A 113,303-nucleotide genomic window follows, 5' to 3' on the forward strand; every position below is an offset into this window, starting at 1 on the left:
CCCTCCCCCCGCACCGCGAGCCCCAGCGCCGCCGCGTTCGTGTCCTTGTCCACCACGACCGGCACACCGACCCGCCCCTCCAACGCCTCCCGCAACGGAAACCCGTCCCACCCCGGAAACCCGGTGACCCGGTGCAACACCCCCCGCGCATGATCAAGCGGCCCCGGCAGGGCGACACCGAGACCGAGCAGCGTAGGGGCGGAGCCGAGCGCACCCCCCGGCGTCCGCAGCGTCTCCGCCACCAGCCCCCGCAGCACGCCCACCACCCCGTCCACGACCGCCTCGGCCCCCGCCCCGAGCCCCAGCGCCGACCGCCGCTCTCCCACCACACGCCCGTCGAGGTCGACGACGACCACCCGCACCGCGTCCCGGTCCAGATGCACCCCCACCGCGTGCCCCGCCTCCGGCACCAGCCGCAGCACGGTCCGCGGCTTGCCTCCCGTGGACGCCCGCCGCCCCGCCTCCGCCGCGAGCCCGTCCTCCCGCAGCCGGGCGGTGATCTTGCTGACCGCCTGCGGAGTGAGCCCGGTCCGCTCGGCGAGCTCCAGCCGGCTGATCCCCTCCGCCCCCGCGGTCCGCAGCAGCTCGAGCACGAGCGCGGCATTGTGGCTCCGCAGGGCAAGCAGGTTCACTCCCCGTGCCACCCCCCGCGCATGCGCCCCGCCGATACCGTCGTACGTCCTGTTCACCCGCCCATTGTCCCTTCTGCTTGCACTTTGGCAACAGCGTTGCGAAAGTAGGACCATGACTGGCAGCAGCAGCACTCCCCTCCGCGTCGGACTCGTCGGCTACGGCCTCGCGGGCTCCGTGTTCCACGCCCCGCTGATCGCCGCGACCGAGGGCCTCGCGCTCGACACGGTGGTCACCTCCAACCCCGAGCGGCAGCAGCAGGCCCGCGCCGAGTTCCCGGACGTACGCGTCGCCGCGAGCCCGGACGAGCTGTTCGCCCGCGCCGGCGAACTGGACCTGATCGTCATCGCGTCCCCGAACAAGACCCACGTCCCGCTCGCCACCGCCGCCCTCGAAGCCGGCCTGCCGGTCGTGGTCGACAAGCCGATCGCCGGCACGGCGGCCGAGGCGCGCGAACTGGCCGCCCTCGCGGACGAACGCGGCCTGCTCCTCTCCGTCTTCCAGAACCGCCGCTGGGACAACGACTTCCTCACCCTGCGCCGGCTGATCGACGACGGCGGACTCGGCGACGTCTACCGCTTCGAGTCGCGTTTCGAGCGCTGGCGCCCGCAGCTCAAGGGCGGCTGGCGGGAGTCCGGCGACCCGGCGGAGATCGGCGGTCTGCTCTACGACCTCGGCAGCCATGTCGTCGACCAGGCGCTGGTCCTCTTCGGCCCGGTGACGGCCGTCTACGCCGAGGCGGACATCCGCCGCGACGGCGCGCAGACCGACGACGACACGTTCATCGCGCTGACGCACGCGAGCGGTGTCCGCTCCCACCTCTATGTCTCGGCGACCACCGCCCAGCTGGGCCCGCGCTTCCGTGTCCTGGGCTCGAAGGCCGGTTACGTGAAGCACGGCCTGGACCCCCAGGAGGCCGCCCTGCGCGACGGCGCGCGTCCCGGCCTCGGCTGGGGTACGGAGCCGGAGGACCTGTGGGGCCGCCTCGGCGCGGGCGAATCCCCGGTGACGGGTGGCGGGAACCCCGTACCGACCCTCCCGGGCGACTACCCCGCCTACTACGCGGCCGTGGCGAAGGCCCTCTTCGCCGACGCCCCCAACCCGGTGACCGCGCGGGAGGCGGCCGCCACCCTGGACGTACTGGAGGCCGCGCGCCGCTCGGCCCTGGAGAAGGTGACGGTGACCCTGTGACCACCCCCGAACCCACCCCGAGCGTCGCGGAGCTGGAAGCCCAGGAGCGCCGGCTGGTCTTCCCCCGCTTCACCCACGACGACGCCTGGGCCCTCGGCTCCCTGCTGGTGGAGATGGCCCGCGAACGCCAGGCCCCGGTGGCCATCGACATCCACCGCGCGGGCCAGCAGCTCTTCCACGCGGCCCTCCCCGGCTCGGCCCCCGACAACGACGCGTGGATCGCCCGCAAGCGCCGGGTGGTCGAACGCTACAACTCGGCCTCCTACCTGGTGGGAGCCCGTCACCGTGCCAAGGGCACGACGTTCGAGGCGTCCTCCCGCCTGGACCCCGACACCTACGCGGCCCACGGCGGCTCCTTCCCGATCACGGTGGAGGGCGCGGGCGTCATCGGCGCGGTCACGGTCTCGGGCCTGCCCCAACTGGAGGACCACGAACTGGTGGTGGAAGCCCTGGAACGCTTCCTGAACCTGCCTTAGGGACGCGGGGAACTGCGCGAACGGGGGTCTGGGGGCGAAGCCCCCGGGGACGGGAAGGGAAGGGGCGGCGGGGGCGAAGAACCACACCCCCCACCCTCATCGATACAGCGCTGCCCGTTCCACCACGCTCCACGTCGTACTGGTCACCACATACAGCGCGGCCGCCAACGGCATGACGGCGACGGTGACGAGGGTGAGGAACGACATGTACGGCATCACCTTGGTCACCGCCCCCAGCCCCGGCACCTGCTCCCCCTCACCGCCCGCCCCCGGCACAGGCTGAGCCGCCATCGTCCGCCGGGACAGCCGGTACCCGAACCAGGCGACCACGGCGACGACCGCGAACAGCCCGATGTACACGACCCCGGCCCCACCGAACACCCCTCCCTCGGCCAGCGCGTCCGCCCAGCGGTCGCCGAGCGGTGCCCCGAACAGCCGATGACCGAGCAGTTCATTGGCACGCCCGCCAACCGTCTCGCTGGAGAACAGGTGGTACAGCAGGAAGAACGCCGGCAGCTGAAGCAGGCTGGGCAGACACCCGGACAGCGGCGACACCTTCTCCCGCGTATGCAGTTCCAACACGGCCCGCTGCAACTTCTCGGGATCGCGGCGGTACTTGCGGCGCAGTTCGGCGATCCGCGGCTGCAACGCCGCCCGAGCCTTCTGCCCCCGCGCGGCAGCCCGCGACAAGGGATGCACGAGCAGCCGTACGGAGGCGGTGAACAGGACGATCGCGGCAGCCGCCGCGGAGACGCCGAACAACGGCTGGAGCAGGTCGGCCAGTTGCCCGACCAGGCTGGCGAATACGGACATGGGTGAGCCCTCCGGGGGTCTCGTCGTGCCGGAAGTACGAGGAACGGCATGACGACCCGCAGCGGGGCGGTGAACTCACAAGAAGGGAAGGTGCCCTACGCGGCGGTCGCCAGGAGGACGTGTCCGGGCGCTCGGGGCCGCGTCCGCCCCTTGGCGTCGGGATCGCGCTGCGGCAGGAAGGCCGTACGCCGGTCCCGCTCCCGTATCGCGGTACGCACCCGCGTGGGCGCGACGACGGGCGCACACCGGGCGGCGGCAAGAGCGCAGAGCACAAGGGCCGTACCGGCCGCAGCGGTAGCGGCCAGGGCGACATCGACCACGGAGAGCCCGGCGACGGGCAGCAGAAGCAGGACGACCGGGAGCACGGCGAAGACGAAGCGCGCACCCACCCACTGACGGATCACGCGGCCCCCTCCCCCACTTGGTCGCCCCCGGAACTCACACCGGATCGATCACCACAGGCTGCAGCAGCCGCTTCGGCTTCAGCAGCGCCCGGCTGACCGGATCCGCCGGATCCCGGCTGAGTCCGGGCCCCGGCAGCACTTCAACGTCCGACACCGGCACGATGGTTCCGCAGGCCGGACATTCGTTGTACGAGCCCAGCTCGGTGCCGCAGTCGGCGTGCCGGAACACCCGCAACTGGACCTGTGTGAGCTGCTCGCGTCCCCACGCCCCGAGCGCCCTCATGGTGGGCCACAGCGCGATCCCGCGGTCGGTGAGGACGTACTCGTCGCGCGGCGGCGACTCCTGGTACCGGCGCTTCTCCATGATCCCCTGCTCGGTCAGGGCACGGAGGCGGGCGGAGAGCACCGCGCGCGGGATGCCGAGGTGGACGAGGAAGTCGTTGTAGCGCCGTACGCCGTAGAAGGCGTCGCGGATCACGAGCAGCGTCCAGCGTTCCCCGATGACCTCGAGGGCGCTCGCGATCGAGCACTCCTGTGTCGCGTAGTCCTTGCCCAGTGCCATGCCGTCCACTGTAACCACTTCTCCAGCTGTTGGTTCAATGACCGAACCGACGATGTTACGGTGACGGGGTCGAGGTAAGTTCATTCATTGAACTCACTCGCTTCCCGAAACCCGGAACCCCCGCCCCAGCAAGCCGATCGATCCGCAGAGGACCCCTGACAGACATGACAGGCACCGACTCCTCCCCCGCGACCGCGGAACACACAGCCGTACGGGAGCACGCGCCGGACACCGCCCCCCGCCGGGACTCGCCGCCGCACCCGGGCGCCACCCTCGCCCTGACCAGCGCCGCCACCGCCGTGGCGCTGATGACGTACACCACGCCGATCATCACGCTCCCCGACACCGCGGCCGCCCTCGGCACCCCGCTCTCCGCCCAGGCCTGGCTGCTCAACGGGACCCCGCTGGGCCTGGCCGCCCTGCTCCTGGTCGCCGGCAGCCTCGCCGACGACTACGGCCGGCGCAGGATCTTCGTCTCCGGCACGCTCGCGCTCGGCGTCACCACGGCCCTCGGCGCGTTCGCCACCAGCACCTGGCTGTTCACCCTGGCCCGTATCGCCCAGGGCGCGGCCAGCGCGGCGCTGCTGGCGAGCAGCCTGGGCCTGATCGTGCACGCCTTCCCCACCGCGTCGGGCAGGGTGCGGGCGACGGGGGTGTGGGGCGCGTTCGTCACCGGCGGTATCGCGGTCGGCCCGCTCCTCGCCGCGGCGATACCGGACTGGCGGCTGACGTACGGCGTCCTCGGCGCCGCGGCCCTCGTCGTCGCCGCCCTCGGCACGCGTGCGCTCACCGAATCGCGCTCCCCGCGCGGGGGCCGCCCCGACTTCGCCGGAGCGGTGACCTTCGGTCTGGCCCTGATCTCCCTCGTCGCGGGCCTCACCCTGGGCCGGGACGGCTGGCTGCGCGCCCCGGTGCTGCTGCTGTTCGCGGCGACGGTCGTGCTGCTGGCCGCGTTCGCGCGGGTGGAACGCCGTACCCGCACCCCGATGATCGACCTGGCGCTGCTGCGCCGCCCGGACTTCCTGGCGTCCTCACTCGGCGGCCTGTTCACGGGCCTGGCGGTGATCGGCCTGTTCAGCTATCTCCCGGCGGTGCTCCAGCGGACCCTCGGCATGTCCGCGCTGGACACGGCCTGGCTGACCCTGCTGTGGGCCGGCCTCGCCTTCGCCGTCGCCCTCCAGGCCCGCCGCCTGGCCGGGCGCGTCCCGACCCGCGTCCAGCTGGCCATCGCCTTCGCCCTGCACGCGGCCGGTGTCCTCACCATGCTCGGCGCGGTCGGCTCGGGCTCCGCGGCCCGCTTCGTCCCCGGCATGATCATCGCCGGTGTCGGCAGCGGCCTGCTCAACGCGGCCCTGCCCCTTCTCGCCGTCGAGTCCGTCCCGCCCGCGCGTGCGGCGATGGGCTCCGGCGCCCAGCAGACCTTCCGCTACATCGGCTCCTGCGCGGGCGTCGCGCTGACGATCGCCATCGCCACGTCGTCGAGCGGCGGGGTGGCCCGGGGCACGGACATCGCGATGGTGGTCTCGGCCGTCCTGGCGCTGGTGGCGGCGGTGTCGGTGGTGAGCCTGCGCGGACGCCACTGACGTACGACGTGCGGGCGGCCCGCCGACGCGCGGGCCGCCCGCACGGGCCCCGTCCCCCGAGGCTGTCTCTTCTTTGTCACCCACCGGCAGTACGGTGTCCCCCATGCGCCCCGACACGCCTGCCGAAAACGTCGACCACACCGCGGAAGCCGACCGCCTGGAGCGGACCGCCGACCTCTACCCCGAGGACGCCGAGGCCCTGCTCCTGCGCGCCGCCGCCCACCGCGAACTCTCCGGCGACCGCCCCACCGCGACCGCCCTCTACGACCGCCTGCTGACCTCCTCCCGGGAACTGGACGAACCGTTCCTGGTCCGCGCCCTCAAGGCGTCGAACCTCTGGGAGTACGGCCATGAGGCGGAGGCCCGCGCGATCATCACCGGCATCCGCACGACGGCCCCCCGCGACCCCGCCCCCTGGGTCATCGTCGCGGAGTCCCTGGAAGCGCACGACGAGCTCGAGCAGGCGCACGAGACGTTCACGCAGGCCGTCCACCTCCTCCTGACCGGTGTCGACGCACCCCCGCGCGCCACCCACCCGCTCCTCTTCGGCCGCCACCGCGTGCGCAGGATGCTCGGCGCGGCGCACGACGAGTGGGACGCCCTCGCGGACACCGTCCACAGCCTCCCGATCACCCTGGACGAACTCCACGACCCGAAGCGGGTGTGGTCCCTGGGCTCGGAGAACCCGGCGGAACTGGAGGCGGAGATCCTCCGCCTGCGCGCCGAACTGGGCGCGTTCCGGGAGGCGTTGTCCCGCCCCTTCCCGGTGGCGGTGCTGCACTGGCCGGCCGGCGAACTGACGGAACTGCTGTCGGCGTACCCGACGCTGGCGGAGGAGTACCCCTCGCACGGGGAGCACCTGGCCTCGATAGAGGCGGCCCTGCGCGAACTCGCCGCGTCCGGCACCCCGAACCTCGGCATCGTCACGGGCACGGTCCCGTCGTACGAGGCCTTCGCCGCCTCGGAACTGACCTCCCCCTCCGACCCGTCCCTCCTCCCCCAGTACGCCACGACCCTGGCGGCCCGCGGCCGGGCGGCGGCATGGCCCCCGGAGCGGACGGCGGCGTGCTGGTGCGGGTCGGGGCGGGCGTATGGGGAGTGCCACGGCGTCGGCTGACGGACCGGCGGTGAGGAACCGTGCCCGTCCGTCAGGTCCCGGCGTACGGGCACACGGGTACTGCCCCTGCCTCTGCCAACCGCTCGGCGGCGACGCCTATCGCGCCGCGGCGAGGACGAGGGCCGCGGTGGCCAGCCCCAGGTAGCCCCCGGGAAACGCGATGTTGTGGTGGACGCGGGCACGGACGTGCGCAGCGACGGCGCCGATGAAGAACAGGACGAGCCCCGTCGCGGCGGCGATGCCGATGAACCGGACGCCCAGGAGCCCGAGCAGAAGCCCGGCGGCTCCCGCGGCCTTGAGCGCGCCGAGCCAGGGCAGCCAGGACCGCGGAAGACCGACTTCGGCCGAGTTGGCGAGGACGAACCCGGCCCTCATGAAGTCCGCGACGGAGATCGCCGTATTGGCGATGACCGCCATGACGGTGACGATCACGTAGACGGTGAACACAGGGCTCCCCCTTCGGGACGACTCCCCTTCGGCCGACCGCGCGGCGGTCCTGTGCGGGCCGCCGCCCGATCGTCGCGTCAAGCCTCCTCGGACTTCGAAGCGACGGCCAATACCTGCGCCTATAACCTGACGGCATGGACGTGGACACTCGGCTGCTGCGCTACTTCGTCGCCGTAGCGGAGGAGGGGACCCTCACCCGTGCCGCGGAACGGCTGTTCGTGTCGCAGCCAGCCCTCACCAAGCAGATCAAGCAGTTGGAGACTCGGCTCGGAGTGCGGCTGTTCACCCGGTCCCGCACCGGCATGGCGCTCACCGAGCCGGGTCGTGCCCTGGCGGAGCGGGTGCCCGGCCTGCTGACCGACTGGGACCAGGTGGTGCGGGAGGCCAAGAGGGCGGCCGGCCGGGCGGTCCGCGTGCTGCGGGTCGGCTTCCTGGCCAGTGCCGCCAACGAGGCGACCCCGCGCATCATCACGGAGTTCGCCCGGCGCCGACCGGGCTGGCGGGCGGACATGCGGCAGGCCACCTGGTCGAACCCGAGCGCCGGACTCGCCGACGGGGACGTCGACGCCGCCCTGCTACGGCTGCCCTTCCCCGGCCAGGACACCCTGCGGACGGCGGTGCTGTTCACCGAACCCCGCTGGGTCGCCCTTCCCACGGGACACCCCCTGGCAGCCTGCGACCTGATCGCCTTCGACGATCTGCGGGACGAACCGTTCGTGGCCGCCCCGCCCGAGTCCGGCTGGTGGCGGGACCACTGGCTGGCCGTCGACGAGCGCGACGGCCACCCGGTCACCATCGGCGCGGTCACCGATCAGCCGGACGACTGGCTCAGCGCGATCGCCAACGGCTACGGCATCGCCTTCGCCCCCGCGTCCGCCGCCCGCTTCTACGCCCGCCCGGGCGTGACCTACCGCCCCGTCAGCGGCCTCGGCCCCAGTCGGGTCGGCGTCGCGTGGTCGCCCGCCGACGACACGGATCCCGTCGTCCAGGACTTCGTCCGCTGCTGCCTGGACCACGGCCCCGGCCCCGGGGAGAACCCCGCCGGCGACGCTCCCCGCCCCAACGGACCACCACACACCCCGCCCCCACCGAACACCACCGGGACGGACCGACCGGGAGGGCCCGCATCGGCTCGAGCCTGATGCGGACGCGGAAGGAGCGGGGACATCAGCGGTGACAGACCGGCCTGGGAACCAACGCCCGCTCGTACTTCCCCATCGACTCCAGCATGCCGCCCATCACGGGCGGCAGCAGCGCCCGCAATCGTCCCGGACGCCTGGCGGCCCGGCAGCGAGGTGACGCACACGGAGGAGTCGCCGTGCCGCAGGTCCCGGCTCCGCCAAGTGCGCAGCCCGGTGGCCCGGCGGAACCCGTACAGAGCCTTCAGCAGGCGTGCGCCGTGCGGTGTGCTGACGAACGGCAGACCCCGGTCTGGCCCGTTCCTCGGCCGGGGTCCCGGGAGAGGGCGGACGTACGGCCCGTCGGCCCGCACGCGACGCGCGGGGTTCAGTCTCCGACGTCGTCCAGGGCCGACCGTGCCGCCGCCGTGAACTCCCCCACCCGCTCCGACAGCCGGGCCACCTCGACAGCGTGACGCTCCACGAAGAGGACGTTGCCGTCGGGGGCGTTCGGCGGTGTGTCGCGGAAGGCCAGCAGGGTGTTCTGCGTCGACTTGAGCGCGGTGTACACGCTCCGGGCCGCCTGCTCCACCGTCGCAGGCCCCTCGACCGCGAGGTTGGCCCAGGCCGCCTGCGCGAGCACCAGCTGCCGCTGGGCATGCCCGATCCTGCGATCGACCTCCTCGGTGTCCCGCTCACCCACGAACGCACGACCGGCCATCTTCAGCGCGTGCTGGGCCTCGGTCGCCGGAGCGAGAAAGGCCCCGTACGCGTCCCGACGCACCTGCCTGCGCCAGTGCGCATGCTCGGCCCGTGCCTGAGCCTGCACCTGCTGCCGACTCGACCACCCGGTGATCGCCGAGGCGAGGACGGTACCTGCCACACCGACGGTCGCGCCGAGTAACGCAGCCAATCCCTGATCCATAGGAGGTGTGTCTACCGCACGGGTACACGGCGGAGGGGCGGAAGCGAAGCATCAGAAGCATCCGCCGAGATCAAGCTCGTCAGACTCCGCGTAACGGTCAGCACACCTCACCCGGCGCGGCCGCGGTAGCCCTCAGCAGATCCCGCACCAGCTCGAAGTCGACGCTCCCCGGCCGACGGAACCGCAGACACGCCTTGCCCATGTCCTTCTCGGCCAGCCGCTCCGCGAAGGCTTCCCGGACATCGCCGCGCATGAGATAGACCGAGATGTACTGCTTCTGGCTCGCAAAGGCGATCTCCGCGGTCCCGCCCCGCTGGTACACGGGCATGCCGTACGCCATGCCCTCACGAAACCCACCGAGCTCGGCTTGGCACAGCCGGCGCAGCCTGGACAGCACCTCCCGGCGCCCCTCGGGGGCCTCGGCCAGGTAGGCGTCGACATCCTTCGCCGCGCTTTGCACCATGTACATAGCCTATTACCGGAGGGCGCTTACAGCCGACGGTCGGAAGCTCGCCGCTCCCAGTACTCCCTGTGATAGCGGATGTACTCCTGGTGGACTCGGTGGCCATGCCTCACGTTGAGCTTCGGCAAGAGCCCCGCGCCAACAAGGTCGGGTCGCGCGATGATAGACCAGTCTTCATCCACGGTGATCGCGCCGATGTCGAGTCGCACATGGCAGTTGGGGCAGAGGCAAAGGATGTTGGGCTCGACATCGGGTCCGCGATGCGGCTTACCCAGAGGCCGTATGTGGGCGCCCTCGCTGTACGGCTTGCCGTCCGGGCCTGTCAGGCGCAGGCCACATAGTTGACACTCCCCGCCGTAGAGGTTCTTGATCCGTTTCACAGCGGCCGTGTCCCTGATCAGGCGGCGTACCTGCATGCTGCGCGAGCGGGGGAACTTTTCCTCATCCCACTGCTCACCGGGCGCTTCTTCGTCTTCCTGCCCGCCGTCGTCCGGCTCGCCTTGCTTGCCATCGAGTTCCGCCAGCACGTCGATGATGTGCCGTTCGACCTGCGTCTGCACCTGCTCTCGCGCAGGCATGCGCTTCAGGTCGAACTGGCAGATTTTGATCGGCGAACCATCAGGGGCCGGGTACTTGGACGTCGCCGTGCGCACCTCCGTTATCTCGTACAGGCCGTCGTACCTGTAGGAGTCGTGGGGCGAGTAGAGCGAGTCTCCCTCGTACCCTCGGATCACGCGGATGGGAAGTCCCTGCTCGTAGCTGAGCAAGAGTGCAGCATTGTCTACGTGGGACCACGACTGGCTACGAAGGAGCCTGCCGGTCTTGGGGTCTTTATCCTTCTTTGGCGACGCCCCTGTGTATCGGATCCAGTCCCAGTGGTCTTCGTCGTCCGCGTAGCCGCCGTGCAGAACTATTGCATCGCCGACCTTGTGTCCCTCCTTGGTCTGCAGCCAGGAGATGCCGTTCTGGTTCGCTCGATGCAGCTGCGCGTTCAGCACGTCTCCTCGCCGATGGAAAACCGCGCCTACGGGCACGCCTTCTATGTGTCCGACAACTCGTTCGATTCCCATCTGTCCATACTGGAGCGAGCGTGATCATTTTCAAACAACTCTCGCCCACAACAGCGAGGTTGAGACATAAGGGTGATCCGCATCGGATCACCTCCGCCCGGATTGTCAGTGCCCTCTGTTACACATGACCCGAGCTATCCGGCGGGATCGAAGGAGTCCGTGTGTCTGAGCTGGAGGATCTGTCGCAACCTGCCGCGGGTCTCTACGAGCAGCTGATCACACTCCGCTTTGAGCAGAAGCTTCAGCAACTCTCCCAACTTGGCTGGCATCCAGTGAGCGAGGCGGTGGGCCCGGAGTCCGTCCCCCACGTGCTTGCACGGCATGTCTCACTCACCGTGCGCCGCGTACTGCAGAGCCTGCCTGTCGAGGAGCGTGTGCACGCGGCCAACCACATCTTGGAGTCCATCGGTACGCTCAAGGGCGCCCAAGAGTGGGTGGACCTCATCGCGGACGGCCCTCAACAACTCCTCGCCATCACGCGACAGGAGGCACCGGGAGTCTTCGCCGTACGCCCCGGGATTCCGCTATCAGACACCGCCCTCCTGACCAACTCGCCCGAGGACCCGAGCCTGGGCTTCGAACTGCGTGCAGAGCTTGCTACTGCCGACCGTGTCGATCTCCTTTGTGCCTTCGTTAAGTGGCACGGACTTCGGGTCATCGAGCGGTCTTTGCGAGCAGCCCGCGAGCGGGAGGTGCCGATAAGGGTCCTGACCACGACCTACATTGGCGCTACTGAGCGGCGAGCGTTGGACCGCTTGGTGGAGGACTTCGGAGCCGAGGTCAAGGTCAACTACGAGACGCGTTCGACGCGGCTCCACGCCAAGGCGTGGCTGTTTCGCCGAAGCAGTGGTTACGACACGGCGTACGTCGGAAGCTCGAACCTGTCGAAAGCCGCCCTCCTCGACGGCCTTGAGTGGAACGTTCGCTTGTCGTCCGTAGCAACACCGGATGTGGTGCGAAAGTTTGAAGCCACGTTCGAGTCGTATTGGAACGACCCATCTTTCGAGACATACGACCCTCATTCGGATGGCGGCCGCCTGCAAGAAGCGCTTGCGGTCGCTGGCGGTGCACCCTCAGCGAACCAAGCCATCACGCTCTCCGGCCTCGAAGTACGGCCATACCCCTTTCAGCGCGACATGCTCGAGCGTCTCCGCGTTGAGCGTGAGGTCCATGAACGGCACCGGAACCTCTTGGTAGCGGCGACTGGCACGGGCAAGACCGTCATGGCAGCACTTGACTACAAGCAGCTTCGTGACGACCAGCGCCGCGACCTGCGCCTGCTGTTCGTCGCTCACCGCAAGGAGATCTTGCAGCAGTCGTTGCGGACGTACCAGGACATCTTGCTGGATGCGAACTTCGGGGAATCCCTGCACAGCGGTGAGATCCCGGAGCGCTGGACGCATGTCTTCGCGAGCGTTCAGTCGCTCAATGCACGGGCGCTCGATCGTCTTGCTCCCGATCACTTCGACGTCATCGTGATCGACGAGTTCCACCACGGAACTTCGCCGACCTATCGGAAGATCATCGATCACTTCAAGCCGATGGAACTGCTGGGCCTCACCGCCACGCCAGAGCGCATGGACGGCAAGAACATCCAGAACGAGTTCTTCGAGGGACGTATCGCCGCCGAGATGCGGCTGTGGGAAGCACTGGACAACAAGCTCTTGTGTCCCTTCCACTACTTCGGCATCAGCGACACCACCGACTTGAGCGCCGTGGAGTGGAAGCGCGGGGCGTATGACGTGAGCTCGCTCAGCAATGTCCTGACGGGCAACAAGGTTCGCGCGGGCCTCGTCATCAAGGCGGTAAAGGCGAAGGTCTCCGACCCGAGCCGTATGCGGGCCTTGGGCTTCTGTGTCTCCGTCGCTCACGCTCACTTCATGGCGGAGTCCTTCCGCGCGGCTGGCTTCAGCGCTGTGGCGGTGTCTGGGGAGACGCCGGCCGATCAGCGACGGCAGGCGCTCGCGGACCTCAGATCTGGAGCCCTCCAGGTGGTCTTCTCGGTCGACCTCTTCAACGAAGGCGTTGACGTACCGGATGTGGACACCCTGCTCCTCCTGCGCCCCACGTCGAGCGCGACCGTGTTCCTCCAACAGCTCGGACGTGGCCTCCGGCGCTCCGATAACAAAGCTGTGCTGACCGTGTTGGACTTCATCGGCCAGCACCGTAAGGAGTTCCGGTTCGAGAACCAGTTCCGCGCCTTGACGAACCTCACACGCAAGCGACTTCTGGACCACATCGAGCATGATTTCCCGAAGCTTCCATCTGGCTGCGAGATCCTTCTGGAGGAGAAGGCCAAGCAGACGATCATTGCCAACATCAAGGATCAGCTCAGCGTCAATGTGACCACCTTGGCTCGTGAAGTGGCCGACTACGACGAGCCCCTTCTTGGCCGCTACCTGGAGGAAAGCGGCCGAGAAATCAAGGAGGTGTACCGAGGGAACGGGAACTCCTGGACAGGGCTACTCCGTCGCTCCGGCCTGATGGATGGCGAGGCACCCGAAGGGGAGGCGGCTCTCCTCAAGCGGGTGCCTGCGTTCCTGCATGTCGACGACCCGCTGCGGGTGGACGCGTACACGCGCCTGCTGGCAGACGATGCCATCCCCTATGACGACCTCGATGAGCAAGGGAAGGCTTACGCCCGGATGCTCTTCTTCCAACTGTGGCCACTAGGCGGTATCACGAGGAAGGGCTTTGCGAGCTACGCCATTGGGTTTGCTTCCCTCCGCAGGCAGCAGGCATTTCGTAGCGAGCTCCGCCAAGTGCTGGCGTACAACCTCGCTCGTACCGAGCATGTACCCATTCCCCTCCTCGGGGTGGCCGGCGACCGAGGCTTGCCGCTGACGGTGCATGCCTCGTACAGCCGCGAGGAGATCCTCCCTGCCCTCGGCCAGTCATACATCGAAGGCTTCATGCCAGGTGACTTCCGCGAGGGCGTGAAGTGGTGCGAGTCGATCGCGACGGACGCGCTTCTCATCACCCTGGAGAAGGATGAGAAGGACTTCTCCCCGCAGACTCGGTACCACGACTTCGCGCTGAGCGAGACGCACTTCCACTGGGAATCTCAGAATCAAACCTCCGAGGCATCCCCGACTGGACTGCGTTACCAGCATCACGTCGCGCAGGGCAGTCAGGTCCTGCTGTTTGTCCGCCGCTACAAAACCACGGACATAGGCGGTGCCCAGCCGTGGATGCTTCTAGGCCCTGCTGAGTACCAGAGTCACGAAGGCAGCAAGCCGATGGCCATCACCTGGAAGCTAAAGCATGAACTACCGGCGGACGTACTGTCGTTTGCCAAGGCGGTAGCGGCGGGCTGAAGTTCAGCAGGAAAGCCTGACCGCGTCCCGTTCGGCCTCGAAGTGCGTTTGGGCGCGGTCCAGAATGTCGTCCGCGTCATGACCGTGCAGTTGAAGCCAGTGCAGCAGATCTGCAATCACGTCGATTGCAGCCGCCTCCGCCGCCATCGCGCCAAGTCGACTGCGACGCAAGGTGCTGAACAATTCGCCATCACCGTAGGAGCTGAGGACCTTTGCGGCTCTCGCGACGCGCGTGCCACTGTCAGCCTGCCGATCGGGAACGGACGCGGTAGCGATGAGTTCGCACCACGTCACCTTGCTGTCGTGGTGCAGCTCGACACCCCAGCATTCCGCCAGGGCGTCAACCAGCGCCATGCCGCGTCCGCCTTCCGAGTCATCACCCGCTTCCACGAGCGTGGGGAGAGCGCGAGCGTCCGGGTCACGCAGCTCGATCCGGAGCCGGCTGCGCCTCATGGAGACGGTGAGGCTTGCGGGGGTGCCGCAGCCGACGTGCGTGATCACATTGGACACCAGCTCGCTGACGCACAACTGAGCGGTGTCGCTGAGCTCTTGCAGACCCCAGTCACTCAGCCGGTTCCGCACCAGGCCGCGCAGCGTTGCGACCCTTTGCGGCTCAGCCAGGAACGGGAACCCCCAGGAGACAAGGGGGATGTTGGCAGATTCGTCCACGGTTCTACTCCCACCTACGACACGATGGTCACTCCTTGAATGCTTTGCCACACTCAGAGTTGCATTGAAACTCTCAAAATGGAACTCTCACTAGGGTCACGCTGGAGCGCGCAACTGTCGTGCGCGCCCCCGGCGCACACCGCCTTGCCGCCCCTGCAAGGGAGCGGTCCTGATCAGCCAACGAACAAGAAGGGCCTGCGTCATGACAGTTGGACCCACTACGCGAAGGCGCCAACTTGGCGTCGACCTGCGCAGACTCCGTGAACTGAAGGGGTTGACGCTGGAGGATGCAGGCGCTCGAGTCGGCATCTCCAAGGCGACTCTCAGCCGCTACGAAACCAAGGAAGGCACGGTCAAGTGGCCAGCAGTCGACGCCCTCTGCCGTGAGTATGGTGCTACGGACGAGGAACGGCTCGCCTTGGTCGAGCTTGCCAAGGGCGCCAAGATTCAGGGGTGGTGGCGATCCCTCGCCGACCCCATCCCCGAGTCCATGAACCTCATGCTCACTCTCGAGGACGAAGTCGTACGTGAGGACCACTACGCCTGCATGTACATCCCCGGGTTATTCCAAACCCGCGCGTACGCCGAGGCCGTGCATCGGGCGTCGGAGGTCCGATGCGATGAACGCGAGGTCCAGCACATGGTCGACATCCGCATGAAGCGCCAGGAGTTGCTGGACCGCCAAGAGCCGCCGCGCATCTGGGCGGTGATTGATGAGGCAGCACTGCGAAGGCAAGTGGGCGGTCCGGCGATCATGCGAACGCAACTGCAACACCTGCTCGCACTGGCCGAACGCCCGCACATCAACGTGCAGGTTCTCCCGTTCGCCCGCGGTGCCCACGCGGCGGCCGTCGGTAGCTTTGCCTTCCTACGGGGACAGTCTCCCGAGTTGGACGTGGTGTACGTAGATCTCCTCGGCGGTGGGTTGTTCATGGAGAAGCCGGAGGAACTGGAGCGATATAGGTTGGCGTTCGAGTACCTCAGCGCACAAGCACTCGATTTCGAATCCTCCATCGACAACATCGACCGGATCAGCAAGGAGCCCTGATGGCGACACTGTCTCAGCTCACCTGGTTCAAGTCCTCCTACAGCGGTGGCAGCGGCACCGAATGCGTGGAATGCGCGCAAGCTGTCGACGGGGCACTCATACGCGACTCAAAGCGGACAGACGGCCCGATGGTCCACGTAACGGCTGAGCCTTGGCACGTCTTCATACGGTCCCTGACGCGAGGTGTGCAGCGGTAGCGCTTGTCCGGCAGCACGGCGTACTGGGACTGCCGCACACACGCCCTAGCGAGCCTGAGCACTGGGCGTCCTTCGCGGCCGGTACGCCGCCGGCCGACCATGCCGTGTGTTGGGGCCGTCGCGCTACTCGTGCGCTGGTGGGAGCCTGCAAGTCGCCCCTGTCGAGACTCACCCCTCCGGTCGTGCAGACCCCCGCGCACGATGCAGGCATGTAGGACACTCGTCGTAGGACGCGGGAGAGCAAGGAGTGAAAGATCGTGAGTGCACAGCACGCGGAAACGCCCATCTCTGCACCACTGCCGTTGAAGACCATCGGCGATATTCGGGCCGCTCTGCGGTCCGGGCATGGCTTCCCCGGCGACCAGGAGACCTTCGAAGCGGATCTCCAGCGTGCGCTGGAAGCCTCGTCGGAGACGGACCTCAATGCAGTCGCCGCTGTGATCGTCGACTACCGGGGGCGAATTCGTCTTTACCAAGACCCTGACTTCGACATCGCCATACAGGAGGGCCTCGACCTTACGGCACAGCTGAAGCAGGAGGAACCACACGCGTGAGCAGTGTGCTTGCAGCCGTGACCGTACGGGCTGCCCAGCGGGCGAAGGATCTGGGAGCCGAGCGGGACTTGGAAGCTCTGCGGCAGGAGCTTGAACGGGTGCCGCGCCTCGGTGTGCGGCTCGGACCTCCCCGTGACGACGGCACAGAGGTACGCAAGACCAGAATCGAGCCCCGCGACGGCGTGCCGGGGTTGGCCGTGGCGTACGTGTACACGCCGTCTCCGCCGCCCCCGACCGTGGCGATCGTCGCCGTGACGCCGGATGACGGAGCTCGTGAGGCGTAGCGGCGGTCGCCTCACGCCATCCCGGCGTCCACCCGGTACACGATCTTCCCGTTGAACTCGGTGAAGCCCAGCCTCCGGTAGAAGGACCGTGCCCGTGGATTGTCGCGGTCCGTCATCCACTCCACCCTGCTGCACCCGGGGCGGGCCGCTGCCAGGGCGCGGAGTTCGTTCATGAGGCGGGTGCCGACGCCTTGGCGGCGGAGCGTATCGCGGACGTACAGCTCCTTCAGGAAGAGGGAGTGCGAGGAGCCCGCGGCCGGCCAGAGGAACGAGTAGGCGGCGAGGCCGACCAGGTCTCCGGTCGTGTCCTCCACCACTAGGGCGGACGCGATGGGCAGCGAGCCGAACAGCGCCTCCTCCACCTGTGCCCGGCGTTCCTCCGCCGGCTGAATGTCGGCCGAGCCGTAGAACCGCTCGATCTCCTCGATGAGTTCGGCCAAGGCCGCGATGTCTTGTTTGTCGGCGGGCCGGATCGTCACGGTCATCGGCTGCTCCTGTTCGTCGGTTGCTTCATTGGCCTGCATCAGCGGACGGGCTCGGCACGGTGGCACGGTCCGTGTTCACGTGCCAGCCATGCTGTCGCAGGGAGCCTTGGACATGGCGGATGAGGTACTCGAGGTCCGCGCAGTAGACCGACGGATTGCGGTAGCCGCGGGCCATGCTGAAACGGTGGGGCAGATAGCCGCCGCCGCACACCTCCAGGAGCGGGCACGCGCGGCACTTCTCAGCGAGCGTGGCCACCCCGAGCCGGCGGTGTGCGAGCTTCGGGTGTTGGTGTACCTCGTCGAAGGAGTGCCGGTACACGTCGGCGTCCAGCCTGGAGGCTCCTTCCTCGACGGACCTCAGCGTGTCGACGTCCTCGATGGTCCCGTCGGACTCGATAACGATGCTCGCCGACGGTGCCAGCCCGATAGTCTCCACCGAGCTCCGCACTCCGGAGGTGAGGGCCATGATGTCCTCCAGCATGCGCACACTGTGCTGGTTGTCGGAACCGGCCAGCCACGCGTCGTACACCCGGCTCATCCAGATCCCGTATTCGGGCAGGCTCGGATCACCGCGGTGCGGCGGTTCGTCGTGGGTGGCATGGGGCAGGTTGAAGTCGATCGTTGGTGGCTCGAAAGAGGCCAGGTGCTCGTGTACCTCTGTCGGGTCGTTGGCCAGGTCAACCACGGCCAGGACGCCGGCGAACAGGTGTGGTCGGGAGCGCAACAGCTGGATGCCGCGCACCGCTGAGGCTGCGCTTGAGCGGGACGAACGCGTCAGCCTGTGCCGGTCGTTGGCGGCCTGTGGGCCGTCCAGACTGACACCCACGACGACACGGTGCCTTTCGAAGAGATCGAGCCACTCTTCCGTGATCAGCGTTCCGTTGGTCTGCAGTTCGATGTGGACCCTGGTGCCGGTGGGGATGCCCTCCCGCACGACGGCGAGCAGGTCCGCCATGTGGCGTGGACCGGCAAGCAGAGGTTCGCCGCCGTGGAGGATCACGTGTACGGCGGGCAGGCGGTGTGCCGCGACGTGCTCACCGATCCGGTGACCGGCGGATCTGGCCACGGCCACGCTCATCCGGGCGGGCAGGTGCCGCCATGCCTGGTCCGCGGAGTTGAAGACATAGCAGTAGTCACAATCGATGTTGCAGCGGTTTGCGACCTTGAGAATGAAGGCCGTAAAGGGTGCGGCGCCTTCGTTATGCGCTTTCAAGCGGGCGCGCTCACAGTGGCCAAGGCCGGATGAGGGAAGCGGCGTGGCCTCCGTCGCCGGCTTGCGCGGCTGTGGTCTGCTCCGTTGCCAGCCGTTCTCGCACTCGGGACTCGATCCGGGCCAGAACGGCGCTCTCCTGCACAGTACGGGAGTCCGATGGTGTCGCTGCGTGCGTCGCGGATGCGGACGGGTCTGGCTGCATGCGGCGCTCCTCGTGGCATAGCCATCGGCGGGTGCTGAAAGGCGCTGTCTGCTCGGAACGTAGCAGTGGCGTCGAGGTCTCTGGCATGGACAATCCGGCCAGAGTTCCCAGTCATCCCGGCTGCGCGGCAAGCAGCGTCCGTACGGCGTCGGCCTCCGTCTCCGCACCGATGCGCCGGAAGATTTCGAGGGCCTCTCGTAGCGATTCCGCCGCCCGCTCGGGGCCTTCGGTCACCCGGTCGCAGCGGCCCACGCCTTCCAGCGCCCGCCCCTCCTCAAGAGGGCAGCGGACGTCCCTGGCCAGCCTCAGGGCAACGGTGTGGTGGCTGCGTGCCTCCGCCTGGTCGCCGGACGTGCGGAGCAGGTTCCCGTAGTGGTTCAGGACTTGAGCCTCACCGCAACGGTCTCCGAGGGTCCGCAGGATCGCGAGACTCTGCCCGAGCGCCTCGGCAGCACCTTCTCGTTCCCCGGCAGCCGCACGTGCTGCGCCAAGTTCCCCCAAGGCAGCGGCCTCTCCACCGCGGCTGCCGAGTTCGCGGTAGGCGGCCAGCGCCTGCTCGAGCAGGGCTACGGCCTCGGTGACCCTGCCTTCCGCCCGGTCAAGCACTCCGAGATGGCGGACGCTGTTGGCATGCCCGAAGCGTTCTCCAAGCTCCGTGTAGTACGCCTGGGCTTGAGTGTGCATGCTGCGGGCCTGGCCGAAGTCCCCGGTGAGCCGGTGCACGACGCCGAGTTCGTTGAGGGCGTAGGCCTGGTGGACACGGTCGTCGAGGTCGCGGTAGATCTCCAGCGCCTCGCGTTGGCATCGTGCCGCCGGCTCGTAGTCGCCCGTCAGGCTGTGCACGATGCCGAGGTCGCGCAGCGAGTTGGCCTCTCCGTAGCGGTCGCCCAGCTCACGGTAGACCGTCAAAGCTTCGCTCTGTGCCTCCACGGCCGCGTCGAAGCGGCTGCTCTGTCGGCGCACCATGCCGAGGTCAGCCAGAGCGTTGGCCTGGCCGAGCCGGTCGCCGGCCTCGCGGTAGAGGCTCAGGGACTCTGTTTGGGCCTCGGCGGCCGCCTCGTTATTGGCAATCATGTAGCGGACGATGCCGAGCTGGTTGAGCGCTTCCGCCTTGCCACGCTTCTCCCCCACGGCCTCGTACTCGGCGATCGCCTGGTCCAATGCCGCGATCGCTTCCGGATAGGCGGCCATGAAACGCCGGATGACGCCCAGCTCGGCGAGCGCTGCCGCCAGCGCCCGGCGGTCTCCGGTCTGCCGGGCGGCTTCCACCGCCGTCCTGTGGAGGCCGACGGCCTGGTCCCATGGGCCGGCCTGGCGCAGAAAGGGAGCCATGGCGGTAGCCATTCGGATCACCAGGTCATGCAGCCTCAATCCGTTCGCACGGCGGATGCAGGCGAGGACGTTGGCTCGCTCGTCCTCCAGCCAGCTCAGCGCCGCAGAGCGGGATTCCAGGGGCGGCGTTTCCAGCAGGTCGCCGCCCACCGGAAGGGCTTGAAGGGCGGCGCCGCTTCGCAGGATGTGCCGGTTAGCCGTGGCCAGGGCGGCCAGGTAGTAGGTCCCCACACGGTGGACTGCCTCAGTGTGTTCCATGGTGCCTCCCTCGTCGGCGAGCGCGCGGGCGTAATCGCTGAGCAGATCGTGCAGCCGGTAACGGTCTCCCGGGTGTTCGTCGATCAGATGAGCGTCGTACAGCCCGTCAAGGTGATCCTGCGCGGCGCTCGGCGAAACCGCTGCGAGCGCTGCCCCCGAATAGGCATCGAGGTCGGTCCCGGGATAGCAGCCGAGGCAGCGGAAGAAGTGTTGTCGTCCCGGTTCCAAATCTCGGTAGGAGAGCTCGAAAGTAGCCGCGACGCCGCGTTCTCCCGCCCGGAACTCACCCAGCCGGTTCCCGGCCGCCACCAGCCGCGACCGCAGGACCTGAACACTCCATGTCGGATGGTGACGCAGCCGCGCCGCGAGCAGTGAGATGCCGAGCGGTAGGTGCCCGCACGCCGCGGCCAACTCCTGAATCACCACTCGATCGAGTGAGTCCGATGGCCGCCCGCTGAGCCGTACGAAGAGGTCGACCGCGTGTTCTGGCGGCAGGGCGTCCACCGACACGACGACCTCCTCGTACGCCGCCAGCCGCCTGCGGCTGGTCACCAGTACGAGGCAGTCACGACCGCCTGGAAGCAGCGGCTCCAACTGCCTGTAGCTGACCGCGTTGTCCAGGATCAGCAGCGCTCGCCGTCCGGACAGGTGGCTGCGCCACATCGCGGCCCGCGCCTCGGTGACCGCGCCCTCGTCGTCGCCCACGGGGATCTGTTGCGTCGGCACGCCTGTCGCCGCAAGCAGCGAAGCCAGAGCCTCGGTGGCCTGCACGGGGGTACGGCCTGTCGTGTGCCCGTTGAGGTTCACGAAGAGTTGCCCGTCCGGGAAGCGCTCGGAGAGGACGTGCCCTGCGTGGACGGCGAATGTCGTCTTGCCGACGCCCGGCATCCCGTCAATCACATGGACAGGCAGCGCCGTGCCGTTGCCCTGGGATTCCTGTACGGATCGCACCAGCGCATCCAGTTCGGCGCCTCGGTCAGTGAAGGCTGCCGTGTCGCGCGGTAAGGAGCGCAGGACCAGGGCCGCCCCCGGGGGCTGCGTTCCATCGTCCCGTCCCGGTAAGGGAGCGCGCGGCGCTCCGGCCGGTGCACCGCTGGACTCCGAGAGAGCCGCCAGGAGGACCGACAACCCGACCATGGCAGCCCCGAGGGCGGCGAATGACAACCAGGCGTGGTCCTGCAGCCATCCGAGCCAGCCCGGCCACTGGGATTCGGACACCGCGTTCGTCACAAGCCCGATCAGCATCGTCGTCACAGCGCCGCCGGCTGCGACGGCGGCGATCACTGCTCCGCGCCGCGCCCTCATCCGTGAACCGTCCACGCGTACACGGCCGGTACGGTCGGCATTGCGCTCACCTGTGTTTCCCCCGACTACTAGCGCCCAACTGCCTCAGAGAATGCCGCAACGTGAAGGCAGGTCAAGGTCGCCATCGCGCCACAACGTCCGAAGCGTTTCGGCCGGACCAGGGGCACCTTTACAGCTAGCCGCCCCAGTGGGGCCGGGTGGCGGGCCCTGGGGTCAGGCGCGTACGGCGGACAGGCAGGTGTCGAATAGGAACAAGATGTCGCCGTCGCCGTCCTGTGCAACCCACATCATCGTCGCCGCGTCCAAGCAGGCGGAGGCCGTTGCCAGGGTCGCGCGGGCCTGCAGAGGGCGGTCGGGCGTGGCTTTCAGGCAGACCGTGGCCTTCCTCGCCTCGGACACCGTCCGGTGCATCACTGGTGGCGATCTCACCGTCTCCGGAGCCATGGGCGTGCACGCCCGCGCCTGATGGGTCAGCGGGCCAGTGCGGTACGGACCTTGTTCAGGCCCTCGGCTCTCCAGTGGGCCCGGTCCGGCATCTGGTCGGCTTCGCGCCAGCGCCAGGCCGAGAACATCGCCCAGTTCAGGGCGCGGCAGCGGTTGATCAGGGGCTGGTCGGCTCCCGGGTAGTGCTCGGCCACTTCCTCGGGGGCGTGGGCCAGGTCGAATTCGATCGGTCCGCGGCAGCAGGTGGCGAGGTCCACGAAGAGGGGGCCTGTGGTGGTGTTGAGGAGGTTGCCCGGGTGGGGTTCGCCGTGGAGCAGTTGGTCGGGGGCCCCGCCTGTGCTGATTTCCGCGCTCAGGGCGGTGAGGGTGTCGGCGAGGAACCTTCGGTCGGCCGGCGGGAGGTCCGGGGACTGGTCCGCGTCGTTCACCACGCGCAGGGCCGCGGTGACCCGGTCCGTGAAATGCGGTGCGTTCAGGTCGGTGTGGCGCAGCGCCGCGTGGTGCCGCAGGAACGCGGTCGCGTAGGCGGGCGGGGTGATGTCCGTGCCCAGCGGTTCGTAGTAGGTCCAGAGGGAGATGGCGAAGGTGTCGCGGACATGGACCTTCGGGGGGACCCTGGGGTCCAGTTCCGCCACCGGGGCGTCGGTGGTGGCGAGGGCGCGGGCGACCTCCACCTCGAACTCGGAGTCGGCGAGGTGTCCCGGCGGGGCCACCCGGAGCAGGACATCGCAGGGGAGTAGGCGCAGTACTACGCGGTCCGAGTTGTGGATGACGGTCACGTCGTCGGTCTCGAGTCCCAGCTCCGCGGCCGTGGCGCGTGCCGCCTCGACCGCTCGGCGGAGTTCCGGTGGCTCCATGCAGTACTCCCCGTCGCCTCGTGAGCGCTCTTGCGGCTCGGAGAGATCCTTCTTCAATCCGGCCTGCCCCGGCAACGCCTTTTGGGCCGGTTGGATGTGGATGGGGGGTGAGGTGACGGCAAATCATCTACAGTCCCGAGCCGGCTGCCGGGGCCTGTACGACCCACCCCCCATGGCCGCGAGTCCCTCACGATCTCCGTCCGGCCCAACGCGGAGCACGGTACCCGGGGCCACTGACAACGCCCCGGCCTCCGTCCGTCAGCCCTCGATGTCGAGTGCCGTTCCGTACAGGCGGTCGGCCTTCAGGCGGATGACCAGTCGGCGTTCGGCCACCAGCTGTTCCAGGAAGGCCTGTTCGTTCTCCGGTCTCGCGTTCTCCGGGATCATTCCCAGGAGTTCGCGGCCGATCGCGTCGCCCGGTGTCGTCGTGACCTCCGAGGCCTCCGCCTCGCCCTCAGCCACGGCGAACGACCACACGTCGCCGCCGTTCACATGGAGCGCGGCGCGCGGGTTGTGGCGCAGGTGTTTGAGCTTGACGCGGTCTGCCGTGGTCGAGAAGCGGGCCGTTCGGGACTCGGGGTCCCAGCTGTAGACCATGGTGGTCAGGTGGGGGTGGCCGCTGCGCTTGACGGTGGCGAGGGTGCCGAACTGCTGTCGGGCGAGGAGGTCGGAGAGGGCTTCGTCGGACAGGGGGCGTGGCCCGGGTCGGTTGGTCATGACGGGGTCAACAGCGGTGGGAGCGCCATAATTTCGCGCCCAGCGCTACGAAACCGCTGTCACGCGGGCCACCGCGTCGCGCGTCAGCGTGCGGTCGGGTGGGGTGTCGTCCAGGGCTCGGTGGAGGGTCAAGCCCTCGATCAGGGCGTCCAGTTGGCGGGCCGTGGGCGGGGGGAAGTGGTGTTCCAGGAGGGTGCGGCTGCGGGTCATCCAGTGGGCGCACAGGGCGCGGTACGGCTCGTGGCGGGCGGCCAGGGTGTAGAGCTCCTGGGTGAGGATCAGGTCGCGCCGGGGGCCCTCGGCCAGGGTGTGGATGAGGTCGGTGACGGCTTCGCGGGCCTCGTCGGGGGTGGTGGCGGGGGCCAGGTGGTGTTCGAAGACGGTCACTATGTGGTCGGCGTAGCCGGTGAACGCCTCGAGCAGCAGGCCGTCGATGCCGGTGAAGTGGTACGTCATCGAGCCCAGCGGGACCCCGGCGCGCACGGCGATCTTGCGGTGGGAGACGCCGGCCACGCCCTCCTCGGCGATCAGGTCGAGCGCCGCCGCGAGGATGCGCGCGCGGCGGTGGGGGTCCGTGTGTCCGGTGGCCATGGAGTGTGTACGGGGCTCAGAGCGTGCGGACCGGGCGGGCGGGGTTGCCCACGGCCACGACGTTCGCCGGGATGTCCTTGGTGACGACCGCGCCCGCGCCGATGACGGAGTTGTCGCCGATGGTCACTCCGGGGCAGATGATCGCGCCGCCGCCGAGCCAGACGTTGTCGCCGATGGTGATGGGGAGCGCGGCTTCCAGCTTGTCGCGGCGAGGCTGGGGCTCCACCGGGTGGGTGGGGGTGAGGAGTTGGACGTTCGGGCCGATCTGGCAGTCCTCGCCGATGGTGATCCGGGCGACGTCCAGCGCGGTCAGGTTGTAGTTGACGAAGGTACGGGCGCCGATGCTGATGTTGCTGCCGTAGTCGACGTACAGCGGCGGGCGTACGTCGATGCCCTCCCCGGCGGAGGCGAGCAGCTCGGTGAGGATCGGGCGCGCTTCGGCGGGGTCGTCCAGATAGGCGGCCTGGTATCGGGCGGTCAGCCGCATGGCCTCGCGCTGCCGGCGGGCGATCTCCGGGTCGTCGGCGATGTAGAGGTCGCCCGCGAGCATGCGCTCGAGGTTGGTGCGCGGGTCGTTCGCGAAGTAGTCGTCCGTCGGCATGCGTACGATCGTACGCCTCGAAGGTGTACGACCGTACACTCCCCGGGAGGGGGAGGGTTTAGCCCCGTTCACCCCGTTCCACGCAGAACTCATTGCCTTCCGGGTCCGTCATCGTGATCCACCCCTTGCCGTCGGGACGGGTGTGGTCGGCCAGTTGGCGGGCGCCCAGGGCTATGGCGCGCTCCACTTCCTCCGCGCGGGTGCGGCCCTTCGGCTGCAGGTCGAAGTGGATTCGGTTCTTGGCGGTCTTGCCTTCCTCCACCCGGACGAACAGCAGGCCCGGACCGCCGTCCGGGTCCGCGATGAAGGCCTCCGGGTCGCCCGGCTTGTCGTCGTCGGCGAGCGGCCTGCCGAGCAGCGCGCCCCAGAACTGGGCCAGGTCGTAGGGGTCGCCGGTGCAGTCGAAGGTGATGTGGCGGATGGTGGGGTTCAACGGTCCTCCGGGGACGGTCGGTTGGTGACGCGTTTGGCCGATCGGCCGGTCGCAGGATGCCGTCCGGGGAGGGTGCGCGTCCAACCGTTTGACGGTGGAAGCGGGCCGGTGGGAGGAAGTGGCTCTCCAGGGGGCGGGGGGCGGCGCGCGGTTTGCCGCTTCTCGGGGGCTGCCGTGGGCGAATGCGCCAACCGGCTGCGGGGGCGTTAGCCTCGGAGATCGGTGAGAGGCCGTCCGGGTGGGCGGTGTGGCAGGAGGTAGGCAGGCATGGCCAAGGTTCCCAGTTCCGTGGTGGCCGCGAGCGGGCTCGTCGGAGGGTACGGCGTGGCCCGCTGGACCCGGAAGCGGCAGCTGGGCGGGGTCGTCCTCGCCGCCGCCGGGGCCGCTGCCGCGCAGCAGTGGCGGGAGCGGGCCGGCGGCAAGGCCGCGGGTGCGCTGACGGTGGCGTACGTCGCCGCGTTCGCGGGGTCGCACCCGCTGTCGAAGAAGGTGGGCGCGTGGCCTGCGGTGTTCGGGGTGGCGGGCGCTGTGGCGCTGGCGTCCTGGGCGGTGGCCGACCGGCGCGGCTGAGCCGCCCTTCGCGGGCCGGGAGCGTCCCCCGTCAGGAGAGGTGCGTCAGCACGTTCACCACTCGGCCGTTCGGGTCGCGGGTGAAGAAACGCCGTACGCCCCATTCCTCGTCCCGCAGCTCGCGGACGATCTCCGCGCCCGACGCCCGTACCCGCTCGTACACCGCGTCGACGTCCTCCACCTCCACGCTGAGGTCGGGGACGACGGGTGCCGTGCGCTCCTCGGTGAAGAAGCTGATCTGGGCGGTGGGGTTGGCGGGTGACGCCAGGGTGGTCATCCAGCCCATGTTCATGACCTCCTCGAAACCGAGGAGGCCGTAGAAGTCCCGGTTGGTGTGCAGGGCCTCCTCGGAGGCGACCTGGACGTCGGGCATGATCCGGCGGACGGTCATCGGGGCTGCGTCTCCTGTCGGTCGGCCCGGAGCGGGCGGGCGGGCGCGCGTGGTGCGGACGGGCGCGCGCGTGGTGCGGCTGGTTCCACTCTGCTACGTCGTCGCCGGGTTCGAGCCGTCCGGGTCCGCGCCCGTCGTCGTGGCCTTCGGCCCGGACGCCGCCGCGGTGAGCGGCCTGGCGATGTCCTCCAAGGAGCGGCGTTCCGCCTTCACCGCGAGGAACGCGGCCACCAGGCCCGCCGCGCACATCAGACCCGCGCCAATCTGGAAGGCTAGGACGGTGTCACCGACCTTGCCCGTGCCGGTGAGGTCGGCGAAGAGCAGGGGGCCGCTGATGCCGCCTGCTGCGGTGCCGAGGGCGTAGAAGAAGGCGATGGACATCGCGCGGGTCTCCATGGGGAAGACCTCGGAGACCGTGAGGTACGCGCTGCTCGCGCCGGCCGACGCGAAGAACAGGACCGCGCACCAGCAGGCGGTCATGGTGGTGGCGCTGAGCGAGCCGCGGTCGAAGAGCCAGGCCGTGCCGAACAGCAGGAGGCCGGAGAGCAGATACGTGCCGGAGATCATCACCCGGCGGCCGACCGTGTCGAAGAGCTTGCCGAGCAGCAGCGGGCCCAGGAAGTTGCCGACGGCGATCACCGCGAAGTAGTAGCCGGTGTTGCCGGTCGGGACGTCGAAGAACGTGGTCAGGATCGCGCCGAAGCCGAAGGTGATGGCGTTGTAGAGGAACGCCTGGCCGATGAAGAGGGAGAAGCCGAGGACGGAACGCCTGCGGTACTTGGCGAAGACGGTACGGGCGATCTCCGCGAAGGTGACGCTCTTGCGCTGGTGGATCGTCAGCTCGCCCTCCGCGCGGGACAGCGGCCGCCCGTCCCGCTCGGCCTCGACGCGTCGCTCGATGTCGCCGACGATGCGTTCCGCCTCGTCGTCACGGCCGTGGATCAGCAGCCAGCGTGGGCTCTCCGGGACGTGACGGCGTACGAGGAGGATGACCAGGGCGAGTACGGCGCCGAGGGCGAAGGTGAGGCGCCAGCCGACGTTCGCCGGGAAGATCGACGTGTTCAGGGCGAGGATCGAGAGCAGGGAACCGCCGACCGCGCCGAGCCAGAAGCTGCCGTTGATCATCAGGTCGACGCGGCCCCGGTACTGGGCCGGGATCAGCTCGTCGATCGCGGAGTTGATGGCCGCGTACTCGCCGCCGATGCCGAAGCCGGTGAGGAAGCGGAAGAGGAAGAACCACCAGGTGTCGAAGGCGATCGCGGTGAGGGCGGTGGCGCCGAGGTACACCGCGAGGGTGATCATGAAGAGCTTCTTGCGGCCCCAGATGTCGGTCAGGCGGCCCCAGAAGAGGGCGCCCGAGCAGGCGCCGGCCACGTAGAGGGCGGCGGCGATGCCGGTGACCTGGCCGGAGCTGATGGGCAGTCCGCTGCCGGGTTCGGAGAGACGGCCGGCGATGTTGCCGACGACCGTGACCTCGAGGCCGTCGAGGATCCATACGGTGCCGAGGCCGATGACGATGGTCCAGTGCCAGCGGGACCACGGGAGGCGGTCCAGGCGGGCGGGGATGCTGGTGGTGATGGTGCGGCCGGTCTCGGGCTGGGCGGTGGTCATGGGGGTCGTGTGCCCTCGGGCGGGCGTTTTGCACGCCCGCCCGCTTTGTCGTGCCGGGGCGTGGGGGATGGTCGCGCAGTTCCCCGCGCCCCTGGTCGTGACCGTCGTAGGTCGCTGCGGGTGCGTTGTGGTTGATCGCGCAGTTCCCCGCGCCCCTGGGGGGTTGTGGGCGTCGTAGGCCGCTGCGGGTGCGTTGTGGTTGATCGCGCAGTTCCCCGCGCCCCTGGGGGGGGGAGGGGCGCTGCTCGTCGTGGGTGGGTGCGGGTGCGTTGTGGTTGGTCGCGCAGTTCCCCGCGCCCCTGGGGGTTGTGGGCGTCGTCCGGCCGATGGGCGAGGGGCTTGGGGGCCCGGGGCGGGATCGTCCCCTCAGGGGCGCGGGGAACTGCGCGAACAACCCCCGCGTACCCGCACCCACCCTTCTAGGGGCGCGGGGAACTGCGCGAGCAACCCCCCGCGCCCGCGCGGAGCGTTACGCGCCCAGTGTTCTGGATACCGTGTAGATCACGAGGCCGGCGAGGGAGCCGACCACCGTGCCGTTGATGCGGATGAACTGGAGGTCGCGGCCGATGTTGGCCTCGATCTTCTTCGTCGTGTGTTCCGCGTCCCAGCCCGCCACCGTGTCCGTGATCAGGGACGTGATCTCCTTGCGGTAGGTGGTGACCACGTACACCGCCGCGCTCTCCAGCCAGCCGTCCACCTTGCCCTGGAGCTTCGGGTCGAGCGACATGCGCGCGCCGAGCGAGAGCAGCGAGGCACGTACACGCAGGCGGAGTTCGCTGCGCTCGTCCTCCGCCGCCGACACGATCATGGACCGTACGGCCGTCCAGGCGGACGCGATCAGGTCCTGCACCTCGCCCCGGCCGAGGACCTCGCTCTTGAGGCGTTCGACGCGGGCGCGGGTGTCCGTGTCGGACTGGAGGTCGGAGGCGAAGTCGGTGAGGAACCGGTCGAGGGCGCCGCGCGCGGGGTGGGACGGCATGTCGCGCATCTCGGTGACGAAGCGCAGCAGTTCCTTGTAGACGCGCTCGCCGACCTTGCGGTCCACGAACCTGGGCGTCCAGCCGGGCGCGCCGCCGTGGACCGCGTCCATCACCGTGTCGCTGTGCAGCACCAGCCAGTCGTGCGCACGGGTGACGATGACGTCCACGGCCCGCTTGTGGCCGCCGTCCGCGACGATCCGCTCCAGCATTTTGCCCATGCCGGGCGCGATCTCCTGCGCGTCGGCCCGGCGGGTGATGGCCTCCCCGACCACCGCCTGCACATCGGAGTCCCGCAGCACGGTGAGGGCGCCGCGCAGCGCCGCCGAGAGTTCCGCCGTCACCCGGTCGGCGTGTTCCGGGACGGCGAGCCACGCGCCGAGCCGGCTGCCGATGCCGACCGCGCGCAGCCGCTGCCGTACGACGGCCTCGGAGAGGAAGTTCTCGCCGACGAACTCGCCGAGGGAGACGCCCAGCTGGTCCTTCTTGGTGGGGATGATCGCCGTGTGCGGGATCCGCAGCCCCAGCGGGTGACGGAACAGGGCGGTGACGGCGAACCAGTCCGCGAGCGCGCCGACCATGCCCGCCTCGGCCGCGGCGGCGACATAGCCCGCCCACGGGCCTGCGCCCTGGTGCGACGCCCATGTGGTGAGGACGTAGACGACGGCGACGAACAGCAGCAGCCCGGTGGCGGTGAGCTTCATACGGCGCACTCCGCGCCGCTTCTCCTCGTCCGCGGGGCTGAACGTCGCCATCGCGCGGTTCACGAAAGCGCCGGCGGGGGCATGCTGCCCGCCGGCGATCCGGTCGCCGGATTCCGCCGTGCCGGCCGCTTCGGCCTCTTCGGTCCGTTCCATCCACTCCACCCGTTCGGTGATCCCTCACACATTGTCCCTTCCTGACCGACTCCTGGAACGGAACAGGAGTTCCCGGCGTCTGTTCGGAGGGGGTTTGTCCAGGGGGATCCCCTAGGGACTCCCAGGGGGCTCCCCGGGGGCTCCCGTGCGGGTCCCCCCAGACAGTCTTCCCTGCTCATGGATCATCATGGGTTCATCGGATCGGAGCCTCGGGCTCCCCATCGCCCGAGGAGACAGAACAGCATGACCCGGGGTCGTGACGGGGGCGCGGACGCGCCTGACGCCAAGCAGCGCGCGCTGCTCGCCGCGGTCGTCGCCGCGATCGTGGCGGTCGCCGCCGCCATATACGTCGGAGCCGGCGTCGGGGTGGGGTCCGGTGACGGTACGCGGGAGCGCGACGCCCTCGCCGGGGGGCGTGGCGCGCAGAACGGTCCGGCCGCGCCCGTCGCCGGCGGTACCTGGGTCGCCTCCTGGGCGGCCTCCCCGGTCGGGGGCGAGCCCGGCACGGAGACCGGCGGTCTCGCTGGACGCTCGGTGCGCAACGTCGTGCACACCAGCGTCGGCGGTACGAGCGCCCGGGTCACGCTGTCCAACCTGTACGGGCAGGCGCCGCTGACCATCACGCACGCGTCGGTCGCGGTGTCCGCGGGGGCGGGGACGGCGGCGGCGGTCGTGGACAGCGTGCGGCCGCTGGCCTTCGCGGGGAGCGCGGGGGTCGTCGTTCCGGCGGGCGGGGAGGTGGTGAGCGATGCGGTGCGTGTCGCCGTTCCGCGGGACGGGGACGTGCTCATCACGACGTACTCGCCGAGCGCGTCCGGGCCCGTCACCTATCATCCGCATGCCCGTCAGATCTCGTACGTCGCGGACGGCGAGCACACCCGGGACGCGACGGGGGTGCCGTACGGCGGGCAGAGCGTGGTCTGGCGGTATGCGACCGCGCTCGATGTGCTGAGTGCCGAGGCGGAGGGGACCGTCGTCGTCCTCGGGGACTCGCTGACCGACGGGATCAGCTCGACGACCGGGACGAACCGGCGGTGGCCCGATGTGCTGTCCGACCGGCTGCGGGCCGCGATCGGGGACGGGCGGGATGTGCCGCGGTACAGCGTCGTCAACGCCGGGATCAGCGGGAACCAGGTGCTGGCGGACGGGCTGGGGCGTCCCGCGGAGAATCCGAGCGGGGTGAACCGGTTCGAGCGGGATGTGCTGGGGCGGCCGAATGTCAGGGTCGTGGTGGTCGTGCTGGGCATCAACGACATTCTGCGGACGCCGGGGGTGGCTGATCCGGGGCGGATCGTGGACGGGCTGCGGTCGCTGGTCGAGCGGGCCCATGGGCGGGGGGTGAAGGTGGTCGGCGCGACGTTGATGCCGTTCGGGGGGCATCGGGGCTGGAGTGAGGGACGGGAAGGCGTGCGGGAGGTTATTAATGCGGAGGTTCGGGCGGGGCGGGTGTTCGACGCGGTGGTTGATTTCGACCGGGCGGTTCGGGACGGGTACGACCCGCGGCGGTTCCGGGTGGAGTACGACTCCGGGGATCATCTGCATCCGAGCGACCGGGGATTCGCGCGGATGGGTGAGGTCTTCGACCTCGATGTGCTGAGGGGCGGGGCGCCGGCACGGTTGTAGGGGCGGGGTTTTCTCGCCCCCGCCGCCCCTTCCCGTCCCGAACCGGGGGCTCTGCCCCCGGACCCCCGCTCCTCAAACGCCGGAGGGGCTGAAGAGCCCCCAGGAGACCTCAGCCGCGGTCCTCGCGCTCCGGGGAGCCCTCCAGCTCCCGGCGGCGGTCCTCCTTGCGCTCCAGTCGTTCCCTGCGGCGCTCCTCCCGCAGGCGCTGCTTCTCCGCGCGCGGGAGCTTGCGGTCCACGCCCACCCCGCCCCAGAAGGCGAAGCCCGTGACGATCACCCTCGGGGCGCCGGGGTCACCCGGCACGCCCTCCTCGCGGTGGTCGAAGCCGCCCATCACGCCGATGCCGCGCACGATGACCTCGACACCGGGCGGGACGATGACCTCCACCCCGCCCATGATCGCGACCGCGTTGATGACGACCTCGCGGTCCGCGAAGTTCGCCTCCCGCAGATCGATCTCCCCGCCGCCCCAGAAGGCGAGGCAGTTGAAGCGGCGCGGTGCCGTCCAGTGGCCCCTGCGCTGAAAGCCCGACATCACCGCCACCGCCCACGACGACGTGCCGGAGTCGTCGCCGCCGACGATCCGGCTCGCCCAACCGCCGCCGCGCTCCGGCTGTTTGGTGAGCGACACCGCCGGTACGGCCGTCGCGTGGTCCGGCAGGTCGCGGGTGATCGGCGTCAGTTCCCCGTAGGTGCGCGCCTGATACGTCGCGTCCAGCCGCTCCTCGAACTCCTCCATGTCGAGGCGGCCCTCCGCGAGGGCGTCCCGCAGGATCTCGGCGACCCGTTCACGGTCGGCGTCGGAGGCACGAAGGTCCGGGACGGCTGCGTCTTCGGTCATACACAGCAGCCTACGAGTTATCTCCGCCACACGGCTACGAGGGTCACGTGACGGGCCGGCCCGCCCGGTCTTCGTACATTTTCGCGATCACCGCCTCGATGTCCGGTTCCCGTACCGAGAGGTCCACCAGCGGGTACTCCGCCGCGATCCGCGACACCAGTTCCGACGCCGACGCCGACGCCGGGAACGCCAGCCACTGCCGCGCCCCCTCCACCCGTACCACCCGCGCGGGCGGCGGCGCCTCGATCGGCGGGAGTTCCCGCTCCAGGTCCACCACCAGCGTCCGCTCGCTCTCCCCCGCCTCGTGCAGCCCGTCGAGGGCACCGTCGTACACCAGACGGCCGTGGTCGATGACCATCACCCGCGAGCACAACTGCTCGATGTCCTGCAGATCGTGCGTGGTCAGCAGGACCGTGGTGGCCCGCTCGGCGTTCAACTGCCGCAGGAAGTCCCGCACCCTGGTCTTGGAGATGACGTCCAGGCCGATCGTCGGCTCGTCCAGGTACAGCACCTCGGGGTCGTGCAGCAGCGCCGCCGCGATGTCCCCGCGCATCCGCTGACCGAGGGAGAGCTGGCGCACGGGTACGTCCAACAGGTCTCCCAGGTCCAGGAGTTCGGTCAGCCGGGACAGGTTCTCCCGGTAACGGGCGTCCGGGATGCGGTACATGCGGTGCATCAGCTTGTACGAGTCGATCAGCGGCAGGTCCCACCACAGCGTCGTACGCTGCCCGAACACCACCCCGATCCGGTGCGCCAGCCGGGTCCGCTCACGGGACGGGTCGATCCCGGCGACCCGCAGCCGTCCCCCGCTCGGCGTGAGAATCCCGGTCAGCATCTTGATCGTCGTCGACTTCCCGGCACCGTTCGGGCCGATGTAGCCGACCATCTCGCCCCGCGCCACCGTGAAGGAGATCGAGTCGACCGCCCGCACCCGCCGCCGCTCCCGTTTGAGAAAACCGGTCTTCCTGCGGACGTCGAAGACCTTCTCCACGCCGTCGAGTTCGATGAATACGTCGTCCATCTTCCGCTAACTCCCCGTGCTCCGGTACGACCTGAGTCCCGTCCGCCACGCCAGTCCCGCCAGCGCGCAGCAGCCCACCGCCACCAGCGGCGACGCGAAGGACGCCCACCCGGGCAGACCGATCGGGTACGGGCGGTCCAGGATGTGGGCGGCGGGCACCCAGTTGACGAAGGCGAGCGGCAGCATGAAGGTCGCCCCGCGCACCAGATCCTTCCCGAACACCGTCGGCGGATACTGCAGCAGCGTCGTCCCGCCGTACGTGAACGCGTTCTGCACCTCGGCCGCGTCCTGCGCGAAGATCTGGAACGCGGCGCCCGCCACGAACACCGCCGAGAAGATCGCCGCACCGCTGAGCACCATCACCGGCACCAGCAGCACCTTCACCGCCGTCCACTCCACGTCGACGGAGGACAGCGCCCAGCCCAGCACCACCGCGCCCTGGGCGACCCGGCCGAGCCGGCGCAGCGCGAACCGGTCCGCGCCGACCTGCGCCAGCACCGGCACCGGACGCACCAGCAGGACGTCGAACGAGCCGTCCCGCATCCGCGCGCCCAGCACGTCCATCGAGCCGAGCAGCATGTCGGCGATGCCGAACGACGTCACCGACAGCCCGTACAGCATCGCGATCTCCGGCAGCGACCAGCCGCCCAGCGAGTCGACCTGCGTGAACATCAGCAGGATCCCCACGAAGTCCAGGCCCGTCATCAGCAGGTTCCCGAACACCGTGAACACGAACGACGTGCGGTACGTCATCCCGGAGCGCACCCACATCCCCGCGATCAGCCCGTACGCCCGCAGCCCCTCCACGAACACAGCGCGCTCACCCACCCTGCACCACCACCCTGCGCGTCGCCACCGACTGCAGCAGCCGGCCCGCCGCCAGCAGCGCCACCGCCCACGCCGCCTGGAACGCGAACGCCGCCGACGGATCCGTCTCCCCCATCAGCACATCCGCCGGAACCTGGATCTGCGCCGCCCACGGCAGCACCCGCACCACCTCGCCGAGCGTGCCCGGGAAGACGTTCAGCGGCAGCACCATGCCCGAGAAGAAGACCCCCGTGATCATCAGCACCTGGCCGATGCCCATGCCGTCCATCAGCCAGAACACACACAGGGCCGCCAGATAGCGGATCGCGAAACTCACCACCGCCGCCAGCACCAGCGTCACCGCGAACGCCAGCCACGCGGCGGCCTCCGTGGGCAGCGCCATCGTGAAGAACAGCGAACCGAACAGGAACGGCACCAACCCGCGCCCCAGCAACTGGAACGCCGCCCGCCCCACATCACCCGCCAGCCACCACAGCTGCAGATCCACCGGCCGGTACAGATCCACGGCGACCTCACCGGTGCGGATGCGCTCCATCAGCTCCTTCTCCGCACCCCCGCCCTGGATCGCCAGCGTCGCGTACAGACACTGCCCCAGCCACACGTACGTCACCGCCTGCGCCTGGTCGTAGCCGCCCAGACCCGGCCGCTCGTCCCACAGCGCCAGATACGTGTACACGAGGATCAGCCCGAACACCGTATTGGTGAACACCCCCGCCGCCGTCGCCGCCCGATACGACGCGTACCGCCTGAAACCCCCCACCGCGACGGACAGATACAACCGCGCCGAGCCCACGCCCCACCCTCCTCCCGCAATCGGCACCAAAGCGCAGGAGCCTAAACCGCCCGCCACACCCCCTGCCACGCATTTTCGACGGCGGCCCTCCCCCGCGAGGTGCGGCCATGCGCGTGACAAGCCGGGTGCGCGCTCCACGCGCGGCGTCACCGGGCACGCCCCGCCGGATGGGACAGTCTTGAATAAGAGGCACACAACACGGCGTAGCCGCACACACTACGGCGCAGTGGAACGAACAAGGCGAAACAGGAGTCCGTGCACGACATGAGCGACGAGCCGCAGCCGCAGCAGCCGGAGAAGGGCTGGGCGCCGAGAGACCCCCGGGCGGCCGGCGCCCCCAAGAAGCCCGGACGCACCGGCTGGCGCCGGTTCGTCCCCACCTGGCGCATGACCCTCGGCGGGCTCCTCATCACCGCCACCGTCGTCGTCGGCGGCTTCTTCCTCGGCTACCACCTCGTACGGATCCCCGCCGCCAACGCCCTCGCCACCCAGCAGGCCAACGTCTACCTCTACGCCGACGGCACCGTCATCGCCCGCGACGGCGAGGTCAACCGGGAGAACGTCACCCTCTCCCAGATCTCCGAGGACGCCCAGCACGCCGTCCTCGCCGCCGAGGACCGGGACTTCTACACCGAGTCCGCCATCGACCCCCAGGCCATGGTCCGCGCCGCCTGGAACACCGCCACCGGCAAAGGCCGCCAGTCCGGCTCCACCATCACCCAGCAGTACGTGAAGAACTACTACCTCCGCCAGGAGCAGACCGTCACCCGCAAGGTGAAGGAGTTCTTCATCTCCATCAAGCTCGACCGCGAACAGACCAAGGACCAGATCCTCGAGGGCTACCTCAACACCAGCTTCTTCGGCCGCGGCGCCTACGGCATCCAGTCCGCCGCCCACGCCTACTACGGCATCGACGCCGCCGAGCTCGACGCCGGCCGCGCCGCCTACCTCGCCGCCCTCGTCAACGCCCCCAGCCAGTACGACGTCATCACCCACCCCGAGAACCGCGACACCGTCGAACACCGCTGGAACTACGTCCTCGACGGCATGGTCGACGAAGGCTGGCTCGGCGCCGCCGAACGCGCCGGCATGAAGTTCCCGATGCCGGAGAAGACCACCGTCTCCACCAGCCTCTCCGGCCAGCGCGGTTACATCGTCAACATCGTCAAGAACCACCTCGTCCAGAACGACATCGTCGACGAGGCCGCCCTCGGCACCGGCGGCTACCGCATCACCACCACCCTGCAGAAGGACAAGCAGGACGCCTTCGTCGACGCCGTCAACGACAACCTCATGGACCGCCTCGACCAGAAGAACCGCAAGGCCGACACCTACGTCCGGGCCGGCGGCGCCTCCGTCGACGTCAAGACCGGCAAGGTCGTCGCCATGTACAACGGCATCGACTACGTCAAGCAGTACACCCCCAACGCCACCCGCCGGGACTTCCAGGTCGGCTCCAGCTTCAAGCCGTTCGTCTTCACCGCCGCCGTCGAGAACGGCTCCCGCACCCAGGACGGCCGCCCCATCACCCCCAACGCCATCTACGACGGCAACAGCGAACGCCCCGTCCAGGGCTGGCCCGGCGCCCGCTACGCCCCCGAGAACGAGGACCACCGCGACTACGGCGACATCACCGTCCGCGAGGCCACCGACAAGTCCGTCAACGCCGTCTACGCGCAGATGGCCACCGACGTCGGCCCCGACCGCGTCCGCGAGACCGCCGTCGCCCTGGGCCTGTCCGAGGACACCCCCAGCCTCGACGACGCCGGGCCCTCCATCGCCCTCGGTGTCGCGACCGCCAGCGTCCTCGACATGGCCGAGGCCTACGCCACCCTCGCCAACCACGGCAAACACGGCGACTACACCATGATCGAGAAGATCACCCAGAACGGCCGGAACGTCGAACTGCCCGAACGGCACACCCGCCAGGCCGTCACCCGCCAGGCCGCCGACACCACCACCTCCGTGCTGCGCGGCGTCGTCGAGAACGGCACCGCCACCGCCGCCCAGACCGCCGGCCGCCCCGCCGCCGGCAAGACCGGCACCGCCGAGGAGGACACCGCCGCCTGGTTCGCCGGCTACACCCCCGACCTCGCCACCGTCGTCGCCGTCATGGGCCAGGACCCGGTCACCGCCGGCCACAAACCCCTCTACGGCGTCATGGGCCTCCCCAGGATCAACGGCGGCGGCGCCCCGGCCGAGATCTGGGGCCAGTACACCCGCGAAGCCCTCGACGGCGTACCGGTCACGCCCTTCAGCCTGCGGCTCCAGCCCGGCGCCTACAAGACCCAGCCGCCGCCGAGCGACTCCAGCAACAGCCCGTCCTTCTCCGGCGAACCCGACGACAGCGACAGCGGGGCGCCGGACGGGAGGGACACGGGGACGGAGACGGGGACGGGGACGGACGAGGAGTCCGCCGACGGCCAGGACGAGCCGGAGTCACCCCGGCGGCAGACCGACGGCAGCGCGGCGCCCACCGACGACACCGGCGAGAGCGACGCCAACGGAGACGAGAACCCCGTCTCCGACGGCCTCACCGGCGCACTCACCCAGGGCACCCGCTGGGACGAGTGACCCGGCCCTCCGCTCTCAGTGCCCGGACGTCGCCTTCAGCCCCACCACCGCCACCAGCAGCAGACAGATGAAGAAGATCCGCGCCGCCGTCACCGGCTCACCCAGCACCCACATGCCCAGCACCGCGGCCCCGGCCGCGCCGATGCCCACCCACACGCCGTACGCCGTACCGATCGGCAGCGTACGAGCCGCGTACGACAGCAGCAGCATGCTCGCCACGATGCCCGCGCCGGTCAGCACACTCGGGACCAGACGGGTGAAACCGTCGGTGTACTTCATCCCCACCGACCAGCCGACCTCCAGCAGACCGGCGATCACAAGCAGAACCCACGCCATGACAGGCACCTCCGGGACACGAACGGAAACGGGGGTGCGTCGTCTTTGCCTTCACCCCGGTACGGCGCGTCTCGTCGGGGCCCTCACGGGTCCCCCCAGCCTAGGCCCCGCCCCGGCCCGGACACACGAAAAGGGCTGGTGACCATGGTCACCAGCCCTTCCCGGCCATTGAACTACAGGTACAAACCCGTCGAATCCTCGGAACCCTCGAAACGGTCCGCGGCCACCGCGTGCAGATCGCGCTCCCGCATCAGCACATACGCCGTGCCCCGCACCTCGACCTCCGCCCGGTCCTCCGGGTCGTACAGCACCCGGTCGCCCGGCTCCACGGTCCGGACGTTCTGCCCCACCGCGACCACCTCGGCCCAGGCCAGCCGGCGGCCCACCGCCGCCGTCGCGGGAATCAGGATGCCGCCCCCCGAACGCCGCTCGCCCTCACCCGCGTCCTGCCGCACGAGTACGCGATCGTGCAGCATCCGGATGGGGAGCTTGTCGTCCTGGGAACCGTGCTCGAGTCTCTTGGCGCTCACGTCCTGAAACCTACCTGCCTCCGCGCCGGCCGCACGCCGCCGGGGTCAACGCCTGCGCCGACGGGTCCCCAGGGCCAGCAGCCCCACGGCACCCACCACCAGCACCGCCACCGGAACGACCCGCTCCAGCCGCGGCGCGCCCTCCGGGTCCACGAACCGTGCCTTCACATCGCTCACCACACCGTTGACACGGACGTACGCCCGGCCCAGCGTGTGATCCACGTTCGACACCACGCGGGCCTTGGCATCCCCCACGATCGTCTTGGGATGCACCCGCACACCGATCTCGTCCAGGGTCTCGGCCAGCACCGCACGGCGGCGCCTGATGTCCGCCTCGATCTGCGCCGGGGTTCTGGTGTCCGCCGTGTCCGCCACCGTGCCGCCTCCGATATCCGCTGATACCTGTGTGTACCTGTGCCGGACAGTCTGTCAGCTTCACACCGCCACGCACGGTCAGGACCCCCGGTTACCCTCGATCCCGGCACCCGATCCACGCACGAGGAGACCCGACCGATGAGTGAACGCCTCCAGCCCGGGGACGAGGCCCCCGCCTTCACCCTGCCCGACGCCGACGGCAACGAGGTGTCCCTGGCCGACCACAAGGGCCGCAAGGTCATCGTCTACTTCTACCCGGCCGCCCTCACTCCCGGCTGCACCAAGCAGGCCTGCGACTTCACGGACAACCTCGACCTGCTGGCCGGCGCCGGCTACGACGTCATCGGCATCTCCCCCGACAAGCCGGAGAAGCTCGCCAAGTTCCGCGAGGCGGAGTCCCTGAAGGTCACCCTCCTCGCCGACCCGGAGAAGACGGTCCTGGACGCCTACGCCGCCTACGGCGAGAAAAAGAACTACGGCAAGACCTACCTGGGCGTCATCCGCTCCACGATCGTGGTGGACGAGCAGGGCAAGGTCGAGCACGCCCTCTACAACGTCCGGGCGACGGGCCACGTGGCCAAGATCATCAAGGATCTGGGGATCTGACCCCGCTGCCCGGCCGCTAGCATGGCCGGGCAGCATCACGCGGCCGTGGTGGAACTGGCAGTCACGCTGGGTTTAGGTCCCAGTGGGGTAACTCCCGTGAGGGTTCGAGTCCCTCCGGCCGCACCGGTGTTCAGCCCAGCAGATCCCGTACCGCCGGGACCAGGGCGCGGAACGCCTTGCCCCGGTGGCTGATCGCGTTCTTCTCGGCGGCCGTCAGTTCCGCGCACGTCCTCGTTTCGCCCTCCGGCTGGAGGATCGGGTCGTAGCCGAAGCCTCCCGTGCCGGAGGGGGTGTGGCGGAGGGTGCCCTTCAGGTGGCCTTCGACCACTCGTTCCGTGCCGTCGGGCAGGGCCAGGGCCGCCGCGCAGGCGAAGTGGGCCGCCCGGTGCGGGGGCTCGATGTCCGCGAGCTGGGCCAGGAGCAGGTCCAGGTTCGCCTTGTCGTCGCCGTGGGTGCCGGACCAGCGGGCGGAGAAGATGCCGGGGGCGCCGTTCAGGACGTCGACGCAGAGGCCGGAGTCGTCGGCGACCGCGGGGAGGCCGGTCGCCCGGGCCAGGGCGTGGGCCTTGAGCAGGGCGTTCTCGGCGAAGGTGACGCCGGTTTCCCTGACGTCGGGGATGTCGGGGTAGGCGTCGGCGCCGACGAGTTCGTGGGGCAGGCCCGCGTCCGTGAGGATCGACCGGAGTTCGGTGATCTTTCCGGTGTTGCGGGTGGCGAGGATGAGGCGGGTCATGGGCCCAAGTATCCCTGGGCCCATGCTCGGGTCCTTACGGCGTACAGACCTTGGTGAGTTCGCCGGCCGCGTCGGTGACGGGGCTGATGTCGGGGGTCTCGTCGCCGTTCTGGATGGAGGTGCGGACGTTCCCGACGGCCGTCTGGAGGTCGTCGACGGCCTTGCCGACGTCGGCGTTGTCGGTCTTGTCGCCGATCTCGCCGAGGTTCTTGTCTATGGAGTCGAGGGATTCCTCGAGTTGGGTCAGGTCGTCGCCGGCGTTCTCGACGGCCTGCTGCATGTCGGTGACGCTGTCGGCGATGGCGTCGGCGGTCTGGACGCAGTCCAGTGCCTTGTCGACGGCGGCGCAGCCGGTGGTGAGTCCGGCGGTCAGCGCGACGGCCGCCAGGGTGGCGGCGACGGCTGCGGTGCGGCGTCGGCGGCTCGCGGCCATGGATGGGTCCCTCCCCTTTGTAGGGCCGGTGGGGCCCTGGTCGTCGGCCGGGCGCCCGGGGTCGATCCGTGCGCCCGTACCCCTTGAGACGCGGCGGTGGCCGGCGCGGTTGCCCGCGTCGGCCACGCGCCTTGGTGTGTCTTTTACCTTTCGAGGACCGTTTCAAGCGCGGCGCGCTGGACCGCGGTGAGTTCGGCGCAGCCGGTGACGGCGAGGTCGAGGAGGGCGTTCAGTTCGTCGCGGGCGAAGGGTTCGGCCTCGGCGGTGCCCTGGACTTCGACGAAGCGGCCGTCGCCGGTGCAGACGACGTTCATGTCGGTGTCGGCCTTGACGTCCTCCTCGTAGCGGAGGTCGAGGAGGGGGACCCCGGCGACGATGCCGACGGACACGGCGCTGACCGTGCCGGTGAGGGGCTGGCGGCCGGCGCGGATGAGCTTCTTGCCCTGGGCCCAGTGAATGGCGTCGGCGAGGGCGACGTAGGAGCCGGTGATGGCGGCGGTGCGGGTGCCGCCGTCGGCCTGGAGGACGTCGCAGTCGAGGACGACGGTGTTCTCGCCGAGGGCCTTGTAGTCGATGACGGCGCGCAGGGAGCGGCCGATGAGGCGGCTGATCTCGTGGGTGCGGCCGCCGATGCGGCCGCGGACCGATTCGCGGTCGCCGCGGGTGTTGGTGGCGCGGGGCAGCATCGCGTACTCGGCGGTGACCCAGCCCTCGCCGCTGCCCTTGCGCCAGCGGGGGACGCCTTCGGTGACGGAGGCGGTGCAGAGGACCTTGGTGTCGCCGAAGGAGACGAGGACGGAGCCTTCGGCGTGCTTGCTCCAGCCGCGTTCGATGGTGACCGGGCGGAGTTGTTCGGGGGTGCGGCCGTCGATTCGAGACATGGCGCCGAGCCTAGCCGTACAGGGGTGGGGGCCCCTTCCGGATGCGTGGACGGGGCCCCGAAGGTGTAAGCGGGGGTGCTTACATCATGTCTTCGATCTCGGCCGCGACGGGGTCGGCGTCGGTGCCGATGACGACCTGGATGGCGCTGCCCATCTTGACGACGCCGTGGGCGCCGGCGGCCTTGAGGGCGGCTTCGTCGACCTTGGCGGGGTCCACGACTTCGGTGCGGAGGCGGGTGATGCAGCCTTCGACCTCTTCGATGTTGTCGATGCCGCCGAGCCCGGCAACGATCTTCTCAGCCTTGGTGGCCATGTTCGTTCTCCCTGATCCGAACCGCTTTGTCGCAGTAACCCACAGTTGGCCCATCTTTGCGAGCGGTCCCGTCGTGGGTGCCGAATGATGGCGTCACGACAGCGGTACCGTCCTGCCTCACTGGTCTACACCACCGGGTGGACTGCCGCCAAACCCGTCGTCACCGCCGCGGATCGAGGGGGCCCTGATGAGTGCCGAGAGTTCCGGCGCCGGGAGTGCGGTCTCTCCCGCGCGGGAGGGCTGGAACCGTTTGTTCCAGGGTTTGCAGAAGATGGGCCGGAGTCTGCAGTTGCCGATCGCGGTGCTGCCGGCCGCGGGCATTCTGAACCGGCTGGGGCAGCCGGACGTGTTCGGGGACGAGGGTCTGGGCTGGACGGACGTCTCCAAGGTGATGGTGGGTGCGGGCGGGGCGCTGCTGGACGGTTCGCTGGGGCTGCCGCTGCTGTTCTGTGTGGGTGTGGCCATCGGGATGGCGAAGAAGTCGGACGGATCCACGGCGCTCGCGGCGGTGGCCGGGTTCCTCGTCTACTACAACGTGCTGCGCCAGTTCCCGGAGGACTGTCCCGGGGGCTCGAAGGCGGTGCCGATGGTGGGCTGCCAGGTGTCGGACGGGACGGTCACGGCGTTCACGTTCCAGAATCCGGGGGTTTTCGGCGGCATCGTGATCGGTTTGATGGCGGCGTACTTCTGGCAGCGGTTCCACCGTACGCGGCTGGTGGACTGGCTCGGCTTCTTCAACGGGCGGCGGCTGGTGCCGATCATCATGGCGTTCGCGGCGATCGTGTTCGCCGCGTTGTGTCTGTGGGTGTGGCCGCCGATCGGTGACGCGCTGGAGAGTTTCAGCGACTGGATGGACGGGCTGGACGCGTGGGGCGCCGGTGTGTTCGGTCTGGCGAACCGGGCGTTGCTGGTGGTGGGGCTGCATCAGTTCCTGAACGTGCCCATCTGGTTCCAGTTCGGCTCGTACACGCGGCCGGACGGCACGGTGGTGCACGGGGACATCAACATGTTCCTGGCGGGTGATCCGGACGCGGGGCAGTTCACCTCGGGGTTCTTCCCGATCATGATGTTCGCGCTGCCGGCGGCGGCGCTGGCGATCACGCACTGTGCGAAGCCGCACCGGCGCAAGGAGGTCGGCGGGCTGATGCTGTCGGTGGCGCTGACGTCGTTCGTCACGGGGATCACGGAGCCGATCGAGTACTCGTTCCTGTTCGTCGCCCCCTTGCTGTACGTGGCGCACGCGGTGCTGACGGGTGTGTCGATGGCGGTGACGTGGGGGTTGGGGGTGCACGACGGGTTCAGTTTCTCGGCGGGGCTGATCGACTACGTCATCAACTGGAACCTGGCGACCCGGCCGTGGGCGATCATCCCGATCGGGCTGTGCTTCGCGGCGGTGTACTACGCGATCTTCCGGTTCGCGATCACGCGGTTCGATCTGCGGACTCCGGGGCGGGAGCCGGAGGAGGAGGTCGAGGACGCGGCGAAGGGGTGATCTCGTAGGCTGGAGGCGGCTTGTGGAGCCCTCGGACCTGGTGGTCCGGGGGCTTTTCGGTGCGCCTTCGCGCGGGTTCCGTTTCACCGGTGCGGCGGACACCGTGTGTAGCCCGGCGGTAGCAGGAATCGTGGGTTCCTTATGCGGCCTTCATCGTGCTACAACAGGTCTACACCACTAGTGGTGTAGACCACCACCGATGGAGGAAGTATGAGCACCGCCACCGCCTCGGCGGCCCCCGCGAAGAAGCGGGGATCCGGCCTGTTCCAGGGCCTGCAGAAGGTCGGCCGCAGCCTTCAGCTCCCGATCGCCGTCCTGCCGGCGGCGGGCATCCTGCTCCGGCTCGGTCAGCCGGACGTGTTCGGCGCCGAAGGCTTCGGCTGGGACAAGGTCGCGGCCGTGTTCGCCACCGCCGGCGGTGCGATCTTCGACAACCTGCCGATGCTCTTCTGCATCGGTGTCGCGATCGGCTTCGCCAAGAAGGCCGACGGCTCCACCGCCCTCGCCGCCCTCGTCGGCTTCCTGGTCTACAGCAACGTCCTGAAGGCGTTCCCGGTCACCGAGGCCAAGGTGCAGGACGGCGCGGACATAGCCGCGACGTACAACAACCCGGGTGTCCTCGGCGGCATCCTGATGGGTCTGCTGGCGGCGGTGCTGTGGCAGCGGTACCACCGCAAGCAGCTGGTGGACTGGCTGGGCTTCTTCAACGGCCGCCGGCTCGTGCCGATCATCATGGCCTTCGTCGGCACCCTCATGGGCGTCTTCTTCGGTCTGGTCTGGGAGCCGATCGGTGAGGTCATCTCCGACGCCGGTGAGTGGATCACCGGTCTGGGCGCCGCGGGTGCCGGTCTGTTCGGTCTGATCAACCGCGCGCTGATCCCGATCGGCATGCACCAGTTCGTGAACACCGTCTCCTGGTTCCAGATCGGTGACTTCACCAACGCGGCGGGCGAGGTCGTCCACGGTGACCTGAACCGCTTCTTCGCCGGTGACCCGGACGCCGGTCTGTTCATGTCGGGCTTCTTCCCGATCATGATGTTCGGTCTCCCCGCCGCCGCCATCGCCATCGCGCACGCCGCCCGTCCCGAGCGCCGCAAGGCCGTGATGGGCATGATGGTCTCGCTCGCGCTGACGTCCTTCGTGACCGGTGTGACCGAGCCGATCGAGTTCTCGTTCATGTTCATCGCCCCGCTGCTGTACGTGATCCACGCGGTGCTCACCGCGGCGGCCATGGCGATCACCTGGGCGTTCGGTGTCCACGCGGGCTTCACCTTCTCCGCGGGCGCGATCGACTACGGGCTCAACTGGAACCTGGCGACCAAGCCATGGCTGATCATCCCGATCGGTCTGGTGTTCGCGGCGATCTACTACGTGGTCTTCCGCTTCGCGATCACCAAGTTCAACCTGCCGACTCCGGGCCGTGAGCCGGAGGAGGAACTCGAGGACGCCACCAAGGCGTGAGCGGTCCCCGTACGAACGGGAGGGCCCCGGAACCGAACTCGGTTCCGGGGCCCTCCCCTTTGCAGCTGCTCAGATCACGTACGTCGCTCCCGGCGCGGCCAGGCCCACCGAGCCTGCGTACACCTCGCGGGCGTCGGTGAGGTTGATCTGCGGGTCGGTCCACGGGGGGATGTGGGTGAGGATCAGGCGGCGGGCGCCCGCGCGGGCCGCCGTCTCACCCGCCTCGCGGCCGTTGAGGTGCAGGTCGGGGATGTTCTCCTTGCCGTGCGTGAACGCGGCCTCGCACAGGAAGAGGTCGGCGTCGCGGGCGAGGTCGTCGAGCGCGGGGCTCACTCCGGTGTCGCCGGAGTACGTCAGCGTCCTCCCGCCGTGTTCGATACGGATGCCGTACGCCTCGACCGGGTGCGCGACGCGCTCGGTGTGGACGAGGAACGGGCCGATCTCGAACGTGGAGGGCTTGACGGTGTGGAAGTCGAAGACCTCGCTCATGGAGGAGGCCGTGGGCGTGTCGGCGTAGGCGGTGGTCAGCCGGTGCTCGGTGCCCTCGGGGCCGTAGACCGGCAGGGGGGCGCAGCGGCCGCCTTCGTGCCGGTAGTAACGCGCCACGAAGTAGGCGCACATGTCGATGCAGTGGTCGGCGTGCAGATGGCTGAGGAAGATCGCGTCGAGGTCGTAGAGACCGCAGTGGCGCTGCAGCTCGCCGAGGGCGCCGTTGCCCATGTCGAGGAGCAGCCGGAAGCCGTCGGCCTCGACGAGGTAGCTCGAGCAGGCCGATTCCGCGGACGGGAACGACCCCGAGCAGCCGACGACGGTGAGCTTCATGAAGCAGAAACCTCCGCTGCGGGTGTGGGAAGACGGGGGTCGTGCGGTTCGTCGAGCGTAAGGCGCAAAACCTGTGGTCGCTCCTCCGCCAGGGGCTGTTGTGGGCGAACTCACCTGTGCTGTCACCGGTTCGGCTGGATGGGGCGCATGCCGGGGCGGGAAGGGGCGCGCGGTGGTGGTGTGCGCCGGTACGGTCGGGGCATGGACACGGCCTGGTGGCTCGCGCTCGCCGCGGTGGTACTGCTCGGGTTCGTCACGGCGCTCGTCGACGGGTGGGGCCGGGGGCACCGGCCCCGGCGACGGCGTGGGCCGAGGAGAGGTGACGGCGAGCGGGAGTGATCCCGCGCGGGGCATGCGAAAGGGGCCGGAGTCGGGCTCCGGCCCCTGGGCCCCGGTTCACACGTGGCGTCACGCCCAGAGCTGGCCCTGGAGGGTGTCGATGGCCTTTTCGGTGGTGGCGGCGGTGTAGACGCCGGTCGAGAGGTACTTCCAGCCGCCGTCGGCGACGACGAAGACGACGTCGGCGCTCTCTCCCGCCTTGACCGCCTTGTTGGCGACGCCGATCGCCGCGTGCAGGGCGGCGCCGGTGGAGACGCCGGCGAAGATGCCCTCCTGCTGGAGGAGTTCGCGGGTGCGGGTGACGGCGTCGGCGGAGCCGACGGAGAAGCGGGTGGTGAGGACGGAGGCGTCGTACAGCTCGGGGACGAAGCCCTCGTCGAGGTTGCGCAGGCCGTAGACGAGGTCGTCGTAGCGCGGTTCGGCGGCGACGATCCTGACGTCGGGCTTGTTCTCGCGCAGGTAGCGGCCGACGCCCATGAGGGTGCCGGTGGTGCCGAGTCCGGCCACGAAGTGGGTGATGGACGGCAGGTCGGCGAGGATCTCGGGGCCGGTGGTCGCGTAGTGGGCACCGGCGTTGTGGGGGTTGCCGTACTGGTAGAGCATCACCCAGTCGGGGTGCTCGGCGGAGAGTTCCTTGGCGACGCGTACGGCGGTGTTGGAGCCGCCCGCGGCCGGGGAGGAGATGATCTCGGCGCCCCACATGCCGAGCAGGTCCCGGCGCTCCTGCGAGGTGTTCTCGGGCATCACGCAGACCATGCGGTAGCCCTTGAGCCTGGCGGCCATGGCCAGGGAGATGCCGGTGTTGCCGCTGGTGGGCTCGAGGATGGTGCAGCCCGGGGTGAGGCGGCCGTCCTTCTCCGCCTGTTCGATCATGAAGAGGGCGGGGCGGTCCTTGATGGAGCCGGTGGGGTTGCGGTCCTCCAGCTTCGCCCAGATCCGGACGTCGGCGGACGGCGACAGCCGCGGCAGGCGCACCAGAGGGGTGTTGCCCACCGCGGCCAGCGGGGAGTCGTAACGCATCGGGTATCAGGCCATGCCGCCGGCGACCGCCGGCAGGATCGTGACGCTGTCGCCGTCGGTCAGCTTGGTGTTGATGCCGTCGAGGAAGCGGACGTCCTCGTCGTTGAGGTAGACGTTGACGAAGCGGCGCAGCTGCTCGCCGTCCACGATGCGGGCGTGGATGCCCGTGTGCCGGGTCTCGAGGTCGGTGAAGAGCTCGGCGAGGGTGTTCCCGGTGCCGTCCACCGCTTTCTGACCGTCGGTGTACTGGCGGAGGATGGTCGGGATGCGGACCTCGATGGCCATGGCTGAGGGCTCCTGTCGGAAGTGTCTGTCGTGGGTACGTAAGGGCGCGCGGGGGCGCGCGGCAGTCCGCCGCGGCTCACGGCCCACGGCGGCAGCGGAAGATCAACAGATGGCGCTGTTCAGCCTGCACAGGTCGACGTGCAGCCGCGCCACGAGCAGCGTGCCCGGCGTCGTTTCGCTCACGTCATGGAGAACCATGGGGTCATCGTATCGATTCCCGGACGGGTTCCCGGAGTGTGATCTCACGCTTCGGACACCTTTCTTCCGCGATACGAGATCGGGGGTCGGTCGGCCGGTTCAGTACGCCTCTACGATCTTGACCTCCTCCTCGGTGATCTCGCCCTCGAGGATGCGGAACGAGCGGAACTGGAACTCTCCGGCGCCGTCGGTGTCGGCGGTGGAGACCAGGACGTAGTGGGCGCCGGGCTCGTTGGCATAGGTGACGTCGGTGCGGGAGGGGTAGGCCTCGGTGGCGGTGTGGGAGTGGTAGATGACCACGGGCTCCTCGTCCCGGTCGTCCATCTCCCGGTACAGCTTCAGCAGGTCCTGGGAGTCGAACTCGTAGAAGGTGGGCGAGCGCGCCGCGTTCAGCATGGGGATGAAGCGCTCGGGGCGGCCGGCGCCCACCGGGCCCGCCACCACGCCGCACGCCTCGTCGGGGTGGTCCTCGCGGGCGTGGGCGACGATCCGGTCGTACAGGTCCTGGGTGATGGTCAGCATGGGGCCCAGGATAGGCAACGGGCCGCTCCGTACCGAGGGGTGGTACGGAACGGCCCGTATGCCGGACGCCTGAGCGGTGGGCGCAGGGGGTGCCACGAGTACTCCCTGCGTCCCGGCGTCCCGGGTGGTGGTCAGCCCACCTTCTCGAAGTCGCCTTCGTCGCGGCGGGTGACCTGCGGATTGCGGGACTTCAGGACGGCCCAGCCGACCCCGAGGGCCGCGGCCCAGCCGGCCATCACGTAGAGGCAGATCCTGGCATCCTCGTCGATCACGATCAGGCCCAGGACGAAGACCAGGAACGCGATGGCGATGTAGGAGCAGACGGAGCCGCCGGGTGCCGGGAAGGACGATGCGGGCAGCCGGCCCGCGACGACCTTGCGGCGGTAGAGGACGTGGCTGATCAGGATCATCAGCCAGGTCCAGATACCGGCCGCGGTGGCGATGGAGGTGACGTAGCCGAAGGCCTTCTCGGGGACGATGTAGTTCAGGACGACGCCGACGCCCATGAAGACCACGGAGGTGGTGATGCCGAGCGCCGGGGTCTTGGTGGAGGACAGCCGCCGGAAGATCTGCGGGGCCTCCCCGTTGTCGGCGAGGTTGCGCAGCATGCGGCCGGTGGAGTACATGCCGGAGTTGCAGGACGACAGGGCCGCGGTGAGGACGACGAAGTTGACGATGCCGGCGCCGGCCGGGATGCCGATGACCGCGAACGCCTTCACGAAGGGGCTGGCGTCGGCGGAGAACTCGGTCCACTTGACGACGCACAGGATGACGGTGAGGGCGCCGACGTAGAAGAGGGCGATGCGCCAGGGCAGGGTGTTGATCGCCTTGGGCAGGGTCTTCTCGGGGTTCTCGGACTCGCCCGCCGTGACGCCGACGAGTTCGACGGCGAGGTAGGCGAACATGACGCCCTGCAGCGTCATCAGGGACGAGCCGATGCCCTTGGGGAAGAAGCCGTCGAAGGCCCAGAGGTTGGAGACGGCGGCGGTGTCACCGGCCTGGCTGAAGCCGAGGGTGAGGACGCCGAGGCCGATCACGATCATGCCGATGATGGCGGTGACCTTGACCATCGAGAACCAGAACTCGATCTCGCCGAACAGCTTCACCGAGATCAGGTTGGCGGCGAACAGGATGACCAGGAAGACCAGGGCCGATGTCCACTGCGGGATGGCCGGGAACCAGTAGTTGATGTAGATGGCGGCGGCGGTCAGCTCGGCCATGCCGGTGACCACCCACATCAGCCAGTACGTCCAGCCGGTGAAGTAGCCGAAGAACGGGCCGAGGAACTCGCGCGAGTACTCGGCGAACGAGCCCGAGACGGGACGGTAGAGCAGCAGCTCGCCGAGGGCCCGCATGATGAAGAAGATGATGACGCCGGCGAGGGCGTACATGACGATCAGGCTGGGGCCCGCCTTGGCGATGTTCGCGCCGGCTCCCAGGAAGAGGCCGACGCCGATGGCGCCGCCGATCGCGATCATCTGGACCTGACGGCTGTTGAGGCCGCGCTCGTACCCCTCTTCGGGTACGGACTCCGTGTCGACCTGCGGTGAGGCCATGTGTGATGCGCCTTTCTCCATGCCGACCCGGGCCGCTGTCGGCCCCGGATCGGGTCTCGATCCCCCCGGACTGATGGAGCTGGGCGGGCTCTGGGAGTCCGCCCGTGCCTGGCTGGCGGTCGCCGGCTCGGTGGCGCACCCGGCGGAACATTCGGGTGGTGTTCGCCGGGCGGTCGTGAAGATTTATCACGGCCGCAATACTGATCACAGGGTCGCTCTGTGGCGTGCTTCACAGGAAGAAGCGGACAAAAGACACCTGAAGAGCCCATAGATGGCGGGCTCTTTGACGGATTCGTTATCCGGATTTGAGTGTCCTCTGAGCGAACACGTCAGCGCACTTTTCCGGACATCCCGCGCCGACTCACGGCATGGTGGTCACCCGGACGGGGTCAGGGGGTGTCCGGCACATGAGCGCGGAAGAAGGAGCGGCGTCTGGTGCGTGCGAGCGCAAGGCGCCGGAGCGTCCTCGTGGCGGAGCCACGTGGGCGGTTCGGCAACGCGGCGATCGTGCGTGCCAGGCGTCGCGACGCCGCGGGCATGTGCCGGACACCCCCTAAGGCATAAGGGTGTTGACGAGGGTCTCCTGGAGGCCGCCGAGCCACAGGTAGGCCATCACCATCGGCTTGCGCGGGTCCTCGTCGGGAAGGTGGAAGAGGAGGTCGCTGTCGTCCTCGTCGCTGACCTCCAGGCGGGAGCCGATGGCGAGGCGCAGGTCGTTGAGGGCGCCGAGCCACTGCCGGGACTTCTCCGGCGAGAGTTCCAGCATCGCCGCGCTCTCGCCGGCCGGGCTGAGCGCGTCCAGGGAGCGGATCACCGCGAGGGCGTTGTCGCGCTTGCCGGCCCGCAGGTCGTTCTCGGTGTAGCGGCGGAACTCGGCGGAGTACGCCTTCTGCTCCTCGGCCTTCTCGGGCCCGGGGGTGCCCTCGGGGTCGCGGTAGGCGTCCGGGAAGAGGCGGTGCAGCACCGGGTCGGAGGGGGGTTCGCTCGGGCCCTCGGCGAAGAGTTCGGCGAGCGGGTCGCCGGAGGCGTCCTCGGCCGGGCCGGGGCCGATGAGCTCCAGCAGCTGCACGGCGAGGGACCGGATGATGGAGATCTCGACGTCGTCGAGGGCGACGGCCGCGCCGCCGCCGGGGAGCGGTTCGAAGTGTCCTGGCATGGCGGCGATTCGCTGCTTCCGGTCCTGCGGGCGGGGGCGGGTCATGTCCGGTTCGGTCATGTCCGGATCGGTCACTTGCGGTCGTGCTGGAGGGTGGCCCACAGTCCGTAGCCGTGCATGGCCTGGACGTCGCGTTCCATCTCTTCGCGGGTGCCGCTGGAGACGACCGCGCGGCCCTTGTGGTGGACGTCCAGCATGAGCTTGGTGGCCTTGTCCTTGGGATAGCCGAAGTACGACTGGAAGACGTACGTCACGTAGCTCATGAGGTTGACCGGGTCGTTGTGCACGATCGTGACCCACGGGACGTCGGGCTCGGGTACGGCGAAGACCTCCTCCGCCGACTCGGTGCGTTCGATCTCCAGGGGTGCGGGTGACGTCACACGCCCCATGCTGCCACCGCAGGGGGGTGGACGCACAAACCGGCCCGCTGTTCCGGTCCCCGAACTGAAATCGTCAAACTGACGAGATGGGGGTACCATCCCCCACATGAACACAGCGGATCTTGGGCTGCCGGTGGATGTTCCGTCGACGGCGCTCTTCACCGACCAGTACGAGCTGACAATGCTGCGCGCCGCGCTGAAGGCCGGCACGGCCGGGCGGCGCAGCGTGTTCGAGGTCTTCACCCGGCGGCTGCCGGACGGCCGCCGCTACGGCGTGGTGGCCGGCACCGGGCGGGTCCTGGACGCGGTGGAGAACTTCCGCTTCGGCCCGGACATGATCCGGTTCCTGCGGGCGAACGACATCGTCGACGAGGAGACCCTGGACTGGCTCGCCGGCTACCGCTTCTCCGGTGACATCTGGGGCTACCCGGAGGGCGAGGTGTACTTCCCGGGCTCGCCGATCATGCGGGTCGAGGGCAGCTTCGCCGAGTGCGTGCTGCTGGAGACGGTGATCCTGTCGATCCTCAACCACGACTCGGCCATCGCCGCGGCGGCCTCCCGGATGTCGTCGGCCGCCGGGGACCGGCCGCTGATCGAGATGGGCGCCCGGCGCACCCACGAGCTGGCCGCGGTGGCCGCCTCGCGGGCCGCGTACGTCGGCGGCTTCACCTCCACCTCCGACCTCGCGGCCGGCTTCCGCTACGGCATCCCCACCGTGGGCACCTCCGCGCACGCCTTCACCCTGCTCCACGACAGCGAGCGGGACGCCTTCCGGGCCCAGGTGGACTCCCTCGGCGGCGGTACGACGCTGCTGGTGGACACCTATGACGTGGCCGAGGCGGTCCGTACGGCCGTGGAGGTCGCGGGGCCGGAGCTGGGCGCCGTACGGATCGACTCCGGGGACCTGCTGCTGGTGGCACACCGGGTGCGGCAGCAGCTGGACGAGCTGGGCGCCACCGGCACGAAGATCATCGTGACCTCCGACCTGGATGAGTACGCCATCGCCTCGCTGGCGGCGGCGCCCGTGGACGCGTACGGGGTCGGCACCCAGCTGGTGACCGGCTCGGGGCACCCGACGGCGTCCATGGTGTACAAGCTGGTCGCGCGCGCCGAGTCCGCCGGCCCGGAGGCGCCACTGGTGCCGGTGGCGAAACGATCCACCGGCGGGAAGACCTCCATCGGCGGCCGCAAGTGGGCCGCGCGGCGGCTGGACGAGTACGGCGTCGCCGAGGCGGAGGTGATCGGCACCGGGGACCTGCCGGAGGAGCTGGCCGGGCGGGAGCTGCTGGTGCCGCTGGTGTCGGGCGGTGAGGTGATCGCCCGGGAGCCGCTGGACGTGGTCCGCGAGCGGCACGCGGCGGCGCGGGCGGGGCTGCCGCTGTCGGCCACGCAGCTGTCGCGGGGGGAGCCGGTCCTGCCCACCGAGTACGTCCATGTGGGGTCGGGCGGCTAGCCGCTCCCGCCCCTGTCCGTGTCGTCCGTCGTTCAATAGGCTCGGGGGTTACCCGTTCCCGGGCCGTCCGTCTCATAGCCGAAGGACACCTGTCATGCGCCGCGCACTGATCGTCGTTGACGTGCAGAACGACTTCTGCGAGGGAGGCAGCCTCGCCGTGGCCGGCGGGGCGGATGTGGCCGCCGCCATCACCGAGCTGATCGGGCAGGCCGCGCCGGCCGGCGGGTACCGGCATGTCGTGGCCACCCGCGATCACCACATCGCGCCCGGTAATCACTTCGCCGACAACCCCGACTTCGTACGGTCCTGGCCGGCGCACTGCGTCGCCGGGACGGAGGGGGTCGGGTTCCATCCGAACTTCGCACCCGCGGTGACGTCGGGGGCGGTGGACGCGGTGTTCTCGAAGGGGGCCTACTCGGCCGCCTACAGCGGGTTCGAGGGGGTCGACGAGAACGGGGAGTCGTTGGCGGAGTGGTTGCGGGAGCGGGCGGTGGACGAGGTGGACGTGGTGGGGATCGCCACGGACCACTGTGTGCGGGCCACCGCGGTGGACGCGGCGCGGGAGGGGTTTCGGGTGCGGGTGCTGTTGTCCTTGACGGCGGGGGTTGCCGCGGGGACCACGGAGCGGGCGTTGGATGAGCTGCGCTCGGCGGGGGTGGAGCTTTCCGGGAAGCCCGTCGTTCAGTAGCTGAGTGGCGGGGGGGGGCCGGGGGTGGGTTCGGCTCGCGGCGCCGAGCCGGTGCCGCCGCGCCCACCCGTGCCGCCCTGCGGCACGATTGCCCGCAGCGGCGGGGGTGGGGGCTGCCCGCAGCTGCGCGGCTACTGCCTCAGCAGGGCTTTTATGGGGTGCCAGAGTTCCAGGGTCAGGGTGTCCGCGGTGCGCCATATGAGGCCGTCCGGGTGGTGGAGGACCGCGGTGATCTCGTCGGGGGTGGGCGGGGCCGCGTTGCCTCGGAGGTAGACGGCGCGCAGGCCCAGGTTGCGGAGCCTGGTCAGGGCCCGGGCGCGGTTTCGGGCGTGGACGAGGACGCGGACTCCGGCGGGGGCGTCGGCGGCGGGGCTGGGCAGGTTGAGTGCCACCACCACCGTACCGTTCGGCAGCTTGGAGTAACCTCCGACGCTCATGCGGTCGTACCCCCGGGGTCGGCCTGTGTCGTCACAGGTGTCAATAAGAGAGCCACGGGAGGCACCTAAACACGGATCGGCGGTGACCCGCCAGGGGGTCACCGCCGATCATGCTCCGACCTGCGGAGATGCTACTTACCTACCTGCGGGGCCGACCTCGAGCTCGATGGTCGAGCCGTCCTTGGCCTCCTTGTTGATCTTGATCTTGGTGTTGGTGTCAGTGACCTTGACGCCCCCACCGGGGTTCGCCGCGTCGTAGTAGGTGTTCGTGCGGTCGTTGAAGACCGGCACGCCCTTCGACGAGGGGATCCACGTGGCCACGTCCGCCTTGTGCAGCAGCATCCCGTCGGTGCGGAACTTGCTGAAGGTGGCGTCGTAGGTCTGGACGCGGTTGCGCATCAGCGTTCCGTCGGACCACTTCAGCGCGGCCGGGTGCGCGTCGATCGGGAGGATCAGACCGGCGCCCGGGTGCTGGCTGGTGTTGTTGTCCGCCTGGGAGGTGTCCCACTTCCAGATCAGCAGGCCGTTCTGGTACGCGTAGTGCTCGACCCAGTCCGGGCGGGACGTGAAGCCGAAGTTGTACGGGCCGACCTCGAGGGTCTTGTCGTACGACACGTACTGGCGGTTCTCGGCGATGTAGTACTGGGCGTAGTCCTTGGTGAAGGACGCGCCCTGGCGGGTGAAGCCGTTCGCCGTCCAGGCGGCGTCCGCGCTCTCGGCGTTGTCGGAGAAGACCGGCGTGCCTCCCCCAGAGGGGGTACCCCCAGCGGTCACCGTGATCTGGTCGGCCGTGAAGCCCTTGAGGGCCACGCCACCGTCACTCTGGTAGCGGAAGCGCAGGTCGACCTTCTGGCCGGCGTAGGCGTCCAGGGAGTACGCGAACTTCTTGTAGCCGTCGACGGTGCCGTGCAGGGCCGGCTTGTCGCTGCCGTCGCGCGGGATCGGCTGGCCGTCGACCGTTCCGTCGAGGGCGGTCCAGTTGGCGCCGCCGTCGGTGGACACCTCGGTGTAGAGGTAGTCGTAGTTGGCCTCGATCTCGTACCAGCCGTCGAAGGTGAGATCGGCGGCAGACTTGCCGGTCAGGTCGACCGAACGCGTCAGCGTGTTCTTGAGGTTGTCACCGCTGCCGCTCCACCACTGGGTCTGCCCCTCGGCCGGCGGGACGATCTCGGTGGTCACGGCCTTCTTCGGCAGCGTGACGACGAGGCCCTGCTTGTGCTTGGTGTTGTACTCGGCGACACCCAGCTTGTGCCAGGAGTTGACGCCCGCCTTGGCGGTGTCGTAGTTCAGCCAGCCCAGCTGGAGCTTGTCCCAGGCGGTCATGTCGCCGGGCAGGTTGCCGATCTCCTTCTTCCCGGTGCCGAGCCAGGAACCGGAGGACATCAGCGTCCAGAAGCCGGTGGAGTTCTCGCCGCCGGCGGTGTCGTAGAGGTCCGGCAGACCGAGGTCGTGGCCGTACTCGTGGGCGAAGACGCCGAGTCCGCCGTTCTCCGGCTGGATGGTGTAGTCGCCGACCCAGATGCCGGTGGAACCGACCTGCGATCCGCCGAGCCGGTTCTGGTCCGGGCCGGTGGCGCCGGCGTCGGTGCCGAAGGCGTACCAGCGGTGGGCCCAGATGGCGTCGGTGCCCTGGACGCCGCCGCCCGCGGACTCGTCCTCGCCGGCGTGCACGATCTGGAAGTGGTCGATGTAGCCGTCGGGCTCGTTGAAGTCGCCGTCGCCGTCGAAGTCGTAACGGTCCCACTCGTCGAAGCGGGACACGTCCGCCTTGATCTGGGCGTCGGTACGGCCGGCCGCCTTCTGCTCGGCGACCCAGGCGTTCAGACCGTCGCTGACGACGTTCCACACGCTCGGGCAGTTGGTGTCGCCGCAGGCGTTGTTGCCGTAACGGGCCTCGTTGTACGGGACCTTGACCCAGTCGGAGACCTCGCCCTCGACGGAGTAGCGGCCGGAGGACTGCTTCTCGTAGTAGGTCTTGACCGAGTCGACGCCCTTGCCGGACCCGAAGTACAGGTCGTCGAAGTGCTGCTGGTCGTAGTCCTCCTGCCAGGCCGTGGAGTTGTCGGTCTTGCGGTCCGGCTTGGCGATCTGGTTGTGCTCCGGACCGGCGTCGCCGCCGTAGCGGCTGTCGACCTGGTCGCCGAACTCGACGAGGATGGTGAAGATCTTGTCGGTCTTCTCCCGTCCGAGTTCCACGTACTTGCTGTCGCCCTTTTTGCTCTTGAGCTGGACGACCTTCGAACCATCACGGTTCTTGACCGAGGTCTTACCGGATATGACCTGGTTGAGAGCTTCCTCGCGCTGGGCTGCCTGCGTCTTGGAGAGCGGGCCCTCGAGGTCGTGCTCGACGTGCTGGTTCGACGCCGGGTCGTGCCGGTCCACGGCGCTGGGACGATCGGCGCTGTCCGCCGAATCGGCCTGGGCCACGGTGAACGCAGAGCACGTGGCGGTGGCCGCCGCGAGGGCCACGCCTATCGCGGTCGCTCTGAACGTCCAGGGTCTACTACTCACTTGAGATCCCCTCCCGCGTGCGTGCGCGCGGCCGAAGGAGGTTCCGTCTATGGAAGGTCCCGCACGCACGTGATCAACGCGTGTAGTCAAGTGACGACATTTGACTAGAGGTTCGCCAGAAAAAACAGACCTTGACTTGAACAAATCAAGTGCACTATGCGGAGACGTCGTTCGCTTACCGGACGCGTCCGCACGAACCCTCGCGGGCGCGCACAACCGTCCACTTGTCGGACGCTATGACTCCGTGCGCCCCCTGTGCACCGGCCCTGTAGGTCAGGTCACGCTTACCGCGCGTTCCCCCAGGGCACGCTCGCGGTTAGAGTCGCTTGGCACAACCGCCCCGAACCGGTGGAAAGCCAGGCGGACACACCCCGACTCCCGAGGACACGATGGCCATGCCCCGTCCGACTGTCGCTCAGCTCGTTTACGGTTCGTGCACCGTGATCTTCTCGACGTTCGCCCTGCTGCTGTTGTCGGGCGCGAGTTCGGCCGCGGGCGTCGCCGTCGTCGCCGTGTCGGCGCTCGCCCTCGGGCTGCTGGTCGCCATGGCGGTGGCGCACCCCCGTCGTGCCGTCGCGGCGGTCGCGTCCGCGGCTCCGGAGCCGGTCCGGTCCATGCGGCCGGTACGGGCCACCGTGCCGTCGCCGGCGCGTGAGCCGGTGCGGGAGCGGGCGGCGTCCTGAGCGTCGTGGTGTGCGGGGCGTCGTCCCGCGGAGCCGTCGTCCCGGGCGGGCCTTCGTCTCGTACGGCCGTCATCTGGTGCTGACCACCACGGTCTTGGCCGCCTTGTCGTGCAGGCCCTGTTTGTAGGGCCGGTCGAAGAAGCTCCAGCCGCCCGCGATGATCGTCCACACACAGGCGCAGCAGAACGCGAACGGCAGCCACAGCACCAGGGCGCGGACGAACGCGGTCTGCGTGGAGGGGGTGGAGCCGTCGGCGAGGTCCGCCACCCTCATGCGCAGCCATTTCTTGCCCAGGGTCTGGCCGTTGCGGGACATCATGATGGTGTCGTAGGCGATGTAGAGCACGGCGGCGATGACGGACTGTCCCAGCGAGTTGCCGACGTTGACGTCGTCGCCGTCGACGTTGTACTCGCTGACGCCGAACGGCCAGGTGAGCAGCCAGACGACGATGCCGACGAGGATCATGTCGATGACGCGGGCGAGCGTGCGCCTGCCGCTCTCGGCGAGCGGGGGCATGCCGGCCAGCGGATCGGGGGGACCGCCTCCGTACGGACCGCCGCCCGCGCCGGGGGTGTCGTACGGGGAGCCCGGCCCGGGGGTCTCCGGGCCGCCCGGCGGGGGGTGCTTGGTGAACGGGTCGTCGTCCGGCGGCTGACCGGAGCCGGGGGGCGGTTCGGTGGTCATGCCCCGAGTCGACCGTGAACCCCCGGCCGCCGCATCCGGCGAGCGGCCGTCCGGAGTAGCGGCCGTACGAAGGGGCGGCGGTCCGGGTGACGCCGGGTCAGGCGGCGACGAACGTGTGCGCCGCCTTGTCGTGCCAGCACTGGTGCCACGGCTTGTCGAACAGGCACCATACGACGCCGACGACGCCGATCACGAGCAGTCCGGGCACGCTGTAGACCAGCCAGCGGCGCAGGGCCGCGGCGAACGACGGCGCGTCGTGCCCCTCGATGTCCCGTACCTCGATGCCCAGCAGCCTCTTGCCCAGGGTGCGGCCCCACTTGACGGTGGGCAGCACCTCGAGGAGGACACCGGCGAGGAGGAGGACGGCGAGGACGATGCCGAGGTGGACGGCGGTGGTGCCGTCGAGGAGCCAGACGGTGACGGTCCGGCCGGACTGCTTGGCCGCCTCGATCTTCGCGTCGATGTGGTCCATGGCCCGTGTGCCGAGCGGGACGGCGGCGAGGGCGGTGACGGCGCCGAGGACGACGGTGTCCAGCAGCCGGGCGGCCAGCCGCTTGCCCAGCGGGGCGGGGCGGGCCGCCGCCTGGCGGCGGGCGGCGGCCTGGAACACGTCGTCGACCGGGGGCTTCCAGGGCGCGACGGGCGCTTCCCCGTCGCCCGCCAGCCGGTGCACCTGCTGTGCCCAGGAGGACTGGCCGCCCCCGGGGCCGCTCGCGAGGGGCGCGGCGGCGGGCTGGGCGGCCGCCGCCTGCGGGGGGACGGCGGGGGCGGTGGCCTGCTGCGGGGCGGACGGCGTCGCGGCTGCCGCCGCCGCTGCCCGGGCGGCCGCCGCCTTGCCGGCGCCGAAACCGGGCCGCCCGGGGGCGGCGGTTCCGGTGCCGGGCTCGCCCGTGCGCGGGGGCACGGCGCGGAAGGTCATCGTGCCGTCGTCCGTGGCGGCGGCGGGCTCCTGCCGGGACTGCCCGGCCGGGCGGCGGAAGACGAAGGTGCTGCCGGAGGCGGCCTCCGCCTCCCCGTCCGGGGTGTCCGCGGTCTGCGGAGCGGGCGCCGGCGCCGGCGCCGCCGTGTGCGGGATTCTCGGGTCGGCGCCCCAGGAGACCTTGCGGTCCTGGTCGCCGCCGAAGCCGGTCTGGTGGGAGCGGTCGGCGCCCCAGGCCGAGGCGGGTTCCGGCCGGCTGCCGTGCTGTGCCTCGGCCGGGGAGACGGCGGGCTCGGAGGCCGGGGCCGGGAAGGCCGGGGACGGTGCCTCGGCCGGGTCCTCGTCGAAGAAGTGCGGGCCGGTCTCCTCGACGGCGGGCCGGGCCGGTCCCGCGCCGCCCGGTGAGGCGAGCGGCTCGCCGTCCTTGGGCGCCGGACGGCTCGTGCCCGGTACCCAGGAGGCACCGTTCCAGTACCGGACGTATCCGGGAATGGAGGGGTCCGGGTAATACCCTTCGCGGGGCCTGTCGTCGCCGGGGGCCGGGGTTGGGGCGCTCATGTCCGTCGTCCCGTATCTGCTCGAGGGGTGGGTCGGAGGGAACCACATCTATCAGACGAGCGGGGACCTGACCGCCCGTCCGGCCGGACCCCACCCGTTTCGGGCACGTTCTCGTTCAGAAGAGCTTGCCGGGGTTGAGAATGCCCCGCGGGTCGAAGACCTGCTTCACGGCCCGCTGCATCTCCAGCCCGACGGGGCCGATCTCACGCGCCAGCCACTCCTTCTTCAGCACGCCGACGCCGTGTTCGCCGGTGATGGTGCCGCCGAGTTCCAGGCCGAGCGCCATAATCTCATCGAACGACTCGCGGGCCCGCCGCGACTCATCGGGGTCGGAGGCGTCGAAGCAGACCGTCGGGTGGGTGTTGCCGTCGCCGGCGTGGGCGACGACGCCGATGGTGAGCCCGTACTTCTCCGAGATCCGCTCGACGCCGTCGATGAGTTCGCCCAGCCTGGAGCGGGGCACGCACACGTCGTCGATCATCGTGGTGCCCTTGACGGCTTCGAGGGCGACCAGGGACATCCGCCGTGCCTGGAGCAGCAGTTCGGACTCGGCGGCGTCCTCGGCGGGGACGACCTGGGTGGCGCCGGCGGCCTCGCAGAGCGCGCCGAGGGCGGCGAGGTCGGCGGCGGGGTCGGTGGTGTCGAAGGCGGCGAGCAGCAGGGCCTCGGTGGACTCCGGGAGGCCCATGCGGGCCATGTCGTTGACCGCCTTGACCGTCGTACGGTCCATGAGTTCGAGGAGGGAGGGGACGTGCCCGCCCTCCATGATCCGGCACACGGCGTCGCAGGCGGCGGCGCCGGAGGCGAACTCGGCGGCCAGCACCAGTTGCTCGGGCGGCTTGGGGCGCAGGGCGAGGACCGCGCGGACGACGATGCCGAGGGAGCCCTCGGAGCCGACGAACAGACGGGTCAGGTCGTAGCCGGCGACGCCCTTGGCGGTGCGGCGGCCGGTGGACATCAGCCGGCCGTCGGCGAGGACGACGTCCAGGCCGAGGACGTACTCGGCGGTCACGCCGTACTTCACGCAGCACAGGCCGCCGGACGCGGTGCCGATGTTGCCGCCGATGGTGCAGGTCTCCCAGCTGGAGGGGTCCGGCGGGTAGTACAGGCCGTGTTCGCCGACGGCGCGGGAGAGGGTGGCGTTGACGACGCCTGGTTCGACGACCGCGATCCGGTCGACCGGGCTGATCTCCAGGATGCGGTCCATCCTGGTCAGGGAGAGCACGACGCAGCCGTCGGTGGCGTTGGCGGCGCCGGACAGGCCGGTGCGGGCGCCCTGGGGGACGACGGGGACGTCCAGTTCGGTGGCGGTGCGCATGACGTGCTGGACGTGTTCGACGGTGCGCGGCAGGACCACGACGGCGGGGGTGCCGGCCGGGCAGAAGCTCGCCATGTCGTGGGCGTAGGAGGCGGTGATGTCGGGGTCGGTGAGGACGGCTTCGCGGGGCAGGCCGTCGAGGAGCCGGCCCACCAGGGGCACCGTGTCTTCATCGCGTAGCGCTTCGATACGGCTCATGATCACAGCGTCGCACCCCCACCCACGACTGTGAACCCCCGCGCCCACGCGCACGCCTGCCGCCGGTCCGCGGGCAGGCGTGCCTGCCGCTCTCCGCGTGCCGCGCGCCTGCCGCCGCCGCTCCGCGCCCCGCGTGACTGGCGCTGCCCTCCGCACTCCGCGCGCCGCGTGACTGGCGCTGTCCTCCGCACTCCGCGGGCAGGCGTGCCGCAGGGCGGCACGGGTGGGCGCGACGGCACCCCGTAAGCGCCGGGCCGCGCGATGTCCCCCGCTCAGCCGTCACCCCGGGTGACTGCTGGGCGGGGGTGGGGGTGCGCTCGCCCCGCTGGAGGGGTGCCGCTGCGCCCACCCGTGCCGCCCCAGCGGCACGACTGCCCGCAGCTAAGCGGGCTACGGGCTACAGGTTGCCGCGCTTTTCCTGTTCGCGTTCGATGGCCTCGAAGAGCGCCTTGAAGTTGCCCTTGCCGAAGCCCATCGAGCCGTGGCGTTCGATCAGCTCGAAGAAGACCGTCGGCCGGTCCTGGACCGGCTTCGTGAAGATCTGCAGCAGATAGCCGTCCTCGTCCCGGTCCACCAGGATCTTCAGCTCACGCAGCGTGTCCACCGGCACCCGCGTCTCCCCCGCCCACTCCCCGAGCGTGTCGTAGTACGAGTCCGGCGTGTCCAGGAACTGCACCCCCGACGCCCGCATCCACCGCACCGTCTCCACGATGTCGTTCGTGTTCAGCGCGATGTGCTGCACGCCCGCACCGCCGTAGAACTCCAGGTACTCGTCGATCTGCGACTTCTTCTTCGCGATCGCCGGCTCGTTGATCGGGAACTTCACCTTCAGCGTCCCGTCGGCGACCACCTTCGACATCAGCGCGCTGTACTCGGTCGCGATGTCGTCGCCCACGAACTCCTTCATGTTCGTGAAGCCCATGACCTTGTTGTAGAACTCCACCCACTCGTTCATCCGCCCGAGCTCGACGTTGCCGACACAGTGGTCGACCGCCTGGAAGGTGCGCCGCTCCGGCGGTGCGACGATCGGGTCGGCGGCGGCGTACCCGGGCAGGTACGGCCCGTCGTAGCCGCCGCGCTCGACGAGGGTGTGCCGCGTCCTGCCGTAGGTGGCGATCGCCGCGAGGACGACCGTGCCGTGCTCGTCCTTCAGCTCGTACGGCTCGGCGACGGAGCGGGCGCCGTGCTCCATGGCGTAGGCGTACGCGGCGCGGGCGTCCGGGACCTCGATGGCGAGGTCGACGACGCCGTCGCCGTGCGCGCTCACATGGTCGGCGAGGAAGGTGCCCCATTCCGTGGCCTGCTTGATCACCGAGGTGAACACGAAGCGGGCGGAGCCGCTCTCCAGGACGTAGCTCGCGGTCTCGCGGCTGCCGTTCTCCGGTCCGGAGTAGGCGACCAGCTTCATGCCGAAGGCGGTGGAGTAGTAGTGCGCCGCCTGCTTGGCGTTGCCCACGGCGAAGACGACCGCGTCCATTCCCTTGACCGGGAAGGGGTCGGCCTGCCGGGCGGTCGCTTCGGGAGTGTGGTGTGTGGTCTGCGTCATAGGGGCAGCGTGGGCCAGTACCGCAAGGTGCGCAATAGTTCGGCTGTTCACTGGGCAATGTGTTCAGTCGTACGCCTGTATCGGCGGGCTTTCCGTACAGGCTGACCATCGGGGAGGACCGTATGGCGATCGATCATCTGGACGGGCGGATCATCCTGCTGCTCGCGCGGGAGCCGCGCATCGGGGTGCTGGAGATGTCCCGGCGGCTGGGCGTGGCGCGCGGCACCGTGCAGGCCCGCCTCGACCGGCTTCAGTCGAACGGAGTCATCCGCGGATTCGGCCCCCAGGTGGATCCGGCGGCCCTCGGCTACCCGGTCACGGCGTTCGCCACGCTGCAGATCAGACAGGGTCAAGGGGCCGACGTACGGGCCCACTTGGCGACCGTTCCCGAGGTGCTGGAGCTGCACACCACCACCGGCACCGGGGACATGCTGTGCCGGCTGGTGGCGCGTTCCAACGCCGATCTTCAGCGGGTGATCGACCGTGTCGTCGGTTTTGATGGCATCGTGCGGGCCTCCACGGCGATCGTCATGGAGAACCCCGTTCCGCTGCGGATCATCCCGCTGGTGGAGCAGGCCGCGCTCGGCGAGTGAACCGACCTGGAGTGAGCGGACGTGAACTTCTGGGAGTACCTGGGCAGCCGCCATCAGCAACTGCTCACCGACGCCTACCAGCACGCCAGCGTGGTCTTCCAGTGCATGGTGGTGGCGACGCTGATCGGGGTGCTGATCGGGGTGGTCACCTATCGCAGCGAGTGGGCGGGGAACCTCGCCACGACCACCACCGCCACCCTGCTGACCATCCCGGCGCTGGCCATGATCGGTCTGCTGATCCCCGTCGTGGGGCTGGGCGTGCCGCCGACGGTGATCGCGCTGACGCTGTACGGGCTGCTGCCGATCGTGCGGAACGCGATCGTGGGACTGCGCGGGGTCGATCCGTCGCTGGTGGACGCGGCCAAGGGGATCGGGATGTCGCGGGCGGCGCGGCTGGCGCGCGTCGAGCTGCCGCTGGCGTGGCCGCCGATCCTGACCGGGATCCGGGTCTCCACGCAGATGCTGATGGGCATCGCCGCCATCGCCGCGTACGCCTCCGGGCCCGGGCTCGGCAACCTGATCTTCCGCGGGATCGCCTCGCTGGGCAGCAAGAACGCGCTGAACCAGGTGCTCGCGGGCACCCTCGGGATCATCATCCTGGCCCTGCTGTTCGACGCCGCGTACGTCCTGATCGGGCGGCTGACCATTTCCAGGGGGATCCGTGCCTGACCGATCCGTGTCCGAGGCCGACGCACCCGGGAAGGAGTCCGGGTCGGTCGGGGCGACCATCGAGCTGGAAGGGCTGACCAAGCGGTACCCGGGCAGCGCGCTGCCGGCCGTCGACGACGTCAGCATGGACATCAGCGCGGGCGAGACGGTGGTCTTCGTCGGCCCCTCGGGCTGCGGGAAGTCCACCACCCTGAAGATGATCAACCGGCTGATCGAGCCGACGGGCGGCCGGATCCGGATCGGCGGCGAGGACGTCACCGACATGGATCCGGTACGGCTGCGCCGCAAGATCGGGTACGCGATCCAGGCGAGCGGGCTCTTCCCGCACATGACGGTGGCGCAGAACATCGCGCTGGTGCCGAGGATGCTGCGCTGGCCGGCGGCCCGGGTGCGGGACCGGGTGGAGGAGATGCTGGACCTGGTCGGTCTGGACCCCGGCGAGTTCCACGGCCGCTATCCGCGCCAGCTGTCCGGCGGTCAGCAGCAGCGGGTGGGCGTGGCGCGGGCGCTGGCGGCGGATCCGCCGGTGCTGCTGATGGACGAGCCGTTCGGCGCGGTCGACCCGATCACCCGGGACCACCTCCAGGACGAGCTGATCCGGCTCCAGCGGGAGCTGCACAAGACGATCGTCTTCGTCACCCACGACTTCGACGAGGCGATCAAGATCGGCGACCGGATCGCGGTGCTGCGCGAGCGCTCCCACATCGCCCAGTTCGACACGCCGGAGGCGATCCTCACCAACCCCGCCGACGACTTCGTGTCCGGTTTCGTGGGCGCCGGGGCCGCGCTGAAGCGGCTCAACCTCACCCGGGTGCGGGACGTGGAGATCACCGACTATCCGACGGTGTCCGTCGACGACCCGATCCAGCAGATCTTCGACCGGCTGCGCGCCGGCGGTCACAACGAGATCCTGCTGCTCGACAAGCGGGGCCGTCCCTACAAGTGGCTGCGGCGCGGCGACATGATGCGCGCGAAGGGTTCGCTGGCTCGCGCGGGCACGCTGGTGCACGACACGGTGACGCGGGACGCGACCCTGCGGGACGCGCTGGAGGCGGTGCTCACCGACAACACGGGGCGGGTCGCCGTCACCGGGCGGCGGGGGGCGTACGAGGGTGTCGTGGACGTGGAGACGCTGATGAACTCCGTGCACGAACTCCTCGAGGCGGACCGGCTGGAGGCGATGGACGCCCAACACGACCTGCAGGAGCACCGGTCCGCGCAGACCCACGCGGAGCAGGAGGGCTTCGGCGGGGAGGAGAAGGCGTGAGGGCGGCCACGCCCGGCTCCTCCGGCCGGTCCGGCTCGTCCGCGTGGCGGCCCGACGGTGAGCACGAGGTGCGGGGGCATGTCTTCCGGGACGACGGCGGCGGGTCGTCGGACGAGGAGGCCGCGGCCCCCGCCCCGGTCTCGCCGCCCCGGGTGACCTGGCGGAAGCTGACGTTCCTGCCCGTCGCGCTGATCGTCCTGCTGCTGGTGACCTGGCTGTGGTTCGAGCAGGCCGACCTCGACGCGCTGACCCGGAACGCGCTGTCGAACGGGCAGGTGTCCAAGGCGCTGTGGCAGCACATCGAACTCACCGTGATCTCGACGTTCTTCGTGCTGATCATCGCGATCCCGCTGGGCATCCTGCTGACCCGCCGGATGTTCCGCAAGGCCACCCCGGCGGCCATGGCCCTCGCCAACATGGGGCAGGCCACCCCGGCGATCGGTCTGCTGGCGCTGCTGGTGATCTGGCTGGGCATCGGCCGCAGGGCCGCCCTGATCGGCATCATCGCCTACGCCATCCTGCCGGTGCTCTCCAACACCATCGCCGGGCTGCGGGCCAACGACCCGACGCTGCTGGAGGCGGCGCGCGGCATCGGCATGTCCCCGATGGGCGTGCTCACGCGCGTGGAACTGCCGCTCGCCGTGCCCCTCATCCTCGCCGGTGTGCGCACGGCGCTCGTCCTGAACGTCGGCACGGCCACGCTGGCGACCTTCGGCGGGGGCGGCGGACTGGGCGTGCTGATCACCACCGGGATCACCAGCCAGCGGATGCCGGTACTGATCGTGGGCTCGGTCCTCACGGTCGCGCTCGCGCTGCTGGTGGACTGGCTGGCGTCGCTGGCGGAGCTGCTGCTGCGGCCGCGCGGGCTGGAGGCGGGGGCATGAGACGACGTCTGTGTCCGCTGCTCGCCGGGGCGCTGCTGCTGGCGGCCGCCGGCTGCGGGCTGACCAGCGGCTCCCCCATGGTCGACGATGTGGAACCCGGTTCCGTGGGCCGGGGGAAACCGCTGGAGGGCGCGAAACTCAACGTCACCTCCAAGGAGTTCACCGAGCAGCTGATCCTCGGCGCGATCATGGGCATCGCCTTCCAGGCGGCCGGTGCGGAGGTCGTCGACCGGACCGGCATCCAGGGGTCCGTGGGCTCCCGGGAGGCGGTCGTCAAGGGGGAGGCGGACGCCGGGTTCGAGTACACGGGCACGGCCTGGATCACGTACCAGGGCAACAGCAAGCCGATCCCGGACCCGCGCGAGCAGTGGGAGGCGGTGCGGGACGCGGATGTGAGGAACGGGGTGACCTGGCTGGCGCCGTCGCGGCTGAACAACACGTACGCCCTCGCCATGAACCAGGCGAACTACAAGAAGTACCGTACGCGGACCCTGTCCGAGGTGGCCGAGCTGGCGAAGTCCGATCCGGGGGCGGTGACGCTCTGCGTGGAGGGCGAGTTCGCCAACCGGGCGGACGGGCTGCCGGGCATGGAGAAGGCGTACGGCATGAACATCCCGGCGGGCAACGTCACGCAGATGGACACCGGGATCATCTACACCCAGACCGCCAAGGGCGCCTGTACGTACGGCGAGGTCTTCACCACCGACGGGCGCATCAAGTCCATGAACCTGGTGGTGATGGAGGACGACAGGAAGTTCTTCCCCAACTACAACGCGGCGCCGACGGTCAACTCGGACACGTTCGAGAAGTGGCCGGCCATCGCGGAGGTACTGGCGCCGGTGACGGCGAAGCTCGACAACACGGTGGCGCAGGACCTCAACGCGAAGGTGGACGTCGACGGGGAGGATCCGCACCAGGTGGCGCTGGACTGGATGGTGGACGAGGGGTTCGTCAAGAAGGGCTAGCTAGCAGCTGGGGACTTGGCCCTTGCCGTTCTCCAGGGACACGAGGGCGTCGACGGCGCTCTCGAGGGTGGTGACCGGGATCAGGCGCAGGCCGTCGGGGAGTTCGGCCCGCGCGTCGGAGCACTCGTCCTTCGGGACCAGAAAGACGGTGGCGCCGTCGCGCCTGGCCGCCTGTGTCTTGAGGGGTACGCCGCCGACCGCGCCCACGGTGCCGTTCGCGTCGATCGTGCCCGTGCCGGCGATGACGCGGCCGCCGGTGAGGTCGCCGCCGCTGCCGTCGCCGTTCAGCTTGTCGACGATGCCGAGGGAGAAGAGCAGGCCGGCGCTGGGGCCGCCCACGTCGGCGAGCTCGAGGGTGACCTCGATGTCGTCGTCCTCGCGGTCGAGGTAGTGCAGCGCGGCGCGGGTCGCCTCGTCCTGGGACTCCTTCATCTGGGCGCGGTTGTACTGCTCGATCTCCTTGACGCTGTCGCCGCTCGGGTAGACGGAGTCGCGGGGCATGACCGCCTGCTTTGTGCTGAACCAGCTGTCGATGACGTCGGGGAGGTCGACGTGGGTGTCCGGGGAGGTGGCCTCGATGGTGGTCATCCGAAGCTGCCCGCTGGTCTTCCTGACGGGGGCGCCGGTGATCGTGATGACCTGCGTCCCCTTGTTCTCGCCGAGGACGTTCGCGGTCAGCCCGGGCTGCGCGACGGAGAAGGGCAGCGGGGCGAAGCCGGCGGTGGCCAGCAGGGCCACGACGGGAACACCGAGCACGGCGAGGGCCTGCGAACGCGAGAGACGGGAGAACACGCCCCCAATCTAACGTGCCACCGTCCCCCGCAGCCGCGGGCAGTCGCGCCGCAGGGGCGGCAACGGCACCCGGCAAACGCCGGCGAGTGAACCCACCCCCGCACTCCGCCGCCGCTGCGGGCAGTCGTGCCGCTGGGGCGGCACGGGTGGGCGCAGCGGCACCCGGCAAACGCCGGCGAGTGAACCCAGCCCCGCACTCCCCCGCAGCTGCGGGCAGTCGTGCCGCTGGGGCGGCACGGGTGGGCGCAGCGGCACCCGGCGAGCGCCGGCGAGTGAACCCAGCCCTGCGTCGCACGGGTCAACGGTGTGGGTGCGGGACGGGGGGAGTCGCGCGGCCCGGCGCTGACGGGGTGCCGTCGCGCCCACCCGTGCCGCCCTGCGGCACGCCTGCCCGCGGATGGGCGGGGACGCCTGCCCGCGGAGGGGCGGGGACGCCTGCCCGCGGATCGGCGGCGGAGTGCGGGCGCGGCACGCGTGGATGTCGGCGCGTGCCGCGCCCGCACACGCGCCGGTGAAGGGTCAGCGCAGGGCTTCCGCGACCTCTCGCGCCGCGTCCATGACGCGTGTGCCGACCCGTTCCGGGACGACTTCCGACAGCATGACCACGCCGACGCTGCCCTCCACCCCCGTCACCCCCAGCAGCGGCGCGGCCGCCCCGCACGCGCCCGCCTCCAGCTCGCCGTGCGTCAGCGTGTACCCCGGCTCGTCCGCCCCCCGCTGCCGGGCGGAGAGGATCGCCTTGCCCGCGGCCCCCCGGTCCAGCGGATGCCGGAACCCCGTCCGGTACGCCACGTGGTAGTCCGTCCACGACGGCTCCACCACCGCCACCGCCAACGCCTCCGACCCGTCCACCAGCGTCAGATGCGCGGTCGCCCCGATGTCCTCCGCCAGCGACCGCAGCGCCGGCATCGCGGCCTCCCGTACCAGCGGGTGCACCTGACGGCCCAGCCTCAGCACTCCCAGCCCGACCCGGGCCCGTCCGCCCAGGTCACGTCGTACGAGGGCATGCTGCTCCAGCGTGGCGAGCAACCGGTAGACGACGGTCCGGTTCACGCCCAGTTTGTGGGATAGCTCGGTGACGGTCAGCCCGTGGTCCGTGTCGGCCAGCAGTTTGAGGACGCGCAGTCCCCGGTCGAGCGTCTGAGAGGTCTCCGCGGTCACGACGCCCACTCCTTAGTGGTGAGGTCGGCGGTCCCCTCGCGGCAGATGCGTCACCGAGTCCCGTCGGTCACGCGCTTCAGAGGCCGCCGATCGGCCGGCGGCCCGGCTGTGTCCGGGCACAGTCGCTTCACGGCTGCGCTCCGCGGCGGCGCTGCCACGGGGCGTGTGCGTAGCGGGGACAGTAGCGAGCCGGTTCGGTGAGCGGAAGGCTCCGTCCAGAATCCGGGCACTCTCACAGCGAAGTGGTTCCGTTTGTCCTCATACGTACACGCGAGGTCAGCGCATACGCGTGGCCCACTCCTGCACCTTCTCGATCCGCTGGCGCAGCTGTCCCGCCGTGGCCTCGGCGGAGGGCGGGCCGCCGCAGACGCGGCGCAGCTCGGTGTGGATGACGCCGTGCGGCTTGCCGCTCTGGTGGACGTACGCGCCGACGAGGTTGTTGAGCTTCTTGCGGAGTTCCATCATCTCCTTGTGGGAGACCACGGGCCGCCGCTCGGCGGGCAGTTCGAGCAGATCGGCCTCGGTGTCCGGCTTCTTGCGGCTGTGCGCGATCTGCCGGGCCTGCCGCTTCTGCAGCAGCATCTGCACCTGGTCGGGTTCGAGGAGGCCGGGGATGCCGAGGTAGTCCTGCTCCTCGTCGCTGCCGGGGTGGGCCTGCATGCCGAACTCGGCGCCGTTGTACATCACCCGGTCGAAGACGGCGTCGGACTCCAGTGCCTCGAAGGGCAGCATGTCCTGGTCGCCGGTGTCCTCGTCCTCCTCCCGGTTCGCCTCCTCCATCTCCTTCTCGGACTCGGCGTACGGGTCCTCCTCGCCCTCCTTCTTGGGCTTGTCGAGGACGTGGTCGCGCTCGCGCTCCATCTCGCCCGCGAAGCCGAGCAGGTCCGGGATCGTCGGCAGGAACACGGACGCGGTCTCGCCGCGCCGCCGGGACCGTACGAAACGGCCCACGGCCTGGGCGAAGAACAGCGGGGTGGAGATGGTGGTGGCGTACACGCCGACCGCGAGGCGCGGCACGTCGACGCCCTCGGACACCATGCGGACGGCGACCATCCAGCGGTCGGTGCTCTCGCTGAACGTGTCGATGTTCTTCGACGCGCCGGTGTCGTCGGACAGGACGACGGTGGCCTTGCTGCCGGTGATCTCGCGGATCAGCTTGGCGTACGCCCGCGCGGAGTCCTGGTCGGCCGCGATGACGAGGGCGCCTGCGTCCGGGATGGCCTTCCTGACCTCGGTGAGCCGCTGGTCGGCGGCGCGCAGCACGGCCGGCATCCATTCGCCGCGCGGGTCCAGCGCGGTACGCCAGGCCTGGCTGACGGCGTCCTTGGTCATGGGCTCGCCGAGGCGGGCCTCGAGCTCGTCGCCGGCCTTGGTGCGCCAGCGCATATTGCCGCTGTACGACATGAAGATGACCGGACGGACGACGTTGTCGGCGAGGGCGGAGCCGTAGCCGTACGTGTAGTCGGCGGAGGACCGCCGGATCCCGTCGTCACCCTCCTCGTACGCGACGAAGGGGATGGGGTTGGTGTCGGAGCGGAACGGCGTGCCGGTGAGCGCGAGCCGCCGCGTGGCCGGCTCGAACGCCTCGAGGCAGGCCTCGCCCCAGGACTTGGAGTCACCGGCGTGGTGGATCTCGTCGAGGATGACGAGGGTCTTGCGCTGCTCGGCCCGGTTGCGGTGCAGCATGGGGCGCACGCCGACACCGGCGTACGTCACGGCGACGCCGTCGTACTCCTTGCCGAGCGGGCCCGCGCTGTACTCCGGGTCGAGCTTGATGCCTATCCGCGCGGCGGCCTCGGCCCACTGCTTCTTCAGATGCTCGGTGGGCGCGACGACGGTCACCTGCTGCACGACGTGGTGGTGCAGCAGCCAGGAGGCCAGCGTCAGCGCGAAGGTCGTCTTGCCGGCGCCGGGCGTGGCGACCGCCAGGAAGTCCCGGGGCTGGGTCTGGATGTACTTCTCCATCGCCCCCTGCTGCCAGGCCCGCAGCTTTCCGGCGGTACCCCAGGGGGCACGTCCGGGAAAGGCCGGGGACAGGTGGTGCGAGTGGGACGCGGAGCTGGCGGTGGTAGTCACGATCTCCGATGGGGGTGGCTCGGCGGCGTACGACAACGGGCCACCCTACCGATGCGCGAACCGCCGCCGTGCCGCCACATGCCCGTCCCACCCAAGGGTGGGACCGAGGTCACAGTCAGCGCGCGAAGCGTGGCAACAGGGATGCGACCTTGGGCACATCCAGTGCCCCCTGACAGACGTCCAGCACAAACCGCTCCGCCTCGTCCACGTCGAAATCCGGATCGAGCGGATGTCCGTTCATCTGCAGGAAAACCCAGGTCGCATACCAGGCGAGACGCTTGTTTCCGTCGACAAGGGCGTGGTTACGGGCGAGGGACTCCATCAGAGCCGCAGCCTTCTGCCACACGTCCGGGTACGCGTCCTGGCCGAACACGCTGGACTGCGGACGCGCCAGAGCCGAGTCCAGCAGTCCGTAATCACGCACCGCGTCCTCCCCGAGCCTTTTCGCAAGGTTCAGCAGCTTGGGCAAGGTGAGGTAGTGCATCAGGCGAGCCTCCGGTTGAGCTCCGCGCTCGCCTTCAGTACATGCTCGGCCGCCTCATTGAACAGCCGTGAGTGTTCGTTTATGGCCTTGATCACCGCATCGTGCGCGAAGGTCTGCATGCTCCGCCCTTCCGCAGCCGCGCGCTCACGCAGGGCATCGAGCTCTTCGTCTGTAAACCGCAGGTTCAATCCAGCCATGCCATCACGGTACTACGTGGTACCACTCGGTGTCATGCTGATTCCGTCCGGACCCGTCCCGCCACCCATGCCCCCGCCAGGGCCACCGCCGCCATCGGCAGGAACACCGCCGCGAAGGCGGCCGGGTGGGAGCCCGTGGCCTGTGTGGCCGCGTGGGTCACCGTGCCGCCGCCGAGGGCCGCGAAGGCCGCGCCGCCGGCCGCGAGGAGGAGGACGTTGGAGAGGCCGTCGGAGATCTGGAGGGCGGCGGAGTTGGTGCCGGCCTCCGCGGGCGGCGAGAGCTTGAGCAGCATGACGCTGGTGGAGGAGATCACCAGACCCATGCCGAAGCAGCCGAAGGCCCAGGCGACGGCCACCGTCCAGGCCGGCACCGACTGGATCAGCACACTGGGGGCCGCCGCGATCGCCGCCGCCACCAGGACCATCCCGAGGGTCATCAGACGCTCCCGGTACGGCTCCAGGCGGGGCCTGGACTGGACCCAGGAGCCCAGGGCCCAGGTGCCGCCGCCGGCCGCGAGGGAGAAACCGGCCAGCGTCGGGCTGAGGCCGCGCTGGGTGACCAGCATCAGCGGGACGAAGGACTCCGCCGCGATGAAGGACCCGGCCGCGACCCCGCGCAGCAGGACGACCGAGGGGAGTCCGCGGGCCGCGCGGTAGGTGCCGCGCGGGAGCAGGCCGAGTACGGCCGGGACCAGCAGGGCCACGCCCAGGGCGCCCGGCAGCAGGGAGAGCCAGCGCAGGTCCTGGGCGGCGTACTGCAGCAGGCCCGCACCGAAGGAGATCGCCAGCGCCAGCCGGATACGGCGGGCGTCGAAGGAGGCGGGCGCGTCCCCGTCCACCGGGCCGGACGCCAGGCGCCGTATCTGCGGCAGGGCGAGCGCCAGCGGGAACACCACGAGCACCGGTATGCCGAGGAACACCCAGCGCCAGCCGAGGTGCTCGGTCACCGCGCCGGAGGCCAGCGGGCCGACGATCGACGGCACCACCCAGCTCGCCGCGAACGCCGCCATGATGGCCGGCCGCAGCCGCTCCGGGTAGGCCCGCCCGACGATGACGTACAGCGCGACGATCACCAGCCCGCCGCCGAGTCCCTGTACGGCCCGCCCCAGAATGAACAGCCACATCGCCCCCGCCGTCCCGGCGAGCAGCAGTCCGACCGCGAACGAGGCGATGCCCCAGGCCAACGGGGAGAGCGGGCCCCGGCGGTCGGACCACTGGCCGGACAGCACCATGCCGAAGAGGCTGGTGGTGAAGTACCCCGAGAACGCGAACGCGTACAGCGACACCCCGTCGAGCTCCCGCGCGGCCACCGGCATCGCCGTACCGACCGCCGTCGCCTCGAAGGCGATCAGCAGCACCACGGAGACGACGCCGATGCTCAGCGCCCGGTAGGGGCGGCTCAGCACGGTCTCGTCGGAGGTGGTTTCCAGGGGTGGGGCGTCGGCGGGCTCGGCGACATCGGTGTCACGCGGGTTCGGGGCGGTCATGACCGCCAGAGTAAGGGCCAAGCCCCGGTTTGACCCCTGTCGGGGGGAGGGGTCCCTACCGGGACCTTGGTCGTAGGACCGCCGTGTCATTCATGAACGGCGTATGGCAGTCCCATTGCGCCCCCCGCGATTCCCTTGAGCCCCACCCCCACGCCGCCCTACGGTCGACCTGGAGAAACCGCACGACACGGCCGTGTGCCCGAGTGGCTCAGGGACTCGCCTGCAAAGCGAGTTACGCGGGTTCGATTCCCGCCACGGCCTCCGCGAGGAGGCGGGGTGCTCTCCGGCACCCCGCCCCAAGGGGGCGCGGGGCTACAGAACGCCCCCCGCCTCGTCCTGGAACAGCTCCGTCCAGTAGTGCCACTCCGCGTCCGCTCCCGCCCCCGTGGGGTCGATGGACGACAGCACCTGCAACATGGTCAACGCCAGCTGGTCATACGTGTCGCTGGTCAGCGCATGCCCCGACGCCTCGTCGATCGCGTGCTCCCGATGCAGCAGCCACAGCGTGAACGCCAGCGTCGAGATGTCCGTGTTCAGCGGCGACAGCACGCAGTCCCTCTCGCTCCAGCTGAACACCGCCCCCGACGCCCCGTCGACGACCAGCGCGGTGTCCTCGACCAGATACCCCAGCCGGATCAACCGCTCGGCCCGCGCGGGCAGCCCCGCGTCGGCGAGCGAGTCCTCGTCCGCGTAGTACTCCGCGAGCGTACGCAGCGGCAGATCCGTGTCCAGCTGGAAGAGGAAACCGTCCTCCGGCAGCCCCGTCTCGCGCAGAAAGCGGCGGGTCGGCTCGTGCGTGAGCGTGCCGGGGAAGTCGACCTCCTCGAAGCGGACGACTCCGCCCCGCCCGAACTCGTCGTCCAGCAGCCGCCGGGGGAGGTCCAGGGCGAGACCCGATGCCGTGCCGGGGCCCGCGATCAGCGCCAGCGGCCTGATCAGCGCGGCCATCTTCCAGAACGGTGCCGGCTCGCCGTCCGTGCCCTCCTCGAACACCGCGAGCAGCTGCCGGGACGCCTCGGCGACCGCCTTCGTGCCGTACCGGCCCGCGTAGGCGGCGAACTGGCCTCGCAGTCCCGCCAGTTCGTCCGTCGCCGCCGCGAACCGCACCAGCGTCGGCAGGGACGGGGCGAGCGGGCGGCGGTCCATCAGATCGGGGCGGTCGTGGAGGAAGAACGTCGTGGACACCTCGCCGGTCGCGCCGTCGAGCAGTACCGACTCCGTCTCCAGTCCGCCCGGTCCCAGCATGCCGCCGATGACGAGCTGGTCCCGCAGCTCGGCCGGGAGCCGGTCCTCGGGGTCGCCGGTGGAATCGCGCACCGTGCGCGGGCCGCCCTCCCGGGCGAGTTCGGCGAAGCCGAACAGGCCGCTGTCGGCGGGCAGTCCGGGGCCGGTCAGCCAGCCGCGCGTGGACGCGTGCGTGATGTGGGGATCGAGGTCGGCGCCGGTGAGTGTGATCGCCGCCGCGACAACGGTGTCGGTCGTGCTCATGATTCCCCCGCGATACGTGTGCTCGGTCCCGGGCCCGCGAACACCCCGCCCCGGGCAGGACGGACCGGACCCTTCCGGGCCGGCGGCCGTCCCCCACTTCTCGGAAGACTACGCGCCACCACTGACAACGCCCCGGACCCGGGGACGCCATCCAACGCCCCCACCACACAAGACGCCTGAGCGGCCGTCCGCGTTGCCTTCCGCGGCGAGAATCACCCGGGGGAATTCAGCCGCCGGTCACCACCGCGGCCTGCGGCCGGATCGGCAGCCGGTTGACCGGACGGCCCGTGGCGGCCCGTACGGCGGAGGCGATCGCCGCCGGTGAGGTCACCACCGGTACCGCGCTGACGGCCTTCGCGCCGAACGGCGCGACCACGTCCCGCTCCTCGACCAGCTTGACGATGTGGATGTCCGGCGCGTCGAGGGCGGTCGGGAGGGCGTAGCCGGTCAGGTCGGGGTGGCGGACCAGGCCGCGCGGGGTGCGCAGGTTCTCGGTGAGCGCGGCGCCCAGTCCCTGGGTCACGCCCGCCTCGATCCGCGCGGCCAGCTGCGCCGGGTTGAGCACCCGCCCCACGTCCTGGGCGACGGCCAGCTCGACGACCCGTACGGAGCCGATCTCGATGTCGACGTCGACCACCGCGCGGACGGCGCAGAACGCCATGCCGACGAAGGCGTCGCCCTGTCCGGCCTCGTCCAGCGGCTCCGTCGGATGCGGGCGGCACTGGGCGGTGGCCCACAGTTCCTTGCCGTCCATCGCCTCGGTGACGGTGGTGGACAGCACACCGTCGTACGAGGTGATCCTGCCGTCGGTGATCTGAAGCAGCTCGTGGGACATGCCGAACTGGTGCGCGAGGGGCTGCAGGAGCTGGGTGCGGACCATCTTCGCCGCCCGCTCCACCGCGCCGCCGGACACCCAGGTGTGCCGGCCCCGGCAGCCGGGGCCGGCCGGGGGCTGGTCGGTGTCGACGGGCACCACGTGCACCTCGTCGATGCCGAGGGTCTCCTGGACGATCTGCCGGGCCAGGGTGGAGAACCCCTGCCCGTTCTCGACCGCCGCGCACAGTACGGTCGCGACGCCGCCCTGGACGCGCACGGTGGCCGTGGACACCTCGTCCGCGCCCTCCGCGCCGAGCATGTGCACCATGCCGAGGCCGTAGCCGACACCCCGGCGCACCGCGCCCGGGTCGCCCGCGCCCTCGGGGCCGCCGGGCAGCAGCCACTCGTCCTCGGGAGTGTCCTTCGGCAGCGGCGGCAGCGGGAAGTCCCGTACGGCTTCGAGGAGTTCCGCGACCGGGGCCGGGCAGGTCACCGTCTGGCCGGTGGGCAGGACGTCGCCGGTCGCCATCACGTTGCGCAGGCGCAGTTCGGCCGGGTCGACGCCGAGCTTCTTGGCGAGCTTGTCCATCTGCGCCTCGTAGGCGGCGCACACCTGCATGGCGCCCTCGCCGCGCACATGGCCGGAGGGCGGGTTGTTGGTGCGGACGGCCCAGCCCTCGATGAAGGCGTTGGGGACGACGTACGGGCCGCAGGCGAAGGCGACGGCGGCCGCGAGGGCGTCGGACGAGGTGTCGGCGTAGGCACCCGCGTCGAGCAGGATCTGCGCCTCGACCTTGACGAGTCGGCCCTCGGCGTCGGCGTGGTGGCGGTAGCGCAGCAGGGTGGGGTGGCGGTGGGTGTGGCCGAGGAAGGACTCCTCGCGCGTGGCGGCGAGCTTCACCGGGAGGCCGGTCTTCAGCGCGAGCAGGCCGAGCGGGAGCTGGAAGCTGCGGTCCTCGCGGTCGGCGGTGGCGCCGGGGACGCCGGTGACGACGACCTTCACCCGTTCGGGTTCCAGGCCGAACGCGGCGGCGGCGGTGTCCCGGTCGCCGTGCGGGTCGGTGGAGGCCAGGTACAGCTCCACGCCGCCGTCCGGGCGGGGCACGGCGAGTCCGGCCTCGGCTCCTATGGGGGCGGGGTCCTGGCGGCCGATGCGGTACAGGCCCTCGACGACGACGTCACCGGCCGCGTCGGGGTCGCCGTGGCGCAGCGGGATGTGCCGGATCAGATTGCCGTCGGGGTGCAGCGGTTCGGCCTCGAACGCCTGCTCGGGGTCGATGACCGGGTCGAGGACCTCGTACTCGACGATGACGGCGGCGGCCGCCATCCGCGCGGTGTCGGGGTGGTCGGCGGCGACGGCTGCGAGGGGCTCGCCGTGGTGGCGTACGACCTCGGAGGCGAAGACGGGCCGGTCGGCGGTGCCGCGGCCGTGCAGCGGGTCGCCGGGGACGTCCTCGTGCGTGACGACCGCGCGGACGCCGGGCATCTCCCGCGCGTGCGTGGTGTCGATGGACACGACGCGCGCGTGCGGGTGCGGTGAGCGGAGCACGGCCGCCCACAGCAGGCCCTCGGCCCACAGGTCGGCCGCGTACGGGAAGGTGCCCTCGGTCTTGGCGCGGGCGTCGGCGGCCGGGAGGGAGACGCCGAGCCCGCGCGGGAGCGGTTCCGGCTCGGGGGCGGCCTCCGTGGCCTGCGCGGTGGCTGCTTCGTTGGTCACGCCTGGCCTCCGTCCGTGCCGTAGGGCTGGTCATGGGGTTCGCCGGGTCCGGTGACGCCGAACGCGGACGGGTTGACACCGCCGGCGCCGGGACCCGCCTGGTGCGGGATGCGGGGCGTGTCGGCGTCGCCGTCGCCGTCGTCCTCGGCCGCGTGCGCCTCGCGTTCGGCGACGACCTCCCGGACCGCGTCGACCACGCCCCGGTAGCCGGAGCAGCGGCACAGGTTGCCGCACAGGGCCTGGCGGGTCTCCAGGTCGGTGGGTGCCGGATTGCCCTCGAGGAGGTCGTGCACGGTCATCGCCATGCCGGGCACGCAGAAGCCGCACTGCACGGCGCCGCACCGCGCGAGCGCCCGCTGCACGTCGGAGGGGCGGCCGTCCTGCGCCAGGCCCTCGACGGTACGGACCTCGGTGCCGGCCGCGGTGACGGCGGGGACCAGGCAGGACGCGACGAGACGGCCGTCGACCTGCACGTTGCACGCGCCGCACTCGCCCTGCGAGCAGCCGTCCTTGGCCCCGGCGAGACCGAGGCGCTCGCGCAGCACGTAGAGCAGCGACTCGCCGATCCAGGCGTCGGTGACGGGCCGGTCGGTGCCGTTGACGCGGAGCACGTAGGAGGCGAGGGGGTGGTCGTCGTGGGGCGGCTCGTGCGGCGCGTCCGGGGCGGGCCCGCCCTGATCGGCCGGGGTGTCCGAAGTGCCGGACTCCGTGGCGGCGTCCGGGGCGTCGGCGGGCTCCGTCACCGGTTCCGCGTCGGGGGCGTCGGACGGCTCGGAGGGGTCGTCGGCGGCCTCGGGGCCCTGCGGGGCGTCCGCGGCCCCGGAAGCGGGCTCAGGGGCGTCCTGGCCGCCCGGGCGCGGGTGCTCCCGGAGGCCGTCCGGGGCGCCCTCGGCGCTCTCCGCGCCGGCCGGCCACCGCGGCTGCCCGGCGTAGGAGTCGGCGGGCAGCGGCTGGGGCACACCGGCCGACCGCGGCCCGTCGTGCTGCCCGGACGCGTGCTCGCCCGTGGGCGTGCCGTGGGCGGGCGTGCCGCCGAAGACGTCCTGCCCGGGCGCGTGCCCGGCGGGCGGCAGGGGCGTGCCCTGGGCGGGTGTCCCGCCGAAGACGTCCTGCCGCGGTGCCTGCCCGGCGGGCGGTACGGGCGTGCCCTGGGCCGGTGTTCCGCCGTACGGGGCCTGGGCGTGGCCGTCCGCGTGCGGGAGGGGCCGGCCGCCGTACGTGCCCGTGTCCTGCGGCTGCCGCGGGGCGGGGTTCTCGTCGTGGGCGCGCTCGTCCCGTACGGGGCCGTGCTCGTCGCCCTCCTGCGGGACTCCGGGGACGCCGGGGCCCCACGGGCGGCCGATGTCCTGCGGGGGCGCCCAGGGGGCCGCCGCGCCGCCGGGCAGCGTGGGCGGCGGGGTGCCGCCCCACTGCTCGACCAGGGAGGACTGGGTGAACTCGCCCGACTCGTCCGGCAGCTCGCCGTCCGCCACCGGGATCGACCACTGGCCGGTGACGTCCTGTCCGGGCGCGGGGTTCTGCGGGGAGCGCTCCTCGAAGGCCCACTGCCCGGTGGCGCCCGGGTTGTACGTGAACCGGTCCCCCTGCGTCCCGCCCGTCGCCGGGTCGTGCCACTGGGCGCCGTCGACGGGCGCGCCGGGCACGCCCCAGGTGCCGGTGGCCGCCGGGTCGGTGCCCGCGGTGGCCGCCGGGTCGACGGTGATCTGCGGCGGCACATAACCGTGGCCGGGCGCGGCGAGCGGGCTCTCCATGGCGTCCAGGAGGGCGTCGATGCCGCCCTCGGGGAGGTTCACGAAGGCCGTGGCGCCGTCGTCGTAGTCGCCCTGCGGCAGCGGGTCCCAGCGGCTGCCGCCCGGGGGCCTGCCCTGTCCTTGCTGGTCGTCGGTCACGACAGCGCCCTCCCCAGTGCTCGTCGGGCCAGCGCGGCGACGGTGCGCCGCAGATGCAGTACCGCGGGCGGAAGCGGCGCGGCGGTGCCGTCCTCGCCGGGGGCGGCGTCGGGGATGCAGGCCGCGGCGACGTACTCCCCGAACGCGTTCAGTGCCTCGGGCACGATCGCGCGGTTGTTGTCCCAGTCGATGAGCTGCGCCACCCACTGCTCGGCGTCCAGGGGCCGCAGCGGCATCGGCGCGATGGCGCCCACCGCGCAGCGCACCCCGCGGCGGGCGGGGTCGAGCACGAGGGCGACGGAGGCGACGGCACGGCCCGGCCCGGTGCGGCCGGTCGCCTTGAGGAAGACCTGGGGCGCGTGCAGCAGCGGCACGCGCACGAAGCCGATGAGCTCGCCGGGGCGCAACAGGTCCATCCCGGCCAGCAGGTGCGACACCGGGACCTCACGGCGGACACCGCCGGGACCGGCGACGACCAGGGTGGCCTCCAGCGCGGCGAGCACCGGCAGCGCGTCCCCGGTGGGGGCTGCGGAGGCGATGTTGCCGCCCAGGGTGCCCGCGTTGCGGATGTGCGGCGGTCCGGCCGCGCGCGCGGCGGCGGCGAGCGCCGGGATGAGGGCGGCGAAGTCGGGGCGGCCCATACGCGCGTGGGTGAGGCCGGCGCCGAGGAGCGCGTGTCCGTCCAGGTACTGCCAGCCGCGGATCTCGCTGATCTTGCCGAGGCCGACCAGCGCGGCGGGCCTGAGCTGCCCGGAGTTGACGGCGGCCATCAGATCGGTGCCGCCCGCGACGGGCACGGCGGCGGGCATCGCCGTGAGGACCGCCACGGCCTCGTCGAGTGTCGTGGGCAGCGTCACGGCCTGCGCCGCCTGCGGTGCGTGCGTGCTCAAGTCCGGCTGCCCCTTCCCGCTGCCCCACCTGGTCCCACCTGTGCTGCCGTACGGTACGGCCTGACAGGGCGGACGTGGCAACTCTGGCACATCTTGACAGGTGCCGAAGACGGGGGTCCGCTAGGAGGCATTCGCCCACCTCGTCCCGGTCGTGGCCGGTTTTCGCACGGCATCGCCGGTGCGCCGGGAATTGCCACTCTTCGGTGACCCTTGTTCCCGTTTCGCACAGGCTGTTCGGCGCCGGACGGGCGGGCGCCGCCCGAGGGTTCGGGGACCCTCGGGCGGCGCGGGTCACCCCTGGGGCGGCGGGCCGTCGAGCGGGCGTCCCAGCACCCCGGGACGCCGCTGCCAGGGCAGCGGGCCGGTGGGAGGACGGTAGGCGACTCCGAGGGCGTCCAGACGCCGGTAGTGGGCGCCCATCCGCCGTTCGAAGTCGGCGAAGTCCCGGTCCTCGGAGTCCGGCAGGGCACTCCAGGCGACCTCGGAGAGCGCCGCGAGCCGGGGAAACGTCTGATAGTCGACGCGCCCCTGGTCCTCCATCACCTCGGTCCACACATTGGCCTGGGTGCCCAGCACCCGCGCGGCCTCGTCGCCGGTCAGCTCCGCCGGTACGGGCTCGAACCGGTAGACGTCCTCCAGGGTGCGCACGTACGCGATCGGCACCGGCTCGTCGGGGCCCGCGTCCTGACGGTAGTCCAGGTAGACCTGCTGCTGGGGGCACATGACCACGTCGTGCCCCGCGCGTGCGGCGGCGATCCCGCCGGAGTAGCCGCGCCAGGAGGACACCGCGGCGCCGGGTGCGAGGCCGCCCTCCAGGATCTCGTCCCAGCCGATCAGCCGCCGTCCCCGCTCGGCGAGCCAGCCGTCGAAGTGCCGGATGAACCAGGACTGCAGCGCGTCCTCGTCGGCGAGTCCGAGGTTGCTGATCTGTTTCTGCGCCGTGTCCGAGGCGCGCCACTGGTCCTTGGGGCATTCGTCGCCGCCGATGTGCACGAACGGCGAGAACGGCCCGGCGTCCGCGGGGAACAGTTCCAGGACCTCCTCGAGCACCCCTTCGTAGAAGCGCAGGGTGTTGTCGGTGGGGGCGAGTACGTTCGGATTGATCCCCCAGGTGTCCCAGACGGTCAGGGAGGCGGTGTCGACGACATCGGAGTTGCCGAGTTCCGGATACGCGGCGATCGCGGCCTGCGAGTGCCCCGGTACGTCGATTTCGGGGACGACGCAGATATGCCGCTCGGCGGCGTAGGCGACGATCTCGCGGATGTCGTCCTGGGTGTAGTGACCGCCGTGCGGGCTGTCGTCCCACAGCGGTGACGCGCGGTGTCCGATTTTCGTCCGGGCACGCCAGGAGCCGATCTCGGTGAGCTTCGGATACCGCTGGATCTCGAGGCGCCAGCCCTGGTCGTCCGTCAGATGGAGGTGGAGCACGTTGAGTTTGTGCGCCGCCATCAGATCGATATAGCGCAGCACGCCTTCCTTGGGCATGAAGTGCCGGGCGACGTCGAGCATCAGTCCGCGCCAGCGGAAACGGGGCCCGTCCTCGACGGTGACATGGGGCACGGCCCATCCGCCGTCGCGCCGGACGGGCGCCCGGCGGAAGGCGTCGGGGCCGAGGAGCTGGCGCAGGGTCTGCGCGCCCCAGAAGACACCGGCGGCACTGCCGCCCTCGACGAGGACGCCGCCACTGTCGCTGACGAGGCGGTACTCCTCCGGGCCCAGTCCGGGGCCGAGCCGGAGCCCGATGCCGTCCCGGTCCGTGTCGTCGGGTGTCCGCCCTTCGGGCAGCGGCAGTCCGGTCGCCTGCGACAGGACGGTGCGCAGCCAGCGGCCGACGCCCTCCGTGCCGTGGCCGGCGTGGAGCCGGGATCGCTCCGTCAGCCGCACCTCGCCGGATCCGGCGACGACACCGCGGGGCGCTGGAATCAGTTCGGTCATGTCAGTCCTTTACCGCGCCGCCCAGTCCGGAGACCAGGCGCCGCTGTACGAGTACGAAGAAGACCAGTACCGGAATCGTCATCACCGTCGACGCCGCCATGACCCCGCCCCAGTCCGGCTCGTCGGGTTTGTAGAAGACCAGCAGCGCCATCGGGAGGGTCGACTGCGAGATGTCGCTGATGATGAAGGACTTGGCGAACAGGAAGTCGTTCCAGGTGGAGATGAAGGAGAAAACGCTGGTGGCCACGAGGCCCGGCAGAACGAGCGGGAAAAGGATCTGCCACAGAAAACGCGCACGGCTCGCCCCGTCGATGTAGGCGGCCTCCTCCAGCGCTTGTGGAACCCCCTTCACGAACCCCCGCAGCATCCAGATCGCGAACGGCAGGGAGAACGCGATGTGGGGCAGGATCAGCGACCACAGCGTGTTCAACTGGCCGAGGTCCCGCATGACGAAGAACAGCGGGATGGTCAGCGCCTCCACGGGCACCATCTGGGCCACCAGAAACATGATCAGCAGGGTGGTCCGCAGGCGGAACCGGAATCGCGTCACGGCGGTCGCGGCGAGAAAGGCGATCAGCGCGGAGGCGACCACCACGGCGACCGCGACGACCACGCTGTTGAGGAAGTACCGGCCGAATTCCTGCTGCCCGAACACCCGCCGGAACGAGTCGAGGGAGGGCGCCAGCGTCCAGGGCCGCGGCTCGGTCGACTCGATCTCCCCGGCCGGTTTGAAGGCGCTCAGCACCATCCAGTACAGCGGGAACGCCACCACGGCCGCGGTCAGCAGCGCCGCCGTCTCGGCCGCCAGCCGCCCCGGACGCCGTACGGACCGGCGCACAGGCTTCACCCGGGGTTCCCCGTCCCGGCTCACAAGTGTCACAGTTCCTCCCCCTGGCGGCGCAGCAGCCGCAGGTACACCAGCGTCACGGCGAGCAGGATCAGCAGCATCACCACACCGATCGCCGCGCCGAGGCTGTACTGCGAGGACGCGAACGCCTGTTGGTAGGCGTAGACGTTCAGGACCAGGTTCTGGCCGGCGATTCCGCCCCCGCCCGTCATGACGTAGATCTGGGTGAAGACCTTGAAGTCCCAGATGACCGACTGGATGGTCACCACCACCAGGATGGGCCGGAGCATCGGCGCGAGCACCGAGCGCCAGATCCGCCACTGCGAGGCCCCGTCCAGGGAGGCGGCCTCCAGCACCTCGGACGGTACGGCGCGGATACCGGCGTAGACCGTCACCATCACGAACGGGAAGGAGCACCAGACGACTTCGAGCAGGACGAGGAGGAACGCGCTGAACCTGCCGTACGTCCACGAGTGGTCGCCGAGCCCCAGCACCCGGTTGACCGGCCCGAAGTCGGCGTCGAAGAGGAACAGCCAGACCGTGGACCCGGTGACCGCCGGTGTCGCCCACGCCCCGAGCCCGGCCAGCATCAACGCCAGCCGCGGCACGGCCCGTACGCGCGTCAGCAGCACGGCGAGCGCACACCCCACGGCCAGCGTGCACACCACACAGGCCGCCGCGAACACCACGGTGGCCAGCAGCACCTGCCAGAACTGCTCGTCCCCGAACAGCCGGGCGTAGTTCCCCAGCCCCTCGAAGGTGGTCGCCTCGCCCCCACTGACCTGGGCCTGGGTGTAATGGAAGAGCGAGATCAGCCCGAGCTGATAGATCGGGTAGCCCAGCAGCCCCCCGAGGACCACCAGAGCGGGCGCGAGATACAACCAGGGGGTCCTGGAACCCGCCCGGGGGCGAGGGGCCGTGTGCGATGTGCGGCTGCCGCCGGGCGGGCGCGAGAGGCCACGACGCACCCGCACCCGCCGCCGCGCGAGAGCTCCCGAGCTCGTGGGCGAACTCATCCGGCGGAGCCGAACGCCGCGTTCATCTTCTCCGCCGCGTCGCGCGCGGCCGCGTCCACGCCCTTCTTACCGCTCACGACCTCCTGGAACATCGTCGGCAGCACCAACGAGGAGTCGATCTGCGCCCACGCGGGCGAGGCGGGCACGAACTTCGTGTCCGCGGCCAGAGTCTCCACGAACGGCTTCACGAAGCTCTCCTTCGCGGCCACCTGCTCCCGCACGTCGGAGAACGTCGGCAGGAAGCCCATGCCCTCGAACAACGCCCCCTGCGCCTTCTTGGACGCCAGCCGCTCCATCAGATCGACGGCAAGGGTCCGGTGCGCGGTGGACTTGAGCACGCCGAGGTTGTTGCCTCCGGCGAACGCGGGGGCGATGGACCCGGCCTCGACGCCCGGCAGCGGTACGACCGCGTACTTGCCCTTGACCTTCCCGGCCTCCACGGCCGCGTGGCTGAAGTCGCCGCCGATCGCCATGGCCGCCTTGCCCGAGGCGAACGCGGTCACCGTGTCGTTGCCGCCCATGCCGGCGCACTTCGCGGCCGGGCAGTTGTCGTCGCCGAAGAGCGAGGTGTACGCCTCGATGCCCTTGCGGGCGTCGGCACTGTCGATGGCGGAGGCGTACGAACCCCCCTTGCCGGTGGCGAGTTCACCGCCGTGGGCCCAGATGAAGGGCATGGCGCCGTAGGTGTAGGCGCCGCCGACCGCGATGCCGTACAGCTCCGGCTTCGCGGCGTGGATCTCCTTGGCGGTGGAGATCAGCTCGGCCTGGGTCTTCGGGACGTCGAGGCCGAGTTCGTCGAAGACGTCGGTGCGGTAGTAGAGCGCGCGGACCCCGACGAAGTACGGGGCTCCGTAGACCTTGCCGTCGACGGTGACCGACTGTCTGGCGGTCGGGTCGGTGTCCTTGGCCTCGCTCCAGTCCGCGAACTCCTCGGTGACGTCGGCGAGTCCGCCGTCCTTCACATAGCCGGCGGTGTCCGTGTTGCCGTACTCGATGAGGTCGGGGGCGGACTTCGGGTCGTTGAAGGCGGCCTTGATGCGCTGGGCGCGGGTCTCGACGGGTATGTACTCGACGGTGACCTCGGTGTCCTTGTGCGCCTTCTCGAACTCGGCGAGGACGGAGTCGACGACCTGTTCCTTGGGCTTGTTGTTGACCTCCTGGAAGAGCCAGACACGGAGGGTGCCGGATTTCTCGTCCTTGTCGGAGGAGGAGGTGCCGGAGGTCTGGGGCGCGCAGGCGGCGGCGGTGGCGAGGACGGCCGCGGCGGCGACCAGACGGGCGGACAGCTTCATGGAGTTGCTCCTCCGAACGCGTTGCAACATATGCAATGGCGGTTTCGCTGTGCACAACAACATCGGAGGCTAAGGACTACGTGAACCGCGCCACAAGAGGTCTCAACCACTCTGTGACCGGCGGAAGCATCCTGCGCAACGCGCGGACGGCACAAAGGCCCCCAGGGCACGCAAAGCGCGCTCCGAGGGCCTCGGAAGGAATCGGACGGACGGAAAGGAGGTGAGAGAGGGGACGGACTACTTGTCGCCCTTGCCCTTGCCCTTGTCGTCGTCGCCGGCGCCCATGGACTCGTAGATCTCCTTGCACATGGGGCACACCGGGTACTTCTTCGGGTCGCGGCCGGGCACCCACACCTTGCCGCACAGCGCCACGACGGGCGTGCCGTCGAGCGCGCTCGCCATGATCTTGTCCTTCTGGACGTAGTGGGCGAAGCGCTCGTGGTCACCGTCGCCGTGGGAGGTCTGCGGCGTCGGCTCGACGAGGGTCCCCGTACCTGTCCCGCGCTCGGGCTCAAGAGTGCTCATAACAGCCAAGGGTACTGAAGCTCACAGGCATCAGTTGAGCGAAGGGTCGTCCGGATACGTGGCCACCATCGCCAGCTCGCCCCGCTGGCGGCGCAGCACCTCGCGCCAGAGCCGCTCCGGCGACGGGGAGGAGACGTCGCCGGGCTCCGACTCCACCACGTACCAGGCGCCGTCCACCAGCTCGTCCTCCAGCTGGCCGGGGCCCCAGCCCGCGTATCCGGCGAAGATGCGCAGGGAGCCGAGGACGGAGGCGAGCAGCTCCGGCGGGGCCTCCAGGTCGACCAGTCCGATCGCGCCGTGCACCCGCCGCCAGCCCAGCGGCGCGGTCTCACCGCCCGTCCCGCCGGGGACGACGGCGACGCCGAGGGCGGAGTCCAGCGACACCGGGCCGCCCTGGAAGACGACCCCCGGTTCGCCGGCCAGGTCCGCCCAGCCCTCGAGGATGTCACCCACGTCCACGGGGGTCGGACGGTTGAGGACGACACCGAGGGAGCCCTCCTCGTCGTGGTCGAGGAGGAGCACGACCGCACGGTCGAAGTTCGGGTCCGCCAGGGCGGGAGTGGCCACGAGCAGCCGCCCTGTGAGCGAGGACACCTCGGTCATGCCAGACATGATCCCGCATCCCGCTCCCGCATGGGGAGGCAACGGGTGTACGGGAGTGAAGGCAGCTCAGGGCGGACGGGAGCATCCCCGGCGCACGACGGGGACGGTGACCCCGCGTGGCCGGATCGGAACCGTTCGTGTTGTGACAGATCCATGACGTCCAAAGGGCCCGTACGGGCTTACAGAAGGGGGGTGAGGGGCGACTACCCTTTCCCTTCTGGCCCCTGCCCCACTCTCCACGGAACGCGAGATCCATGACCGTCAACGGCACTGATGACGTACTGCTTGTCCACGGCGGAACCCCGCTGGAGGGTGAGATCCGTGTCCGCGGTGCGAAGAACCTCGTACCGAAGGCCATGGTCGCCGCGCTGCTGGGCAGCGCACCGAGCCGTCTGGGCAATGTCCCGGACATCCGGGACGTCCGGGTCGTACGGGGGCTGCTGCAGCTGCACGGCGTGACGGTCCGTCCGGGCGAGGAGCCCGGTGAACTGGTGCTCGACCCCACGCACGTGGAGAGCGCCAACGTCGCCGACATCGATGCCCATGCCGGTTCCTCGCGCATCCCGATCCTGTTCTGCGGCCCGCTGCTGCACCGGCTCGGGCACGCGTTCATCCCGGGTCTGGGCGGCTGCGACATCGGCGGCCGGCCCATCGACTTCCACTTCGACGTACTGCGGCAGTTCGGCGCGACGATCGAGAAGCGGGAGGACGGCCAGTACCTGGAGGCCCCGCAGCGGCTGCGCGGGACGAAGATCGAACTGCCGTACCCGTCCGTCGGCGCGACCGAGCAGGTGCTGCTGACCGCGGTGCTCGCGGAGGGCGTCACCGAGCTGTCCAACGCGGCGGTGGAGCCGGAGATCGAGGACCTGATCTGCGTACTGCAGAAAATGGGCGCGATCATCGCGATGGACACCGACCGCACGATCCGCATCACCGGTGTGGACAAGCTCGGCGGCTACACCCACCGCGCCCTGCCGGACCGCCTGGAGGCCGCCTCGTGGGCGTCCGCGGCGCTGGCGACCGAGGGCAACATCTACGTCCGGGGCGCCCAGCAGCGCTCGATGATGACGTTCCTGAACACGTTCCGGAAGGTCGGCGGCGCCTTCGAGATCGACGACGAGGGCATCCGCTTCTGGCACCCGGGCGGGCAGTTGAAGTCCATCGCGCTGGAGACGGACGTCCACCCGGGCTTCCAGACGGACTGGCAGCAGCCGCTGGTGGTCGCGCTGACGCAGGCGACGGGCCTGTCCATCGTCCACGAGACGGTCTACGAGTCCCGGCTCGGCTTCACCTCCGCGCTCAACCAGATGGGCGCCCACATCCAGCTGTACCGCGAGTGTCTGGGCGGCTCCGACTGCCGCTTCGGCCAGCGCAACTTCCTCCACTCGGCGGTCGTGTCGGGCCCGACGCGGCTCCAGGGCGCGGATCTGGTCATCCCCGACCTGCGCGGTGGTTTCTCGTACCTCATCGCCGCCCTCGCCGCCCAGGGCACCTCCCGGGTCCACGGCATCGGCCTGATCAACCGCGGCTACGAGAACTTCATGGACAAGCTGATGGAACTGGGCGCCAAGGTGGAACTCCCGGGCAAGGCCCTGGGCTGACAGACAGCCACCAGCAACGCCGATGGGGCGGTCACCCGAGTCGGGTGACCGCCCCATCGGCGTTGCTGCAAGCGCCCTGAAGGGGCGCGGGCCGTAGACATGTGCGGCTCCGCCGCGCGGGCGCGACCAGCCACAACGGACCCGCGGCCGCCCCTGAGGCGCTCAAAGACGCAAGGCTACTTGCCCTTGGCGGCTTCCTTCAGCTTCGAGCCCGCCGACACCTTCACGCTGTACCCCGCGGGGATCTGAATCGGCTCACCGGTCTGCGGGTTGCGCGCGGTGCGCGCGGCGCGGTGGGTGCGCTCGAAGGTCAGGAAGCCGGGGACGGTGACCTTCTCGTCGCCCTTGGAGACGATGTCGCCGACGACCTCGGCGAACGCGGCCAGCACGGCGTCGGCGTCCTTGCGGGTCACCTCGGCGCGGTCGGCCAGTGCGGCCACCAGCTCACTGCGGTTCATGTTGTTACTCCCGTGTTCTTCTTGCCGTTTGAGGCGTGCCACGCGGCGGAGCCGCATGTCGGGCACGGCCAAGCCGATGCTGCCAGGTTCCTCGGAGAGTCCCCGGACCCGGGTCCGTCGTCAGACCCTCGCGCCCAGGGACGCATCCTGCCTCTACCTGCGGCGGTAATGCCAATCCGGCACCCGCAGGAGTCGTGAGAACACCCGAGGGAGTCACACGAAGGGCGCCACGGCCCGGCCGCCCACCTTAAAGGGCCGCCGGGATCTTCGGGTGCCCCGACGCGCCGGTTCCAACCGGCCGTGGTGATCCTCACAGCCCCCGTGGGGCCGGAGGCCCTACGGGGCCGACGCCCCCGCCGCCTTCGCCGCGTCGCGTACGGCGCCGGCCACGGCGCCCGCGACCTTGTCGTTGAAGACGCTGGGGATGATGTAGTTCGGGTTGAGCTCGTCCTCGGTCACCACGTCCGCGAGGGCCTGCGCGGCGGCCAGCATCATCTCGGTGTTGACGGTGCGGGACTGGGCGTCGAGCAGACCGCGGAAGACGCCCGGGAACACCAGCACGTTGTTGATCTGGTTGGGGAAGTCCGAGCGTCCGGTGGCCACAACGGCCGCCGTCTGACGGGCGATTGCCGGGTCGACCTCGGGGTCGGGGTTCGCGAGCGCGAACACGATCGCGCCCTCGGCCATCGTGGCCACGTCGTCGCCGTCGAGGACGTTCGGGGCGGAGACGCCGATGAAGACGTCGGCGCCGCGCACGGCCTCCTTGAGGGTGCCGGTGAGGTTCTCCGGGTTGGTGTTGTCGGCGATCCAGCACAGGGCCGAGCCGGGCGCGGCGTCCACCAGGTCCTCACGGCCGGCGTGCACGACACCGTGGATGTCGGCCACCACGGCGTTCTTCACACCGGCGGCGAGCAGCAGCTTCAGGATGGCCGTACCGGCCGCGCCGGCGCCGGACATCACGACGCGGATGTTCTCGATGGACTTGCCGGTGACCCGCAGCGCGTTGGTCAGGGAGGCGAGGACGACGATCGCGGTGCCGTGCTGGTCGTCGTGGAAGACGGGGATGTCGAGGGCCTCGCGCAGCCGGGCCTCGATCTCGAAGCAGCGCGGCGCGGAGATGTCCTCCAGGTTGATGCCGGCGAAGCCCGGGGCGATGGCCTTGACGATCTCGACGATCGCGTCGGTGTCCTGGGTGTCCAGGCAGATCGGCCAGGCGTCGATGCCCGCGAACCGCTTGAACAGGGCGGCCTTGCCCTCCATGACCGGCAGGGCGGCCTTCGGGCCGATGTTGCCGAGGCCCAGCACGGCGGAGCCGTCCGTCACAACCGCAACGGAGTTCCGCTTGATGGTGAGGCGGCGGGCGTCCTCGGGGTTCTCGGCGATCGCCATGCACACGCGGGCCACACCGGGCGTGTAGACCATGGAGAGGTCGTCACGGTTGCGGATGGGGTGCTTCGACGCCATCTCGATCTTGCCGCCGAGGTGCATCAGGAACGTACGGTCGGAGACCTTGCCCAGGATGACGCCCTCGACGCCGCGCAGCTGCTCGACGATCTCGTCGGCGTGCGAGGTGGAGGACGCCGCGATGGTGACGTCTATACGGAGCTTCTCGTGGCCGGACGCGGTGACGTCGAGGCCGGTCACCGAGCCTCCGGAGGACTCCACGGCCGTGGTGAGCTGCGATACGGACGTTCCGCTCGCGGGCACCTCCAGCCGGATCGTCATCGAGTAGGAGACGCTGGGCGCCGTTGCCATGGCCGACTTCCTCTGCTTTTACCGTGTCGCTCAATGTGCCGTCCGATCGTCGCACCTACCCCTGGGTAGGCGGTAGCCGCCGTGGATTGCGGACGTTTTGTTCATCGGCGTGTGCGTGCGACGGAAGCCAGTTTCCACCACGCGGGAGCCGATCGGACAAGAGGAAGAGCGAAGAAAAAGAGACCCACGTCACATTCCGTGACGTGGGTCCCCGTCGTTCATATGACACCGACCCGCCATGCTCGCCTCGCGGCAAGTGGTCGCTCGCAGCGACTAAGGTTGGGCCCGGGGGCTTGGATCGGGCCGGTGCCACGTCCAGGCTAACAAACGGATCCCGTAAGACCATTCCCCCGGCGCACGTGCTTTTTCACCGTGCCCTTCAGTCCCTCAGCAGATCCGGCACTCCGTCCGGGTCCGGCTCGTCCCGCTCCGCCGAGACCACCGTCAGCTGCTGTGTGGCGCGGGTCAGGGCGACGTACAGGACCCGCAGGCCGGCCGGGGACTCGTCGGCGATCTCGGCGGGTGACACGACGATCGTGGCGTCGTACTCGAGGCCCTTGGCCTCCAGGCTGCCGAGCGCCATCACCCGGTCGCCGAGCCCGTCGAGCCAGCGCCGGGCCTCCTCGCGGCGCTGCATGGCGACGACCACGCCGACGGTGCCGTCCACGCGCTCCAGCAGCCGGGCCGCCTCCGCGCGCACGGTCTCGCCCAGCGGGCCGGCCGCGACGGCGAAGCGCGGTTCGACGCCCGTGGAGCGCACCGCCTTCGGCGACACGGACCCCGGCATGGCGAGGGCGAGGACCTTCGACGCCAGTTCGGCGATCTCCGCGGGGTTGCGGTAGTTCACGGTGAGCTCGAAGCGGCGGCGCGGGCGGCTGCCGAGGGCCTCGTCGCGGGCCTGGGCGGCCTCGTCGGGGTCGGACCAGGAGGACTGGGCCGGGTCGCCGACGACCGTCCAGGTGGCGTGCCGGCCGCGGCGGCCGACCATGCGCCACTGCATCGGGGTGAGGTCCTGCGCCTCGTCGACGATGACGTGCGCGTACTCGACGCGTTCCTGGGCGAGCCGCTCGGCGCGCTCGCGCTGGGTCTCCTCGCGCACCGGCATCAGCTCCTCCAGCCCGGTGAGCTGGTCCAGCGGGTCGAGGTCGCGCTTCCTGCGGGGGCGGGCGGGGGCGCCGACGATCGCCTGGAGCTCGTCGAGCATGGCGATGTCGTGCACGGAGCGGCCGCCGCGTTTCAGCGCCCGGGCGACCTTGCGGACCTCGCCCGGGTTGAGGATCCGCCGGGCCCAGCGGCCGAGGCGCCGCTCGTCGGCCATGGCGTCCAGCACGGCGGCCGGGGTGAGCTCGGGCCACCAGGCGTCGAGGAAGGCGATGAAGTCGTCCTCGGTGGTGATGTCCTCGTCGAAGGAGGCGCGCAGTTCGGCGGCGAGCTCCGGGTCGGTGTGCCGGTTCCCGGCGCCGGAGCGCTGCCACAGGGCGTCGAGGAGCAGCTTGCGGGCGCGCGGGCGCAGCAGGTTGACGGGGGCGGTGCCGCCGAGGGCGGTACGGCGGATGTCCGCCAGCTCACCGGCCTCCAGCTCCAGCCGCCGGCCGAAGGCGACGACACGCAGCCGCTGCGGCGAGTCGTGCGGCTCGAGCGCTCCGCGCGCGGCCTTCCGCAGCACCTTCAGCATGCGGTACGAGCCCTTGGCACGGGCCACCGACGGGGAGTCGTACAGGGTGGCCTCGGCGCCGTCGACCAGCGAGCCGATGGCGCGGATGGCGACCTGGCCCTCCTCGCCGAGGGAGGGCAGCACGCCCTCGGTGTAGGCGACGAGGAGCGGGGTGGGCGAGACGATGAGGATGCCGCCCGCGTACCGGCGGCGGTCCTGGTAGAGGAGGTAGGCGGCGCGGTGCAGGGCGACGGCGGTCTTGCCGGTGCCGGGGCCGCCCTCGACGTAGGTCACGGAGGCGGCGGGGGCGCGGATCACCAGGTCCTGCTCGGCCTGGATGGACGCGACGATGTCCCGCATGGTGTGCGTACGGGCCTGGCCCAGCGCGGCCATCAGGGCGCCGTCGCCGATCACGGGCAGCTCGCGGCCGTCGAGGGACGCGGTCAGCTCGGGGCGCATCAGGTCGTCCTCGACGCTCTGGACGCGGCGGCCCTTGGAGCGGATGACCCGGCGGCGCACGACCCGGCCGGGGTCGACGGGGGTGGAGCGGTAGAACGGCGCGGCGGCCGGCGCCCGCCAGTCGATGACCAGCGGGGCGTAGTCCTCGTCCAGGACGCCGATCCGGCCGATGTGCAGGGTCTCGGCGATGTCCGCGGTGTTGTCGGGCCGTACGGCGCCCTCGGCGGGCTCCACGGCGGTGTACGCGCCGTCGGGGCCCTTCCTGCCGTCCTTGCCGGGCAGCAGGTCGATCCGGCCGAAGAGGAAGTCCTCGTACTCGTTGTTCAGCCGGTTGAGGTGGATGCCGGCCCGGAAGACCTGGGCGTCCCGCTCGGCGAGCGCGCCGGGCGTGCCGACATGGCCGCGCCGGGCGGCGTCGCGCATGAGGAACTCGGCCTCGTGGATCTTCTCCTCGAGGCGCCGGTACACCCGGTCGAGGTGTTCCTGTTCGACTCGGATCTCCCGGTCGCGAACGGAGTCGTGAACCGGATCGACCGCGGTTCCCTGTTGAGCCTGAGCGGCCACCGGGCCCCCTTCTGACGTGCTGGGCAGCCGTCAACCGTACGCGAAGGGGAGGCCTGTCGGCTACGGGCCCACCGGTGAGCGGGGCCCGGCACGCACCGGACCCCGCTCACCGGTGCCGGTCGGAGCGGGGCGACGTCCTGCGGGCCGGCCCCTACGCGTCGATCTCGACCAGCAGCTCGCCGTCGAAGGTCATCACCTGGAAGTGGTCGATCTCGTTCGGCTGGAAGGCCGCGCCGCCCTGTACGTACAGCGGCTGCTTGGCCTTGTCGGACTTGGCCTCCGGGATGCCGTAGCCCTCGCCGGGGACCGACCAGGAGGTGATGGTCTCCCGCTCGCCGTTCTTGCCGACGGCGACGAGGGAGCACTTCTGCTCGCCCTTGACGTTCTTCAGCTCGAGGGTGGTGCCGGTGCCCCAGAGCTTCTTCTCCATCGCCACGGTCGCGGTCACCTGGGTGGCCGGGTCCGTCGCCATGATCTTCTCGGTGCTCTTGTCGAAGGCGTCCTTCGCCGGGTTGGCGGCCAGCGTACGGTTGGTACCGCTCCCACCTCCGCCCTCGTCGCTCCCGCCGCTGGCCGCGACGGCGACGAACGGGCCGCTGATGATCAGCGCGCCGGCGGCGGCCACCATGTAGAAGTTGCGGCGGCGCTTGCGCGCGCGGCGCTCGGCCACCTCGTCGACCAGCTTCTCCACCACGCGCGGGGCGGGCCTGGCGGACAGCGACTCGCCCAGCGCGGGCGTCCCGGTGCCGGGCAGGTCCGCGAGCGCGGCCAGCATCGGCTCCATCCCGGCGAGCTCGTCGAGCTGCTGGGCGCACCACTCGCAGGTCGCGAGGTGGGCCTCGAAAGCGGTTGCTTCGGCGTCGTCGAGGATGCCGAGGGCGTAGGCGCCGACGGTCTCGTGTTCGTTCGGCACCGGTGATCCCTGCATGGGACCAGTCATACCCGTACCGCCCTCTCCGTATCCCCCGTAGACCTTCGTCACGCCGTCACCCCCCGCTCCTCCAGTGCCAGCTTCATCGAACGCAGGGCGTAGAACACCCGGGAGCGGACGGTGCCGCTGGGTATGCCGAGTGTCTGGGCCGCCTCATTGACGGTACGTCCCTTGAAGTACGTCTCGACGAGTACCTCCCGGTGCGCCGGGGTCAGGTCGTCGAGTGCGTCAGACAGCGTCATCAGCCACAGCGCCTTGTCGATCTCGTCCTCCGCGGGGATGACCTCCAGCGGCGACGGATCGACCTCCTGCGGCCGGGCCTGCCGGCTGCGGTGGCCGTCGATGACGATGCGCCGGGCGACCGTCACCAGCCAGGGGCGTACCGAACCGGTCGCCCGATTGAGCTGACCGGCGTTCTTCCAGGCACGGATGAGCGTTTCCTGAACAACGTCCTCGGCGCGCTGCCGGTCCCCGGCGACCAGCCTGAGGACATAGGCGAGCAAAGGTCCGGCGTGCTCCCGGTACAGGGCACGCATCAACTCCTCGTCAGGTTCCTTGGGCTGTGAGGACATGCGATGTCGGGCCCTCGCTCCACGTTCATTGGCCACGGCCGCATCCTTGCGCACGCCCACCTCCGGTGTCCGGGGGATCCCCCAGTCGGTCGCTCGACAACCGGTACGGAAGCGGGGTGTTGGGTGTTCAAAGCGAGGTGACAGTTTTCTGTGGGGTGACATGACGACCGGGACATGAACCCACAATTCCACCGTTGCTTCTTTACATTTCCGACACATCGACGCCCCTGTGACGGTGATCACAGCGCGATCGGGCCGAACTTCCGTGTAACCGAGATCACTTCGGCGATTTCTCGTGGGCGGCGTACAGAAGCCGCATACGGGGCAGTGGAGTTCGTCTACGCGCGTGCGAGTGCCGCGCGCCTGCGGTGACGGGCCACGCGCTCCCGGTTGCCGCAGACCTCGCTGGAGCACCAGCGGCGCCTGCGCCCGCGGGAGGTGTCGACGTACACGATCGGGCAGTTGTCGCCCTCGCACTGGCGCAGGCTCGCCCGCGCGACGGGATCGGTCAGCAGGTCGACGGCGTCCCGCGCGACGGCCGCGAGCAGCGCGGCCCGGCCGGGCGGGCCGTCGAGCCGGCGTACCAGGACCCCGTCCTCGCCGGGTACCGCGCGGGGCACCGGCGGTGCGGCGCGGGCGAGTTCGTTGACGCGCGCGAGCGGGCGGTCGTACGACGCCGGCCTTCCGCGCACCAACGGGGCGAGCTGTCCGCGCAGTTCGCGGAAGGCCGCCGGCCAGGAGGCGTCGACGTGGGCCAGCGGGGTGTCCGCCGGGACGAGTCCGCAGCCCGCGATCCAGACGCGCAGCACCTCCGCGGAGCCGAGCCGTTCCACGGGATGGGAGGTCGCGAGCAGATCCAGGCAGATCCGCCCGGTGTCGAACCGCAGCTCGTAGGAGCCCGCCGTGACCGTACCCAGTGCCATGTTCCTGCCACCGCCTAGGTTGGCCCCGCGCCCGGGGCCGGTGAGCGATCCGGGAAACCGTTCCCTCCCACAGTGCCTGCCCGTTCCGGCCGCCGTAACCCCTCCGGCCCGTGAGTGGACGTCCACGGGCCGGGAACGCTCACCCGTCCGCGTACTTCGACTCCGCCGACGGGTCCAGGGCGAGGCGGTAGCCGCGTTTGACGACCGTCTGGATCAGTTTCGGGGTGCCCAGGGCGGAGCGCAGCCGGGCCATGGCGGTCTCCACCGCGTGTTCGTCGCGGCCCGCGCCCGGAAGGACGCGCAGCAGCTCCGCGCGGGAGACGACCCAGCCGGGCCGCCGCGACAGCGCCCGCAGCAGCGACATCCCGGCGGGCGGTACGGGTTTGAGCGCGCCGTCCACCAGGACCGCGTGCCCCCGGATCTCCACCCGGTGCCCGGCGACGGGAAACGCGCGGGCCCGCGCGGGCAGTTCCCGGCACAGCACCTGCACCAGCGGGCCGAGCCGGAACCGCTCGGGCTGCACCGTGTCGATGCCGCGGGACTGCAGCGGCAGGGCGGTGACCGGTCCGACGCAGGCGGACAGCACGTCGTGGCCGAGCGCGGCGAGCAGTCCGTCGAGCAGTCCGCGTTCCTCCGCGCGGGACAGCAGGGACGCGGCGGCGGGCGCGCTGGTGAACGTGACGGCGTCCAGGGTGCGGGCGACGGCCGCGTCGATCAGACGGTCGACCGGGCCGAGGTCCTCCGGCGGCAGCCACCGGTACACCGGCACCCCCACCACCTCCGCGCCCGCGTCCCTGAGCGCCTCCACGAACCCGGGCAGCGGTTCCCCGTGCAGCTGTACGGCGATCCGCAGCCCGTCGACGCCCTCCTCGAGGAGCCGGTCGAGCACCTCGGCCAGCGACTCCGACGCCGGCGACCACTCCTCGGTCAGCCCGGCGGCCCGGATCGCGCCCTTCACCTTGGGCCCGCGCGCCAGGATCCGCACCCCGCGCAGCCGCGCCAGCAGATCCTCGCCGAGCCCCCAGCCGTCGGCGGCCTCCACCCAGCCCCGGAACCCGATGGCGGTGGTGGCGACCGCGATGTCCGGGGCCTGCCCGATGAGGTCCTTGGTGGCGGCCAGCAGTTCGCTGTCGTCGGCGAGCGGCACGATCCGCAGGGCAGGGGCGTGCAGCACGGCGGCTCCGCGCCGCTCAAGCAGCGCGCCCAGCTCGTCGGCCCGGCGCGCGGCGGTCACGCCCACGGTGAACCCGGCGAGGGGTCCGTGGTCGGATGGCTGCTCTTGTTCGTCGTACATGGCTCTCTCGTCCCGGATCGAGTCGGTGTACTGCAGGGGGTGCGTGAGGTCGCGGCTCCGCCGTCACGCCGATCGAGCCTGTCAACGCTCCATGACAGGCTCGGTTCGGCTTCATGTCACCAGTGTTACGTCACCGGGTTCCTCCGAGGATGCCCCGGCCTTCAGGCCGGGGAGGAATCGGACCCCTGCGGAGCAGGGCAGGAATAGCCGAATCGCCGTCAGGGCGATTCGGCGTCTGCCACGGCGGCGTCGCGCTCGACCTCCAGCCGGTAGACGATCTCGGAGTTGAGGGATCTGCGGGCGGACCTGGCCTGAGTGACCAGCCACGCGTGCAGGTCTGCGGGCAGACGGAGGGTGATGCGCTTCTCTTCATCCATGACCCCAGGGTAGTGGGCCTCGAGTGGCTGACCAGTGGTAGAGTGACACCATGACGACACGATGTGAGGGTTCGGAGGGTGCCGGGCACGCCCGGTACACCTACCGGCTCCGGGTGTCGTCGACCGCCCGCTCCGGCCTGGAGGCCGAGTGGGCGCGCTGCCGCTGGGTGTGGAACGAATGCGTGGCCGTGTCCCGCAAGGTCCACGCCGCGAACCGGGACGCCGCCGAGAGGGTGACGTGCGGTCCGGCGCAGCTCGACAAGATGCTGACCGAGGCCCGCAACGCCATGGGATGGCTGCGCGAAGGCGCGTCGGTGCCGCAGCAGCAGACCATCCGCGAATTCGCCAAGTCCCGCGCCAAGGCCATGAAGGACATCAAGGCGAAGCTGCCGCACCGGCAGCGCGCCGGTATGCCCCGCATCAAGCGCAAGTGGGACGCGCTGCCCACCATGAACTACACACAGCGCGGGTTCCGGCTGAAGGACGGCCGACTCCACGTCGCGGGCGGGATCGTCCTGACGGTCGTCTGGTCCCGCGGCCTCCCGGCCGCCCCCTCCTCGGTGCGCGTGTACCAGGACAGCCTGGGCCACTGGTACGCGTCGTTCGTCGTCGCCACCGAGCTCCAGCCTCTCCCCGCCACGGGCGCCGTGCTCGGCGTGGACTGGGGCGTCAAAGAGACCGCCACCACCACATCCGACGCCCACGACCTCTCCCCCGCACAGCACGGCAAGCGCGCGGCGCAGCGACTCGCCCGCTACCAGCGGATGATGGCCCGCCGCCGCCCCGCGCGCGGCCAGGCCGCATCCAACGGCTACCGCCAAGCCCGGCGGTAGACCGCGAAGCTGCACAAGAAGACCGCCCGGCAGCGGCAGGACACCGCCCGCAAGTGGGCCAAGTCCGTAGTCCGTGACCACGACGCGATCGCCGTCGAGGACTTCCGGCCGAAGTTCCTCGCGAAGACCACCATGGCCCGCAAAGCCGCCGACGCGGCGATCGGCGCCACCAAAACGGCCCTGATCGAGATGGGCCGCAAGCACGGGCGGGACATCCGCCTCGTCAATCCCGCGCACACCACCATGGACTGCGCGTCGTGCGGAGCGAGAACCAAGCACGCGCTACCTCTTTCGGAACGTACCTACACCTGCACCGCCTGCGGAGTGGTGTCCCCCAGGGACAAGAACTCCGCCCGCGTGATGCTGGTCCGGGCTGGTCTCAACCCGACTGGTGCTGATCGTGTAAGAGCCGGAGGACCGCTGCTCCCCGGCCAACGTGAGCCAGGAATCCCCGCCCTTCAGGGCGGGGAGGACGTCAATTCCCGTCATACGTCGGCGTAGCTGAGCTGCGGCTTCTTCTCCAAGGCCTGGTTCATGTCCACCGGCCGGCGCAGATACACCGCCCACGTGACCGCGAAGCAGACCGCGTAGCAGGCGAGGAAGGCGACGAACGCGCCGGTGCCGGAGCCGTAGGAGAGGAAGGACTGACGGAAGGCGAGATTGATGCCGACGCCGCCGAGCGCCCCCACCGCGCCGATCAGTCCCATGGCCGCCCCGGACAGCCGCCGCCCGTACGCCGCCGCCTCCTCCCCCACCAGCCCCCTCGCCAGCGCCTTCGCCTGGAAGATGCCCGGGATCATCTTGTACGTCGACCCGTTGCCCAGGCCGGTCAGCACGAACAGCACCACGAACGCGACGGTGAACAGCGCCAGCGACTCCCGCACGGAGCCGACGATCAGCACGGAGGTCGCCGCGCCCATGGCGACGAAGTTCCACAGCGTGATCCGCGAGCCGCCGTACCGGTCGGCGAGCCACCCGCCCACCGGACGGATCAGCGAGCCGAGCAGTGGCCCGATGAAGGTGACGTACGCGGCCTCGAGCGGTGTGCGGTCGAACTGGCTCTGCAGCACCTGCCCGAACGCGAAGCTGTAGCCGATGAACGAGCCGAAGGTGCCGATGTAGAGGAAGGACATGATCCAGGTGTGCGCTTCCCTGGCGGCGTCCTTGGCGGCACCGGTGTCGTTCTTCACCGAGGCCAGGTTGTCCATGTACCGCGCGGCGAGCACGGCGGCGACGACGATCAGCGGGATGTAGACCCCGAGCAGCACGCGCGGTCCGCCGCTCGCGCCGATGATCGCGAGGGCGGCGAGCTGGATCACCGGGACGCCGATGTTGCCGCCGCCGGCGTTCAGTCCCAGCGCCCAGCCTTTCTTCCTGAGCGGGAAGAAGGCGTTGATGTTGGTCATGGAGGAGGCGAAGTTGCCGCCGCCGACACCGGCCAGCAGACCGACGAGGAGGAAGGTGGAGAAGGACGTCCCCGGTTCCATCACGGCGAACGCGGCGACGGTGGGCACGAGCAGCAGCGCCGCGCTGATCACCGTCCAGTTCCGCCCGCCGAAGAGGGCGACGGCGAAGGTGTACGGCACCCGGACCACGGCGCCGACCAGGGTGACCATCGACGTCAGCAGGAACTTGTCGGCGGGGGTGAGCCCGTACTCGGGGCCCATGAAGAGGACGAGCACGGACCACATGGTCCAGACGGAGAACCCGATGTGCTCGGACAGCACGGAGAAGAGGAGATTGCGCCGGGCGGTCTTCTCCCCGGTCGCGTTCCAGAAGACCTCGTCCTCCGGATCCCACTGCTGAATCCAACGGCCGCTGCGGACTGTCATCAGGCCTCCACTGCTCTCCGGGGGCGCGGGCGGTGCCGCGAGGGGCTGATCCCGAAGGTAGGGAGGGAGCGTTTCGGCGCTGTGGCAGCCGGTGACCGGCAGGGAACGTTGCTCTCACCTCGGGCAGGGCCGGGATGAGAGCTGCCCCGGACCCCTCAGCGCTGCGGGGGCTGCCAGTGGGGGTTCTGCTGGGGGTAGGGGGGCTGGGGGTATTGCGGCTGGGGCTGGGCATAGGGGCCAGGGGCCTGCGGCTGGGCGTACGGCATCGGAGGCTGGGGCTGCGGCTGGGCGTACGGCATCGGGGGCTGCTGGCCGTACGGCGCGGGGGCCGCCGGGGCGGGCATCCCCGGGCCCTGAGCCCCGTACGGGCCTGCCCCGAAGGGGTTGCCGTGCTGTCCCGGCATCTGCCCGCCCGGAGGCAGATAGCGCACCCGCCCCGTCTCGTCCGCCACCGGGGCGAACCCGGCCGCCTGCAGCCGTGCGGCGAACTTGGCGTTCCGCTTACGGGTGACGACGAGGCCGATACCGAAGACGGCCATCAGCACCAGCCAGATGACGGCCGAGATGACGAAGTCGTCGGACGTGCCCCCGAGCCGGTAGGCGAGGACGACACAGCCGATGGAGACACCGAGGGCGCCGTACCCCATCCGCTTCTCGGCGCTCTTTCCGGTGAGGTCGAAGTTGATGCGGGCCTTGAGCAGTTCGAACGCGTCCGGCACGAGCGGCGGCAGCGACACGCCGTCGTGGGCGTTCGGATACTGCGCCCAGTTCTGCGCGGCGCGGGCGCGGGCCTGCGGACTGTGATCGGGCACGATCAGCATCTTCAGCTGGCTGTTGTTCCCGCCGCCCTGCCGTACGTCCGCGTACTCGTACCCGAACTGCTGCGCTGTGAAAGCGAGTCGGGCGAGCTTCTTCACGGAAGCCATCGCACTGGTGAGCTCGACCGGCTCCCCGCTCGCCATCAGTCGCAGCATCTTCCGCGTCTGCCGCTTGCTCATCCGCCCACGCCCCCTGGCCACTCTGTTCACTTCCGCAACAGCGGAAGTGTGTCACGCCCACCTACTTGGAACCAGAGCAGCTTCCGACCCCCTCAGCAACCCGTCCCCGAGTGATCGTCGGTATTTCAGCTCTCGTCCTGCTCGGCAAGCCAGGCCAGCGTGTCCTCGTCCTCGGCGGCTGTGCGGTACGGCTTCCCGACGTTCAACCGGGCAACATCCCGGAGAGACCGCACTCGCCGAGGGTGGGGGAGGACGGCGGTCCCGATGCTGTCCTGCCACACCGTGCCCTGCACAAAGACCGAACCATCGAGGGCGGACATGACGAACGCGGGCCGGCCATATCGGCTCCCGGTGACACCGACCGCGCAGCCCGCACCCATGATGTCCCAGTCATCCAGCAACTCGACAAGCCCCCAGACCCCCTCGACATCCGTATCGTCGACCGCCCCGGGGGACGGCACGCTGATGGAGAGCAGGAACTGACGATCGGCGGAGAACAGACCAAACTGCGCGCCCAGTTCGAACCAGTCGGCGTTTGCCTTCGAAACCCCGGCAGGGTCATCGATCGCGACGGTTCGATCCCGGCGGCCTTCGTCGGGATGACGGGACGTGACCATGCCGGCGACGTAAGGCGGAATTCCCGTTCCGCGCCTGAATCCCAGAAATCTGAGGCCACAATCCTTCATCGCTTGCGCCAGGGAATCAGCATTCGCGGACATCCGCCACCTCACCTCAGGGGCAATTCGTAATATTCATGAGCTTACCATAGAAATGCCCCGCACCCTTGACATTCCCCTTCGGGCCCACCCATTTGAATTGCCCCTCCTTCTCAAGAATTCGATAATCATGATTATTGGGATCCGGCGCGTAGATCTTGGCACCTTCCCACCAGACATTTCTTCTGTTGTTCTCGCGATTTTCGAAGTGATCCAATGTGCCATCAGGATTCCTGCGCTGCTGCAGCGTTCCATCTTGAATCTGCTGCAGCCCTCGCAGAATGATATTCGGCGTTACCGGTTCATTCCCGGCATTGTGAACCAGGACCGGCGTTTCCCCCGCCAGCACGTAGTACGTATGCAGGTTTTCGATCGTGAGGTTGTAAGTGCGGGCGTGCCTGGTGAAAGCGCGATTTCCGGTGACGATCACGGTGTCGCCGGTGTCCGTGCGCAGGGTCATGCCCGCGACGAGTCCGCCGGCATCGATCCAGTCGTGTTCGGACGGAGACCAGAAGGGGTGCTCGTACGTCGCGGTGAGCTTCTCGATACCCTCCGCTGTGGCGATCGACAACTCGTTGAAGTGCTTGTCGTCCTCGGTGACGATGAGACGGGTGACCCTGCGGGGCCCGGTCTCGCCGGTCTCGGGGTCGGTGGCCAGGACCTCGTCCCCGAGTTCCACATCCTCGATATCCCTGGTGGTCCCGTCGGCCATGAGTACATCCGTCCCGGCCAGGAAACATCTGAAGCAGCTTATTCCCTTCAAACGCTTTCCGGTGGCCGCGGCCGCCGAGGAGCCCCTTCCTCCGGTGACCAGGGCACCGATAAATGCCTCGACCAGCTTGCCGCGCTCGAAAGCCTTGGCGTCCGCCACGCAGTCGTTGAAGTTCGAGACGCAGTAGTTGGCGGCGATGCGCTTGGCCTCCGCCACGTCGTCGTGGCGCAGCAGGTACTTGTACGCCTGGCGGCAGGCCTCCCGGCCGAAGCACGCGTTGCCCGGTCCGTCGTTCTCATAGACGGGCGTCACCCAGTAGTCGGTTTCGGGTGAGTCACCGTTCGGACTGTTCATCAGGAAGTGCTTGAGCAGTTCGTCGATATCGTTGGTCCGGGGCGTCTGGCTGGCGATCCATACGGTCGGGTCTTCCCAGCCGTCACTACCGTGCGGCGTCCCCCGCACCGAACCGTCGGAGTTCAGGCCGCCGTTCGGGTCGCCCTGGGTGCCGCCGTCGGGGCGGGTCCAGCCCTTGCCGTCGTTGCAGCTGTCGCACCAGAGGCCGCTCGGGTCGCCGTGGCTGACCGGGCTGTTGCCGCTGTAGGCGTAGCCGTTCATCTGCAGCGGGTCGGCGATGTCGATGACCGGGTCCGCCGAGAGGAAGCGGCCGGAGTCCTGGTCGTACTCGCGGGCGCCGATGTGGGTCAGGCCGGTGGCCGTGTCGTCGATGCCGACGCCCAGGTAGCCGCGCTTGTTCGGCCAGACCGGCGGCTTGGCCCCGCGGGTCTCGCCGTAGGGCTTGAAGGCCCGGCGGGTGACGGCCTGGCCGCTCGACAGGGAGACCGCCGTGTTCGCCGTGCCGAGGTGGTCGGTGAGCAGCACGCTGAGCTGGTGACCCGTCGTGGCGCCGTTGCTTGCCGTGCGGGTCACGGAGGGTGCGCCGGACTGTCCATAGGTGCGGGAAGCCCGAACGACCGCCCCGGCGGCGTCGGTCGTCACCTCGGTCTCACCCAGGTAGAGCGTCGAGCCCGACGGGGAGTTCTCCAGGACGCGGTTTCCGCCGGTGTCGTAGACGTAGGTCGTCTTCTTGCCGTCGTCGGTGATCGTGTCGAGCTTGTTCTCCTGCGTCCAGGTGAGGTTCTGCGTGGTGGCGGGCAGATCGCGGGCCTCGGTGTTGCCCACCGCGTCGTACGTGTAGCTGCTGCCCCGGCCGGCCGGGGCGGAGCTGATCCATTTCATGGTGTGCGGCTGGGGTGTGCCGTAGCCGTACGTGAGGGAGACGTTCTTCGTGGCGTCCGCCGGGTCGTGCTCGGTCATGGCGGCGCGGTTGCCGAGCCAGTCGAAGGTGAAGGACTGGCGGTAGGCGGTGGCTCCCGTGGAGACCGTGGCGGCGTCGGGGGCGGTGGCCGACCGGGTGGAGGCCAGCGCGGTGTCCGGGCTCGACACGTCCGTCGCCGCGTCGGGGGCGTCGGCCACCGGGCCGGACGAGGCCATGTAGTCCGTGCGGGGGCCCCAGGTCGCGCCGTTCGACGCCTTGCAGCCGTCGTCGGAGCCGGTCGGGGTGATGTTCGACGTCCAGGCGTTGAGCAGCTCGCCCATCACGTCGTAGGTGAAGCACTGGGTGTCCCACGACGAGCCCGAGGCGTCCGTCAGTTGGCGCGCGTGGGAGGTGATGGTGCCGGACTTGTCGTACGAGTAGTAGCCGTCGGCGATGCGGTGCGGGCCGGAGGTCTCGCGGTCGGCGACCGTGCGCTGGAGCCGGCCGGTGTGCGGGTCGACGAAGTTCGTCGTCCACACCCGGTACGGCTGGGCTCCGGACACCGTGCGCAGGGCCTCGCCGTAGGGCGAGTAGGTGACGTCGGACGTGTACCAGGCCGCGCCCGCCGTCGACTCGGGGAGGCCGTCGGCGTTGTAGCGGGTGACGACCTTCTCCTGCGCCAGTCCGCCCACCGCGGGCAGCGTGACCGACTGGACCTGTCCCGTGACGGGTGTGTAGGTGTACGCGTAGGCGTACGTTCCGGCGACGCCCGTCGTCAGCGAGCTGGGCGGGATCACCGTCTCCGTGCCGGTGGGCCGGTACTCGGTGTCGTAGCCGGTGACGCGCTCGACGTAGTCCCCGTTCAGGGTGCGCCGGATCGAGGCGACCGGCTGCCCGAGCGCCCCGGGCAGGCTGTCGTACGTGAACTCCTTGACCGGGACGGCCGTCGCGGAGCCCTCACGGACGAACTCCACCCGGCCCAATTCGTCGTACTCGGTGTACGTCGTCCTGGACTTGGCGTCCGTCACCTTCTGAGGCCGGTCGGCCTCGTCGTACCACGTCTTCGTCTCGCCCGTGTCGGGGTCGTTGGTGGAGATCACCCGTCCCCGTGCGTCGTACGAGTACGTCCAGGCGTTCCCTGCCGGGTCGGTGACCTTGGTGCGGTAGCCGCGTGCGTCGTACTCGTACGACGTGACGCGCCCCTCGCTGGTGCTCCCGTCGTCCTTGTAGTGGCGGATGGAGGTGACCCGGCCGAGGGCGTCGGTGAAGGTGCGGGTCCGCGGGACCGTGGACCCGGCGGGGTCGACGTACGTGCTGGTGTCGCTGTAGTAGGTGTAGGTCGCGTAGGCGAAGTCGCCGTCGTGGTACGTCGACTCGCGCTGCTTGCGCTCCAGGCCGTCGTAGCGGTGTTTGATCCAGCTCGGGATCAGGGTCCGCGATCTGGGCGCGAAGAGCTCGGCCGCCGGATCGCCCTTCGCGAGGTACCCGCTGGTCTGCTCGTCGACCAGGCCGTGGTCGTTGTAGGTGGTGTCGGTGACGACGCGGCCGGGGCCGTGGGCTTCGGACTGCGTCTGCACGGGACGCATCAGACCGTCGTAGATCGCCACCTGACGGCTGTACGTGCCGTCGTCCTTGAGGCTCCTGGTGGTGACCGCGGCGGGGCGGGTCGTCTCGGACGTGGCGATCGCCGCCTGGTACGAGATCTCGACGTCGGGCGACCTGCCGCCGGAGGAGCGGGACGGCGACCAGCCCTTGACCAGGCGTCCGAGGGCGTCGTACTCGTTGCGTGTGACCCGGCCGTTGGCGTCGGTGACCGTCAGCGCGAGGCTGCGGCCGGGGTCGAAGGTCGTCGTGACGGCATGGCCCTTGGCGTTGATCACCTTGGTGGCGGTGACCGGTCCGCCGGCGTCCGCGGGGGTGTACTGCGTCTCGGTCGTGCCCACGCCCGGGCTGGTGACCGTGCGGACACGGCCCAGCGGGTCGTACGTCGTGCCGGTGACGACCGAGTACGAGGTTCCGGCACCGTCGACACCGGCCTGGGAGGTGAGCAGGCCCTTGGTCGGGGTCGCGCCGTACGACAGGTTGTCGTAGCTGTTGCGGACCGCCTTGACGAGCTTGGTCGCCGGGTCCGCGGTGTCGTACCCCGCGCACGAGGTGCCCGTGGCCCGCTGCTCCTTCGTCAGACCGATCAGCCATGCCGTGGTGTTGTGCACATACGACGTCCTGGTGCAGCTCTGGTCGGACAGTGTCTCGCCGGATCCGTTCGGCTTGACCACGGACGTCTCCACCTGGACCGGAAGGCCGTAGGTGTCGTCGACGGTCGTCAGGGTCCGAACCGCCCGCCAGCTCGTGTCGACGGTCTGGATCTCGTCCGACCGTTTGACGCCGGTGCGGTGGGCGAGCAGCGGGGAGAGAGCGGTGCCGTTCTCCGCCTCACGGGCGCGGGATGCGGTCTGCCTCGACCAGGGGAAGCTCAGGGCACGCTTCTGCACCCGCTTGTCGGAGTCCAGGTAGGTGATGCTCTCCGCCGTCATGCCCGCGTACTGCGGTGCGTCGTCGGTGATCAGCGTGTACGTGCCGGTGGAGTCCTTGACCTCCCCGCCCGTGCCCTGGAAGTACCGGGTCTCGGAGTACGACTGCCCCTGCGGCTCGCCCGACTGGGAGGTGGTCTTGCTCCCCTTGGTGACCGCGACCTGGCGGTAGCCCCGCCAGGCGCTGAACGTCCGCAGGGACGGCCGGGTGAACTCGTCGTCGCTCTTGGCCCAGGCGGGGCCGGTGTACTTGTACGTCGTGTGGATGGGTCTGCCGTGCGAGGTGACCTTGTCCGTCTGGGTGACGGAGTGGACGACGTACTTGTTGAACCATGACTTCGCCGGCGTCTTCTCGTCACCGTCCGGCGACCAGCGGACCGGGTAGCAGGTGCCGTTGTCCTTGCCCTTGTCCTCGGCCGGCTCGCCGGCGCAGCCGCCCTTGTACTCGACCTCGATGTCGCCGCCGTGCTCCGTCGCCACCGTGCCGATGCGGGGCCGGGTGAAGGCGGGACGCTGGTCGTTGGCGCCGCTCGGCACCAGGTTCGGAAGCTGGCGGTCCTTCAGTCGCGTCCGCAGCGGCGAGGTGGAGCCGACCGAGTACTCGGCGAAGCTGACGCCGTCCTTGTGCTGGAGGGTGCCGGTGGTGTCACCGGGGGCGAAGCCCCGGCGGGTGACCGAGTTCAGCCACAGGCCGGGGGCCGTGTCGTACCAGTCCTCCGGGAAGGACTGGTGGAGCTGGTAGGTGTCGACCTTGCCCAGGCCGGTCTGGCCGGCGCGGGCGGCCTTCGTCGTCACCGTGTCCAGACGCATCTGGGTCCAGAACGACGGGAAGGCCGGGCACAGTTCCGACGTCGACTTGCAGTTCAGGTTGCCGGGGGTGTCCCACCAGGGCCGGTAGGCGCCGGGGTCGTCGGTCTTGGCGAAGTTCGCGGAGTCACAGGCCGTCTCCGACTTCAGGCAGCGCTGCTTCGCGCCGAACTCGACCGTCGCGGAGGGTTTGGTGAGGTCGGCGGAGCGCATGCCGTACTCGATGGTGGCCGGGTAGGCGGCACGCTCGTACTGCTCGGGGGAGGTGAACTTCTTCCTGACCGCGTAGTGGTTCGTCTCCTGCTTCCAGTTGACGACCATCACGTTGCCGTGCACGTCGACGACCTTGTCGAGTCCCCAGCGCCAGGCCTGCTGCCGCCCGGCCCCGCAGCGGGAGTCGGCGAAGGCGGTGGCGTGGCAGGGTTCCCCGGGGTGGTTGCCGAAGACGGGCACGGTGGACACGGAGTCGGAGTCGGCGTGACCACCGCCGACCTCGTTGAGGCCGAAGTAGTACTTGGTGCCGTCCGTGGTCGTGACGATCCAGTACTCGCCGTTGTCGTCGCCGTTGGTCCCGCCGGTCCTGCGCTCGACGCGGGTGCCGTCGTCGGTCTGGGCCCGGTAGACCTCGGTGTCGGTCTCCGGATCGCTGCCCGCGGGAGCGTCCCGCACCAGCTCGACGTTCCTGCCTCCCAGGGACATCACCGCGTTGTACGACACCCAGCACAGGTCGGACGTCTTGTCCTTCTTGGCCGTGTTGTTGGGGGTGCCGGCGTCCAGGGTCTTGCGGTCGTCCTGGCAGGAGCGGTAGCGGCGCTCGATGTAGCCGGGGTCGTAGTCCCAGCCCTCGCCGATCCAGGAGGACTGGGGTGAGGAGACCGCGACGCGGCCGTCCACCGACTGGGAGTTGTAACTGAAGGTGATCTGCGGAGCCGGGCCTGCCGGTGCGGCGGGAACCGTCAGCGGGTACGACCAGGTGAACGCCCCCGAGGAGCCGCCGGCCTGCCAGGATCCGCTGGAGGCCAGGGGTGTGGCCTTGAAGGTCCCTCCCGCGCCTCCGCCGGAATCGACCGCGCCGACGACGGCCGTGTCCCCGCCCGCCGCGACCCGCGTGGCCGAGGTCCGGTAGGCGGCCCGGGCGACGGAGGGGCCGGTGGTTCCTGGGTCCTTCGCCACGGCCGGTGTGACCGTGCCGTCGGCCGCCGTGTCGACCGTCGCCGTGATCGACTGGGTCCTGGTGTCGTTGGTCGTCTCCAGTTCCTCGTACGTCCGGCAGGCCTCGTCCTCCGGGGTGACGAGGTAGCACTCCGGGAACTGGACGAAGCGCAGCCGAGAGGCCCAGTCCGCTCCGTAGAGGTTCTTGAACTTCGCGTAGTCGAGCTCGACCGAGACGGGCACGGAGCCGGTCGCCGGGGCCTGGATCGTGATGAGCGCGCCGTCGACCCCCTGGGCGACGGCCGAGGTCCGGGCGGCGACGGAGACCTGCCAGGTACCCGTGGGCTCCGGCTGGTCGGCGGCCTGCCCGAGGCTGACGGGAAGGTCTTCGACAGGGGTGAGACCGGCCTGCCGGGCGGTGGTGCCCGCGCGCAGGGTGGCCTGGTCCGCGGACGCGGCGGAGCCGAAGCTGACCAGCCCCGAGTCGGCGGCCGGAGCCGTCGCCGTGCCGGCCGGAGCCTGTTCGAGGTCTGCGGGGACGTCGACCTTCAGGGACTCCAGGTCCCGCTCGAAGGCCTCGCCCGTGAGCGGTTTGTCCTGGTCGAGCGCCTCGAGCTCCAGCGTTTCGCGGCCCTTCTCGGCCGCGGACGGATCGGGCGGCAGGGCCAGCGACTGCGCGGGCAGGAGACCTACCAGGAGGGCCGCCCCGAGGGCGGGCACCACGGCCATGCGCACACGGCGTGTGCGGCCACGACGGACAGACGAGTAACGACCGAACACGACGAGGTCCCCCGGACCAGTGAGGCGGGACCAGGTTCGGACCACGCGTGATGACGCATCAGATGAGCTGATTTTGTGCAGCGGCTGTGAAGTTCCGCCAGATCGACTCTGCGGATGTGATCACCATCACGGTACGTAACGATTCATAACCTTGCGTAACGCACAGTTCTCACCTATCCGGGGTAACGCCAGCACCCATATTTCACTGATATAGCACGCGATTCATCGGATTCCGTCCCACATACCCATCGGTGCCGGGAACCTTTGTCCGGCTTGCGACTGAATTGACGTCAACGGCCGTGCGGCACACGGCAGTTCCCGGGAAACGGCATCCACCGGAGGTACGGCCCCGGCGCTCGTTCCGCTCATCCCGCGCGCTCGGCGCGAAGCGTGACGCCGGCGCGCTCATGGGTCATCATCGGCTCGCCCGGCCGCGCCTGACTGCGCGCCGGCTCCAAGGGGGGAAGGGGAACTCGCCCGATGAGGCGCACAGAGCGCACCCGGCGCCGGGGCCTGCCCGGAAATCGGACCACCGCCGTCGTCCTGACGGCGGCTCTCGCCGCCACCGGCATCACCTTCGCCGGCCTCGGCCTGGACCGCTCCGATTCACGCGGGGACCCCCACCGCGACAGGAGCGCGAAGCCGGTGACCGAGGCGGCCGCCGCGTCGCGGGCGCGGGAGACCGGCGAGCTCGTCGAGGTCACCGCATCGCGTACGGCGCGCTCCACCACGTGGGCGCGGCCCGACGGACTCATGGTCAAGCACCTGCACTCCTCACCGGTCCGGGCCAAAGCGGGCGGGGAGTGGAAGGACATCGACTACGACCTCCACCGCACCGAGGACGGCTGGGAGCCGAAGGCGACCAACGCGCGCATGGTGTTCTCGGCCGGCTCCGAGGAGGGGTCGCCGACGCGGAAGGAACAGCGCGCGTCGCGCGCGACCGTCCGCCGCGCCTCCCTGCTCACCGGAGTCCGGGCCGCTGCGGACGAGACCGCGAACCCGCTCGTCACCCTGACCGTCGACGGCTACGACATCCAGCTCACCTGGCCGGGCGCCGTCCCGGCCCCCGTCATCGACGGTTCACGGGCCCTGTACCCGGAGATCTTCCCGGGCGCCGATCTGGTGCTCACGGCCGACGACGAGGGCTTCGCCCAGCTGCTCGTCCTGAAGAACCGGCAGGCGGCGGCCGACCCCCGCGCCCAGCGGCTGTCGTACGGAATCACCTCACCGGACCTGACCTTCCGGCTGGACCCGGTCACGGGGGTCCTGTCCGCCGAGAACGTCTACTCCCAGGAGATCGCGGTCTCGCCGACGCCACTGATGTGGGACAGCAGCGGAGCCCCGGCCGTGACGGACGGAGAGGTCGGCGCCACCGCGCAGCCCACCGCCTCGGAGACCCCCGGCCCCAGCGAGCCGGCCACCGACGAGCCGAGCGACAGCCCCGGTCCCACCGAGGAGCTGATCGAGACCGACGAGCAGGCCGACACCAATCCGGAGACCCTGCCCACGGCCAGCGACGGACCCGTGCCGAGCGTGTCGGAATCACCGCTGCCGTCCGTCCCGGCCGAGCCGACCCCGGCGCCGTCCCCGACCGGCCCGGCGGCGACGCTCGGCCTGGCCGGCCTGGACGGGCCCTCGCCCGACTCCCGCGGTGAGCTGGTCGAGGCCGACCTGTCCGGGGCGAACTGGATCATCTCCCCCGATCTCTCCTTCCTCGACGACCCGGCGACCACCTATCCGGTGTTCGTCGACCCGTCGGTGAAGAAGCACACCCAGAACTGGACCACCGCCTACAGCCGCCACCCCAACGCCACGTTCTACAACGGCAAGGGGTTCAACAAGGGCGGTACGCACGAGGCGCGCGTCGGATTCGAGTCGGACACCTGGGGCACCTCGCGCTCCTACTTCAACATCGCCTTCGACAAGGACCTCAAGGGCACGAAGATCACCAGTGCGAAGCTGCGGATGCTGGAGACGTACTCCTGGTCGTGCAGCGCCCGTTCGATGAGCGTGCACCTCACCGGCGCGGTCAACGGGCACACCAACTGGAAGAACGCCCCCAAGCTGACCGACGGCAACAAGTTCGCCACCAAGAGCTTCGCGCACGGCTACAAGTCCGGCTGCCGGGACGCCTACGAGACCTTCGACGTGAGAAAGGCCGCGCAGCAGCGCGCCGACCAGGGCAAGGACATGATCACGTTCGGGCTGCGCGCCCGCGACGAGGACTCGCAGTACGCGTGGAAGAAGTTCCGGGCCAACGGCGATCACGCACCTGTCCTGGAGCTCGTCTACAACCGCAAACCGACCATCGACTCCAAGTCCCTCGACCTCGGCCCCGACGCCAAGTGCACCACCACCGAGCCGTACGTCCGCATGGGCTCGGGCAGCCTGACCTTCACCGCACGGGGCTCCGACAAGGACAAGAACCTCGACTACCTGGACTTCGACCTGTGGCCCACCGGCAAGTGGGACACCACGGGCGACCTGCTCGGCTCCACCGGCAAGGTCTCCGTCGGCGGGGACAAGGACACCGCACTGCGCACCACCAGCGGATTCTCGACCGGCAAGCTCACCCACGGCACGCTCTACTCCTGGCGGGTGCGCGCGGTCGACGACGCCAACTCCACCTCCGCTTGGACCCCGTCCAAGACTCCCTGCCGCTTCGTCCTCGACACCGCCGCGCCCAAACCGCCCAAGGTCAGCTCCACCGACTTCCCCAACGCCGACGGCAGTGAGAACGGCTTCGGCAACGACGCCGAGGACGCCAACTGGTCCACCAAGAAGTTCGGCACACCCGGCTCGTTCACCGTGCGCGCACTGGACACGGACGTCGTCCGCTACGAGTACGGCTTCAACTCGGCGAACTACCCGTTCTCCGTCAGCCGCACCTCCGGAACGGCCACGAGCGTCAGCGCGACACTCGCGAACGCGAAGCCGCCGACCGCCGGACCCAACGTGCTGTACGTACGCGTCGTCGACGGCGCGGGCAATGTCTCCCAGGCGACGAAGTACTTCTTCTACGTCACACCGCGCGACCAGGCCGACGCCCCCGGCGACTTCACCGGCGACAAGCTGCCGGACCTGATGGTGGTCAGCGAGGGCGGCAATCTGGTGCTGTACCCCTCCCAGGCCACCAACGACCTGGCCAAGGGCTCGGGCGACCTGGACTACTCCATGTCCGGCGCCTACCGCTCCAACCCCGCCAAGGACCCGGGCGGCGACGACCTGCCCCCGTACATCGCCGCACCCTCCGGCCACTTCAAGGGCGCCCTGATCACCCACAACGGCGACATCTACGGCGGTGACGGCCTCCAGGACCTGGTCGTCCGCGTCGGCGGCAAGCTGTGGGTCTACCCCGGTGACGGCTACGGCGCGGTCAACATCGACCGCCGGGTGGAACTGCTTCTCCCGTCCAACGCGCCCGACCCCGCCGCCCTCACCCAGATCGTCTCGGCGGGCGACGCCACAGGCGACGGCCGCACGGACTTCTTCGCCACCGTGGGCGAGGAGATCTGGGCCCTCACCGGCTACCACGGCGCCACCATCGACAAGGCGATCCGTCTGTCCTCCACACCGTGGGCCGAACGGGACATCGTCACCGTGGCGGACATCAGCGGCGACGGGGTCACGGACCTGGTCTACCGCACCGACGTCTCGGGCCGGCTCCTCTTCCGCAAGGGCATCAAGGCCGCAGGCGGTGGAACCGACCTGACCTCCCTGGCCTCCGCCGCGAACTCCGCCGACGGCGTCGACGCCGTCTACGGCGCCTCCGGCTGGGGCAGCTCCAGCATCTACCTGCTCATCGGCACGCCGGACGCCAACGGCGACGCGATCCCCGACATCTGGACCGTGCGCACCGACGGAACCGTACGGTTCTACGCGGGCGGCAGGACCGTCCTGTCCGGATCCGGCACGGAGATCATCGGGACGGCCTCCTACTGGAAGACACGTATCGCCATCGGCTGAGCACAACGGGTGAGGGCCACCGAAGTGTTCTTCGGCGGCCGTCACCCGTTTGCCGTGTCAGCCCCGCCGCGAGCCGGACGTGCCCGGCTGGGGGCGCTTCCTCTTGGCGCCGTTCGGCCACAGGCGTGGCCTGCGTTTGGCGCCGAGGTCCTCGACCCAGCCCACGGTGAGGATCATCAGGCCGATGAGCGGCCAGACCAGGGCGAACGTCCAGAGGGTGTACGTGCTGTCCAGGGCGGACGCCGCCTTCTCGCTCTGCATGAACGGGAGGCGGTACAGCAGGTCGATGATCGGGAACGTCGCCATGATCATCATGTTGTGCCACAGGTAGATGGTGACGGCCCGGTTGTTGGACAGGGTCACCAGCTTGTCCCAGTTCGCCAGACGGCCCGGGAGTTCACTCCAGGACGGGGAGTACTGGAGCAGGATCACCACGAAGCCGAAGGACCAGGCGGCGTCGGCCATCGGGATGTCGTTGAGGTCCCAGCCCGAGGAGCCGAGGTGGTTCGAGGCCCAGCACAGGCCGAAGGCCATCACCAGGGACGCGCAGGAGACGGTGACGTAGCGCGGGATCCGCTTCAGCATGCCGTCGTGGTGGGCGAAGCCCAGGATCCAGCAGCCGCCGTAGACCGCGAAGTCCGTGACCGCGTTGCCCAGTTCGCCGGGGATGGTGACCAGGCCGGTGCCGACGACCGCCGTCAGGCCGAGCGGCGCGAGCAGCGTCGGCCAGGGGGCCCGCCGGAACAGCCAGAGCAGCAGCGGCGACGCGAAGACGAACCACAGGTAGGCGCGCAGGTACCACAGCGGCCCGACCGTCTCCTCCGCCCAGGTGCTCTCCAGCGGGCCGATGACTCCGGCGTCCACCGGGTAGGGCGGGGCGCCGAACGGGAAGACGTAGTTGACCAGGCTCACCAGGCCCCAGACGCCGTCCTGGTCCGGGTCCTTCGAGGGGCTCCAGTGGGTCAGGAACAGCAGGACCAGGACGACCGCGCCGAACGCCCACATCGGCGGCAGCAGCCGGCGGACCCGCCCGCGGATCACACCCCACGCCGGACGCTTCAGCGAGCGTGCCATCAGCGAGCCGGCCAGGGCGAACATCACGCCCATCGACGGGAACAGCACCGACAGCCAGGCCCAGCCGAACAGGTGGTAGACCACGACGCGGACCAGGGCGATGGAGCGCAGCAGGTCGAGGTAGCGGTCGCGGCCCGGCTTTCCGGGCGCCGGGGCGGGTGCGGGTTCGGGGGCGGGCTCGGTCGTGTGCTGCGGCGGGACGTCGGCGTACGGCGTGCCGTACGGTCCTGCCGGTTCCGGGCTCGTGCCCGTACCGGTCGTGTATCCGTGGGTCATGCCACGGGCCTCCGATCATCGCTGCGCCGGTTCTGGCTCGGCACCCCGTCGGCGACGGGTGCTCCGACCACGCCGGTGCGCCGCAGTTTCTGCCAGCGCAGGCGGCCGCCGGTGAGCGCGGTGATCCAGGACTGGAGCAGCACGACGTACATGAGCTGGCGGTACAGGATCTGCTGCAGCGGCAGCGAGATCAGATGGGTCATGCGTTCGCGGTCGAGGCGGAAGGCGTACGCCGCGCAGACCGCCTGGATGGCCAGGACGCCCAGCCAGGCCACGATCGTCTTCTGGGTCGGGCCGAAGACGATGCCGTAGAGGAGGAAGACGTCGATGAGCGGGGCGAGGAGCGGGGCCACCACCATGAACAG

At 70.1% G+C, this 113,303-nt stretch carries 102 protein-coding genes, 2 tRNA genes, 1 pseudogene and 1 riboswitch (1 of these 106 running past the window's edge); of the genes and pseudogenes, 29 read left to right on the forward strand and 76 right to left on the reverse strand.

Translation table 11 applies throughout. The features are described 5' to 3' along the window. Positions 1–689: ROK family transcriptional regulator (locus IF28_RS0125445; RefSeq protein WP_037894016.1), on the reverse strand; the 689-nt coding region annotated here is incomplete at its 3' end. Positions 690–744: 55 nt separating this feature from the next. On the opposite strand from IF28_RS0125445, the gene IF28_RS0125450 reads away from it, so the two are divergent. Next, positions 745–1,821, forward strand: coding sequence for a Gfo/Idh/MocA family oxidoreductase (locus IF28_RS0125450; RefSeq protein ID WP_030224659.1), 1,077 nt, complete (start codon positions 745–747; stop codon positions 1,819–1,821). Next, positions 1,818–2,297, forward strand: coding sequence for a heme-degrading domain-containing protein (locus IF28_RS0125455; protein WP_030224660.1), 480 nt, complete (start codon positions 1,818–1,820; stop codon positions 2,295–2,297). The genes IF28_RS0125450 and IF28_RS0125455 overlap by 4 nt, the downstream gene beginning before the upstream one ends. Before the next feature lie 96 nt (positions 2,298–2,393). Here IF28_RS0125455 and IF28_RS0125460 read toward each other — a convergent pair whose 3' ends face one another. The 3 genes from IF28_RS0125460 to IF28_RS0125470 all read right to left on the reverse strand — a co-directional run bounded on the left by IF28_RS0125460 (position 2,394) and on the right by IF28_RS0125470 (position 4,076). Then, positions 2,394–3,110, reverse strand: coding sequence for a YidC/Oxa1 family membrane protein insertase (locus tag IF28_RS0125460; RefSeq protein ID WP_030224661.1), 717 nt, complete (start codon positions 3,108–3,110; stop codon positions 2,394–2,396). A gap of 95 nt (positions 3,111–3,205) precedes the next feature. After that, a complete protein-coding gene (locus tag IF28_RS0125465; RefSeq protein WP_030224662.1) occupies positions 3,206–3,514 on the reverse strand; it encodes a DUF6412 domain-containing protein in 309 nt (102 codons plus the stop codon). 34 nt (positions 3,515–3,548) lie between these two features. Further along, positions 3,549–4,076 (reverse strand): winged helix-turn-helix transcriptional regulator, encoded by a 528-nt coding sequence (locus IF28_RS0125470; RefSeq protein WP_030224663.1) that lies wholly within the window; start codon positions 4,074–4,076, stop codon positions 3,549–3,551. 164 nt (positions 4,077–4,240) lie between these two features. Here IF28_RS0125470 and IF28_RS0125475 point away from each other — a divergent pair, with 164 nt between their 5' ends. Together IF28_RS0125475 and IF28_RS0125480 are read left to right on the forward strand one after the other, a co-directional pair. Next, the gene (locus IF28_RS0125475; RefSeq protein WP_030224664.1) at positions 4,241–5,659 is read left to right on the forward strand and encodes an MFS transporter; all 1,419 of its coding nucleotides are present in this window, start codon (positions 4,241–4,243) and stop codon (positions 5,657–5,659) included. A gap of 103 nt (positions 5,660–5,762) precedes the next feature. After that, positions 5,763–6,776, forward strand: a complete 1,014-nt coding sequence (locus IF28_RS0125480; protein ID WP_030224665.1) for an SEC-C domain-containing protein — start codon at positions 5,763–5,765, stop codon at positions 6,774–6,776. A 96-nt stretch (positions 6,777–6,872) separates the two neighbouring features. Here IF28_RS0125480 and IF28_RS0125485 read toward each other — a convergent pair whose 3' ends face one another. After that, positions 6,873–7,223 (reverse strand): DoxX family protein, encoded by a 351-nt coding sequence (locus tag IF28_RS0125485; protein WP_030224667.1) that lies wholly within the window; start codon positions 7,221–7,223, stop codon positions 6,873–6,875. A 134-nt stretch (positions 7,224–7,357) separates the two neighbouring features. On the opposite strand from IF28_RS0125485, the gene IF28_RS0125490 reads away from it, so the two are divergent. Next, the gene (locus tag IF28_RS0125490; RefSeq protein WP_078621411.1) at positions 7,358–8,365 is read left to right on the forward strand and encodes a LysR family transcriptional regulator; all 1,008 of its coding nucleotides are present in this window, start codon (positions 7,358–7,360) and stop codon (positions 8,363–8,365) included. A 364-nt stretch (positions 8,366–8,729) separates the two neighbouring features. Here the strand turns inward: IF28_RS0125490 and IF28_RS0125495 are convergent, their stop codons facing one another. The 3 genes from IF28_RS0125495 to IF28_RS0125505 form a co-directional block, all read right to left on the reverse strand. Then, positions 8,730–9,254: a hypothetical protein gene (locus IF28_RS0125495; RefSeq protein WP_158713713.1), complete on the reverse strand. Its 525-nt coding sequence runs from the start codon at positions 9,252–9,254 to the stop codon at positions 8,730–8,732. A 109-nt stretch (positions 9,255–9,363) separates the two neighbouring features. Continuing rightward, positions 9,364–9,729: a DUF1801 domain-containing protein gene (locus IF28_RS0125500; protein ID WP_030224672.1), complete on the reverse strand. Its 366-nt coding sequence runs from the start codon at positions 9,727–9,729 to the stop codon at positions 9,364–9,366. A gap of 26 nt (positions 9,730–9,755) precedes the next feature. Next, positions 9,756–10,799: a YDG/SRA domain-containing protein gene (locus IF28_RS0125505; RefSeq protein WP_078621413.1), complete on the reverse strand. Its 1,044-nt coding sequence runs from the start codon at positions 10,797–10,799 to the stop codon at positions 9,756–9,758. Between the two features lie 161 nt (positions 10,800–10,960). On the opposite strand from IF28_RS0125505, the gene IF28_RS0125515 reads away from it, so the two are divergent. Continuing rightward, entirely contained in the window at positions 10,961–14,116 is a 3,156-nt protein-coding gene (locus tag IF28_RS0125515) for a DUF3427 domain-containing protein (protein ID WP_030224674.1), read from the forward strand. A 3-nt stretch (positions 14,117–14,119) separates the two neighbouring features. On the opposite strand, the gene IF28_RS0125520 is transcribed toward IF28_RS0125515, so the two are convergent. Next, entirely contained in the window at positions 14,120–14,785 is a 666-nt protein-coding gene (locus IF28_RS0125520; protein WP_051713878.1) for an ATP-binding protein, read from the reverse strand. 202 nt (positions 14,786–14,987) lie between these two features. Here IF28_RS0125520 and IF28_RS0125525 point away from each other — a divergent pair, with 202 nt between their 5' ends. The 3 genes from IF28_RS0125525 to IF28_RS0125530 all read left to right on the forward strand — a co-directional run bounded on the left by IF28_RS0125525 (position 14,988) and on the right by IF28_RS0125530 (position 16,584). Next, complete coding sequence (locus IF28_RS0125525) at positions 14,988–15,833, forward strand: helix-turn-helix domain-containing protein (RefSeq protein WP_030224678.1); 846 nt, start codon at positions 14,988–14,990, stop codon at positions 15,831–15,833. Further along, on the forward strand, positions 15,833–16,030 hold the full coding sequence (locus IF28_RS38080) for a DUF397 domain-containing protein (protein ID WP_078621415.1): 198 nt from the start codon (positions 15,833–15,835) through the stop codon (positions 16,028–16,030). The genes IF28_RS0125525 and IF28_RS38080 overlap by 1 nt, the downstream gene beginning before the upstream one ends. Before the next feature lie 257 nt (positions 16,031–16,287). Further along, positions 16,288–16,584, forward strand: a complete 297-nt coding sequence (locus IF28_RS0125530; protein WP_051713879.1) for a DUF6247 family protein — start codon at positions 16,288–16,290, stop codon at positions 16,582–16,584. A gap of 295 nt (positions 16,585–16,879) precedes the next feature. On the opposite strand, the gene haaN is transcribed toward IF28_RS0125530, so the two are convergent. The 9 genes from haaN to IF28_RS0125580 all read right to left on the reverse strand — a co-directional run bounded on the left by haaN (position 16,880) and on the right by IF28_RS0125580 (position 25,306). Continuing rightward, complete coding sequence (gene haaN, locus IF28_RS0125540; protein ID WP_030224686.1) at positions 16,880–17,353, reverse strand: cyclophane-containing RiPP N-acetyltransferase HaaN; 474 nt, start codon at positions 17,351–17,353, stop codon at positions 16,880–16,882. Between the two features lie 25 nt (positions 17,354–17,378). Next, positions 17,379–18,566 (reverse strand): FxsB family cyclophane-forming radical SAM/SPASM peptide maturase, encoded by a 1,188-nt coding sequence (locus IF28_RS0125545; RefSeq protein ID WP_030224688.1) that lies wholly within the window; start codon positions 18,564–18,566, stop codon positions 17,379–17,381. 10 nt (positions 18,567–18,576) lie between these two features. Further along, the gene (haaA, locus tag IF28_RS40285) at positions 18,577–18,855 is read right to left on the reverse strand and encodes a HaaA family cyclophane-containing RiPP peptide (RefSeq protein ID WP_324616057.1); all 279 of its coding nucleotides are present in this window, start codon (positions 18,853–18,855) and stop codon (positions 18,577–18,579) included. Positions 18,856–18,879: 24 nt separating this feature from the next. Continuing rightward, a complete protein-coding gene (haaT, locus tag IF28_RS0125550) occupies positions 18,880–21,642 on the reverse strand; it encodes a cyclophane-containing RiPP biosynthesis TPR protein HaaT (protein WP_234325341.1) in 2,763 nt (920 codons plus the stop codon). A 491-nt stretch (positions 21,643–22,133) separates the two neighbouring features. Further along, positions 22,134–22,964 carry a phosphotransferase gene (locus IF28_RS0125560; RefSeq protein ID WP_030224696.1) on the reverse strand — a complete coding sequence of 277 codons (831 nt, stop codon included), beginning with the start codon at positions 22,962–22,964 and terminating at the stop codon, positions 22,134–22,136. 258 nt (positions 22,965–23,222) lie between these two features. Then, positions 23,223–23,681 carry a TIGR03618 family F420-dependent PPOX class oxidoreductase gene (locus tag IF28_RS0125565; protein WP_030224698.1) on the reverse strand — a complete coding sequence of 153 codons (459 nt, stop codon included), beginning with the start codon at positions 23,679–23,681 and terminating at the stop codon, positions 23,223–23,225. Between the two features lie 45 nt (positions 23,682–23,726). Then, positions 23,727–24,272, reverse strand: a complete 546-nt coding sequence (locus IF28_RS0125570) for a TetR/AcrR family transcriptional regulator (protein WP_030224701.1) — start codon at positions 24,270–24,272, stop codon at positions 23,727–23,729. A 16-nt stretch (positions 24,273–24,288) separates the two neighbouring features. After that, entirely contained in the window at positions 24,289–24,873 is a 585-nt protein-coding gene (locus IF28_RS0125575) for a sugar O-acetyltransferase (RefSeq protein WP_030224704.1), read from the reverse strand. A 58-nt stretch (positions 24,874–24,931) separates the two neighbouring features. Continuing rightward, complete coding sequence (locus tag IF28_RS0125580) at positions 24,932–25,306, reverse strand: VOC family protein (RefSeq protein WP_030224707.1); 375 nt, start codon at positions 25,304–25,306, stop codon at positions 24,932–24,934. 267 nt (positions 25,307–25,573) lie between these two features. Here IF28_RS0125580 and IF28_RS0125585 point away from each other — a divergent pair, with 267 nt between their 5' ends. After that, on the forward strand, positions 25,574–25,876 hold the full coding sequence (locus IF28_RS0125585; protein ID WP_030224709.1) for a hypothetical protein: 303 nt from the start codon (positions 25,574–25,576) through the stop codon (positions 25,874–25,876). Positions 25,877–25,907: 31 nt separating this feature from the next. On the opposite strand, the gene IF28_RS0125590 is transcribed toward IF28_RS0125585, so the two are convergent. The 3 genes from IF28_RS0125590 to IF28_RS0125600 form a co-directional block, all read right to left on the reverse strand. Further along, entirely contained in the window at positions 25,908–26,267 is a 360-nt protein-coding gene (locus IF28_RS0125590; protein WP_030224712.1) for a VOC family protein, read from the reverse strand. 93 nt (positions 26,268–26,360) lie between these two features. Next, entirely contained in the window at positions 26,361–27,878 is a 1,518-nt protein-coding gene (locus tag IF28_RS0125595) for an MFS transporter (protein ID WP_030224714.1), read from the reverse strand. A gap of 469 nt (positions 27,879–28,347) precedes the next feature. Then, positions 28,348–29,712 carry a DUF445 domain-containing protein gene (locus tag IF28_RS0125600; protein ID WP_030224716.1) on the reverse strand — a complete coding sequence of 455 codons (1,365 nt, stop codon included), beginning with the start codon at positions 29,710–29,712 and terminating at the stop codon, positions 28,348–28,350. Positions 29,713–29,955: 243 nt separating this feature from the next. Here IF28_RS0125600 and IF28_RS0125605 point away from each other — a divergent pair, with 243 nt between their 5' ends. Continuing rightward, a complete protein-coding gene (locus IF28_RS0125605; RefSeq protein WP_030224719.1) occupies positions 29,956–31,335 on the forward strand; it encodes an SGNH/GDSL hydrolase family protein in 1,380 nt (459 codons plus the stop codon). Between the two features lie 109 nt (positions 31,336–31,444). Here the strand turns inward: IF28_RS0125605 and IF28_RS0125610 are convergent, their stop codons facing one another. From IF28_RS0125610 to IF28_RS0125625, 4 genes are read right to left on the reverse strand one after another with little or no spacing between them, the layout of a single operon-like run. Continuing rightward, entirely contained in the window at positions 31,445–32,176 is a 732-nt protein-coding gene (locus IF28_RS0125610) for a DUF1707 SHOCT-like domain-containing protein (RefSeq protein ID WP_037893995.1), read from the reverse strand. A 43-nt stretch (positions 32,177–32,219) separates the two neighbouring features. Then, positions 32,220–33,197, reverse strand: a complete 978-nt coding sequence (locus IF28_RS0125615; RefSeq protein ID WP_030224724.1) for an ABC transporter ATP-binding protein — start codon at positions 33,195–33,197, stop codon at positions 32,220–32,222. 6 nt (positions 33,198–33,203) lie between these two features. Continuing rightward, on the reverse strand, positions 33,204–33,968 hold the full coding sequence (locus tag IF28_RS0125620) for an ABC transporter permease (RefSeq protein WP_199809041.1): 765 nt from the start codon (positions 33,966–33,968) through the stop codon (positions 33,204–33,206). A 49-nt stretch (positions 33,969–34,017) separates the two neighbouring features. Then, positions 34,018–34,818 (reverse strand): ABC transporter permease, encoded by an 801-nt coding sequence (locus tag IF28_RS0125625; RefSeq protein ID WP_037893997.1) that lies wholly within the window; start codon positions 34,816–34,818, stop codon positions 34,018–34,020. A gap of 264 nt (positions 34,819–35,082) precedes the next feature. Between IF28_RS0125625 and IF28_RS0125630 the strand changes: the two genes are divergently transcribed. Beyond that, entirely contained in the window at positions 35,083–37,392 is a 2,310-nt protein-coding gene (locus IF28_RS0125630; protein WP_030224731.1) for a transglycosylase domain-containing protein, read from the forward strand. A gap of 15 nt (positions 37,393–37,407) precedes the next feature. On the opposite strand, the gene IF28_RS0125635 is transcribed toward IF28_RS0125630, so the two are convergent. The 3 genes from IF28_RS0125635 to IF28_RS0125645 form a co-directional block, all read right to left on the reverse strand. Further along, positions 37,408–37,728 carry a DMT family transporter gene (locus tag IF28_RS0125635; protein WP_030224734.1) on the reverse strand — a complete coding sequence of 107 codons (321 nt, stop codon included), beginning with the start codon at positions 37,726–37,728 and terminating at the stop codon, positions 37,408–37,410. A gap of 33 nt (positions 37,729–37,761) precedes the next feature. Further along, positions 37,762–37,823: riboswitch (guanidine-III (ykkC-III) riboswitch) on the reverse strand. A gap of 78 nt (positions 37,824–37,901) precedes the next feature. Beyond that, positions 37,902–38,204: a GroES family chaperonin gene (locus IF28_RS0125640; protein WP_234325344.1), complete on the reverse strand. Its 303-nt coding sequence runs from the start codon at positions 38,202–38,204 to the stop codon at positions 37,902–37,904. Positions 38,205–38,303: 99 nt separating this feature from the next. Continuing rightward, on the reverse strand, positions 38,304–38,633 hold the full coding sequence (locus tag IF28_RS0125645; protein WP_030224737.1) for a DUF3618 domain-containing protein: 330 nt from the start codon (positions 38,631–38,633) through the stop codon (positions 38,304–38,306). Between the two features lie 138 nt (positions 38,634–38,771). On the opposite strand from IF28_RS0125645, the gene bcp reads away from it, so the two are divergent. Then, a complete protein-coding gene (bcp, locus tag IF28_RS0125650) occupies positions 38,772–39,239 on the forward strand; it encodes a thioredoxin-dependent thiol peroxidase (protein WP_030224740.1) in 468 nt (155 codons plus the stop codon). A 39-nt stretch (positions 39,240–39,278) separates the two neighbouring features. Beyond that, positions 39,279–39,362: transfer RNA gene (locus tag IF28_RS0125655), tRNA-Leu, on the forward strand. Positions 39,363–39,369: 7 nt separating this feature from the next. Here IF28_RS0125655 and rdgB read toward each other — a convergent pair. The 4 genes from rdgB to IF28_RS0125675 form a co-directional block, all read right to left on the reverse strand. Then, positions 39,370–39,972 carry an RdgB/HAM1 family non-canonical purine NTP pyrophosphatase gene (rdgB, locus tag IF28_RS0125660; protein ID WP_030224743.1) on the reverse strand — a complete coding sequence of 201 codons (603 nt, stop codon included), beginning with the start codon at positions 39,970–39,972 and terminating at the stop codon, positions 39,370–39,372. Between the two features lie 34 nt (positions 39,973–40,006). After that, the gene (locus IF28_RS0125665) at positions 40,007–40,405 is read right to left on the reverse strand and encodes a hypothetical protein (RefSeq protein ID WP_030224745.1); all 399 of its coding nucleotides are present in this window, start codon (positions 40,403–40,405) and stop codon (positions 40,007–40,009) included. 143 nt (positions 40,406–40,548) lie between these two features. Continuing rightward, entirely contained in the window at positions 40,549–41,286 is a 738-nt protein-coding gene (gene rph, locus IF28_RS0125670; RefSeq protein ID WP_030224750.1) for a ribonuclease PH, read from the reverse strand. 79 nt (positions 41,287–41,365) lie between these two features. Next, positions 41,366–41,599, reverse strand: coding sequence for a glucose PTS transporter subunit EIIB (locus IF28_RS0125675; protein ID WP_030224752.1), 234 nt, complete (start codon positions 41,597–41,599; stop codon positions 41,366–41,368). A gap of 187 nt (positions 41,600–41,786) precedes the next feature. Between IF28_RS0125675 and IF28_RS0125680 the strand changes: the two genes are divergently transcribed. Together IF28_RS0125680 and IF28_RS0125685 are read left to right on the forward strand one after the other, a co-directional pair. Next, complete coding sequence (locus IF28_RS0125680) at positions 41,787–43,091, forward strand: PTS transporter subunit EIIC (RefSeq protein ID WP_030224753.1); 1,305 nt, start codon at positions 41,787–41,789, stop codon at positions 43,089–43,091. A gap of 210 nt (positions 43,092–43,301) precedes the next feature. Continuing rightward, complete coding sequence (locus IF28_RS0125685) at positions 43,302–44,552, forward strand: PTS transporter subunit EIIC (protein WP_030224754.1); 1,251 nt, start codon at positions 43,302–43,304, stop codon at positions 44,550–44,552. Between the two features lie 69 nt (positions 44,553–44,621). Here the strand turns inward: IF28_RS0125685 and IF28_RS0125690 are convergent, their stop codons facing one another. Then, positions 44,622–45,374 carry an MBL fold metallo-hydrolase gene (locus tag IF28_RS0125690; protein WP_030224755.1) on the reverse strand — a complete coding sequence of 251 codons (753 nt, stop codon included), beginning with the start codon at positions 45,372–45,374 and terminating at the stop codon, positions 44,622–44,624. A 201-nt stretch (positions 45,375–45,575) separates the two neighbouring features. Between IF28_RS0125690 and IF28_RS39510 the strand changes: the two genes are divergently transcribed. Then, a complete protein-coding gene (locus IF28_RS39510; protein WP_199809039.1) occupies positions 45,576–45,713 on the forward strand; it encodes a hypothetical protein in 138 nt (45 codons plus the stop codon). 69 nt (positions 45,714–45,782) lie between these two features. On the opposite strand, the gene IF28_RS0125695 is transcribed toward IF28_RS39510, so the two are convergent. The 7 genes from IF28_RS0125695 to clpS form a co-directional block, all read right to left on the reverse strand. Next, positions 45,783–46,733 (reverse strand): PLP-dependent cysteine synthase family protein, encoded by a 951-nt coding sequence (locus tag IF28_RS0125695; RefSeq protein ID WP_030224756.1) that lies wholly within the window; start codon positions 46,731–46,733, stop codon positions 45,783–45,785. A gap of 6 nt (positions 46,734–46,739) precedes the next feature. Beyond that, the gene (locus IF28_RS0125700) at positions 46,740–47,018 is read right to left on the reverse strand and encodes a MoaD/ThiS family protein (RefSeq protein WP_030224758.1); all 279 of its coding nucleotides are present in this window, start codon (positions 47,016–47,018) and stop codon (positions 46,740–46,742) included. A 102-nt stretch (positions 47,019–47,120) separates the two neighbouring features. Then, entirely contained in the window at positions 47,121–47,216 is a 96-nt protein-coding gene (locus IF28_RS40290; protein ID WP_311646246.1) for a putative leader peptide, read from the reverse strand. A gap of 99 nt (positions 47,217–47,315) precedes the next feature. Further along, positions 47,316–47,738 carry a Mov34/MPN/PAD-1 family protein gene (locus IF28_RS0125710; protein WP_030224760.1) on the reverse strand — a complete coding sequence of 141 codons (423 nt, stop codon included), beginning with the start codon at positions 47,736–47,738 and terminating at the stop codon, positions 47,316–47,318. A 131-nt stretch (positions 47,739–47,869) separates the two neighbouring features. Next, entirely contained in the window at positions 47,870–49,294 is a 1,425-nt protein-coding gene (locus IF28_RS0125715) for an amino acid permease (RefSeq protein WP_030224762.1), read from the reverse strand. A 553-nt stretch (positions 49,295–49,847) separates the two neighbouring features. After that, the gene (locus IF28_RS0125720; protein ID WP_030224765.1) at positions 49,848–50,450 is read right to left on the reverse strand and encodes a DUF2017 domain-containing protein; all 603 of its coding nucleotides are present in this window, start codon (positions 50,448–50,450) and stop codon (positions 49,848–49,850) included. Between the two features lie 71 nt (positions 50,451–50,521). Further along, the gene (gene clpS / locus IF28_RS0125725; protein ID WP_030224767.1) at positions 50,522–50,839 is read right to left on the reverse strand and encodes an ATP-dependent Clp protease adapter ClpS; all 318 of its coding nucleotides are present in this window, start codon (positions 50,837–50,839) and stop codon (positions 50,522–50,524) included. Between the two features lie 97 nt (positions 50,840–50,936). Between clpS and IF28_RS0125730 the strand changes: the two genes are divergently transcribed. After that, positions 50,937–52,283, forward strand: a complete 1,347-nt coding sequence (locus tag IF28_RS0125730) for a nicotinate phosphoribosyltransferase (RefSeq protein ID WP_030224770.1) — start codon at positions 50,937–50,939, stop codon at positions 52,281–52,283. A gap of 94 nt (positions 52,284–52,377) precedes the next feature. Continuing rightward, positions 52,378–52,971, forward strand: a complete 594-nt coding sequence (locus IF28_RS0125735; RefSeq protein WP_030224772.1) for an isochorismatase family protein — start codon at positions 52,378–52,380, stop codon at positions 52,969–52,971. Positions 52,972–53,102: 131 nt separating this feature from the next. Here the strand turns inward: IF28_RS0125735 and IF28_RS0125740 are convergent, their stop codons facing one another. Together IF28_RS0125740 and IF28_RS0125745 are read right to left on the reverse strand one after the other, a co-directional pair. Further along, positions 53,103–53,408: a hypothetical protein gene (locus IF28_RS0125740; RefSeq protein ID WP_030224774.1), complete on the reverse strand. Its 306-nt coding sequence runs from the start codon at positions 53,406–53,408 to the stop codon at positions 53,103–53,105. A gap of 135 nt (positions 53,409–53,543) precedes the next feature. Then, positions 53,544–55,919: an immune inhibitor A domain-containing protein gene (locus IF28_RS0125745; protein WP_030224779.1), complete on the reverse strand. Its 2,376-nt coding sequence runs from the start codon at positions 55,917–55,919 to the stop codon at positions 53,544–53,546. A 389-nt stretch (positions 55,920–56,308) separates the two neighbouring features. Here IF28_RS0125745 and IF28_RS0125750 point away from each other — a divergent pair, with 389 nt between their 5' ends. Further along, positions 56,309–56,602 (forward strand): hypothetical protein, encoded by a 294-nt coding sequence (locus tag IF28_RS0125750; RefSeq protein WP_051713880.1) that lies wholly within the window; start codon positions 56,309–56,311, stop codon positions 56,600–56,602. Between the two features lie 69 nt (positions 56,603–56,671). Here the strand turns inward: IF28_RS0125750 and IF28_RS0125755 are convergent, their stop codons facing one another. The 4 genes from IF28_RS0125755 to hppD all read right to left on the reverse strand — a co-directional run bounded on the left by IF28_RS0125755 (position 56,672) and on the right by hppD (position 61,825). Continuing rightward, positions 56,672–57,286, reverse strand: coding sequence for an RDD family protein (locus IF28_RS0125755; RefSeq protein WP_030224784.1), 615 nt, complete (start codon positions 57,284–57,286; stop codon positions 56,672–56,674). A 97-nt stretch (positions 57,287–57,383) separates the two neighbouring features. Next, on the reverse strand, positions 57,384–58,763 hold the full coding sequence (locus tag IF28_RS0125760) for an RDD family protein (protein WP_030224786.1): 1,380 nt from the start codon (positions 58,761–58,763) through the stop codon (positions 57,384–57,386). 115 nt (positions 58,764–58,878) lie between these two features. Next, positions 58,879–60,285 carry an FAD-binding oxidoreductase gene (locus IF28_RS0125765; protein WP_030224791.1) on the reverse strand — a complete coding sequence of 469 codons (1,407 nt, stop codon included), beginning with the start codon at positions 60,283–60,285 and terminating at the stop codon, positions 58,879–58,881. A gap of 391 nt (positions 60,286–60,676) precedes the next feature. After that, positions 60,677–61,825: a 4-hydroxyphenylpyruvate dioxygenase gene (hppD, locus tag IF28_RS0125770; RefSeq protein WP_030224793.1), complete on the reverse strand. Its 1,149-nt coding sequence runs from the start codon at positions 61,823–61,825 to the stop codon at positions 60,677–60,679. A 122-nt stretch (positions 61,826–61,947) separates the two neighbouring features. On the opposite strand from hppD, the gene IF28_RS0125775 reads away from it, so the two are divergent. From IF28_RS0125775 to IF28_RS0125795, 5 genes are read left to right on the forward strand one after another with little or no spacing between them, the layout of a single operon-like run. Continuing rightward, complete coding sequence (locus tag IF28_RS0125775; protein ID WP_006134418.1) at positions 61,948–62,418, forward strand: Lrp/AsnC family transcriptional regulator; 471 nt, start codon at positions 61,948–61,950, stop codon at positions 62,416–62,418. 21 nt (positions 62,419–62,439) lie between these two features. After that, positions 62,440–63,087: an ABC transporter permease gene (locus tag IF28_RS0125780; RefSeq protein WP_030224798.1), complete on the forward strand. Its 648-nt coding sequence runs from the start codon at positions 62,440–62,442 to the stop codon at positions 63,085–63,087. Further along, positions 63,080–64,354 (forward strand): ABC transporter ATP-binding protein, encoded by a 1,275-nt coding sequence (locus IF28_RS0125785; protein ID WP_078621417.1) that lies wholly within the window; start codon positions 63,080–63,082, stop codon positions 64,352–64,354. The genes IF28_RS0125780 and IF28_RS0125785 overlap by 8 nt, the downstream gene beginning before the upstream one ends. Then, positions 64,351–65,238 carry an ABC transporter permease gene (locus tag IF28_RS0125790; RefSeq protein WP_030224806.1) on the forward strand — a complete coding sequence of 296 codons (888 nt, stop codon included), beginning with the start codon at positions 64,351–64,353 and terminating at the stop codon, positions 65,236–65,238. Before IF28_RS0125785 ends, IF28_RS0125790 begins: the two co-directional genes overlap by 4 nt. Next, complete coding sequence (locus IF28_RS0125795; RefSeq protein ID WP_030224808.1) at positions 65,235–66,203, forward strand: glycine betaine ABC transporter substrate-binding protein; 969 nt, start codon at positions 65,235–65,237, stop codon at positions 66,201–66,203. The genes IF28_RS0125790 and IF28_RS0125795 overlap by 4 nt, the downstream gene beginning before the upstream one ends. On the opposite strand, the gene IF28_RS0125800 is transcribed toward IF28_RS0125795, so the two are convergent. The 6 genes from IF28_RS0125800 to IF28_RS0125825 all read right to left on the reverse strand — a co-directional run bounded on the left by IF28_RS0125800 (position 66,204) and on the right by IF28_RS0125825 (position 72,400). Next, positions 66,204–66,995, reverse strand: a complete 792-nt coding sequence (locus IF28_RS0125800) for a PDZ domain-containing protein (protein WP_030224810.1) — start codon at positions 66,993–66,995, stop codon at positions 66,204–66,206. Positions 66,996–67,514: 519 nt separating this feature from the next. Further along, positions 67,515–68,156, reverse strand: coding sequence for an IclR family transcriptional regulator (locus IF28_RS0125805; RefSeq protein ID WP_030224812.1), 642 nt, complete (start codon positions 68,154–68,156; stop codon positions 67,515–67,517). A 276-nt stretch (positions 68,157–68,432) separates the two neighbouring features. Further along, positions 68,433–70,232, reverse strand: a complete 1,800-nt coding sequence (locus IF28_RS0125810) for a DEAD/DEAH box helicase (protein WP_030224814.1) — start codon at positions 70,230–70,232, stop codon at positions 68,433–68,435. 115 nt (positions 70,233–70,347) lie between these two features. Further along, complete coding sequence (locus tag IF28_RS0125815) at positions 70,348–70,716, reverse strand: type II toxin-antitoxin system death-on-curing family toxin (RefSeq protein ID WP_030224817.1); 369 nt, start codon at positions 70,714–70,716, stop codon at positions 70,348–70,350. Then, the gene (locus IF28_RS0125820) at positions 70,716–70,913 is read right to left on the reverse strand and encodes a hypothetical protein (protein ID WP_030224818.1); all 198 of its coding nucleotides are present in this window, start codon (positions 70,911–70,913) and stop codon (positions 70,716–70,718) included. Before IF28_RS0125820 ends, IF28_RS0125815 begins: the two co-directional genes overlap by 1 nt. 32 nt (positions 70,914–70,945) lie before the next feature. Continuing rightward, a complete protein-coding gene (locus IF28_RS0125825) occupies positions 70,946–72,400 on the reverse strand; it encodes an MFS transporter (RefSeq protein ID WP_030224820.1) in 1,455 nt (484 codons plus the stop codon). A 189-nt stretch (positions 72,401–72,589) separates the two neighbouring features. Between IF28_RS0125825 and IF28_RS0125830 the strand changes: the two genes are divergently transcribed. Next, positions 72,590–72,661: transfer RNA gene (locus IF28_RS0125830), tRNA-Cys, on the forward strand. Positions 72,662–72,712: 51 nt separating this feature from the next. On the opposite strand, the gene IF28_RS0125835 is transcribed toward IF28_RS0125830, so the two are convergent. From IF28_RS0125835 to IF28_RS0125880, 10 genes are all read right to left on the reverse strand, one after another. Beyond that, positions 72,713–73,888: an SUKH-4 family immunity protein gene (locus tag IF28_RS0125835; protein ID WP_030224821.1), complete on the reverse strand. Its 1,176-nt coding sequence runs from the start codon at positions 73,886–73,888 to the stop codon at positions 72,713–72,715. Positions 73,889–74,114: 226 nt separating this feature from the next. Then, positions 74,115–76,421 (reverse strand): xanthine dehydrogenase family protein molybdopterin-binding subunit, encoded by a 2,307-nt coding sequence (locus IF28_RS0125840; RefSeq protein ID WP_030224822.1) that lies wholly within the window; start codon positions 76,419–76,421, stop codon positions 74,115–74,117. Continuing rightward, entirely contained in the window at positions 76,418–78,310 is a 1,893-nt protein-coding gene (locus tag IF28_RS0125845) for a 2Fe-2S iron-sulfur cluster-binding protein (protein ID WP_030224826.1), read from the reverse strand. Before IF28_RS0125845 ends, IF28_RS0125840 begins: the two co-directional genes overlap by 4 nt. Further along, positions 78,307–79,200, reverse strand: a complete 894-nt coding sequence (locus tag IF28_RS0125850) for an FAD binding domain-containing protein (protein WP_030224829.1) — start codon at positions 79,198–79,200, stop codon at positions 78,307–78,309. Before IF28_RS0125850 ends, IF28_RS0125845 begins: the two co-directional genes overlap by 4 nt. 291 nt (positions 79,201–79,491) lie before the next feature. Beyond that, the gene (locus IF28_RS0125855) at positions 79,492–81,135 is read right to left on the reverse strand and encodes a beta-N-acetylhexosaminidase (protein WP_030224831.1); all 1,644 of its coding nucleotides are present in this window, start codon (positions 81,133–81,135) and stop codon (positions 79,492–79,494) included. 1 nt (position 81,136) lies between these two features. Further along, the gene (locus IF28_RS0125860; protein ID WP_030224832.1) at positions 81,137–81,982 is read right to left on the reverse strand and encodes a carbohydrate ABC transporter permease; all 846 of its coding nucleotides are present in this window, start codon (positions 81,980–81,982) and stop codon (positions 81,137–81,139) included. A 29-nt stretch (positions 81,983–82,011) separates the two neighbouring features. Further along, positions 82,012–82,998: a carbohydrate ABC transporter permease gene (locus IF28_RS0125865; RefSeq protein ID WP_030224833.1), complete on the reverse strand. Its 987-nt coding sequence runs from the start codon at positions 82,996–82,998 to the stop codon at positions 82,012–82,014. Next, complete coding sequence (locus IF28_RS0125870; protein ID WP_030224834.1) at positions 82,995–84,290, reverse strand: extracellular solute-binding protein; 1,296 nt, start codon at positions 84,288–84,290, stop codon at positions 82,995–82,997. Before IF28_RS0125870 ends, IF28_RS0125865 begins: the two co-directional genes overlap by 4 nt. Positions 84,291–84,527: 237 nt before the next feature. Beyond that, the gene (locus IF28_RS0125875) at positions 84,528–84,815 is read right to left on the reverse strand and encodes a DUF3039 domain-containing protein (protein WP_030224836.1); all 288 of its coding nucleotides are present in this window, start codon (positions 84,813–84,815) and stop codon (positions 84,528–84,530) included. Between the two features lie 30 nt (positions 84,816–84,845). Continuing rightward, entirely contained in the window at positions 84,846–85,418 is a 573-nt protein-coding gene (locus IF28_RS0125880) for a YqgE/AlgH family protein (protein WP_030224838.1), read from the reverse strand. Between the two features lie 254 nt (positions 85,419–85,672). Between IF28_RS0125880 and murA the strand changes: the two genes are divergently transcribed. Then, the gene (gene murA, locus IF28_RS0125885) at positions 85,673–87,019 is read left to right on the forward strand and encodes a UDP-N-acetylglucosamine 1-carboxyvinyltransferase (RefSeq protein ID WP_030224840.1); all 1,347 of its coding nucleotides are present in this window, start codon (positions 85,673–85,675) and stop codon (positions 87,017–87,019) included. Positions 87,020–87,195: 176 nt separating this feature from the next. Here the strand turns inward: murA and IF28_RS0125890 are convergent, their stop codons facing one another. From IF28_RS0125890 to IF28_RS38090, 8 genes are all read right to left on the reverse strand, one after another. Beyond that, positions 87,196–87,477 carry an HU family DNA-binding protein gene (locus IF28_RS0125890; RefSeq protein WP_004987462.1) on the reverse strand — a complete coding sequence of 94 codons (282 nt, stop codon included), beginning with the start codon at positions 87,475–87,477 and terminating at the stop codon, positions 87,196–87,198. Positions 87,478–87,813: 336 nt separating this feature from the next. Beyond that, positions 87,814–89,232, reverse strand: a complete 1,419-nt coding sequence (locus IF28_RS0125895) for an NAD-dependent malic enzyme (RefSeq protein WP_030224844.1) — start codon at positions 89,230–89,232, stop codon at positions 87,814–87,816. A 379-nt stretch (positions 89,233–89,611) separates the two neighbouring features. Further along, positions 89,612–91,909 (reverse strand): HelD family protein, encoded by a 2,298-nt coding sequence (locus IF28_RS0125900; RefSeq protein WP_030224845.1) that lies wholly within the window; start codon positions 91,907–91,909, stop codon positions 89,612–89,614. 151 nt (positions 91,910–92,060) lie between these two features. Further along, the gene (locus tag IF28_RS0125905; protein WP_063829353.1) at positions 92,061–92,822 is read right to left on the reverse strand and encodes an anti-sigma factor family protein; all 762 of its coding nucleotides are present in this window, start codon (positions 92,820–92,822) and stop codon (positions 92,061–92,063) included. A gap of 65 nt (positions 92,823–92,887) precedes the next feature. Next, positions 92,888–93,472: a sigma-70 family RNA polymerase sigma factor gene (locus IF28_RS0125910; RefSeq protein ID WP_078621421.1), complete on the reverse strand. Its 585-nt coding sequence runs from the start codon at positions 93,470–93,472 to the stop codon at positions 92,888–92,890. 278 nt (positions 93,473–93,750) lie between these two features. Further along, entirely contained in the window at positions 93,751–94,335 is a 585-nt protein-coding gene (locus IF28_RS0125915; protein WP_030224847.1) for a CGNR zinc finger domain-containing protein, read from the reverse strand. A gap of 139 nt (positions 94,336–94,474) precedes the next feature. Next, a complete protein-coding gene (locus IF28_RS0125920; protein WP_030224849.1) occupies positions 94,475–95,629 on the reverse strand; it encodes a uroporphyrinogen-III synthase in 1,155 nt (384 codons plus the stop codon). Between the two features lie 218 nt (positions 95,630–95,847). Then, positions 95,848–96,006 (reverse strand): Arc family DNA-binding protein, encoded by a 159-nt coding sequence (locus IF28_RS38090; protein ID WP_030224851.1) that lies wholly within the window; start codon positions 96,004–96,006, stop codon positions 95,848–95,850. Between the two features lie 50 nt (positions 96,007–96,056). Between IF28_RS38090 and IF28_RS36535 the strand changes: the two are divergent. After that, a pseudogene (locus IF28_RS36535) lies at positions 96,057–97,340 on the forward strand (RNA-guided endonuclease InsQ/TnpB family protein). Here IF28_RS36535 and IF28_RS0125935 read toward each other — a convergent pair. The 4 genes from IF28_RS0125935 to IF28_RS0125950 all read right to left on the reverse strand — a co-directional run bounded on the left by IF28_RS0125935 (position 97,325) and on the right by IF28_RS0125950 (position 107,571). Further along, complete coding sequence (locus tag IF28_RS0125935) at positions 97,325–98,671, reverse strand: nitrate/nitrite transporter (protein WP_030224852.1); 1,347 nt, start codon at positions 98,669–98,671, stop codon at positions 97,325–97,327. The pseudogene IF28_RS36535 and the gene IF28_RS0125935 sit on opposite strands and share 16 nt — an antisense overlap. A gap of 155 nt (positions 98,672–98,826) precedes the next feature. After that, positions 98,827–99,669: a hypothetical protein gene (locus tag IF28_RS0125940; RefSeq protein ID WP_030224855.1), complete on the reverse strand. Its 843-nt coding sequence runs from the start codon at positions 99,667–99,669 to the stop codon at positions 98,827–98,829. Positions 99,670–99,794: 125 nt separating this feature from the next. After that, on the reverse strand, positions 99,795–100,388 hold the full coding sequence (locus tag IF28_RS0125945) for a hypothetical protein (protein ID WP_158713715.1): 594 nt from the start codon (positions 100,386–100,388) through the stop codon (positions 99,795–99,797). A gap of 13 nt (positions 100,389–100,401) precedes the next feature. Continuing rightward, a complete protein-coding gene (locus IF28_RS0125950; RefSeq protein ID WP_234325342.1) occupies positions 100,402–107,571 on the reverse strand; it encodes a polymorphic toxin-type HINT domain-containing protein in 7,170 nt (2,389 codons plus the stop codon). A 531-nt stretch (positions 107,572–108,102) separates the two neighbouring features. On the opposite strand from IF28_RS0125950, the gene IF28_RS0125955 reads away from it, so the two are divergent. Beyond that, a complete protein-coding gene (locus tag IF28_RS0125955) occupies positions 108,103–111,588 on the forward strand; it encodes a DNRLRE domain-containing protein (RefSeq protein ID WP_030224858.1) in 3,486 nt (1,161 codons plus the stop codon). Between the two features lie 57 nt (positions 111,589–111,645). Here IF28_RS0125955 and IF28_RS0125960 read toward each other — a convergent pair whose 3' ends face one another. Continuing rightward, a complete protein-coding gene (locus tag IF28_RS0125960; RefSeq protein WP_030224859.1) occupies positions 111,646–112,938 on the reverse strand; it encodes an acyltransferase family protein in 1,293 nt (430 codons plus the stop codon). Continuing rightward, positions 112,935–113,303 carry the 3' portion of a polysaccharide deacetylase family protein gene (locus IF28_RS0125965; RefSeq protein ID WP_030224860.1) on the reverse strand. 1,830 nt of this gene lie beyond the right edge of the window, so 369 of the gene's 2,199 nt are visible here — the last part of the coding sequence; its start codon lies beyond the right edge, outside the window — the gene reads right to left on this strand; it ends in the stop codon at positions 112,935–112,937. The genes IF28_RS0125960 and IF28_RS0125965 overlap by 4 nt, the downstream gene beginning before the upstream one ends.

The organism is Streptomyces sp. NRRL WC-3626, from assembly GCF_000718785.1.
GTDB classification, from domain to species: domain Bacteria; phylum Actinomycetota; class Actinomycetes; order Streptomycetales; family Streptomycetaceae; genus Streptomyces; species Streptomyces edwardsiae.

Excerpts from the sequence above, each read along its gene's own strand:
- IF28_RS0125880 (WP_030224838.1), bottom strand. The coding sequence starts at position 85,418 with ATGACCGAGGTGTCCTCGCTCACAGGGCGGCTGCTCGTGGCCACTCCC.
- IF28_RS0125955 (WP_030224858.1), top strand. The coding sequence starts at position 108,103 with ATGAGGCGCACAGAGCGCACCCGGCGCCGGGGCCTGCCCGGAAATCGG.
- IF28_RS0125570 (WP_030224701.1), bottom strand. The coding sequence starts at position 24,272 with ATGGCCACCGGACACACGGACCCCCACCGCCGCGCGCGCATCCTCGCG.
- IF28_RS0125615 (WP_030224724.1), bottom strand. The coding sequence starts at position 33,197 with ATGGACGACGTATTCATCGAACTCGACGGCGTGGAGAAGGTCTTCGAC.
- IF28_RS0125740 (WP_030224774.1), bottom strand. The coding sequence starts at position 53,408 with ATGAGCGTCGGAGGTTACTCCAAGCTGCCGAACGGTACGGTGGTGGTG.
- IF28_RS0125605 (WP_030224719.1), top strand. The coding sequence starts at position 29,956 with ATGACCCGGGGTCGTGACGGGGGCGCGGACGCGCCTGACGCCAAGCAG.
- IF28_RS0125525 (WP_030224678.1), top strand. The coding sequence starts at position 14,988 with ATGACAGTTGGACCCACTACGCGAAGGCGCCAACTTGGCGTCGACCTG.
- IF28_RS0125820 (WP_030224818.1), bottom strand. The coding sequence starts at position 70,913 with ATGGCTGGATTGAACCTGCGGTTTACAGACGAAGAGCTCGATGCCCTG.
- haaN (WP_030224686.1), bottom strand. The coding sequence starts at position 17,353 with ATGACCGTGACGATCCGGCCCGCCGACAAACAAGACATCGCGGCCTTG.
- IF28_RS0125680 (WP_030224753.1), top strand. The coding sequence starts at position 41,787 with ATGAGTGCCGAGAGTTCCGGCGCCGGGAGTGCGGTCTCTCCCGCGCGG.
- IF28_RS0125895 (WP_030224844.1), bottom strand. The coding sequence starts at position 89,232 with ATGGCAACGGCGCCCAGCGTCTCCTACTCGATGACGATCCGGCTGGAG.
- IF28_RS0125915 (WP_030224847.1), bottom strand. The coding sequence starts at position 94,335 with ATGGCACTGGGTACGGTCACGGCGGGCTCCTACGAGCTGCGGTTCGAC.
- IF28_RS0125890 (WP_004987462.1), bottom strand. The coding sequence starts at position 87,477 with ATGAACCGCAGTGAGCTGGTGGCCGCACTGGCCGACCGCGCCGAGGTG.
- IF28_RS39510 (WP_199809039.1), top strand. The coding sequence starts at position 45,576 with ATGGACACGGCCTGGTGGCTCGCGCTCGCCGCGGTGGTACTGCTCGGG.
- IF28_RS0125565 (WP_030224698.1), bottom strand. The coding sequence starts at position 23,681 with ATGACCAACCGACCCGGGCCACGCCCCCTGTCCGACGAAGCCCTCTCC.
- hppD (WP_030224793.1), bottom strand. The coding sequence starts at position 61,825 with ATGACGCAGACCACACACCACACTCCCGAAGCGACCGCCCGGCAGGCC.
- IF28_RS0125505 (WP_078621413.1), bottom strand. The coding sequence starts at position 10,799 with ATGGGAATCGAACGAGTTGTCGGACACATAGAAGGCGTGCCCGTAGGC.
- IF28_RS0125875 (WP_030224836.1), bottom strand. The coding sequence starts at position 84,815 with ATGAGCACTCTTGAGCCCGAGCGCGGGACAGGTACGGGGACCCTCGTC.
- IF28_RS0125835 (WP_030224821.1), bottom strand. The coding sequence starts at position 73,888 with ATGAGCACGACCGACACCGTTGTCGCGGCGGCGATCACACTCACCGGC.
- IF28_RS0125620 (WP_199809041.1), bottom strand. The coding sequence starts at position 33,968 with ATGTGGGTGCGCTCCGGGATGACGTACCGCACGTCGTTCGTGTTCACG.
- rph (WP_030224750.1), bottom strand. The coding sequence starts at position 41,286 with ATGTCTCGAATCGACGGCCGCACCCCCGAACAACTCCGCCCGGTCACC.
- clpS (WP_030224767.1), bottom strand. The coding sequence starts at position 50,839 with ATGGGGCGTGTGACGTCACCCGCACCCCTGGAGATCGAACGCACCGAG.
- IF28_RS0125775 (WP_006134418.1), top strand. The coding sequence starts at position 61,948 with ATGGCGATCGATCATCTGGACGGGCGGATCATCCTGCTGCTCGCGCGG.
- IF28_RS40290 (WP_311646246.1), bottom strand. The coding sequence starts at position 47,216 with ATGGTTCTCCATGACGTGAGCGAAACGACGCCGGGCACGCTGCTCGTG.
- IF28_RS0125685 (WP_030224754.1), top strand. The coding sequence starts at position 43,302 with ATGAGCACCGCCACCGCCTCGGCGGCCCCCGCGAAGAAGCGGGGATCC.
- IF28_RS0125460 (WP_030224661.1), bottom strand. The coding sequence starts at position 3,110 with ATGTCCGTATTCGCCAGCCTGGTCGGGCAACTGGCCGACCTGCTCCAG.
- IF28_RS0125815 (WP_030224817.1), bottom strand. The coding sequence starts at position 70,716 with ATGCACTACCTCACCTTGCCCAAGCTGCTGAACCTTGCGAAAAGGCTC.
- IF28_RS0125720 (WP_030224765.1), bottom strand. The coding sequence starts at position 50,450 with ATGCCAGGACACTTCGAACCGCTCCCCGGCGGCGGCGCGGCCGTCGCC.
- IF28_RS0125795 (WP_030224808.1), top strand. The coding sequence starts at position 65,235 with ATGAGACGACGTCTGTGTCCGCTGCTCGCCGGGGCGCTGCTGCTGGCG.
- IF28_RS0125635 (WP_030224734.1), bottom strand. The coding sequence starts at position 37,728 with ATGGCGTGGGTTCTGCTTGTGATCGCCGGTCTGCTGGAGGTCGGCTGG.
- IF28_RS0125470 (WP_030224663.1), bottom strand. The coding sequence starts at position 4,076 with ATGGCACTGGGCAAGGACTACGCGACACAGGAGTGCTCGATCGCGAGC.
- IF28_RS0125960 (WP_030224859.1), bottom strand. The coding sequence starts at position 112,938 with ATGACCCACGGATACACGACCGGTACGGGCACGAGCCCGGAACCGGCA.
- rdgB (WP_030224743.1), bottom strand. The coding sequence starts at position 39,972 with ATGACCCGCCTCATCCTCGCCACCCGCAACACCGGAAAGATCACCGAA.
- IF28_RS0125855 (WP_030224831.1), bottom strand. The coding sequence starts at position 81,135 with ATGACCGAACTGATTCCAGCGCCCCGCGGTGTCGTCGCCGGATCCGGC.
- IF28_RS0125950 (WP_234325342.1), bottom strand. The coding sequence starts at position 107,571 with ATGGCCGTGGTGCCCGCCCTCGGGGCGGCCCTCCTGGTAGGTCTCCTG.
- IF28_RS38090 (WP_030224851.1), bottom strand. The coding sequence starts at position 96,006 with ATGGATGAAGAGAAGCGCATCACCCTCCGTCTGCCCGCAGACCTGCAC.
- IF28_RS0125575 (WP_030224704.1), bottom strand. The coding sequence starts at position 24,873 with ATGCCGACGGACGACTACTTCGCGAACGACCCGCGCACCAACCTCGAG.
- IF28_RS0125945 (WP_158713715.1), bottom strand. The coding sequence starts at position 100,388 with ATGTCCGCGAATGCTGATTCCCTGGCGCAAGCGATGAAGGATTGTGGC.
- IF28_RS0125595 (WP_030224714.1), bottom strand. The coding sequence starts at position 27,878 with ATGACCACCGCCCAGCCCGAGACCGGCCGCACCATCACCACCAGCATC.
- IF28_RS0125665 (WP_030224745.1), bottom strand. The coding sequence starts at position 40,405 with ATGGCCGCGAGCCGCCGACGCCGCACCGCAGCCGTCGCCGCCACCCTG.
- IF28_RS0125710 (WP_030224760.1), bottom strand. The coding sequence starts at position 47,738 with ATGCTGACCATCACCCAGGACCTGTACGACCGGATCGTCGCCCACGCC.
- IF28_RS0125825 (WP_030224820.1), bottom strand. The coding sequence starts at position 72,400 with ATGACCGCCCCGAACCCGCGTGACACCGATGTCGCCGAGCCCGCCGAC.
- IF28_RS0125690 (WP_030224755.1), bottom strand. The coding sequence starts at position 45,374 with ATGAAGCTCACCGTCGTCGGCTGCTCGGGGTCGTTCCCGTCCGCGGAA.
- IF28_RS0125610 (WP_037893995.1), bottom strand. The coding sequence starts at position 32,176 with ATGACCGAAGACGCAGCCGTCCCGGACCTTCGTGCCTCCGACGCCGAC.
- IF28_RS0125920 (WP_030224849.1), bottom strand. The coding sequence starts at position 95,629 with ATGTACGACGAACAAGAGCAGCCATCCGACCACGGACCCCTCGCCGGG.
- IF28_RS0125700 (WP_030224758.1), bottom strand. The coding sequence starts at position 47,018 with ATGGCCATCGAGGTCCGCATCCCGACCATCCTCCGCCAGTACACCGAC.
- IF28_RS0125675 (WP_030224752.1), bottom strand. The coding sequence starts at position 41,599 with ATGGCCACCAAGGCTGAGAAGATCGTTGCCGGGCTCGGCGGCATCGAC.
- bcp (WP_030224740.1), top strand. The coding sequence starts at position 38,772 with ATGAGTGAACGCCTCCAGCCCGGGGACGAGGCCCCCGCCTTCACCCTG.
- IF28_RS0125935 (WP_030224852.1), bottom strand. The coding sequence starts at position 98,671 with ATGACAGTCCGCAGCGGCCGTTGGATTCAGCAGTGGGATCCGGAGGAC.
- IF28_RS0125715 (WP_030224762.1), bottom strand. The coding sequence starts at position 49,294 with ATGGCCTCACCGCAGGTCGACACGGAGTCCGTACCCGAAGAGGGGTAC.
- IF28_RS0125865 (WP_030224833.1), bottom strand. The coding sequence starts at position 82,998 with ATGAGTTCGCCCACGAGCTCGGGAGCTCTCGCGCGGCGGCGGGTGCGG.
- IF28_RS0125490 (WP_078621411.1), top strand. The coding sequence starts at position 7,358 with ATGGACGTGGACACTCGGCTGCTGCGCTACTTCGTCGCCGTAGCGGAG.
- IF28_RS0125735 (WP_030224772.1), top strand. The coding sequence starts at position 52,378 with ATGCGCCGCGCACTGATCGTCGTTGACGTGCAGAACGACTTCTGCGAG.
- IF28_RS0125560 (WP_030224696.1), bottom strand. The coding sequence starts at position 22,964 with ATGGAGCCACCGGAACTCCGCCGAGCGGTCGAGGCGGCACGCGCCACG.
- IF28_RS0125450 (WP_030224659.1), top strand. The coding sequence starts at position 745 with ATGACTGGCAGCAGCAGCACTCCCCTCCGCGTCGGACTCGTCGGCTAC.
- IF28_RS0125480 (WP_030224665.1), top strand. The coding sequence starts at position 5,763 with ATGCGCCCCGACACGCCTGCCGAAAACGTCGACCACACCGCGGAAGCC.
- IF28_RS0125600 (WP_030224716.1), bottom strand. The coding sequence starts at position 29,712 with ATGGAACGGACCGAAGAGGCCGAAGCGGCCGGCACGGCGGAATCCGGC.
- IF28_RS0125750 (WP_051713880.1), top strand. The coding sequence starts at position 56,309 with ATGGCCATGCCCCGTCCGACTGTCGCTCAGCTCGTTTACGGTTCGTGC.
- IF28_RS0125870 (WP_030224834.1), bottom strand. The coding sequence starts at position 84,290 with ATGAAGCTGTCCGCCCGTCTGGTCGCCGCCGCGGCCGTCCTCGCCACC.
- IF28_RS38080 (WP_078621415.1), top strand. The coding sequence starts at position 15,833 with ATGGCGACACTGTCTCAGCTCACCTGGTTCAAGTCCTCCTACAGCGGT.
- IF28_RS0125500 (WP_030224672.1), bottom strand. The coding sequence starts at position 9,729 with ATGGTGCAAAGCGCGGCGAAGGATGTCGACGCCTACCTGGCCGAGGCC.
- IF28_RS0125475 (WP_030224664.1), top strand. The coding sequence starts at position 4,241 with ATGACAGGCACCGACTCCTCCCCCGCGACCGCGGAACACACAGCCGTA.
- IF28_RS0125630 (WP_030224731.1), top strand. The coding sequence starts at position 35,083 with ATGAGCGACGAGCCGCAGCCGCAGCAGCCGGAGAAGGGCTGGGCGCCG.
- murA (WP_030224840.1), top strand. The coding sequence starts at position 85,673 with ATGACCGTCAACGGCACTGATGACGTACTGCTTGTCCACGGCGGAACC.
- IF28_RS0125695 (WP_030224756.1), bottom strand. The coding sequence starts at position 46,733 with ATGCGTTACGACTCCCCGCTGGCCGCGGTGGGCAACACCCCTCTGGTG.
- IF28_RS0125730 (WP_030224770.1), top strand. The coding sequence starts at position 50,937 with ATGAACACAGCGGATCTTGGGCTGCCGGTGGATGTTCCGTCGACGGCG.
- IF28_RS0125755 (WP_030224784.1), bottom strand. The coding sequence starts at position 57,286 with ATGACCACCGAACCGCCCCCCGGCTCCGGTCAGCCGCCGGACGACGAC.
- IF28_RS0125940 (WP_030224855.1), bottom strand. The coding sequence starts at position 99,669 with ATGAGCAAGCGGCAGACGCGGAAGATGCTGCGACTGATGGCGAGCGGG.
- IF28_RS0125760 (WP_030224786.1), bottom strand. The coding sequence starts at position 58,763 with ATGAGCGCCCCAACCCCGGCCCCCGGCGACGACAGGCCCCGCGAAGGG.
- haaA (WP_324616057.1), bottom strand. The coding sequence starts at position 18,855 with ATGCCAGAGACCTCGACGCCACTGCTACGTTCCGAGCAGACAGCGCCT.
- IF28_RS0125590 (WP_030224712.1), bottom strand. The coding sequence starts at position 26,267 with ATGACCGTCCGCCGGATCATGCCCGACGTCCAGGTCGCCTCCGAGGAG.
- IF28_RS0125640 (WP_234325344.1), bottom strand. The coding sequence starts at position 38,204 with ATGCTGCACGATCGCGTACTCGTGCGGCAGGACGCGGGTGAGGGCGAG.
- IF28_RS0125585 (WP_030224709.1), top strand. The coding sequence starts at position 25,574 with ATGGCCAAGGTTCCCAGTTCCGTGGTGGCCGCGAGCGGGCTCGTCGGA.